Origin of the sequence: Arthrobacter sp. zg-Y895, from assembly GCF_020731025.1 — a bacterium.
Taxonomy (GTDB): Bacteria; Actinomycetota; Actinomycetes; order Actinomycetales; family Micrococcaceae; genus Arthrobacter_B.
This window is the reverse complement of sequence record NZ_JAJFZY010000004.1, coordinates 679,347-794,689: the sequence shown is the minus strand read 5'-3', so window position 1 is coordinate 794,689 and position 115,343 is coordinate 679,347. Positions and strand designations below refer to the sequence as shown.

The window sequence follows — 115,343 nt, the reverse complement described above, 5'->3', positions numbered from 1 at the left end:
CGGTGTCAGGTGTCCAACGGGTGCAGTGGCAAGTTTCTGGGGCATACCATCGATCTTATCGCCAGCGCGCCCGAGGGTGGGACGGGGCGGCCGGCAGGGCACGTCCGATCCATGCGCAACGCACACGCACGGGATACGCAAGGCATCAGCAAGTTCCAAGGCACGTCAACAGGAGGACCCCATGACCGATTACTGGTTCAACGTAGTGACCCACGAGGTGGAGGAGGGCCCGCAGTCGGACTGGACAAAGCTGCTGGGGCCGTACCCCACCCGCGAGGAAGCCGAGCTCGCGCTGCAGAAGGTGCAGGCACGGAACAAGGCCTGGGACGCCGACGAAGACTAGGGGCCAGGCCCCTAGAAGCTGTGCTCCGGGCCGGGGAAGGAACCGCTGCGTACCTCATCGGCGTATTCCTTCGCCGCCCGGGACAGTTCGGTCCGCAGGTCCGCGAACGCCTTGACGAAACGCGGCTGCTTCCCGCCGCGCAGGCCGGCCATGTCCTGCCAGACCAGCACCTGCCCCGTGGTGGCGTTGCCCGCGCCGATCCCGATGGTGGGTACCCGCACTGCGGCGTCGACCTCCGCGGCGACGTCGGCGGGCACCATTTCCATCAACACGCAGAACGCGCCGGCCTCCGCGAGGGCGACGGCGTCCTGCACCACTGCGGCTCCCGCATCGCCGCGGCCCTGCACCTTGTAGCCGCCGAGCGCGTGCTCGGCCTGCGGAGTGAAGCCCACGTGCGCCATGACCGGAATGCCTGCCGCCGTCATGGCCCGGACATGCTCGACGTAATGCCGCCCGCCTTCCATCTTCACCGCATGGACCAGGCCTTCCTTCATGAGCCGCACCGAGGACTCGATGGCCTGGGCGGGGGAAACCTCGTAGGAGCCGAAGGGAAGGTCGCAGACCACCAGCGAGTGGCTGGCGCCGGCGGTAACGGACCGGGCGAAGACGATCATCTCGTCCATGGTGATAGGCAGGGTGGTGGCGTGGCCCATCACATTGTTCGCGGCCGAATCTCCCACCAGCAGCACCTCGATGCCGGCTTCGTCGAAAATGCCGGCGGCGTACTGGTCATAGGCGGTCAGCATGGCGAACCGGCCGCCGTTGTCTTTCAACTGCTGCAGGTGCGAGATGCGGATTTTCTTCAGCACCGGTGCTTCAGGAACGGAAGGGTCCGCGGGACTGGCTGCGTACGGGGAGGGCTGTTCGGCACTGGTCATGCTTCGAGCCTACTAAACAACGCACCGCGGGGACCCGCCCGGCGGGTTCGTTGCGGGGATCCCCGCGGGCTGCCGACCAAATCCTGCACACGTAGGTAGAGTGAAGAAGGTTTCACATGTCTCTGAGCCGTGTACAGGAAAGAAGGTAAGGATGAACCGCCAGCAGGAATTCGTTCTGCGCACCATCGAGGAGCGCGATGTCCGGTTTGTGCGGTTGTGGTTTACCGACGTCGTCGGTCAGCTGAAGTCCGTGGCGCTGGCGCCGGCGGAAGTGGAAGGCGCCTTCGAGGAAGGCCTGGGCTTTGACGGTTCCTCGGTCGAGGGCCTGGCCCGGATCTTCGAGTCGGACCTGCTGGCCCAGCCGGATCCCTCCACCTTCCAGATCCTGCCCTGGCGCGGCGACGAGGAGCAGACCTCGCGGATGTTCTGCGACATCCTCACTCCGGACGGCCAGCCGTCGGCTGCCGACCCGCGGAACGTGCTCAAGCGCCAGCTGGCGAAGGCCGCGGACATGGGCTTCACCTGCTACACCCACCCCGAGATCGAGTTCTACCTGCTGAAGTCCGATGAACTCGGCGAAGACGGCCAGCCCGTTCCCGTGGACCAGGCCGGCTACTTCGACCACGTCCCCGGCGGCGTCGCGCAGGACTTCCGCCGCACCGCCGTGTCCATGCTCGAGGCAGTGGGCATCTCCGTGGAGTTCAGCCATCACGAGGCCGGGCCGGGTCAGAACGAGATCGACCTGCGCTACGCCGATGCCCTGCAGACCGCGGACAACATCATGACCTTCCGCACAGTGGTCAAGGAAGTCGCGTTGATGACCAACTGCTACGCGAGCTTCATGCCCAAACCCTTCTCGCACCACCCCGGTTCCGGCATGCACACCCACTTCTCCCTCTTTGAGGGCGACAGCAACGCCTTCTTCCAGGCCGGTGCCGAGTTCCAGCTCTCCACCACCGCACGCCAGTTCATGGCGGGCATCCTGCGGCACGCCCCGGAATTCACGGCCGTCACCAACCAGTTCGTGAACTCCTACAAGCGGCTTTGGGGCGGCGGCGAAGCGCCGAGCTACCTGTCCTGGGGCCACAACAACCGGTCTGCACTGCTGCGGGTGCCGCTGTACAAGCCGAACAAGGGGCAGTCCGCCCGCATCGAGTACCGCGGTATCGACGCCGCAGCCAACCCGTACCTGTCCTACGCGGTGCTGCTCGGGGCTGGCCTGAAGGGCATTGAAGAGGGCTATGACCTGCCCCCGGGCGCCGAAGACGACATCGAGAGCCTGAGCGCCGCAGAACGCCGGGCCATGGGCCACGACCCGCTGCCGGCGTCCCTGCATGACGCCGTGCGCGTTATGGAGGAGTCCGAACTCGTGGCCGACATTCTGGGCGAGCAGGTGTTCGAGAATTTCCTGCGTAACAAGCGTGCGGACTGGAACGAATACCGCCAGCAGGTGACCAGGTTCGAACTGCAGAAGAACCTGGGCATCCTCTAGGAAGGGCCGGCACCGATGAGCCTGACTCGACGGCTGATCGCCACGGGTTTCCGCGACCTGGAAAAAAGCACGCGGTTCCTGGCGGCTTCGGAACTCGAAGGCGTGGATGAGGACGCGCTGTTCGCGGGCTTCAACTGCTCGGCGGATCCGGACCTGGCACTGCAGTCGCTGGTTCGGCTGATCGGCCGCGCCCCGGAGCTGGTGGAACTGGTCAACGGCGGCGCCGAGCGCAGCGAAGCCCTGTTCCGGCTCCTGGGGGCCTCCGATGCCCTGGCGGAGTTCCTGATGCGGCATCCCGGGGATGTCGGCGTGCTGCACCGCGAGCTGCGCGCCGAACCGGGCAGCACGGATGAACCCACCCTGCGGGCCTCGCTGCTGGACGCCGTACATGCGGGCAGGGGCGCAGCGCCCGTGGCCGGCCTGACGGGCACGGACGCCTACGTGGCGCTGCGGTCCCGGTACCGGCGGCACCTGCTGGACCTTGCCGTGCGGGACCTTGGCGCGGCGTCGCCCACTGACTTCCTGCCTGCGGCCGGACGCGAGCTCGCTGACCTGGCCGGCGCGGCCCTGGAAGCTGCGTTGGCGGTCTCCCGGGCGGAGCTGACGGCAAGCTACCCGGCCGAAGAAATCTCCGCCGTGCGCCTGGCCGTCATCGGGATGGGCAAGGCCGGCGCGCGCGAACTGAACTACATCTCCGACGTCGACGTCATCTACGTGATCGAATCCTCCGGGCTGCCGGAAGAGCGGGCCTCCGCCATCGGCACGGCTCTGGCCGCCGGGATTTCCCGCGCCATCAACGCTTCAGCACCGGAGCCCCCGCTTTGGGAGGTGGACACCAACCTGCGTCCCGAGGGCAAGGACGGCCCGCTGGTCCGCACCTTGGACTCGCATCTGAACTACTACCAGCGCTGGGCGCACAGCTGGGAGTTCCAGGCGCTGCTGAAGGCCCGCGCCATGGCCGGGGACAGGGACCTGGGCCGGCGCTACGAAGAAGCCGTCGCCCCCTTGATCTGGAGCAGTTCCGAGCGGGACGGATTCGTCGAATCGGTGCAGGCCATGCGCCGCAGGGTCACCGACAACATTCCCGCCCATGAAGAGGCGCGGCAGCTGAAGCTGGGCAGCGGCGGACTGCGCGACGTCGAATTCACCGTCCAGCTGCTGCAGCTGGTGCACGGGCGGGTCGACGAATCCCTCCGGGTGCGCACCACAACCGCTGCGATTGCCGCGCTCAGCGACGCCGGGTTCATCGGGCGTACCGATGCCCGGGAACTGGACGAGTCCTACCGCTACCTCCGCGTGCTGGAACACCGCATCCAAATGGTGCACATGCGCCGGACCCACCTGATGCCCGAGAGCGAAGCCGCACTGCGGGCCCTCGCCAAGTCCAGCGCCGGGTCCCTTTCCCCGGAGCGGCCCAGCGCCGAACGCCTGCAGGAACAGTGGCAGCGCCGCAAGCGCCTGGTGCGGCGGCTGCATGAGAGTATCTTCTACCGCCCGCTGCTGAGCACCGCGGCGAACCTGAGCGCGGACGAGGTCCGGCTGACACCCGAGGCAGCCCAGGCCCGCCTGGCCGCACTGGGCTACGCGGATCCCCGCGGCGCCATGCGCCACATCGAGGCGCTGACCGTGGGAGTCAGCCGCCGTGCCGCGCTGCAGCGGCAGCTCCTTCCGGTGCTGCTGGCGTGGCTGGCCGACGGCGTGGACCCCGACGCCGGCCTGCTGGGATTCCGGCGGCTCAGCGAAAACCTGGGCGATACGCACTGGTACCTGGGCATGCTGCGCGACTCTTCGGCCGCGGGGGAGCGGCTGTGCTCCATCCTGTCCTCGAGCCGGTTCATTACCGACCTGCTGGAGGTCTCGCCGGAATCCACCTCCTGGCTGGCCTCCGACAAGGACCTGGTGCCGGCGTCCTTTGACACGCAGTGGCAGGAAATCCAGTCAAAGATGTCCCGCCATCCCCTCCCTGCGGAGGCCATGCGGCTGATCCGGCTGATCCGCCGGCGGGAGATGCTGCGCATTGCCATCGCCGACAGCGCTGGCCTGCTCAGCCAGCAGGACGTCGGCCGTGCCCTGGCCGATGCCGACCGTGCCGCCGTCCTTGGAGCCCTGCATGTTGCGGAGTCGGAGGTGTTCGGCAGCAGCGAGAAGCTCACCGATCTGCTGGTAGTCGCGATGGGCCGCCAGGGCGGACGGGAGATCGGCTATGGTTCCGACGCCGACGTGATGTACGTGCACCGCCCGCTTCCCGGCGTCGACCCGGCGGCAGCGCAGGCGCAGGCGGAGAAGGTTGTCTCGCAGATCTCCACTTTCCTGCAGCAGCCCTGCAGCCCGGCCGTCCAGGCCGAACGCCCCCTGGTCCTCGACGCCGGACTGCGCCCCGAGGGCCGGCAGGGGCCGCTGGTACGCAGCCTGGAGTCGTACCGCGGCTACTACGAGCGCTGGTCGGTGATCTGGGAAGCGCAGGCCCTGCTGCGGGCGCGTCCGATGGCCGGCAGCGATGCTCTTGCCGAGGACTTCATGGCCCTGATCGATCCGGTCCGCTACCCGGAGGAGGTCACGGTCAAGGACGTACGGGAAATCCGCCGGATCAAGGCCAGGGTGGAAGCCGAACGGCTGCCCCGAGGGGCCGATCCCTCCCGCCAGCTCAAACTCGGACGCGGCAGCCTCAGCGACGTTGAGTGGCTGGTCCAGCTGCTCCAACTGCAGCACGCGCACCGCGTGCCGGAGCTGCGGACGACGGCGACCCTTCCCGCACTGGACGCGATCGAGGCGGCGGAGCTGCTTCCCGCCGTCGACGTCGACACCCTCCGCCAGGCCTGGCTGCTCGCCAGCCGGGTCCGAAGCGCAAATGTTATCCGCGGCGGACGGAACGCCGACGTGCTGCCCTCCTCCCGCCGGGAACTGGACGCCGTGGCCCGCTGGTGCGGTTACGGCGCAGGCCAGGGCGGGGTCCTGGAAGAGGATTACCTCAAGCTCACCCGGCATGCCCGGGCCGTTTTCGAACGGTATTTCTACGGATACGGGACCTAGGTCACGCTCCTGAAGGCCCTTCCAGTTCGTTGCATTGCCACTGCTCTAGGTACGCTCTATGAGGGCATTTGCGGCGTGGGCCGCAGTGAAAGAGCTAGGAGACGTTTACTTTGCTTAGTGGCAAACGGGCCTTAAAGGGCCCGGCTAAACTGGCCGTACCGCTGACCACCTTCCTCGCAACCCTGGCTTTGCTGCTGGGGATACCTGCGGCCGGAGCCTTTGCAGCGGACGGCGTCGAGGGTGAGACCTTCGTCATCGGCACCGATACCACCTTCGCACCGTTCGAATTCCGTGAAAACGGCGAACTGGTCGGTATCGATATGGACCTTCTCAACGCAATCGCCGAGGAGGAGGGCTTCAATGTCGAAATCCAGTCCCTCGGCTTTGACGCGGCACTGCAGTCGCTGCAGTCCAACCAGGTGGACGGCGTCATCGCCGGCATGTCCATCACCGACGAGCGCCGGCAGGTCTTCGACTTCTCGGATCCGTACTTCGAGTCCGGCATCCAGATGGCCGTCGCCGAGAACAACGACGACGTCGCCGGGTACGAGGATCTTCGCGGCAAGCGCGTAGCGGTCAAGACCGGGACAGAAGGTCAGACGTTCGCCGAGTCCATCAAGGACGAGTACGGCTTTGAGGTGGTTGCGTTCGCGCAGTCCGCCCAGATGTACGACGACGTCAAGGCCGGCGGCTCCGTGGCCGTGTTTGATGATTACCCCGTGCTTGCCTACGGTGTGGCTTCCGGCAACGGCCTGAAGACCGTCACCGAGAAGGAAGCCGGCAGCTCGTACGGTTTCGCTGTGAACAAGGGTGCCAACCCCGAACTCCTCACCGCCTTCAACGCCGGCCTCGCCGACCTGAAGGAAAGCGGCGAATACGACGAAATCCTGGATACCTACCTGGAAGCCGGTGCCAAGGACTCAAGCTTCTGGTCCCTCATCACGGACAACGGCCCGGCCTTCGCCAAGGGCATGGGGCTGACCCTGCTGGCAACCGCACTGTCGTTGCTCTTCGCGCTCGTCCTGGGCGTGTTCTTCGGCTTCCTGAAGGTCGGCTCGTCAAAGATCCTGCGCGGCATCGCCACCGTGTACGTGAGTATTTTCCGCGGCACCCCGGTGCTGGTCCAGGCCTTCTTCTTCTACTTCGGCCTGCCGCAGATCATCGGCCAGCCGGTGGACGTGCTGACGGCCGGCGTGCTGACCCTGAGCCTCAACGCGGGCGCCTACATGACCGAGATTGTCCGCGGCGGCATCCAGTCCGTGGATCCCGGCCAGATGGAAGCGGCACGCAGCCTCGGACTGGGCTACGGGAAGACCATGCAGAAGGTCATCATTCCCCAGGCCATCAAGATCATGACGCCTTCCTTCATCAACCAGTTCGTCATTACCTTGAAGGACACCTCCCTGCTTGCCGTTATCGGCTTTGCGGAGCTGACGTACCAGGGCCAGCAGATCTACGCGGTGAACTTCCGTACCGCGGAGGTCCTGATCATCGTGGCGGCCCTGTACTTCATCGTCATTACGCTGCTGACCAAGCTGGCGGACGTCCTGGATAAGAGGTTTAACAAGTGAGCAAGATCCAAACCATCGGACTGCGGAAGTCCTACGGATCCAACGAGGTCCTCAAGGGCCTGGACGTCAGCGTGGCCGAAGGCGAAGTGGTCTGCGTGATCGGCCCCTCCGGCTCCGGCAAGTCCACGTTCCTGCGCTGCCTGAACAAGCTCGAAGACATCACCGGCGGCACAGTGAAAGTTGACGGTTTCGACCTCACCGATCCGAAGGTGAACCTGAACGAGGTGCGCCAGCACATCGGCATGGTCTTCCAGCACTTCAACCTGTTCCCGCACATGAGCGTGCTGGACAACATCATGCTCGCTCCGGTGCAGCTGAAGAAGGCACCGAAGGCCGAGGTCCGCAAGACCGCGCTGGCACTGCTGGACCGGGTTGGCCTGGCAGACAAGGCCGACGCACGCCCGGCTCAGCTGTCCGGCGGCCAGAAGCAGCGTGTGGCTATTGCCCGCGCGCTGGCCATGCAGCCTGACATCATGCTCTTCGACGAGGCCACCTCTGCCCTCGACCCGGAAATGGTGGGCGAAGTGCTCCAGGTCATCCGTGACCTGGCCCGGGAAGGCATGACCATGGTCGTTGTCACCCACGAAATGGGCTTCGCCCGCGAAGTCGCCGACCGCGTGATCTTCATGGCCGACGGCCACATTGTCGAAGAGAACACCCCGGAGCTGCTCTTCGGCAGCCCGCAGGCTCCGCGGCTTCAGGACTTCCTGGCCAAGGTGCTCTAGCGCTCCACCCCGCCCCCGCAGTGGCCGCCGCCGGTATTCGTTATGCTCTTATCAATGAGCGAATTAACCGGTACGGCGGCCACTGTCGTACTGCTGCGGGATTCCGACGCCGGCCCCGAGGTGCTGCTGCTGGAGCGGCCGACCGCGGGCTCCTTCGGCGGTGCCTGGGTCTTTCCCGGCGGCCGGGTGGACCCGGACGACCGTGTGGAGGGAGAGCCGGAAGCAGCGGCCGCCCTGCGGGCCGGAGTACGCGAAACCGCTGAAGAAACCGGGCTGGTCCTTGCTGCCGCGGACCTCATGCCGCTGTCCTGCTGGATTCCGCCGGAGAACATTCCCCGGCGCTACCAGACGTGGTTCTTTGCCGCGAAGGCTCCGGCCGGGGAAATCCACCTCAATCCCGGGGAGCTGCTCAACCACCTGTGGCTCCTGCCGGCGGAGGCTTTGGACCGGCACCGCAACGGGCTGATGCAGCTGGTTGCGCCGACCTGGGTCACGCTGCACTCCCTGACCTCCGATACCTCCGTCGGTGCGGCCCTTGCCCGGCTTGCGGGAACGGAACCGGAAACCTTCCGGACCCGCCCGCTCACCGGATACGAGCCCATGACGGTCCTTGCCTGGGCCGGTGATGAGGAGTACGACGGCGCGGGCGGCACTTCCGGCGCGGCTGCCGGCGGGGCTTCTGCTCCAGCTTTGGATGCTTCCAGGCCGGCACGGCACCGGCTCGTGATGGACAAGACCTCATGGCGCTACGAGCGCACCCCGTAGTTCCGGGATGGGCCCGGAGCTATTGGCTCAACACTGCAGCAGCTCCAGAATCTTCTTCCGTGCGGCCCGGCCTTCGGGCACGGGAAGCAGGGGGTAGACATGGACAGCGCCGTCAGCAACGTGCAGCGAAACAGGGATGCCGGCAGACCTCATCAGACTTTCCAGCCGGAGCACATCGGGATAGGGCAGGTCATGGGTTCCGACAAACACATCCGTCGGCGGCAGGCCCGATAGCCGGCCGTTGAAGGGACTGACCCGCGGATCCGTCAAGTCGTCACCCGACGCCCAGGCACGCGCCGCCACACGCAGCCCGGCACGGCTTAGCCACGGATCCACCGCTTCAACCGCGGCAAGCTCCGGATTTTCCATCGCCACGTCCACCCATGGGGAGAGCAGAATCAAACGCCGCGGCTGGGGCAGAGACCATTCCGACAGTTGCTGGGCAAAGGCCAGTGCCAGCCCGCCACCGGCTGAATCGCCCATAAAAGCCACATCCTGGGAATCGAAGTCTTCAAGCAGCTTCCGGTACACGGCCGCCAGCAGAACTGGTGCATCACGATGGCTGTAATCCGGCGCCAGACCGTACAACGGAACTTCCACCCGGTGGCCCGCTGCCGCAAGACGGCCGATGAACCGCCAGTGCCAGGCGCTGATCGGACTGATGTAAGAACCCCCGTGCAGGTACAACACCGCTCGGGCGGCAGTTCCGGGCACGGAGGTGCCCGCGGACCGGGGCACCACCGAATAGCAGGAGAACCCCTCGACGCTCCTCTGCTCCACGCGGTACTTCCGCAACAGGCTTCGGGGTGGCGGGGCAGCCTGTTTGCCCCTCGCCAGTCTCGCCTCCGCGCGTTCCGCAGTGGCGGTCAGAGGCTTCCGAGTCAGCCGCAGATACGGCGTCAACAGCCTCATCCCAATACTGGGTGTCATTTCCTCCCGGCCTGCAGTTTCGTCGGGCGACACGGCGCTCACGGCTTCGCGCCGTCCCGGATAAAGTCGAGGACCGGCGCAGCCAGAGAAGCTCCGATCGCCTCCGGCGTGCGCTTCTGTCCGCGGACCTCAAAGGAGTGGTTTCCGCCTTCCACGCGCTGTACGTGCGCGTTCGGGCCAATGCGCTCGGCCACCGGTTCCAGCTCGCCGGGCAGGGCAAAAGTGTCACGTGTGCCCTGCAGGAACAGCATCGGCAGGGTCAGGCCGTATAAGTGCTCGTCACGCAGCTTCTCCGGCTTGCCCGGCGGATGCAGCGGATAACCCAGGTACACCAGGCCGGCCGCAGGCATACCCTCCGCCACCGCCATGGACGCCATCCGGCCGCCGAATGACTTCCCGCACGCCCAGACCGGCCCGCCGCCGTCGTGCTCCGCAGCAGTGTCCATAACGGCCTTCCACGTCTCGACGGCCACGGGAGCCCGGTCCGGAAACTTCTTCCCGGCTTCGCGGTACGGAAAGTTGAAGCGCAGAGTGGCCGCGCCGCCGTCGTTCAGGGCGCCGGTGAACCCGGTGAGGAAGGGGTGCTCCATCCCGGTTCCGGCTCCATGGGCGACGACGACGGTGACCGCCGAGCCCTCGGGACGGGACAAAACGGCCGATACGTTCGCCTCGCCGACGGGAATGGTCAGGTCAAGATGATCAACTTGCATGTGTTCAAACGTACTGCCATCCCGGGCTTCGCACCTTGAGCACAGAAGGTAATACCAGTAGACTTGATAGCGGACAGGATCCGAAGGCCCCATAAGCGCAGCCAGTAAGTGCAGCACGCGCAGCCTCTCCTGAATTCCGCGGTCCGCCTTGGGCGACGAACCGCAAAACCACCACTCCGGCGCAGAAGCCACCGCTTTTCGGCACATCGATTCAGTGTGTCCGGAGTGCTATCCCATGCCTCTCGAAGGGAGCATCAAGCTATATGTTGAAGCACGTCAATGTCACACGCAGCAGGACCACCACTTCACGATTCACCGCACAGATCACGGCCATTGCCGCCGGATGTGCGCTGGTTGCCGGGGGAGTATCGGCAGCCGAAATCGCGATGCTGAACGCGGAACCGGCCACGAGCCAGGTCATCGCCGAAGCAACCGCGTAACGCACAAGGCACAGCGCAGAAGAAGTCTCCGCCGTCGTTCCCGCCCGGGAATGGCGGCGTTTTGTGTTTCCGGGCCGGGACCGTTGAACTCCTAGAATGGGAGGACACCACTTCTACATCCGGGGAGCACCGTGCCCAGAGGCAAACACCATCCGCCGCGTCCCAAACCGGCAAACAGCGAGGGCATGCTCATCGCCAATGACCTGAAGAAGGAACGGGGCTGGACCGATGGGCAGATCAAGACCTTCCTTCCCGAACCGGATAAGACGGCACGGAACCCGTTTTCCCGCAAGGCAGCCCCCATGAAGCTCTACGCCCTGGAACGCGTCGAAGCCATCGAGGCCACACCCGAGTACGCCAAAGCCCGTGAAGCCTCCCGCAACCGGCAGCTGGCGGCACGGGAACGTGCCCTGGTGAAGAAGAAGGCAGCGGTCGCCGTCGCCGAAGCGCTGGAGCTGCGCATTGTTCCCGAGCCGTGGGAAACCATGCAGCGCAAGGCGATCGAGCATTTCAACGGCCGGCTCCGCGGCAAGCAGTCGCCGGCCAGCCTCTCCACGGCACCGTCGCGGCTGAACCGGCTGACCGTGAACTACCTGCGCCACCAGCAGACCTCCTACGAGGAGGAGCTTAAGGAATTCAAGGGCGTGGTGGGCGTCGGGGAGGCCTATCTGGTGGTCCGCAACCGCATCCTTGACCTGATTGCCGCCACCTACCCGCAGCTGAAGGCCGAGTGTGACCGGCAGAAATTCGATGCACCGGACCTTCCCGACGGCGTGACGCTGTAGCCGCCGGGAGGTCCTGCAGGTCCTGCAGCGGGTTCGGCCGTCGGCACAGCATCCCACGGAACGGTACGGATGTTTCCCGAAGTGGTTACAGCAGTCACACCGGCCCCACTTCGTGGGACACCCTGCGGACGCCGAAAAGCCCGAGGGAAGACAAAACCGCCCCCGCCCGGTGACGGGCGGAGGCGGTTGGGGTGTCCGGGCTGCGGCTGGAGGCTGCAGCTTGGAGGCGGATTAAACGCCGTAGTAAAGCTCGAACTCGAACGGGTTCGGGCGCAGTGCCAGCGGCATGATTTCGAATTCACGCTTGTACGAGATCCAGCTGTCGATCATGTCCTGGGTGAACACGCCGCCGGCCTGGAGGAACTCGTTGTCGTTCTCCAGGGCAACCAGTGCCTCTTCGAGCGATGCCGGTGCCTTCTGGATGTGCTTGGCCTCTTCGGGCGGCAGCTCGTAGAGGTCCTTGTCGATCGGGTCAGCCGGCTCGATGCGGTTCTTGATGCCGTCCAGGCCAGCCATCAGCTGTGCGGAGAACGCCAGGTACGGGTTGGACGAGGGGTCCGGGGCACGGAACTCGAGGCGCTTGGCCTTCGGGTTCGAGCCGGTGATCGGGATGCGGATGGCAGCCGAGCGGTTGCCCTGCGAGTAGACCATGTTCACGGGAGCTTCGAAGCCCTTGACCAGGCGGCGGTAGGAGTTGACCGTCGGGTTGGTGAAGGCAAGCACGGCCGAGGCATGCTTCAGCAGGCCGCCGATGTACCAGCGGGCCAGGTCGGACAGGCCGGCGTAGCCCTTCTCGTCGTAGAACAGCGGCACGCCGCCGTTCCACAGCGACTGGTGGCAGTGCATGCCCGAACCGTTGTCACCGAAGATCGGCTTCGGCATGAAGGTGGCGGACTTGCCCCAGGCATCGGCCACGTTCTTGACGATGTACTTGAACTTCTGCAGATCGTCGGCCGCGTGCGTCAGCGTGGTGAACTTGTAGTTGATTTCAGCCTGGCCGGCACCGCCGACCTCGTGGTGGGCACGCTCGACTTCGAGGCCCACGTTGTCCAGCTCCACGCTGATGGCGTCACGCAGGTCGGCCTGCTTGTCCACGGGTGCCACGGGGAAGTAGCCGCCCTTGTACGGGGTCTTGTTGCCCAGGTTGCCGCCCTCTTCCTCGCGGCCGCTGTTCCAGGGCGCCTCCTCGGAGTCCACCTTGTAGAAGCTGCCCTTGGGGGAGGACTCGTACTGGACGTTGTCGAAGATGTAGAACTCGGCCTCGGAACCGAAGAAAGCCGTGTCGGCGATGCCGGTGGAGGCCAGGTAGGCCTCGGCACGCTCGGCAACGCCGCGCGGGTCGCGGTGGTACGGCTCGCCGGTGCGGGGGTTCACAATCGAGAAGTTCAGCGCCAGGGTCTTCTCGATGCGGAAGGGATCAATAAACGCCGTCGTGACATCCGGGATGAGCTGCATGTCGGACTCTGCAATGCCCTGGAAGCCGCGGATGGATGAGCCGTCGAACAGCTGACCGTTGACGAAGAAATCGGCATCTACGGTTTTGGCCGGCACATTGAAGTGCTGCTGCACTCCGGGTACGTCGGTGAATCGGATGTCGACGAACTTCACTTGCTCGTCAGCGATGAACCTGAGGACTTCGTCCGCGTTCTTGAACATCGTTTATGTACTCCTATACAACTGTTTGGGTGGAAGACCTCGGGCTGCAAGACCTGGCTGGCGCCGGGCCCTTTGAACGTCCGGCGGCTCACCTTGACCCTAAAGGGGTCGGGTTTCCCGGCGGTGACACATGTGTTTCCGGTACGTTACGCAGTCGATGGTCTCTCTTCCACCCTATCCGCAACCTCGGGGGACAGTGATAACGGAGTGTTTATTTCCGCCGTTGCCACCCGGGTAGTCTTTAACCGTGGTCGATAGAAGCGATATAGGTTCCTGGCTGGAAGGCCCTCCCTCCGACGAGAGTACGTGGCCGGGCAAACGCCTCGGCCGCCCGCGTACCGGCCCGGGGTCCATTGCGCGCGTCGGCCCCCGCCTGGGCGCCTTGGTGATCGACTGGGCCATCGCCTCGCTCATTGCCTACTGGCTCTTCGGCGGAGATGACTTCGCCATCCTGGCGATCTTCGCCGTCGAGCAGATCCTGCTCGTCAGCCTGCTCGGTTACAGCATCGGGCACCGTGTGTTCAGCCTGCAGGTGCAGAAAATGGACGGCCGCGCGGCGGGAATTCCGGCGGCAGTGGTCCGCACGCTGCTGCTGTGCCTGGTGATTCCGGCGGTGGTGTTCGACGCCGACCAGCGCGGCCTGCACGACCGGGCACTGGGCACGGTGCTGGTGAAGGTTAAACACTAGGCTTCCCTGAATTGCCGGAATCTGGCAGATTCCTGCATATGAAACTACTGATTCTGGGCGGAACCGCCTGGCTTGGCCATCAGACCGCCGTCGCCGCGCTGGCCGCAGGCCACGACGTCACATGCGCCGCCCGTGGAAGCTCGGGCGAGCCGCCGGCTGGAGCGGATTTCCTGCGGGTGGACCGCGACGCCGACGACGGCCTCGCAGCCGCCGCAGGGGAGCAGTGGGACGCTGTCATCGACGTCTCCCGCCAGCCCGGACAGGTGCGCCGCTCCATCCGCGACCTGAGGGCCGCCGGGGGCTTTTACGTGTTTGTTTCCACCGGCAACGTCTATGCCAGCCAACGGGAATTCGGCCAGGAGGAGGACGCCCCGCTGCTGGCACCCCTGGCGGCAGACGTCATGGACAGCATGGAAAGCTACGGTCCCGCCAAGGTCGCCTGTGAGCAGGCCGTCGCTGCAGGCTTTGGTGCCGGCTCCCATGCCCTGGTCCGTGCCGGGCTGATAGGCGGCCCGGGGGATACCTCGGGGCGCAGCGGATACTGGCCGCTGCGTTTCGCCCAGGGCGGCCCTGTCCTCGTGCCGGATGTGCCGGGACAGCCTACGCAGCTCATTGACGTCCGGGACCTGGCGCATTGGCTGGTGCAGGTGGCTGAGCAGCGGACCGCCGGAGTGTTCAATGCCGTGGGGGAGACGGTGCCGTTCTCGGAGCACCTGGCCGAGGCAGCGGCGGCAGCAGGAGTCGGGGAACCAGATGCACCGAACCCCCGGGTGGCAGAATCAACCCTTCCACGGATCACCGTCCCGGCAACGCCGCAATGGCTCCGCGAACAGGGCGTGAACGAGTGGTCCGGTCCCCGGTCACTGCCGCTCTGGCTGGAAGACCCGGACTGGCACGGCATGAACGCCCGGTCCAATGCACGGGCGCGTTCCGCCGGACTCCGGCTTCGACCGCTGCGGCAGACGCTTAAGGACACCCTCGCCTGGGAGGAAGCCGCCGGCGTCGGACGTCCGCGTGGAGCGGGACTCACCCCCGCGGAAGAACACGACCTGCTGGCCCGGCTGGCGGACGCGGCTTCCCTGCTGCCGGAAGGGAGCTAAGGGCAAAACAAAAGGGCCCCCGGTAAGGGGGCCCTTTTGGTGGAGAATCGGCTAGCGTCCGCGGGTTGCCTTGCGGTCCGGACGGGCGCGGTAGGGGTCGATGCCCTTGGGGATCGGCAGCCGGGTGCCAAGCGCCGAGAGCCGCTTGTTGACGGTGGCGACTTCCTGCTTGGTCAGTGCCTTGGGGAGCTTCTTGGCCGTGGTTGCCACCTTGGACAGCGGAACCTGGCCCTCGCCGCGGCCGGTGTGGATGACCGTGATCGGAACCTTGGGGACGATCCGGTTCATCCGGCGCCGTTCGCCGTCGGCAAGTGCCTTGGCGCGGGCGGGCGAACCTTCGGTGACCAGGACGATGCCGGGACGGCCGATGGCCCGGAACACGGCTTCCTGGGTCCGGGGGTTCACGGCGACGGGCTGTTCCTCAAGGATCCAGCCGCGGCGCAGCACGCTCAGGGCAGCGCCGGAGGCTCCCGGCTGGCCTTCAATCTGCGTGAATGCCGCCCGTTCTGCGCGGCGGGACAGGATGAACACTGCCGCGAGCAGGCCGAGCGGGATGGCGATGATGAGCATCGTGATCCAGTTGTCGATCAGGAAGCCGATCAGCAGGCCCACGGCGATGATGCCGAGGAACGCGCCGATCATCAGCCACACGACGTTGGGATCATTGCGCCGGGTCATCTTGAAGACCTGGGCAATCTGCTTCATGCGCCCTTCCTTCTTGGGCTTCTTTTCCCCCTTCGGCTTGCGGGAAAAGACGCCTTTGCGGGCGCTCTGGGATGCGTCTGAATCGGTGCTTTTGGCCATAATGAGTTCATTCTACGTGATGTGAGGCGTGCGGTTAGGAAGGCTGCACGGTTAGGCGGAAGTCGGGGACGCAGGGGTTGGCGCAGTGCCCGGGTAACCGGGCCGCCGTCACCCGCGGGCGAGGATGGAGGAAGCTTCCTGGAGCGTGCTTCCCGAATCCTCGATGTGCGCCAGCTGCGGAGGAAGCTCGCGCCCCTTGCGGCGCATGGCCCCGGCCCAAAGCCTTCCGGCACGGTAGGAGGACCGAACCAGCGGGCCGCTCATCACGCCGAGGAAACCCAGTTCCTCTGCCTCGGTGCTGATCTCGACGAATTCCTGCGGCTTGACCCAGCGGTCCACCGGCAGGTGGCGTTCGCTGGGACGCAGGTACTGCGTGATGGTGATCAGGTCGCAGCCGGAGTCCTTCAGGTCCTTCAGCGCGCCCGAGATTTCCGCGCGCGTCTCACCCATCCCCAGGATCAGGTTGGACTTGGTGACCATGCCCATGTTCTGGCCCTGCGTGATGACGTCCAGGGACCGTTCGTAGCGGAAGGCGGGGCGGATGCGCTTGAACAGGCGCGGAACCGTTTCCACATTGTGGGCGAAGACCTCGGGCCGGGCTTCGCAGATGTCGATGATGTGCTCCACTTTCCCGGAGAAGTCCGGAATCAGGATCTCGACGCCGGTGCCGGGGTTCAACTCGTGGATTTTCCGGATCGTTTCGGCGTAGAGCCAGACGCCCTCGTCCGCGAGGTCGTCGCGGGCCACACCGGTGACCGTGGCGTAGCGCAGGTTCATCTGCTGGACGGAGCGTGCCACCTTGGTGGGTTCCATCAGGTCCAGCGGCGAGGGCTTGCCGGTGTCGATCTGGCAGAAGTCGCAGCGCCGGGTGCATTCGGACCCGCCGATGAGGAACGTCGCCTCGCGGTCCTCCCAGCATTCGAAAATATTGGGGCAGCCCGCTTCCTCGCAGACGGTGTGCAGGCCTTCCTTCTTCACCTGCTTCTTCAGCTCCACGTATTCAGGGCCCATGTTTACCTTGGCCTTGATCCATTCGGGCTTTCGTTCCACGGGGACGGCGGCGTTGCGCTGTTCAATGCGCAGCAGGCGCCGGCCTTCAGGGGCGAGGGTCACAGCAGGGCTCCTTTCGGCCGGCTGCCGGCAGGGAGGGCGCCGATGCCGGGGAAGTTCTTCGAGGGGGTGGTGCCGGTCAGGTCCGCCTCACGGGCGGCAAGTTCGTCTTCCACGCGGGCGACGACGTCGGCCGGGGACACTGCTTGTCCCGTCTCGACGCTGATCGACGTGGTGCCCGCGTCGCTGATACCGCAGGCGATGATCTGGCTGTAGGGGGCCAGATCGTTGCTGCAGTTCAGCGAGAATCCATGCATGGTGACGCCCTCGTGGACGCGGATCCCGACGGCTGCAATCTTGCGGTCCGGACGCCCGAAAGGTTGCCCGTCTCCGCGGATCCACACACCCGAACGCCCTTCGACGCGGACGCCCGGGATTCCGTAGTCCTGCAGCACGCTGATGACCGCCGCCTCCAGGCCGTCGACATAGGCCAGGACGCGTGCGGGATCGGCGAGCTTCAGGATCGGATATCCCACCAGCTGTCCCGGACCGTGCCAGGTCAGCTTCCCGCCGCGGTCCACGTTGACTACTTCAGTTCCGTCGAAAGGCCGCTCGTGCGGCTCCGTACGCCGCCCGGCGGTATAGACAGGGGTGTGTTCAAGCAACAGCACCGTGTTCGGTGCCTTGCCCTCACGTACCTGCCGGTGCAGTTGCTGCTGGAGGTCCCAGCCTGCTGAATATTCCACGTAGTGCGGAGACAGGCCTACGCGGGTGAACTCCAAAGCCATGGCCACTAGCCTAGACCCCCGCAGACGTAATGTGGACCACACTTCAGGGCTGCTCGGCCGGGGGTGTTTTCCTGGTCTTCCCGCTGGTTTAGCTACCTTGTGGATAACTGCTCCGCGGCCTGGGTGGAGGGTAAGACTTTGCTTTTATGGACACGACCCAGCCGGCAGAACATCCCGCGACCAGTGGCGGCATTCCAGTACCTCCCGCACCCGAGGTGCCCGGTTTCCGGGTAGAGCGATTGCTGGGAGTGGGCGGCAGCGCCGCCGTGTGGCTGGTGCGGGACGACGACGGCGCTCCGTTCGCCCTCAAAGTCCCGGTAACCGGGGGAGACGGGGCGCTGAACGCCTTCGAAGCCCGACGGGAGGTGAATATCCTTGCCCGCCTGGAGCACCGGCATCTGCTGCGGATGCACGCGGTGGTCGAGACGAATCACGGCGCGGGCCTCATCTGCGGATACGCGGCCGGCGGCAGTGCTGCCGGTCTGGTGGCTGCCCGGGGGCCGGTGCAGCCCGGAGAAGCGGTCAGTATCCTCGTGGGAATAGCCGAAGCCCTGGGGTACCTCCATTCCCGGGGTGCGGCCCACGGGGACGTTTCACCGGGAAACATCCTGTTCACTTCCGAGGGCAGGCCGCTACTGGGGGATTTCGGCTCGGGACGGCTGCTGGGAGAGCCGGGGGCGCAGCGCCTGGGGACACCCGGGTTCTCTGCGCCGGAGAGCACGGACGATGCAGAGCCCGGGCTGGGTGCGGCAATGGATATGTATGCGCTGGCCGCCGTGGGCTGGTTTCTGCTAACCGGACGGACTCCTCCGCCCAGCCGCGACCGTCCCCCGCTGTCGATCCTGGTACCGGGTGTGGGCCGGGAGCTGCCGGCACTGCTGGAGGCGGGATTGGCGGAGGATCCTGCCGATCGGCCCGCAGCCGACGAATTTGCGGCGGCAGCGTACCGTGGCGCTCCGGCGCTGCCGGTAGACCTGGTGGCCGCAGTCCATCCGGATGTTCATCCCGAGCTGCTGACGCGCCGGACCGGCTCCGCCGGATCCGGGACGGAGAAACGGAAGCGCCGGCGGGGCAAGCGGGGTGCGTCCGGAGTAGTTGGAGGAACGGAACTGGAACGGGGCCGCAGCAGGGCACTGGGGCGAAGGCGGGGGCGCGGACTAGGGCAGGCGCACGGAGGAAGGCAGGCGCGTGGAACGGGCGGGATGCCGGGTGCAGCGGGAAGGGAATGGTGGGGAAGCGGTCGGCGGGGGAACGCTTTGCCAGGCGGCGGGGCTGACGCGGATAGGGCACCGGCTGTTCGGGAGCGGAGCATCGAAGGAAATGCCGCGCCGGACCAGCCACCGAGGACCCGCAGGGACGCTCAGGGCACTGTACGCGGCCGCGGATCCCGCAGTTCCCCCATGAGTAGCAGGGTGTTCCCCGTGGCAGCCGCGGTGGTGGTTGCTGCTGTCCTGCTTCTTGCCGGGATAGCGCTCGCCGCCCCTGATCTCCTGCGTGCCCGTGGTGCCGGTGCCCCGGATAAGTCCCCCGGCGGTTCCCAGGCGGCTGCCCAGGACACCTCAGCTCCTGCGCCGGCACCAACGCCGGCACCAACGCTCGAAGCCTCAACACCCGAAGCTCCAACACGACCCGCACCGGTGGACCCCGCAGAAACCGTGGAATCGCTCCGGGCAGTGACCGCGGCTGAGGATCCGGCACAGGCGCTGCCCGCGCTCGCCGAACTACGGAGCCGGGCCTTTACCAGTGCGGACCCGGCGCTGCTTCACTACGTGAATGCTCCGGGGTCGGAAGCGCTGCAGGCCGATCAGGAGCAGATTGCCCGGCTCACTGCTGAAGGGCATGCCCTGTCCGGACTGGTCACGGAGGTAGCCGTGGTGGACGGCAGCGGGGCTGCCCGGGCGGCGCAGGGAACAGCAACGGCGGAACTGCGGGTTCGGATGCAGGTTTCCGGCTACACGCAGGTAGACAGTGCCGGTGCGGTGCTGCGTTACGGGCAGGCACAGCAGCAGGAGGTGCTGCTGGTGCTGGTGCGAAGCGGGGGAGAATGGCGGATCAGCCGGATCCTGGCTCCGCCATGAGGCAGCACGCTACACGGACAAGTCAGCGGCGAAAGATAGGATCGTCACATGAGTCCAACCGCATACCTCCGTTACCCCGACCTGCACGGGAACCTCGTCACCTTTGTCGCCGAAGACGATGTCTGGATGGCTCCCGTGAGCGGTGGCCGCGCCTGGCGGGTTTCCGCGATGCAGCTGCCGGCCCGTAGCCCGAAGTTCTCCCCGGACGGAACCCGGCTTGCCTGGCAGGTGGTCCAGGGCGGGGCACCGGAAATCGTCACGGCAGACGTCGACGGCGGGGACTTCCGGCAGCTGACCTTCTGGGGCAGCCAGAGCACCCGCCTGAAGGGATTCAACTCCGCCGGAGAGGCCATTGCCACGTGCTCCGTGGAACAGGAAGATAACCGGCTCCGCTGGGCCTTCGCGGTTCCTCTCGACGGGTCGGCGCCGGTCAAGCTCCCGTACGGCCCGGTGGAAACCATTGCCGAGGGGCCCGCAGTCGGCGACGAACGCCCGATGGTGATCGGCAGCCTGCTCACCCGGGAGCAGGCATGGTGGAAGCGCTACCGCGGCGGCACCGCAGGAAAGCTCTGGATCGACGCCGACGGCAACGGGGAATTCCTCCGCCTCGTGCCGGAACTGGACGGCAACCTGTCGGACCCGATGTGGATCGATGGCCGGGTGGTCTTCCTTTCGGACCACGAAGGCTACGGCAACCTGTACTCGGTGACACCCCAGGGGGAGGATCTCCGCCGGCACACCGACTTCGAAGGATTCTATGTTCGGCACGCTTCCTCCGACGGCAGCCGCATCGTGTTCGAATCCGCGGGACGTATCTGGCTCCTTTCCTCGCTGGACGCCGAAGCAGAGCCGCTGGACATCGTCCTAGGCTCGGCCGGCACTGCCCGCCGGCCGCGTCCGCTCAACGTCGCAAAGCACCTGTCAGCGGTTGTTCCTGATACCAAGGGAACCGCCAGCGTGGTGGAGAGCCACGGAACCCTGCACTGGCTGACCCACCGGGACGGGCCGTCGCGCGTGATCGAGGCAGATTCGACCGTCCGCGCCCGTCTGGGCAGGCCGTTGGACAGCTCCCGCGCCGTGTACGTGGCGGACCGCAACGGCGAGGAAGCGATCTACATCAAGGACGTTTTCGCCGGGCTCGGCACGGTTGCGGCCACTCCGGCTGCCCAGGCAGGAGTCTCCGAAGGGATTCCGGCTGCCGGTGCCGGTGAGGATAACGGTTTGGTTCTGCCCAGCCCGGTGTCCGCTTCCGGAGCTGCCGTTTCGGCCGTCCGGGAAACCGGTAGCAGGGGATCGGGGCACGACGGCGGGACGGAGAGCGCCGGACCGGCACCTACAGGAGCACCAGGGGATTCTGCGGCCGCTGCCGCGACCATCCGGGTAGGGTTCGACCGCCCCACCCGCGTCAGCCAGCTCGTTCCCAGCCCGGACGGACGGCACGTGGGCGTCTCCACCGAATACGGTGAAGTGTTTGTGCTGGACGTGGCGACGGCCGAGCTGTTCCCGGTTGCGTCTTCCGACTTCGGGGCCGTCGACCAGCTGGCTTTCTCACCGGACTCGCAGTGGCTCGCCTGGGCTGAACCGTCCAGCGGCGAAGGCCGGTCGCGGATCCGCCTGCGGTCCGTGCGGGATGCAGCAGCGCCCGTAGTGGATATAACCGACGGCCGGTTTAGCGACCATGATCCTTCGTTTACCACCGACGGCCTTTATCTGGCGTTCCTTTCGGAGCGCAGCTTCGACCCGGTGTACGACACCCACCGGTTCGACCTCAGCTTCCCGTCCTCCACCAAACCCTTCCTGGTGGCACTGGCCGCCGGGACGCCTTCGCCGTTCGGGCCGTCGGTATCCGGTACTTCCGCAGCAGCCTCCAAAACCACGGCGGCGTCCGGAACCGAGGCAGACACGTCGCAGGACACGGTGCCGCCTGTGCAGGTGGACGCCGAGCGGATCGGTGACCGCCTGATTGCCGTGCCGGTACCCCAGGGACGCTACGAAAAGCTCCGGGCTGCAGAGGGTGGACTTCTCTGGCAATCCTCGGACATCTACGGGGTGACCGGTGACGGCCGCGCATCGGCAGCGGACCGTGATCCGGCCGCCAGGCTGGAGCGCTTTGACCTGGAGAAGAAGGACGTATCCGTCCTGGTTGCGGCGCTGGACGATTTCGAAGTCAGCGGCGACGGCACCAAGGTGGTGCTGAAGCACGAAGGCAGCGTCCGCATGGTTCCAGCAGTTTCCCGAGTGGAAGAGGACTCGGCCGAGAACATCCGCGTGGACCTGGAACGGATCCGGATCCGGATTGATCCCGTGAAGGTGTGGGGACAGGCCTTTGACGAGGCCTGGCGCCTGCAGCGCGACTTCTTCTGGGCCCCGGACATGGGCGGGCTCGATTGGGAAGGTGTCCATGCCCGGTACCGTCCGCTGGTCCAGAACCTCGGAAGCCATGACGACCTCGTGGACCTGCTTTGGGAAATGCACGGGGAACTCGGCACTTCCCACGCCTATGTCACTCCCGTTCCGGTCACCGAGCAGGGCTCGGGCGGGCAGGGTTTCCTCGGTGCGGATCTGCGCCCCGGCGCCGGCGGCTGGGAAGTGGTGCGGATCCTCGGCGCCGAGTCCTCGGACCCGGCGGCCACGTCTCCCTTGAGCGCGCCGGGTGCCGACGTCCACCCCGGTGACGTCATTGCCGCAGTGGACGGGCAGCCGGTTCCCCCGAACGAGGGACCGGCCGTCCTGCTCGCCGGAGCAGCCGGCAGGACTGTCGAACTGACTGTTGTGTCCGCCGGCAGCGACGGTGCGCCGGAACAGCGGCGGATCGCCGTCGTTCCGCTGCGAAGCGAGGAACGCCTGCGTTACCAGAACTGGGTCAGCGCCAACCGCCGCCTCGTGCGGGAAGCCTCCAACGGTGAGTTCGGCTACCTGCATATCCCCGACATGATGGCCAACGGGTGGTCCCAGCTGCACCGGGACCTGGATCAGGAAGCGTCCCTGCGTGGCCTGGTGGTTGATGTCCGGCGAAACCGGGGCGGACACACGTCCCAGCTGGTTGCCGAGCTGATCGGGCGGAAGGTCACCGCGTGGAGCGTTCCCCGCGGCGGCACTCCCACCCCCTACCCGGCGCATGCGCCTCGCGGCCCCGTAGTGATCCTGACGGACGAGTTCGCCGGGTCCGACGGCGACATCGTCACCCAGGTGTCCAAGCTGCGCGGCATCGGCCCGGTCGTGGGCACGCGGACCTGGGGCGGCGTCGTCGGAATCGACGGACGTTTCAACCTGGTGGACGGAACCATGGTGAACCAGCCGAGGCACGCCTACTGGTTCACGGGCGGTGTCGGCTGGGACGTGGAAAACCGCGGAGTGGAGCCGGACATTGAGGTGGCCTTCCCGCCGCACGCCTATGTGGCCGGGGACGACCCGCAGCTGGAACACGGTGTGGGCATCCTGCGCGAAATGCTGTCTGAGCTGCCTACGGACGAGCCCCCGGCCATGTCCGGCTACCGTAATCTCCAGCCCGCTCCGTTGCCGAAGCGGCCCCAGGAGAACACGGAAGAGGCGGACCCGTCCTTGCCTTCACCGGTGAGTGCCGGTACCGGAGCGGACGGGACGAGCCGGGACAACCGGCACTAGCCACCACATAGGCTACGGAAAACCCGGTTTATGGGCCCGGACCGCTGCACCAGCGGTCCGGGCCGTTCCGCACGGTGCCCCGGTCATGGAACGCGGCAGGCCGGAGACATACCCGATTGGCGCCGCACAGTGGATCAAGGCCTGCCTGCCGTTGAAGACAGGAAAAGGCAGGAGTAGCCTCAAACGTGGGGAATTTCCCCCGATTCCCCGCGAAATCACGCCTTATTCTCAGGCGTGGCCCCGGACAACCCGTGCACGTGTCCTGCCAAGCAGTCCGCGCCGATGCCACCCATCCTCGAAGCAAGGAATGAGTACCGGAATGCGCCCACAATACCTGCGCTGGGGCCCCATCGGACTGGTCGCCCTCGGAGGCGGAGCCGGTGCTGCCAGCCGCGAGGGCCTGTCCCTGGTCATACCGAACCTCGGTGAAGTGCCGGTGGCGATCCCGATCATCAACGTGGTCGGTGCCTTTCTGCTCGGCTACCTCTACGAGGCTGTGACCCGCTTGGACAGGTCGGGCCCGACCGGGAAGAACCTCAAACTGCTGCTCGGTACCGGCTTCTGCGGCGGCTTCACCACTTACAGTTCGCTGGCCACCGACACCGCTGTACTCTTTCGCGACGGTTTTCCCTGGACCGCCATAATCTACGCCCTCGGCACGGTAATCGTCGGTGCCTGCGCCACTTGGGCGGGCATCGCCGCCGCAAGCGGTCTCCACGCCCGCGGCTCGGATCCGCAGCATAAGCAGGAGGATGCTTCATGACCCCCGGAATTTTCCTGCTGCTGGCGCTGGCCGGCGGGGTAGGTGCAACGGTGCGGTTTGTCATCGACGGACTCATTCGAGCCCACCTCAAGACGCGGTTTGCCTGGGCGACGACAATCATCAACGTCTCCGGTTCCGTGGTGCTCGGCCTGCTCACCGGCCTCACCATCGAGCACTTTGTGTCGACCGACCTCAGTATCGTGATCGGGACCGGCTTCCTCGGCGGCTACACCACCTTCAGCACCGCGAGCTACGAGACGGTGCAGCTGATTAAGGAGGGCCGCTACGGTGCATCCTTCATCAGCGGTATCGTCATGCTCGTGCTCTCAGTGGCGGCCGCTGTGATCGGCCTCTGGGTGGGTGCCTCGGTGTAAGAAGAAGCGAAGCACAAGGGCGCTTATGTGCGCTTGGCGGCGGGAATGTAGTGGGCGATGACCAGGAACACCCACGTTGTGAGAATGTACGGCCAGGTGTAGGTGGGAGCTGAAAGATCATGCATGATCACTGTCACCACCGCAGTGACCACCGTGCCGATCACGGCCAGAACCCACGAGAGCGTGCTGCTGCGGAGGAAGACCACGGCGAGGGCAATCGCGGTGAGGACACCGGAGTAGCCGGCCAGGCCGTTCGCGGTCTCGGTCAGGTTCTCGCCCATTGCCAGCGCGCACAGGCTCCCCACCACGCTGCCAAGGAGCCCGGCCAGCCCCACTTTCCAACTCGCCACGAACAGCCCGAGCAGAATGAGGGCTCCCGACCATTCGTTGTTGATCAGCACCACTTCGGACACATTCGTCAATAACGAGCGGACGAAGGCCAGCGGCTCCGAGTCGATGGTGGCCGACGGCGCCGAGGTCACGTGCAGTGCCTCCGTGCTGAGCAGAATGCCCGTCGCCACGATGCAGAACGGTGCCGTCGTGGACGGCAGGGAGAACATCCTCAGCGGTGTCCTGGTGAACAGCGCAACCACCAGCCACGTCACCGGGGCACACAGTAAGCCGCCGATGAGCGCGATGGGATACGCCGCCCACTGACCCCCGATGGTTGAGAACGTCGCAGCCCCAGCGAGGGCGCCGCAAAAACCCTGCAGGCCTGATGTCACCGAGGACGGGTCGGCCTTGAGCAGGCGCCCTCCCACTGTGTTTCCCGCGCAGCCAATCAGCACGAGCACGGCCATGCGCCAGTCGGCCACAACGAAGGCAGCCAGAATAAGCAGAGCGGTGTAAATGTTGCTTTGGAAAAAGATCTGCGATAGCCCTTGGCCCCACCCCTTCAGCCAGCCAGCACTCGAGATGGATGGGTTCGGCGAGGCCGCACTTGCGCTGCTCATCCTTGCTCCGTTCGCGGGGCGTCGTCAGGCGGCGAGCCCTTTCCAGGCCTCTGCCTCAACTCCGGCCCGCCGGGCGCGGTTGAGGCGCCAGATGCGCCCGCCCCGCCTGCCAGCGCCCATCGTTCCTCCACATGGCCCAACCGCCAGTAGGCGGTAGAGGTCAACCAGACCAGTATCAGCGTGGCCACGACAATGTAGCCCACGTTCTCAAGGTCGATGGCGGCTACCCAGCCGGTGAGTGGATCCCGCAGCCCGAGCTTCTCATTCAGCAACCCGACCAGCTCAATGCCACCGATCATGACGGCAATCATGACTGAGAGCCCGGTAATGGTGAGGTTGTAGTACAGCTTGCGAACCGCGTTGACGCTCGCCCAGCCATAGGCTTTCACCATGACGGCTGAATCGAGGGTGTCGAACAGGCTCATGCCTGCGGCAAAGATCAGGGGCAGGCAGAGGACGGCATACCAGGGAAGCCCCGTCGCTGCCCCGGTTCCCGCCAGCACCAGCAGGGCAATCTCGCTGGCGGTGTCGAAGCCGAGCCCGAACAAAAAGCCAACGGCATACATCTTCCCCGGGCGGTCGATGGTACGAAGCATCGGCCGGATGAGGCGGCTGATGAGGCCGCGGCCCTGCAGATGCCGCTCCAGCTCCAGCTCGTCGAGGTCGCCGTTGCGCGAGGCCCGCCAGACCTTGAGGATTCCGATGAACGCGACGGCGTTGATGAGTCCGATGAGCAGCAGGAAGACCCCGGACACCACCGTGCCGAAGACTCCGAGGCCGGCGCGTACACCGTTGCCGTCATCGCTGAGCCCTACCGCCCAGCTCACCCCGAGGGCCAGAAGCGCAGCCATCAGGAACACAATGGTGGAGTGCCCCAGGGAGAAGAACAATCCGACCCCGGCGGCCGGCTTGCGCAGGTCCACGAGTTTGCGGGTGGTGTTGTCGATCGCAGCGATGTGGTCGGCATCGAAGGCGTGCCTCACGCCGAGCACATAGGCCACCACGGCGATGCCAACCCCGAAGACCGAGGAGCCCAGCTGGAGATGCAGCGGTTCGACCAGGAAGAAGAACAGTCCGAAGCCCGCGATGTGCAGCAGCGCGACCGGAATGAAGGCGAGCACCACCTGCGCCCGGTAGGAGCGTCCCGGGCCCACAGCCTTCTCTTGCGTGTTCGCTTGTTCACTCACCGTTAGACCCCTCTCTAGCTCTTCCGAATTGCGGGTGCCCGCTTCCCGGTCAGCAACTCGTGCACCGCCGATGCGGCGGCCGTGTTTGCGGCCGCGACAGCCACGGTGTCGTTGCCTACCAGCCGCATCCAAACGCCGGCATCACCGGGTAAGGTGCTCACCCCGAAGATCAGGTCACCGCCGCTCTCGGTGAGCGCCCGGTGCAGGGTATCTGCGAGCTGGGCCGCCGGAACCAGGGGCGTGAAGACGTAGAGCATGGCGAGCACGTCGTGGTTGGCAAGCACGCCCAGTCCGCCGACGCCGGAGACCGCTCCGTCGGCTCCCGGGCTGAGCCGAACCCGGTCCAGGGCAACCAGCCCGCCGTCCGGCCGCCGCACCTCGAGGTCGGAGGCGTACACATCGTAGGCGTGCCGCTCCCCGCGGGCGAGCCTGCCCGCATACATGGTGTCGCCGAGCACCAAGGTTGCCGACTCGTCGATCACCACCGATGTCTGCTGGTAATAGCGCGAAGCGGCGAAGGGCACCACTGGCTCGGGCAGGTACTCGACATGGGCGCCTTCTCCGACCGTGATGTTCATCAGCGCGGAGGCATAGTCATGGTCCATGCGGTAGACCCTGGTCTGGGTCTGAGTGGTGATGTGCGCCGAAGTGCCGGGGCCGAAGCTTAGATCGGTGCGCAGCCGGTCTCCCTGCAGAATGCCGCCGCCCGAGGACATGAGGTAGGTGTAGGCCATGTCGGGGCGCAGCGGGTTGAAATAGAGCGGATGCATGATCTGCAACGGTGACTTCTGGTAGTGCTGCACCAGCTCGGTGCGGCCCCGGTTGCAGGCGAACCCAAGCTGCAGGATGCCGACTTTGCCCGGGCTGCCGACCGGCAGATTCCTCCACTCTTCCTCTGTGTGCCGCCGAATTTCGGCTGGCACCCGGACGGGCTCATAGAACGCCGGCTCGAGTCGGTAGCCGCCCGCGTTTGGTTCCCTCCGTCCGGCGTCGCGGGAAACCGGAGGACGGGGGAGAGGGCTCACGCTCGCGAGACCGTCGGCACCCGTCACGGTGTTCCCGCCGGGTGCCGGCGCACTTCGCTGTTCCGTCGCTTTGAGGATCATCCGATGAGCTCGGTTCTGGCACCGTTCCACTGCGACATGATTTGCTGGTGGAGTTCATCGACGCCGAACCCGGTGAGTGAATTGGTCAGCACCACGGGCCGATTCTCGCGGACCCGGTGGGCGTCGGACTCCATCACGTTGAGGTCGGTGCGGACGTACTGCGCGATGTCGATCTTGTTGATCACCAGGATGTCGCTGTCGGTGATGCCGGGACCGCGCTTGCGCGGCATCTTCTCGCCCTCAGCGGTGTCCAGCACGAACACAAACACATCGGCAAGCGCGGGGGAGAAGGTAAGCGTCAAGTTGTCGCCGCCCGACTCGTAAATGAGCGTGTCGATGTCGGGAAACCGTTCCAGCATCTCCGCGCCGACGGCGAGGTTCATGGTCGGATCGTCGCGCACGGCCGTATGCGGACAGGATCCGGTCTCGACGCCCATCACCCGCTCGGGGTCGAGGATGCCGGCCAGCTCCCTGCGCACGTGGTGGGCATCCTCCTGGGTATAGATGTCATTGGTGATGACGCCGGGGGTGCGCCCGGCCTCGATCAACAGCGGCACCAGCGCTTCCGTCAGCGCCGTCTTGCCGCTGCCCACGGGCCCTCCGATGCCAATCCTCAACACGTTCTCACTCATGAAGTCCTCGTTTCCGGTGGATCTGCTGTTTTCGTGCGGGCGCCCATCGGCGCCGTTTCGTTCGTGTCCGGACTGTGTCCTAACTGGCGAACAAGCGTGCCTCGGCTCTCTCATGCTGTGCTGACATGACGTCCGCCATGGGCGCAAAGCCGCCAAGATCGGCGAGATTGCGCTCCAGGGCGGCCTCCGTCACCTGCTCCATGACAGGGGATGTCTGAAGCAGGATGGCCTGCGCCTGCCGGTGGTCTGTCAGCCGCAGGCGAAGGGCGGCCCCTACGAAGCTCGCCGAGAAAGCGAACAGGTCCGATGCAACGGCCTGCCGGGTCGCGACTCCGTTGGCTGCGTACACCACCGCCGCCGCGACTGGCTGGCAGCCGGGCGTGCTACGCAGCCGCACACGCTCGCCATACGCGGCGAGGAGTCCCTGGTCAATCAATTCGGCCCCCAGATCAATCAGCTGGTGGCCGCTGCGTACGGAGGCGATGCGCATTTCGGCGTTCAGTTTCGAGGCGAACAGCCGCTGGTCGACTTCCTGCACGAGGTCGATGTCGCCGTTGTCCGCTGCGCGGTGCGCTGCAGCAAGTGCCGTTGCGTCCCCGGGGCCGACGGAGTGCAGCAGCAGCTCGGCCAGCAGCTGCTGCACTCCGTCAGCAGACACGAGCCGCGCCTGCCTGTAGCCCTCGAGCCCGTGCGACATCGTGTAGAAGCCGCTGGGAAACGCCGAGTCAGCGAACTGCAGGCTGGTCAGCAATTGGCCTACATCCGACATGCCGTGTCCCTACGCGAGAAAGAACAGCTGGGTCATCGGCAGGGACTGGGCCGGCGGGATGGTGGCCAGCGTGCCGTTGTACGTCACGTCGTATGTCTCCGGGTCCACCTCGATCACAGGCGTCGCGTTGTTGCGGACCATGTGCTCCTTGCCGATGCCGCGGCAGCGTTGCACCGGCAGCACCTGGCTCTCCAGCCCGAGCCGCTCCGGCACGCCCTTGTCGATGGCCGCCTTCGACATGAAGGTCACCCGTGTGCTCTGCAGCGCCTTGCCCTGCGCACCGAACATGGGCCGGTAAAACACGGGCTGCGGGGTGGGCAGCGAGGCATTCGGATCACCCATCAGCGCCCAGTTGATTAGGCCGCCCTTGACGATCAGCCGGGGCTTGGCGCCGAAGGACTGGATCGGCCAAAGCACGATGTCGGCGATCTTGCCGGCCTCCAGCGAGCCGATATAGTCGGACACTCCCTGGGTGATGGCCGGGTTGATCGTGATCTTGGCGAGGAAGCGCAGCACCCGGAAATTATCGTTGTCGCCGCTGTCCTCCGGCAGCGCGCCGCGCTGGTCCTTGCAGTGGTGGGCGATCTGGAAGGTGCGCATAAACGATTCGCCGATGCGACCCATTGCCTGGGAGTCGGACGAGACCATCGAAATGATCCCTTCATCGTGGAAAACCGTCTCCGCGGAGATCGTCTCGGCCCGCACCCGGGAATCCGCGAAGGCGACGTCTTCGGGGACGTCGTGGGAGAGGTGGTGGCAGACCATCACCATGTCGAGCAGCTCATCCACCGAATTGACGGTGTAGGGCAGCGTCGGGTTCGTCGAGGACGGGAGCACGTTCGGGTGGCCGGCCACCTTGATGATGTCCGGGGCGTGGCCGCCGCCGGCACCCTCGGTGTGGAAGGTGTGGATGGTGCGGCCGTCGATGGCGTCAAGGGTGTCCTCCACATAACCGGCCTCGTTGAGGCTGTCTGTATGCACCGAGATCTGCACGTCGTAGTCATCGGCCACGGAGAGTGCGTTGCTGAGCGCGGCCGGCGTCGTGCCGTAGTCCTCGTGTACCTTGAGTCCGCATGCGCCGGCCTCGACCTGTTCGATCAGGGCATCGGGCAGCGAGCCGTTCCCCTTGCCGAGGAAGCCCATGTTGACCGGCATCCCTTCGGCCGATTCCAGCAGCCGGGCGAGATTCCAGACGCCGGGAGTCGTGGTGACGCCGTTGGTGCCGTCGGTGGGTCCCGTGCCGCCGCCGAAGAGGGTCGTGATGCCGTTGGAGAGGGCGGCCAGCGCCTGTTCCGGCGAAATATAGTGCACGTGTGAGTCGATGCCGCCGGGGGTGGCGATGAAGTGCTCGCCGGCCAGCAGCTCGGTCCCGGGGCCAACCACCAGGCGCGGATCGACTCCGCTCTGGGTGTGCGGGTTGCCGGACTTGCCGATACCGGCGATCTTGCCGTCACGCACACCGATGTCGCCCTTAATGACACCAAGCACCGGGTCCAGGATGATTGCGTTGGTGATCACCAGGTCAAGTACGCCTTCCGCGGAAGTTGCCTGGGGATCGGCCGCCATGCCGTCACGCGCGGTCTTGCCGCCGCCGTAGACCACCTCGTCACCGTAATGGCCCTCGTTGTAATCCTTCTCGATCTCGATCACCAGATTGGAATCGGCCAGGTGGACCCGGTCGCCGGTGGTCGGACCAAAGAGATCGGTATACTGCTTGCGCGAGATTTTCGCCATCACTTCTTCCCCTCTTCTGGGCGGCCCGTTTGTGCTGCAGGGCCCGCGTTGTTTGCACTGGGTTTGGAGCTCGGTTTTCCGTCCTGGAATCCGAGCTCCTTTATCCGCGCCATGGCCCGGATCTTCGTTGCCGCAGAGTCGAGCCCGCCGTCGACGAGGTTGTTGAAGCCAATGACCCGCCGGTTTCCGGCGTACGCGGTGAGGGTCACCTCGCGGGTGTCACCTGCTTCGAAGCGGATTCCGGTACCTGCCGGCACATCGAGGTGCATTCCGTAGGCCAGTTCGCGTTCGAACAAAAGCGCCTTGTTGGTTTCGAAGAAGTGGAAATGAGAGCCGACCTGCACCGCCCGGTCGCCGGTGTTGCTCACCAGCAGGGTGACGCTCGGCCTGCCGGCGTTGATCTCGATGTCTTCTTGCTTGTGGTGGTAGGTGGGGCTGCCCAGCATGGTTTTTCCTTCCCTTGCGGCGCAGCATCGCTGCACGTGGTGTGTTTAGATGCGATTCCGGTCAGCTCGTACCGATCGGGGTGGGGTGGTGATGCGCGTGGCCGTCGGCCGCCCCGTGGTTGTGGGAATGGCCGTTGTCCGCGTCAAAGGCGTGTGAGTGGGCGTAACCGTGACCGTGATCAGCCTGCAGCCCGGCGTCAACACCGGTGGAGCCGTGGCCGAGGTTGTGCAGTGCATCGCGAACACGCTCGCCGATAACGCGAAGCACCGCCTGCTCGCTCAGCAGTGCACCGTAGAACCGGGCCTCGGTGAAACCTCCCTCGCCGAAGGGCACCGCTTCACCGTGCACGGTGGGCACCCGCCGAAATCCTGCGGGAACAACCACCGTTTCCGTGCTGCCGAGAAGACCCAGCCGCCGTACGGCCTCCAGGAGTGCCTCCGCGTCGGTGACAGCGGCAACCTCCACCAGGTTGCCCGCCCCGTGCGTGCGCACCAGATGCGCGATGCGGTAGAGCTCCGCATCATCGAAGGGATTGGCGGCGTCCGCGACGATCAGCACTGCCGCGTCCGGGGCCAGCCTGCGCACCTCCGCGGCGGCGGCCCGGAGCCACGCCGTGAGATGGTCGGGGGTGCCGAATTCGTCCGCCAGGGCCAGCGGGGCCGGGGCGGCACCGTGCGGGACTGCCCCTGCTTCAAGCCAGCGGAGCGTCTTCGCCGTGTCCGCGACGAGGGTCGGGTTGCGGCCGAAGGTCATCGGCAGCACGACGACGGGCGCCGTGTCCGCCCCGTCGGCAGTGTCCTCGCGCAGCCGCGTGAGGACATTGTGCAGAGGTCGGCCGGCGGGGGTAATGAGGGCGTCCGGAAAGGAAGCCGTGACGAATGAAAGATCCGTCCCGTTGCCGCTCTCATGTCCTCCGACCAGCACCACCGTTGCATCCGGCTCGGTGGGCCAGGTCAAGTCACACCCCGATGGGATCGTGACAGGAGACGAGCTTGCTGCCGTCGACGAAGGTCGCCTCGATCTGCAGGAGGGGCAACCGCTCACGGACGCCGTCCATGCACTGGCTTTCAGAGACGATGGTCTTACCGAGTTCCATCACCTCTGCGACGGTCCGGCCGTCGCGGGCACCCTCCAGGATCGCCTCGCAGATGAGGGCGGTGGCCTCGCTGACATTGAGCTTGGTGCCCCGCTCACGCCGCTTACGGGCCAAATCCGCCACTTGGTATACGTAGAGCTTGTCTATTTCCTTGGGAGTGAGGTTCATACCTTCACCTTCAGACGCAGTTGCGATCGTATCTGGCCCGCTTGCCCGGCGCACCGGCCTGGCTCGCTTACAGAAAACCGTACGCGCACGTACCAGCCACGACCACCCGTTCCCGGCCATCCACGCCCGTATCCGTTTAAACGGGGCCCCCGCCCGCCCCGCCGCGCGGAGGGCCCCTGTTCCGGACGGAACAGGGGCCCTCTGCGCTGCTGGTAGCCGGCTCCTAGGACTCCAGCGTGGCGTCCATGGTGATCTCGATGCCGGCCAGGGCCTGCGAGACCGGGCAGCCGGTCTTCGCCGACTCGGCAATGTCGTCAAACTGCTCTGCCGTCAGTCCGGGAACCACGGCGGTGACCACAAGGTGGCTGCCGGTGATGCCCGTACCCGGAACGAAGGTCACGTCAGCGGATGTGGAGATCCGCTCCGCCGTCTTGCCTGCCTCGGCAAGCGCGTTGCTGAAGGCCATGGAGAAGCAGGCCGAGTGGGCCGCGGCAATAAGTTCCTCAGGGCTGGTCTTGCCGTTGGCCTCTTCGGCGCGGGCCTTCCACGTGACGTCGTAGGTGCCGAGTCCGGAGGAATCGAGGGTGACATCTCCCTTGCCGTTGAAGAGGTCGCCGTTCCAAACGGTATGGGCTGAACGGACTGTAGCCATGGGGGTCTCCTTAAACAGTGATGGGACGGGGCCGGCAACAAGCCGGCGCACCATCCCATCCTATTTCCGCTGTTGTGCGGACTACCACATAGTGGCTACGGCAATGTTGATGACCGCGAGGATGCCCACGCCGTTTGCGAGTCCGGAGGAGACCGGCTCGTCCTTCTTGTAGCGGCGCTGTCCGATGAAGGCCAGCACGGCAATCACCAGGGTGATCAGCAGCTTGATGCCCACCTTCAGGTGGTTGACATCGCCGTCGCCCATCTCATTCAGCGCCACCAATGCCAGGCCGGTGACCAGCTGCAGCAGTGCTGCGTGGAACTGGCCGGGCAGCACGGTCGGATTCTTGATCCGGGCAAACCAGATGCCGACAATGATGGCTGCACCGAGGATGTGCAGGAAAACAAGGAAGCTGTGAAGGAAGTCCATAGGGCCAGTTTACCGACTGGAAGTCGGGAACCCAGGGGAAAGCACGGGAGGCGGGTAACTTTTCTACAACATGTAGAGAAGTGCCGACGGGACGGTTCCCCGGAGAAACGGCGCAGGGCGCCCTCCCGGTAACGGGAGAGCGCCCTGCCTAAGCGGAACCGGAACTAGAGTCCCAGGTCTGCCTCGAAGTTGCCTTCTTCCAGGCGTGCCTTCAGCGTCTGCAGGAAGCGGCCTGCATCGGCGCCGTCCACCAGGCGGTGGTCGTACGTCAGGGAGAGGTACATCATCGAACGGATGGCAATGTTGTCATTGCCCTCGGCGTCGGTGACGACCATGGGACGCTTGACGATCGCACCGGTGCCCAGGATGCCGACCTGCGGCTGGTTGATGATCGGCGTGTCGAAGAGGGCTCCGACGCTGCCGATGTTCGTGATGGTGAACGTGCCGCCGGAGAGCTCGTCGGGGCCGATCTTGTTGTTGCGCGTACGGCTGCCGACGTCGGCAATCTTCTTCGCGAGACCGGTGATGTTCAGGTCACCGGCGTCGTTGATGACCGGAACCAGCAGGCCCTTCTCGGTGTCCACGGCAATCGCGAGGTGCTCGGCGTCGTGGTACGTGATTTCCTGCGTCTCGTTGTTGTACGAGGCGTTGAGGACCGGGTGCTGCTTCAGGCCCTCGACAACTGCCTTGGCAATGAACGGCAGGAAGGTGAGCTTCGCGCCGTTCTGCTGCTGGAAGTTGCCCTTGGCCTTCTGGCGCAGGGCGGCAATGCGGGTCATGTCGACCTCGTGCACCTGGGTCAGCTGTGCCGACTCCTCCAGGGACTCGCGCATGCGGCGCGCGATGGTCTGGCGGATGCGCGGTGCCTTGACCGTGGTGCCGCGGAGCTTCGCGCTGGCTTCGCTGATCTGCGCCGGTGCTGCCTTTTCGGAGGCGGCGGAGGCGGCAGGAGCGGAAGCGGCAGGCTGCTGCGAGGCGGCCTTCTTGGCCTCAGCGGCTTCAAGCACATCCTGCTTGCGGATGCGTCCGGCTACGCCGGAACCCTTGATGCTGGAGAGGTCGACGCCGTGTTCGTTGGCGAGCTTGCGGACCAGCGGGGTCACGTAGGTGCCGCCGTCGTTGGAACCGCTGGAAGCTTCCTGCTTGGGAGCTTCAGCCTTCGGGGCTTCCTGCTTGGGAGCTTCAGCCTTCGGAGCTTCCTGCTTGGGGGCCTCGGCCTTGGGCTCTTCCTTCTTTTCCGGCTCGACGGCCGGCGCCTCGCGCTCGTCCTTGGAAGCGGCCGCTACGGGCTCGGCTCCCTTGGGCTCGGCCTTGGCGGGGGCAGCAGCACCGGATCCGATGACGGCCAGTACGGAACCGACCTCAGCCGTGTCGTCTTCGTTGACCCGGATTTCCAGCAGCTTGCCGGCTACCGGGGAGGGGATCTCGGTGTCGACCTTGTCGGTGGAAACCTCGAGCAGCGGCTCGTCCATTTCGACGTCGTCGCCAACTGCCTTGAGCCAGCGGGTGACGGTGCCTTCGGTAACGGACTCGCCGAGGGCGGGGAGGGTGACCTCGGTGCCTTCGCCGGAGCCGCTCTCCGCGGGGGCTTCTTCAGCAGCGGGTGCCTCTTCGGCCGCGGGGGCTTCTTCAGCGGCAGGAGCCGCCTCTTCGGCCGGTGCTTCCTGGTTGGCGGCGCTGCCGCCGTCGTCCAGCTGTTCGCCGGAGCCGGAGCCGTCGCCGATGCGCACAAGTGCTGCGCCGACCTCGGCGGTTTCGTCTTCGGCTACGAGGATTTCCTCGATGACGCCGGCAACGGGGGAGGGGATTTCGGTGTCGACCTTGTCGGTGGATACCTCGAGCAGGGGCTCGTCGACCTCGACGCGGTCGCCCACGTTCTTCAGCCAGCGGGTGACGGTGCCTTCGGTGACGCTTTCCCCGAGGGCTGGTAAGTTCACGGTTTCAGACATATTGTCCCCGTTTCTCCTTGTTAGATCTTTTGTGACCAGCCGTGCCGCTGGTGCTGGTGATGAGTTCCCCCGGGCCGCAGCCGCAGACCGGATGCGGCCCGGGGGAGTGAATCTTAGGTATTAACCGTGAAGGGGTTTGCCGGCCAGGGCCATAGCGGCTTCGCCCAGCGCCTCGTTCTGCGTCGGGTGCGCGTGGATCAGGCTGGCAATATCCTCAGGGTACGCCTCCCAGTTGACGATCAGCTGGGCTTCACCGATCTGCTCGCCGATACGGCCGCCGATCATGTGGACGCCCACGATGGGGCCGTCCTTCTCGCGGACCATCTTGATGAGGCCGGAGGAACCGAGGATGGAGGTCTTGCCGTTGCCGGCCAGGTTGTATTCCTGGACCTCGACGTTCTCGGCGCCCAGCTTGTCCTTGGCCTTCGCCTCGGTCAGGCCGACGGAGGCGATTTCCGGCTCGCAGTAGGTGACCTTGGGGATGTTGACATCGTCAACCACAACGGGCTTCAGGCCGGCGATTTCCTCGGCAACGAAAATGCCCTGCTGGAAGCCGCGGTGGGCCAGCTGCAGGCCGGGAACAATGTCGCCCACGGCGTAGATGTTGGCGACGCCGGTGTGCAGGCGGTCGTTGGTGATGACGAAGCCGCGGTCCATGGTCAGTCCGGCTTCTTCGTAGCCCAGGTCGGCGGTGACGGGGCCGCGGCCCACGGCAACGAGCAGCAGGTCGGCTTCGAAGGTCTTGCCGTCGGCCAGCGTGACGACGACGCCGTCGTCGTTCTGCTGGACGTTGTCGAAGAAGATGCCGGTGCTGAACTTGATGCCGCGCTTCTTGTACGCGCGTTCAAGCTGCTTGATGATGGCTGCGTCCTCGTTGGGAACAAGGGAGGGCAGGCCCTCGACGATGGTGACGTCCACGCCGAAGGAGTTCCAGACAGAGGCGAATTCGACGCCGATGACGCCGCCGCCGAGGATGACCGCGCTCTTGGGCACGGTGTCCATCTTCAGCGCCTGGTCGGAGGTGATTACCTTGCCGCCGATTTCCAGGCCCGGCAGTGAACGGGAGTAGGAACCGGTGGCCAGGATGATGTTCTTGCCGGTGTAGGTCTCACCGTTGACCTCGATGGTCTTTTCGCTGGTGAGCTTGCCTTCACCCTCGATGACCGTGATGCCCTTGGACTTGATCAGGCCCTGCAGGCCGCGGAACTTGCCCGCAATGATGTTGTCCTTGTAGGAGTTCACTGCGGTCATGTCGATGGAGTCGAAGGTGGCGTTGATGCCGTACTTCGAGGCCGTCTTGGCGTTCTCCGCGATTTCAGCGGAGTGCAGGAGCGCCTTGGTGGGGATGCAGCCGTTGTGAAGGCAGGTCCCGCCCAGCTTCCCCTTTTCAATCAGACCTACGGAGAATCCCAGCTCCACGGAGCGCAGTGCCGCGGCGTAGCCGCCGCTGCCTCCGCCGAGGATCAGGATGTCGAACTCTTGCGCAGCTGCCTTATCGGCCACTTGGACGCTCCCTCGCGTATTCGTTGACGCGCCCATGCGCGCCGATGAGTTATTGGGCGTTTGTGATCAGTCCTCACCCTATCGCCCCCTACCACCGGCATCCACTTGAACACAGGCAGTAGGGGGCGAAGTGTAATGAGAAACACCTGCCACAACCGTCAGTTCCGTTTCACGGAACCGTATTGGATGCTATGAGGCGCGCGCCACGACGTCTTCGGCGTAGGCCACCAGGGTGCGGACGGCGACGCCGGTGCCTTCCTTCGGGGTGTAACCGTAGGGGGCGCTGTCGTTGAAAGCCGGTCCCGCGATGTCCAGGTGTGCCCACGGGATCTTGGTTCCGTTGACTTCGCCGACGAATTCCCGCAGGAAGGTGGCGGCGGTCATCATGCCGCCGAAACGCTCCCCGTGGTTGGCGATATCCGCCACCTGGGAATCCAGGCTCGCCCGCAGCTCCTCCGGAATCGGCATCGGCCAGAACAGCTCGCCGGCACGGTCCGCAGCTGCCTTGACGGCGTCCCGAACGCCTTCTTCGCCCATGACTGCACAAACGCGTCGGCCCAGGGCAATCATCTGGGCACCGGTCAGCGTAGCGACGTCGATGATCGCGTCGGGGGCTTCCTCGCTGGCAGCCACGAGGCCGTCGGCCATGACCAGCCGGCCCTCGGCGTCCGTGTTCAGGACCTCGACGGTGCGGCCGCCGTAGGTGGTCATGACGTCGGAGGGACGCTGCGCAGTGCCCGAGGGCATGTTCTCGGCAATGCAGAGCCAGGAGGTCACCTTGATGGGAAGCCCCAGTTCGGCGATGGCCAGCAGGGCGTTGAGTACGACGGCGGCCCCGCCCATGTCCGACTTCATCGCCTCCATGCCGGCGGCCGGCTTGAGGGACAGTCCGCCGGAGTCGAAGGTGATGCCCTTGCCGACGAGGGCCAGCTTGACCTTCGAGCGCAGCGGCGCGTATTCGAGCTTGACCAGGCGCGGGGGACGGGCCGATCCCTTGCCTACCCCGAGGATGCCGCCGAAGCCTTCGCGTTCCAGCTTCTTTTCGTCCATCACGGTGACCTTCACGGGCAGCGACTTGGCCAGGTCCTTGGCGGCGGCGGCGAAGCTCTCCGGGTAGAGGTGGCTCGGCGGCTGGTTGACCAGGGTCCGGGTGGCGTTGACCGCGCGGCCGAGGATGCGGGCGCGTTCGAGGGCGGGCTTGAGGCCCTTCTCGTCAGCGGCTGCAGTGATAACGGTGATCTCGGAAACCGGCGCCGGAACCTTGTCCGCGGTGGCGGCACTGCGGTGTTCGGTGAAGCTGTACGCGCCGAACAGGGCACCTTCGGCGACGGCGGCGGCGTCGGCCACGGTGCCGGCCGGCAGTGCGAGGGCGACGGACGCGGTGCCGGCGATCTGGCGGACGGCTGATCCGGCGGCGCGGCGCAGGGCTTCCTCGGTCAGGGCGACGCCGGCCGAAACCTTGCCGAGGCCGGTAAGGACCAGCATGTCGGCGTCGGCCTCGGGCAGGCCGGGCAGGCGGTGGACTTCGTCAACGGCACCGGTGACGCCGAGCAGCGGCAGGGAAGCAGCCAGGGCGGCAGACGCCTTGGGGGAAAGCGGGCTTTCAATCAGGACGGGACCGTCGGGGGTCTGGCCGACGCCGATCACGAGTGCGCTGGCGGCAACCTTCCGCCCGTCCCTGGATACTGCCGACAGGCTGGGTTCACTGGCTTTGTTCACGAAGCTGCTTCCTCACGGTTCTGTGTTGCTCTGCGTTTACCACACCGATCGTAGTCCGAAGAACGTCCGCATGCCGCAACGCTGCTCCTTAGCTGCTGCACAAGGCCGGCAGTAAAGGCAGGTCCCGGTCCCGGAATGAAACGCACGCGTCCGGGCGTTTACCCTTGAGTAAGGGCACAGCAACGGTTTAAAGCAGCCGGATTCACCGGTCTACACCTTCCTGTGCCGAGAGCGCACGTGAGTTCCCGGGAGGGGTAAGACATGCTGGATCCGTTGACCCTGTTTAATCTGAATCCGGAGGTCGCGGAATCCGGGGACCTCTCCGGCTTGAAGCTCCTGGTCGGTTTCACCGGCTTCGCCGAGGCCGGCCACGTGGTCAGCCAGATCCGGGACGAGTTGTTTGATGCCCTGGACCATGACCTGGTGGCTACGTTCGACTCGGACCAGTTGATCGACTACCGCAACCGCCGGCCGCAGATTTCCTTCGTCGAAGACCACCTCAGCGACTACGAGCCGCCGCGGCTTGAGCTGCACCGGATGTACGACGGGCTGGGCGAACCGTTCCTGTTCCTGACCGGCTTCGAACCGGACCTGCAGTGGGAACGTTTCACGGCGGCCGTGGTGCATCTTGTGAAGGCCTTCGACGTGAGCCTGGTCTGCTGGGTCCATTCGATACCGATGCCCGTCCCGCACACCCGCCCGATCGGCGTCACCACGCACGGCAACCGCCCCGACCTGGTCGAAGGGATCAGCTCCTGGACGCCGATCGCCCAGGTCCAGGCCGCCGTCGGACACGTCCTGGAGCTCCGGCTCGTCGAGGCAGGGGTCGACGTCGTCGGCCACGTGGTGCACGTACCGCATTACCTGGCCGAGGCGGAGTTCCCGCCCGCAGCCGTCGCCGGACTCGAGTACCTCGGTGCAGCCGCCTCACTGGTGCTGCCCACGGACCGGCTCCGCGAGGCAGGCCGCGACGTCGAACGCCAGATCACCGAACAGGTCGAGGCGTCTGCGGAAGTTAAGGGCGTGGTGGCAACCCTCGAAAAGCGTTACGACCAGTACACCGAAAGCACCGTGCGGCGCTCCCTGCTGGTCAAGGGCAACGACGAGCTGGCAGACGCCGAGGAAATCGGGGCCGCTGTGGAGGCCTACCTGGCCAGCCCGCAGGCGGAAGAAGAATCCGAGGCACTGTGGCCCGAAAACCAGCATGAAGCCGAGAACGGCGAACCGAGCGAAAACGCGGATCAGGAGAATGCACCAAATGCCACCGAGGGCACGGTTGAGGGCCACGGCAGTGACGACGGGAACGGACGGACCGGCACGGCCTGACGCGGCGCGTCCCCGCTCCTGTCCGGGGCAGGTGTGCCGGTGAACGGAACACGGGCCTGGATTGTCTGGGGCGTAGGCGTCTTTGCCTACATGGTGGCGGTGACCCAGCGGACTTCATTCGGAGTGGCCGGCATCGAAGCCACTGAACGCTTCTCCGCGACGGCGTCCGTCCTGTCCGTCTTTACGGTGGTGCAGCTGCTGGTCTATGCGGGGCTGCAGATACCCGTAGGGGTGCTGGTGGACCGCTTCGGCCCGCGGCTGCTGATCGCCGGGGGAGCGGCGCTGATGCTTGCCGGACAGTTCCAGCTGGCTACCGCCGATTCCGTCGGCGCCGGCATCCTAGGGCGCTCCCTGGTAGGCGCCGGCGACGCGCTCACCTTCATCTCCGTGCTGCGGCTGCTTCCGGCCTGGTTCTCCGGCAGGAAAATCCCCGTCCTGACCCAGTACACCGGCATCGTCGGCCAGCTGGGGCAGATTGCCAGCGCCATTCCTTTCGCCTATGTGCTGCACCGCTTTGGGTGGAGCACGGCGTTCGTCTCCGCGGCCTCCCTGTCCCTGCTGGCCCTGGTCCTGACCCTGGCCTGCGTGCGGAACCGGCCCGACGGCGGTGAGGCCCCCGTCCCGCTGCCGCTGCGGCAGACGGGTACGTCACTGGCGGAGGCGTTCGCCCAGCCGGGGACGCGCCTGGGCATGTGGACCCACTACACCGTGCAGTTCCCCGGCACGGTGTTCGTGATGATGTGGGGCTTCCCGTACCTCGTCAGTGCCGAAGGCGTGTCTTCCGCCGTTGCATCGGGCCTCATGACCTTCTTCGTGGTGGTCGCGATTGTCTGCGGGCCGTGGATGGGGTCCTGGGTGGGCAGGCATCCGCTGCGCCGTTCCACTATGGTGCTGCTGATCGCAGGTGCCATGGCGGCCGGGTGGGCCGCCGTGCTGCTGTATCCCGGCCCGGCGCCGCTGTGGCTGTTGGTCCTCCTCGTGGCGCTGCTTGCCGTCGGCGGGCCCGGATCCATGATCGGGTTCGATTTTGCCCGGACGTACAACCCCAGCGCCCGGCTGGGAACTGCCACAGGGATTGTGAACATCGGCGGCTTTATTGCCTCGCTGGTCAGCATGTACCTGATCGGCGTGGTGCTGGATGTGCTGGACAACAGCGGCTTTTCAGGGGGGAACCTGTACGCCCTGGATTCCTTCCGCATTGCCTTGTCCGTGCAATTTGCCGTGATGGCGGTAGGTGTTGCGGGCATCCTCCGGACCCGGGGACAGATCCGCTCGCGGCTGGCCGATGAAGGATCCCCGCTGCCGCCGCTCCGTGCAGCACTGGCCCGCGAACGGCAGCGCCGCCGCGGGGAACGCGGAGGTCAGGGTCCGCAGTAGCAGTGCGGCGCCCTCCACCCTTGACCCCTGAGTAGCCCCGCCGCCACAATGATCCGCATGACCAGGGCACAGGTGCCTGCCGGCACGGTGGTTAGCGTGAGCGGGATATCCAAGGCTTTCCGGCATGTCGCGGCGCTCGAGGACGTCACCTTTTCGATTGACGCGGGTGAAGCCTTCGGAATTCTCGGTCCCAACGGCGCCGGCAAGACCACCACGGTGGAGTGTGTGGCCGGTACGCTGCGGCCCGACGGCGGACGCGTCACGGTGCTGGGCGTGGATCCCGCAGCGGACCGGGCAACCGTGCGTGAGCGTGTCGGCTATCAGCTCCAGGCCGCCGCCCTGCCGCCCGCCCTGCGCGTCGAGGAGGCGCTGCGGCTGTTCGCCGCTTTCTATCCTGCGCCTGCCGATGTGCCGGAGCTGCTGCGCACCGTAGGGCTGCACGAACACCGCAAACGCCCCTTCGGCAAGCTTTCCGGCGGGCAGCAGCAGCGCCTGTCGATTGCCCTCGCGCTCATCGGCAATCCCGACGTCGTCGTGTTCGACGAGTTGACCACGGGGCTGGACCCGCAGGGCAGGCGCGATGTGCGGCAGCTGATTCAACGGGTGAAGGACGGCGGCATCACGGTTGTCCTCGTCACCCACTACCTTGACGACGTCGAGCGCCTCTGTGACCGCTTGGCGATTATCGACGCCGGCCGGACCCGGTTCGTGGGCACGCCGGCGGAACTGCTCGCCGTTTCCGGCAGGAATGCCGCCGAGCCCGGTGCTCTCGAGGATGCGTACCTGGCCTTCATTGAGCAGACGGCAGCCGAGTGAAGGGAACGGTGGAGCATGCGGGCGCTGGGAGCCCTGACGCGCACTGAAGCGACACTGTATCTGCGCAATCCGGTGAGCATTTTCATGGCATTGGTGCTGCCCTCGGCCATCCTGCTGCTCCAGGGCTTCGTCATTCCAAACACACGGGTCCCGCTGGGAGGCACGGATCCCGTCTATGCGGCCCTGCGTCCCATTGACCTGCTCGTGCCGCTGTCCATAGCGGTGGCACTGGCCAGTGTGGCGGTGACCAATTACCCGTCCGCGATCAGCGGCTACCGGGAGACGGGCGTGCTGCGCCGGCTGGGGGTGACGCCCGTCGGCGCGCACCGCATCCTGTTTGCCCAATGGATCGTCAGCGGCGCAGCGCTCGCCGTTGCGGTGACCGTCACCGTCCTGCTCGCCAGGGTTGTCTTTGACAGCCGGATGCCGAGCAGTCCCGGACTGGTTGTCCTCGTGGTGGTCTTCGGCGTCGCTGCCATGATGGCCGTGGGATCACTCATTGCCGCCGTCGCCGGCACCGCCCAGAACGCCTACGGCATCGGATTCCTGGTGTTTATGGGGTGCATGTTCACTGCCGGATTGTGGACGCCCGGGCCCCTGATGCCGGAAGGCGTCCGGCAGGTCGCGTCTTTCACCCCGCTCGGTGCCATGACCCAGGCACTGACCGCCGCCTGGTACGGAGGGACCGTGACGGTTGCCCCCTTCCTTGTGATGCTTGTCTGGACCGTTTCATGCGCGGCGTTGGCCGCGAAGGTTTTCCGCTGGCAATGACCTCTCCGTGACTGCCGGGCTGCATGCCTGCCGGCCTGTGTCGCACCTGGCCACTCTTCCTCCACCGCTGCCGGAGCGGCGGCTCGCACGGCACCGGATGCACAGGCCCCGGGCCGGCTCTGCAGCGACCGCGGATTCCCGGGGAACCTTGGGCCATGAGCACAGAACCGGCCGACGGCACCCCGCGCAACCCCTACCGCATCAACGCTCCGGCAGACATCCTCAGCCTGATTCCACACACGTTGGGCTTCGAGCCGCGCGAGTCCCTGGTGCTGATGGCATTATGCGGTGGCCGGCTCGGCGCGACGCTGCGGCTGGACCTGCCTCCGGTGCCGGGCAAAGGACCGCGGCAGGGGCCGGGAGCCAAAGCCGGAGCGAATGCCGCCTATGCGGCCACGGCCTGCCGGTTCCTGGCGTCCGACACCGAGGCTGACGGGGTACTGCTGGCGCTGTATACGGACCGGCCCTGGAAGGACCCGGCGCATCCGCCGTACCGGCCGCTGGTCCGCCGCCTCGGGAAGGACCTGGCCGCGGCCGGCATCCCGCTGCAGGATGGCTGGCTGGTCGGTCCGGACACCTGGCGGGACTATTTCTGCACCCGGCCTGACTGCTGCCCATGGCCGGGCGCGCCCAGGTCGCAGATTGCGGACAGCATGCTGAACACGGAACTGGTGTACCGGGGAAGTGCCTTTGCCTCATCGCTGGAAAGGGCGGTGGGGGAGTCTTTCCCGATGCAGTGGCCCAACAGGGGTGAGGTAGCGGACAGCCAGGCACGCTTTGGGGAACAGGTGGGTGCACATTGGTGCGAACGGGACCAGTTCCACCGCACCTTGGAGTTGTGGGGCAAGTGTTTTGCAGGCGGCGGCCTCGACACCGGTGCTGCGCCGTATGCCGAAGACACGGTCGAGCCGTTCCCCGGTTCCCGGAACCGGCTGCACCTCGATCCTGAATGTGCCGGGTTTCTCCTGGCCAGCCTCTGCGACCGCGGTATCCGCGATGCCCTGCTGGTCCTGACTGCTGCGGGCCAAGCCGCCGCTGTTTACGGAGCAGAGGCCAACGGCCTGGTCCGCCGGCAGGTGCATCCTGTTGTCCTTCCCGGTTCCGTAGACCACGGCGTGGCAGCATCCGGCGTCATACCCCTGCTGCCGCGCCCTCGAAGGCAGTCCACGGCCGCCGCGGATTTCCGCAGCATCCTGGTGGGCAGAGGGGGCGCCCCGGATTGGAGCCTGCTGGACCGGGCGTACGCCGTTTTCTCGGACCTCGTGCCCGCGGCGGACGAAGACGCCAAAGCGGCGCTGCTTTCGCTGCTTGCCTGGATGGAGTGGGCCAGGGGGCGCGGCTCTCGTGCCCACGTCCATCTGCAGCATGCGCTCGACGAATGCCCCGGATACCGTCTTGCCTTGCTGCTGCGTGAACTGCTGGGTACGGGAATCCTGCCGGACTGGACCGGCTCCCGGGACGGGTCATGGCCGGGCACGCCGGACGGCTAGCCCGAGACCCGGATGAACCGGTGCTGAAAGAGAACCGGCGGGGAAAAGCCACGCGGCGGAACACGGCCCGCGGAGTGTGCCGACGAGGTGCGCCGGTGCTGTGGCGGGACGGAAAACGTGCGACAATGGGAACCGAGACCCGGTCGGGTTCGTGTATCAAGTGTCCTTTGAACTGCCAGTCCTTGTGGCCAGCGGAACAATACACCGGCACGGCGTGTTCTATTCAGAGCAAGCCAAACCGAACACTTGGATAGAATCACGGACTTGACAGGGTCATAGTGGTGTTGCCCCCAATGGCGGTGCCACAACCCGCCGTATGAAAGGTTTTCTGTGTCGCCGAGAAAGACAACTGCAGTCGAAGAGACTGACACTGCAAATAAGCGCACTGCCGCAACTGAGGCCCCGTCAGCGGTGGCCGACAAGGAGGCTGCTTCCGGCGAAAAGACCGCTGCCAAGACGGCCCGCAAGCCGGCTGCCCGGAAGGCTCCGGCGAAGGCCGGCACCACTGCAGCAGGACGAAAGACCGCTGCGAAGACCGCCAAGGCTGCCAAAGCCGAGGTTGATGAAGAGGTTGACTCTGCCGACGTTGAGCCGGACGCAGACGCCGTTGAAGGTGCAGACACTGCAGCAGCACCCACCGGATCCGGTTTCGTGTACTCGGATGCCGACGATGACGACGCGCCTGCCCAGCAGGTCGTCTCCGCCGGCGCCACGGCCGACCCCGTCAAGGACTACCTGAAGCAGATCGGTAAGGTCGCCCTGCTGAACGCTGAGCAGGAAGTCGACCTCGCACTGCGGATCGAAGCCGGCCTGTACGCCGAAGAGAAGATGGCAGCGGATCCCGACATGGACCCCAAGCTCAAGCGTGAGCTTCAGTGGGTGTCCCATGACGGAAAGCGCGCCAAGAACCACCTGCTCGAAGCCAACCTGCGCCTCGTGGTGTCGCTGGCCAAGCGTTACACCGGCCGCGGCATGCTCTTCCTGGACCTGATCCAGGAAGGCAACCTTGGCCTCATCCGCGCCGTAGAGAAGTTCGACTACACCAAGGGCTTCAAGTTCTCCACGTACGCCACGTGGTGGATCCGCCAGGCCATCACCCGCGCCATGGCAGACCAGGCCCGCACCATCCGCATCCCGGTGCACATGGTGGAAGTCATCAACAAGCTGGCCCGTGTGCAGCGCCAGATGCTTCAGGACCTGGGTCGCGAGCCCGCTCCCGAAGAGCTGGCGCTGGAACTGGACATGACCCCTGAAAAGGTCGTGGAGGTGCAGAAGTACGGCCGTGAGCCGATCTCGCTGCACACCCCGCTGGGTGAAGACGGCGACTCCGAGTTCGGCGACCTCATTGAGGATTCCGAAGCCGTTGTCCCCGCCGATGCGGTCAGCTTCACGCTGCTGCAGGAGCAGCTGCATTCGGTGCTGGACACGCTGTCCGAACGCGAAGCCGGCGTTGTCGCCATGCGTTTCGGCCTCACCGACGGCCAGCCGAAGACCCTGGACGAGATCGGCAAGGTTTACGGCGTGACCCGTGAACGGATCCGCCAGATCGAATCCAAGACCATGTCCAAGCTGCGCCACCCGTCGCGTTCGCAGGTCCTGCGGGACTACCTGGATTAGGCACCTGCCGGTTCGCCGGCAACCCGCTTCACCAACAGCACCCCGGCCCGCGTCTGCGGACGGGGTGCTGTTGTGTGCGGGCCCGGCGGACCCAGGTGCAGTTGGACAAAAAGAAGTCCCCTTCCGACACGGAAGGGGACTTCTTCAAGCTTGGTACGCCGCGTCGACGCGGACATTACTCCGTGGCTTCGCTGGCCATTCAGCCGACTGCGTGTTTACTCTGCAGAGACCGGTGCCTTCTCGTTCAGGCGCGAGGTCTCATCCTGCCATTCCGAGGTGAGCGGACGGAGGTTCGCCTCCACCGCACGGGCGTGGTGCCCGCAGAAAAGCAGTTCCCCACCGGAGGATTCCAGTACGGCACGTACGTATGCCTGTGCGCCGCAACGGTCGCAGCGGTCCAGGCTGTTCAGCTCACGGGTTGCTACTGCTGCTGTCATGAGTTGCCTCCTCAAGGGTGTTGATACTTCATATAACCACCTTTGGCACCCCGTCCCTTGCAGGTTGGCCCGCCTTTCGCTCTACGCGTACCGTTCCGGCGTGGTCGCCGTGGGCAAACTCACGCAACTGAGTCGTTGGGCGGAAGTGTCACCGCCGGGGATTAACCTTGTAGGAGTTCCTGATTGTTCCCGGCTATCCCTACCGGCGAAACAGCCGACACCAAGGAGTTTCAACGCACGTGGCGCCCCCTAGTTCTGATTACACTGCCCGGCACCTGTCCGTCCTGGAAGGATTGGAAGCCGTCCGCAAGCGTCCCGGCATGTACATCGGGTCCACCGACTCCCGCGGACTGATGCACTGTCTCTGGGAAATCATCGACAACTCCGTCGATGAAGCCCTGGCCGGCTTTGGGCAGAGCATCAAGATCATCCTGCACCCGGACGGTTCCGTGGAGATCCACGACGACGGCCGCGGCATCCCGGTGGATATTGAACCGAAAACCGGGCTCTCCGGCGTCGAAGTCGTCTTCACCAAGCTCCACGCCGGCGGCAAGTTCGGCGGCGGGTCCTACGCTGCCTCCGGCGGCCTGCACGGCGTCGGTGCCAGCGTGGTTAACGCCCTCTCCTCCCGACTCGACGTGCAGGTTGACCGGGCGGGCAAGACCTACCAGATGGCCTTCCGCCGCGGCGAGCCCGGGCACTTCGACGACACCGGCAAAAAGCCCGGCCCCGAGGCCAAGTTCTCTCCGTTCCTGGACAGCTCGCGCCTTGAGGTAGTGGGCAAGGCCAAGCGCGGCGTCACGGGCACGCGCATCCGGTACTGGGCGGACCGGCAGATCTTCACGCCGGACGCCAAGTTCTCCTACACCGAACTGCAGGCCCGCGCCCGCCAGACTTCCTTCCTGGTCCCCGGGCTGCGCATCACGCTGCGCGATGAACGGCGCCTGCCCGGAACCCCGGGCGAGAACGGCCCCGTGGAGGAAGTCTTCCACCACGACGGCGGGATCGCCGAGTTCGTCGACTATCTGGCCGCCGACGCCGCCGTCACCGATATCTGGCGCCTGCACGGCTCCGGCAAGTTCAAGGAATCCGTGCCCGTACTCGATGAAAGCGGACATAGCCGGATCACCGAGATTGAACGCGAGGCGGAGGTGGATATCGCCCTGCGCTGGGGGATCGGCTACGAAACAAATATCCGCTCGTTCGTAAACATCATTGCCACGCCCAAGGGCGGAACGCACCAGACCGGCTTCGAGCAGGGCCTGCTGAAGACCTTCCGCAAGGTCATCGAAGCCAACGCCCGCAAACTCAAGGCCGGCAACGACAAGATCGAAAAGGACGACGTTTTCGCCGGGCTCACCGCGGTGCTGACGGTCCGCCTCGCCGAACCGCAGTTCGAGGGCCAGACCAAGGAAATCCTCGGCACCTCCGCCGTCAGGGCCATCGTGAGCAAGGTGGTGGAGAAGGAAATCACCGCCCGGTTGAACTCCACGGCGCGTGCCGACAAGGCGCAGTCTTCGCAGCTGCTGGAAAAGGTGGTGGCGGAGATGAAGTCCCGGATCTCCGCCCGCGTGCACAAGGAGACCCAGCGCCGGAAGAACGCGCTGGAAACCTCCACCATGCCGGCCAAGCTGGCTGACTGCCGGATCGATGACCAGGAACGCTCTGAACTGTTCATCGTGGAAGGCGACAGCGCCCTGGGCACGGCCAAACTTGCCCGGTCCTCGGACTACCAGGCGCTTCTGCCCATCCGCGGCAAAATCCTGAACGTGCAGAAGGCGTCCGTGGCGGACATGCTGTCCAATGCCGAGTGTGCCGCGCTGATCCAGGTGGTGGGGGCCGGCTCCGGCCGCAGCTTCCAGCTCGACGCCGCCCGGTACGGCAAGGTTATTTTCATGACCGATGCAGACGTCGACGGCGCGCACATCCGGACCCTGCTGCTCACGCTGTTCTTCCGCTACATGCGCCCGCTGGTGGATGCAGGACGCGTCTATGCAGCCGTTCCGCCGCTGCACCGCGTGGAGGTCATCAATGCCGGCTCCAAGAGCAATGAGATGGTCTACACCTACAGCGAAAAGGAACTGCACCAGGTCCTTGCCCGTCTGGAAAAGGAAGGCAAGCGCTACAAGGAACCGATCCAGCGCTACAAGGGCCTGGGTGAGATGGATGCAGGCCAGCTGGCCGAAACCACCATGGACCCCCGGCACCGCACCCTGCGGAGGGTCCGGATTTCCGAAGCAGCTGCGGCCGAGCAGGCATTCGAGCTGCTGATGGGCAGCGACGTGGCGCCGCGCAAGGACTTCATCATCGCCGGGGCGGCCATGCTGGACCGGGACCGGATCGACGCCTAGCCCGGACCCGAGACCCGGGGACCAGCCCCCGGTCGGCCCGGGGCCGCACCTCACGGAAGGCGCGGCCCGGGGCCGCACCTCACGGAAGGCGCGGCCCGGGCCTAATCCAGCAGCCCCGGGGCGATCAGCAGGGTGGTCGGTACTGCCAGCAGCAGGGCCGAGAGGCACAGCACGCTCCACTGCTGCCAGCGGGGCAGGGGTGGCTGCGGTGTGAGCAACCGGCTGAGCCTGCCGGCAATACCCAGCGGCTCTGACCCCTCGGGTGCACCCAGAGCGAGCGGGGACGTCCCGCGCAGGCGGCCCTGCGGATCGGCCGGAGGCGTCGGTGCCCCGGGTGCGGCGGGGGACCCGGACCCGACAATTGCCACGGCGCGGACGAGTGTCATCCGGTCCACCTTCCGCAGCGCCTCGTCATCGGCGAGCATCTCGATCAGCTCATTGACCGAGTGCTGGGCCAGCATTGATGTCGGCAGCCAAGGCAGGGCCGCACGCCAGGCCGCGAAGGCCCACAGCAGCAGGTGGTGGTGCTGGGCCAGATGGGCGCGTTCATGGGTGAGCACCGCGGAAAGCTCATCCTCGGAGAGCATGTTCAACAGTCCGTCAGAGAGGACCGTGACGGACCGTGCACCGCCGGGCAGGCAGTAGGCCACCGGGGTTGGATGCTGGATGACCAGGGTGGCAGGCGTGTCAGCGGAAGGGGAACTGAGCAGGTTGAGCATGTCCCGGTGCCGATGCCGGCCGCGGAGGATCCGGTAGTACGTCAGCAGCAGGGTGAATACCAGGTGGGCACTCAGCAACATTGCGGCGCTGAGTGCGAAAACGTGGACCAGTCCGAGGGTGCTGGCCGGAGCGCCCTGCAGAAGGATGCGCCACAAGCCGTGGAGTCCGGCCAGGAGATTGTCCCCGAGCGGCTCCAGGCCCCAGGTAAGCATGGCTCCGATCATGGACAGGCCGCCCGCAAGGGCTATCGCCTGCCACAGAACCATTGCGGTGAAGGGGGAGCGGGCCGGCCAGGCTGCCCGCGAGAGAAGAATCGGAACGGGCCACGCCAGCACGATCGCCAGCGCCGCCAATGCATAGGAGGCCCAGAACACCGCAGGTGCCGGTGCCTAGGCGCCGAGCAGCCTGCGCAGCATTTCGGCCTCGGTGTCGGAGACGGAACCGACGAACCGGGCCAGCACGGCTTCGCGGTCATTGGCGGTACCGAGGGCTTCATGCATGAGTTCGGCCGTGTGTTCGGCCCGGCTGGTCACGGCACGGTAGCGGTGGGGGCGGATGTCGCGTTCACGCTGGACCAGCGATTTCTTTTCCAGCCGTGACAGCACGGTCAGCACGGTGGTGACAGCGAGGCCCTTGCCGTCAGCGGAAGCCTCACGCTGCGCCAGTTTCTCGCGGAGTTCATTGGCGGTGGCTGCTTCGTTTGATTCCCACAGCAGATCCATCATTGCGCGTTCCAACTCACCGAGCGTTGCCATGTGCATCCTTTTTCGATCGAGACCCCGGCGGACCCCTGTATCGGGTCCAGACTTACTAATGTACCCCGTTCCGCCCGTTTGTTCTACATCACGTAGAAATCTTGGCCGACTTGTTCTACGCTGTGTAGAAGTTAGGAATTCTACAACGCGTAGAAGAAACTGCTCAACTGAAGGACTACAAGCGTGGAAGCACTGGATATCGCCCGGTGGCAGTTCGGCATCACGACCGTCTACCACTTCCTCATGGTCCCGCTGACCATTGGGCTGGGGATTGTGGTGGCAGCCATGCAGACAGCCTGGGTGCGCACCGGCAAAGAACAATACCTGCGAATGACGAAGTTCTGGGGAAAGCTGTTCCTCATTAACTTCATCCTGGGCCTGGCCACCGGCCTGGTTCAGGAGTTCCAGTTCGGGATGGCCTGGAGCGAGTACAGCCGCTTCGTCGGCGACGTCTTCGGCGCCCCGCTGGCACTGGAATCACTGTTGGCGTTCTTCACCGAATCAGTGTTCCTGGGATTGTGGATCTTCGGCTGGAAGAGGTTGCCCCCGAAGATCCATCTGGCGTGCCTGTGGATCACCACGCTCGCCTCCATGCTCTCGGCCTACTTCATCCTCGCCGCTAACTCCTGGATGCAGCACCCCGTGGGCGTGGAAATGGTGGACGGCCGCCCGGTCATGAACGACATCTGGGCCGTCCTGACCAACAACACCCTCCTCGTCGCGTTCCCGCACACAATCTTCGGTGCCTTCGCCGTTGCCGGCGGGTTCCTACTCGGCATCGCCTGGTACCACCTCTGGAAGCGGCGCCGCGACGGCATCGACACCGTGGATGACCGGGGCTACGTGGTGGTTGGCGAAAACGCCGCAATCGGCCGCGACAAGACCGACCACGCCGTGTGGCTGCGCTCCCTGCGCATCGGCGCCGTCGTTGCCATGATCTCCTTCGCCGGCGTCGCCGTCAGCGGTGACCTGCAGGGCAAGCTCATGTTTGAGCAGCAGCCCATGAAGATGGCGGCCGCGGAAGCGGCGTGCCATGACGGCACCGGCTTCTCCGTCCTGTCCATCGGTGACCCCGGCGCGGAGAACTGTGAAGACGTGGACACCCTGGTCGAAATCCCGGGCATGCTGTCCTTCCTCGCCAACGGCGACTTCGACACCGAAATCCGGGGGGTAAACACCCTGCTGGAGGAGTACCGCGACGCCTACGGCACGAACCTGCCGGACAACGAAATGTACGGCACCAACTCCGGCATGGAAATCGACTACACGCCGAACTTCGCCGTCACCTACTGGGGCTTCCGCATCATGATCGGCTTCGGCAGTGTTGCCGCCGTCGCCGCCGCCTACGCCCTGTGGGCGGTCCGCAAGGGCACCGTCCCCGAGTCCAAATGGCTGATGCGCCTGGCCGTCTTCGGCATCCTGGCACCGTTCGGCGCCAACTCCGCAGGCTGGATCTTCACCGAAATGGGCCGCCAGCCGTTTGTGGTGGCTCCGAACCCCACCGGTACCGACGGCGTCTTCATGTTCACCGCCGCAGCCGTCTCGCCGGGTGTGAGCATGGCGGAACTGCTGTTCTCCGTCATCACCTTCACCGTCGTGTACCTGGCCCTGCTGATCGTGGAGGTGCGGCTGCTGTTCAAGTTCGTCCGCGGCGGCGTTCCGGCAGCGATGCCTGACCTGCTGCACGGCGACGACGGCGGCACGGGCGGCCTGGACTCCGCCGGCGGCGATCCCGACGGCAGCCCCGGAAAGAAGAAGCATGATGTCCTCGACTTTGCCTACTAAGGCGCCCCGGGGGGAGGCCGTGCACACGGCCGCCCTCCGGGTCCTCCACCCTGCAATCTGCCGGACACCGGCACTTCTGGAGCTCTGAAAGTAATGTCGCTACCGCTGTTCTGGTTTATCGTGATTGCCTTCCTATGGGTCGGGTACCTTTTCCTGGAGGGCTTCGACCTCGGGGTGGGCATGCTTATGAAGCTGATGGCCCGCGACGAGAAGGACCGCCGGGTACTGCTGAACACCATCGGCCCGGTGTGGGACGGCAACGAAGTCTGGCTGATCACGGTCGGTGCAATGACTTTCGCGGCTTTCCCGCTGTGGTACGCCTCGTTGTTCTCCGCCCTGTACATCCCCTTGGTCATTGTGCTGCTGGGGCTCATCTTCCGGGCCGTGTCCATCGAGTACCGCGGCAAGCATGACAGCGACAGCTGGCGCAACCGCTGGGACTGGGGCATGGCCCTGGGCTCCTTCGCGGCTGCCTTCGGCGTCGGTGCCGCGCTCGGACTGACCACCACAGGCCTGCCGCTGAATGAGAACGGCGACCGCGTGGGCGGGGCGTTTGCCTGGCTGACTCCGTACGCGGTGCTGGGCGGAGTGGCCGTGGTGGCCTTCTGCCTGGTTCACGCCTGCGTTTTCCTGATGCTCAAGACCGACGGACAGATCCGTGACCGCGCCAAGCGCATCGTGACGCGCTGGCTGCCCGTGGGCATCCTGCCCTTGGCGGCATGGGCCATCATCGTGCAGTTCATGAACGGCAAGGCCGCCACGCTTCCCCTGTTGGTGATTGCGGTGGTGGGAGCCCTCCTGGCCTGGATCTACGCCCGCCGGGGCCGTGACGGTTTGAGCTTCATCAGCCTTGGGATCTTCCTGGTGGCCGGAGCGGCGACCATCTTCGCCTCCATGTACCCCGTGGTGCTGCCCTCCACGCTGGATGCAGCCTGGAACCTGACGGTGGAAAACGCCTCCGCGTCCCCCTACGCCCTGAAGGTCATGAGCTGGGTGGCCCTGTTCGGCCTGCCGGTAGTGGTGCTGTACCAGGGCTGGACCTACTGGGTGTTCCGTAAGCGGGTCACCACCGAGGCCATCCCCGCCCCCCACAGCTTCAAACCGCAGTGAAGCCGGTCCTCCCGGTCAGCGCCACCAGCCGCCGTGCGCTGTACCTCCTCGGGCTGCTGGCAGCCATCAAGGCAGCGGGGCTGGTACTGCTGGCCGACGCCGTAGCCAGCGGCATCGCCGGCCTGGCCGCCGGCGGTCCGGAGTGGAACCGCGTGTTCCTGCTCGGCACCGCCGGCGCCGTGCTGCGGTCCGTGGCTGTATGGGGCCAGGACACCGTGGCCCAGCGTGCGGCCGCAGGGGTGAAGGACGAACTGCGCCGGCAGCTGTCCGTGCGGGTACTGGCCGACGGCGGGACCGTCCCGGGGATGGGCAGCGGTGCGCTGAGCGTCCTGCTTACCCGCGGGTTGGACGGACTGGACAACTACTACTCCAAGTACCTGCCCGCACTGGTGACCTGCGCCGTCGTCCCCCTGCTGGTGGGTGCCCGCATCCTCGCCGCGGACTGGATCAGCGCCGTCACGATCGTGCTGACCGTACTCCTCATCCCGGTCTTCATGATCCTGATCGGCCTGCACACCGAGGACAAGACCGCCGCCGCGGTGGACGCGCTGAACCGGCTCTCGGACAACATGCTGGAGCTGGCCAAGGGCCTGCCCGTGCTGGTGGGCCTCGGCCGCGCCCGTGCGCAGACCCGGGCACTGCGCGACGTCGCCGACCGTTACCGCACCACAACGCTGGCAACCCTGCGGGTGGCGTTTATGTCCTCGCTGGCATTGGAACTCATTGCCACTATCTCGGTGGCCCTGGTGGCGGTATTCATCGGTGTCCGGCTGGTGCACGGCGGCATGCCGCTGGAATTGGGGCTGCTGGCCCTGATCCTTGCACCGGAGTGCTACCAGCCGCTGCGTGACCTGGGTACCGCCCACCACGCCAGCGAGGACGGCCTCGAAGCACTGAACCGGACCAACGCGGTGCTGGACGCTCCGGCGGCCGTGCCGCTGGCGGACGCTTCAGCCGCCGCTGAGGAAACCGCCGGGTCGGCGCTCGTGGTCCGGGATCTGACCATCGCCTACGAAGGCCGGCCGCATCCTGCCGTGGAGAACCTCAGTTTCACGGTCCCCGCAGGTGCCATTGCCGCCCTGACCGGTTCCAGCGGGGCAGGAAAAACCTCCGTGCTGGAAGTCCTGGCCGGGCTCCGGCGGAACGGCGGCGACACCCGGCTGGACGGCAGCGTGCAGGGCATCAGCCGCGAAACGCAGGCGTGGATACCCCAGCATCCCGTCCTGGTCGAGGACACCGTTGCCGAGGAGATCGCCCTCTACGCGGGTTTCCCGGTGACCGGGTCCGGCAGTGCCGAAGGCCCGGACAGTGCGGGGCGCACGGCAGCCCGCCGGGCACTCGACCGCATTGACGCCGGGCACCTGCTCGATTCCGCCACCGCGGACCTGAGCCCGGGTGAGCAGCGCCGGGTGGCCGTGGCCCGGGCACTGGCCCGCATCGAAGCGAATCCCGGCGTCCGGATCCTGCTGGCGGATGAACCTACCGCACACCTCGATTTCCGCAGTGCCTCGGCTGTCCGTGCAGCCCTGTCCGCCCTGCGGGGACGGACCACCGTGCTGCTGGTAGCCCACGACGCCGCCACCGCAGCCATCGCCGACACCGTGATTCCGGTTGAAGCGGCGGCGGGTGCAAGCCTGCCCCGGGAACGCGTCAAGGGCCAGCATGCGGCATCCCTGGCAGCTGCTGCCCGCAGGGTCCCGGTGGCGGTTCCTGCCGGTTCCGGTCCGGCAGCTGCTGCCGACGCCGGTCCCGGGAAAGAGGGCGGCTCGGCATCCGGCAGCCAGGCAGCCGGCACAGCCGCGGAGCCGACCTCGGGCCATGAGCCGCTGTGGAAGAACCTCCTGGTGCTGAAGCCGTGGAGCAAGCAGTTTGTCCTGGCGCTGGTGCTGGGCACGGGGGCCACCATGTTCGCCGTCGCGCTGACGGCCCTGTCCGCCTGGCTGATCGTGCGTGCCGCGGAGCAGCCGCCAATCCTGTACCTGCTTATGGCGATTGTCGGCGTGCGGTTCTTCGGCATCGGCCGGGCATTGCTGCGGTACCTGGAGCGGCTCTCCCTGCACGACGCCGTCTTCCGTGCCACCAACACGCTGCGGGTCCGGCTCTGGAATGGGCTGCTGCAGCGCCCCGAAGGCTGGCGCCGCGTGGCGCGGGGTTCGGGTGCCCTTGAACGCCTGGTGGGTGACGTGGACGAGCTGCGGGACATCGCGCCCCGGGTGGTCTTCGCACCCCTGACCGGCCTGCTGACCGCCGTCGGCGCCTGTGTAGTGACCTGGCTGCTGGTCCCGGAAGGCCTGGCAGTGCAGCTGGCGCTGACCGTGGTGGGGATGGTCATCGCTCCGCTGCTTGCCCTGTTCGCCGATTCCGCTGCCCGCGCAGCCACTGTGAACCTCCAGGCCCGGTCCATGTCCTCCATGGCACGCCTGCTCACGGCTGCCCCCGATCTGGAAGCCAACTCAAGCTCGGCCCCGGTCCTGGCCCGCCAGGAGCAGTTCGAAGCAGCCGCGGCTCGGGCGGTCCGGCGCAGCGCCTGGGCCCAGGGCCTGGCCAATGCCGTCACCGCCCTCGCCTGCTCCCTTGCAGCGCTTTACATGATCAGCGCTTCGCCGGACGGGCCGGCCACCGTGGCCGCGGTGGTGGTCCTGGTGCAGCTGGCGCTGATTGAGCCTTTTGTCGCAGTCAACGGCTCCATCCAGCAGTTCTCCGCGTGGCGCACCCTGGGGGACAAGGTGCTGCCGGATCTGGGCACGGAAGACGTCGCGCCCGATGACACCGCAGGGGAAACCGCTGCCCGGGAGAGCTTTGGCAAGGTCCACGTACTGGAACTGGATAACATCCGGTACCGCTATCCCGGCGCTGCCGCAGATGTGCTGACCGGCGTGGACCTCAGGGTCTCCGCAGGGGAGTGGGTAGCCGTCACCGGTCCCTCCGGCAGCGGCAAATCCACCCTGCTCGGTGTGCTGCTCGGCTTCCTGCCGCCCCGAAGCGGTACCTATCTGATCAACGGCGTTCCTGCGCAGTCGGTCCCACAGGCAGCCCGGCGGATGGCGTGGTGCCCGCAGGAGGCGCACCTGTTCGACTCGACCCTCCGCGGGAACCTGCTTCTGGCCCGTGACCGCGCCCTTGCCCCGACGGAAGCCGAAATGATCGGCTCCCTTCGCGCTGTTGGCCTGGGGCCGCTGTTCGACACCCTGCCCGACGGCCTGGATACAGCCATCGGCGCCGGCGGGCATTTCCTCTCCGGCGGCCAGCGCCAGCGGCTTGCCGTGGCCCGTGCGCTCCTCGCGGCGGCCGACGTCGTGCTCCTGGACGAGCCCACGGCCCACTTGGACGCGGAGGCGGGGGCGCAGCTGATGGCCGACCTGAAATCCGGCCTGCAGGGCAAAGCCGTTGTGGTGGTGACCCATAATCCGGCCGATGCTGCCTGGTGCGGGCGGGAGGTCTCACTGGGAGCGGTGCTGTTGTCCTAGGGTGGATGGATGCAGATGCCTTCCCCACCCCTGTTCCCCGGGCCCGAAACCGGCCTGCGCTGGCGCTCCATCGGAGCTGACGACGTCGACGCCTGGTATGCCCTGATCCGCAGGATGGCGGAGGCGGACAAACCCGGATGGGTGGAGGACCGCAGGGACCTGGAGCAGGCGCTGGAAACCACCTCCGGGGATCCCGCAAAGGACACGCTGATCGGGCTGGACAAAACCGGTGCGGCGCGGGCGTACGGCCGGATCGCCTTGAACCCCGGGTCGGAGACCGGCTCGGGCTTCGGCGGCGTCGACCCGCAGTGGCGGCGCCGGGGCATCGGGTCGAAGATCTACCGCTGGCAGGAAACCCGCCTGCGCCAGCGGCTGCTCACGGAGCACCGGAAACACGGCGTCCTGCGCACCTACGCCGAGGAATCCAACGCCTCCCAGGTGGCACTGCTGCAGTCCGAAGGCGCCCACGTGGTCCGCTACTTCACCGAGATGAGCCGGCCGCTGACTGGCGGCCTGCCGGACGCCGTGCTGCCGGAGGGTATGGAGTTCCGCACCTTCTCCCCGGAGATTTCCGACGCCGTACGCCGGGCGCATAACGAAGCGTTCAAGGACCACTGGGGGAGCGAGCCGCGGAACAAGGAGCGGTGGGGATTCACCATCGACCATCCCCAGTTCCGGCCGGACTGGAGCTTCGCGGTGGTGGATACCGGCTCCGGGGAAGTTGCCGCCTACCAGTTGGCGAGCTTCGACCCGGAGAGCAAGGACATCCACGGCTACAAAGAGGGCTACACCATGCTCCTCGGGGTGCGGCGGGACTGGCGGGGACGGAAACTTGCTCCGGCGATGCTGCGTGAGGCAATGCGCCGCTTCCGGGAAGGCGGCATGGACAACGCCGGGCTCGGCGTGGACACGGAGAACCCGTCCGGTGCCCTGGGGCTGTACGAAAGCCTGGGCTATAAGCCCACGCACCGGGAAGTGGTCTTCGACAAAACGGTCCTGTAGCAGGGGCCGCGGGAAGAGCGCGCTACCGGTCCGCGGGGGCCGTGTCCGGGGACGTTGCCGTGGGGTTTGTGTCCGGGACCGTGTCCGGGACCGTGAGGATCCAGATGGCTTCCGCTGCGGGCAGGCCCAGGTCCAGCGTCCGGCCCCCGGCTTCAATAGTCAGCGTGCCGGCATAGGGCTGGCGCTGCACCACGGACACCATGGTGTCCAGGTGAAGGCCCAGCCCGGCGAGGTAGCGCAGCAGTTCGGGTTCATTGTCGGAGACACGGGCCACCGTTCCGCGGGAACCGGGTTCGCACCGGCTCAGCCGCTGTGCATCCAGGACGGGGAAACTGCCGTCGCGGGCCGGGATCGGGTCGCCGTGCGGGTCACGCACGGGATTGCCGAGGCGCGCCGCCAGGGCATCCACCATCTTGTCCGATACGGCGTGCTCGAGGTGTTCGGCTTCGTCGTGCACTTCGTCCCAGCGGTAGCCCAGGTACTCCACCAGGAACGTCTCGATCAGCCGGTGCCTGCGGACCATGCCCACGGCAGCCTTCTCGCCCGCGTCCGTCAGGGCAATCGACCCGTAGCGGGCGTGCGTCAACAGGCCCTGGCCGGTCAGTTTCTTTACCGCCTCGGAGACCGACGACGGCGAGAAGCCCATGTGTACGGACAGCGCGGACACCGTCAGGGGTTCATCCGTCCATTCCTGCGCGGTCCAGATGACCTTCAGGTAATCCTGGCTTGCTGTCGAGAGTTCGCTGTGTGCCACGGGTTCCACCTTACTGGCAGGACTCCGCCCCTCGGGAATAAATACCCCCTAGGGGTACTTGAATTGATACCCCGGCAGGGTATAGCTTGGATGCAGTCAAGGATTGGAGCAGAGGCAATGGACGCAGTGACGCAGAATGTTCCGGAAACCGTGGAGACCCACGACGGGCCGCATGGTTACGCGTCGGATAAAGACGCCTACCTCCGCCGGCTGCGCCGGATTGAGGGCCAGGTGCGGGGAATCGCCCGCATGGTCGAGGAAGACAAATACTGCATCGACATCCTCACCCAGGTCGCAGCCATCAACAAGGCGCTGCATGCGGTCAGCCTTGGGCTGGTCCAGGACCACATGTCGCACTGCCTGGTGGATGCCGCGCAGGAATCCGAACGAACCGGCAATCCCGAGATTGTTACCGCCAAGGTCCAGGAAGCGGCCGACGCCATCGGCCGCCTGCTGCGGTAGGACCGGCACCCGATCCATTCACCCATCCAAGGAAGAAGATTCGCATGGAAACCACCACACTGAACATCTCAGGCATGACCTGCGGCCACTGCGTCGCTTCCGTGACCGAGGAACTGGAGGCACTCGACGGCGTCGACAACGTCTCCGTGGACCTGAACGCGGGCGGCATTTCAACCGCGACTGTCACCGCGAACCGAAGCCTCAGCTCCGCTGAACTGGGCGAAGCGGTTGCTGAAGCCGGTTACTTGGTGGTCGATGCCGACGCGTAGCGGCTGCACCAAGCGCGACGAAGCGGATACTGCGCACAGGAAGTAGGAGAAGGGAACCATCATGGACACTCGCGAACAAGCGGCAACCAGGGCAGTCGAACTTGAGATCCAGGGCATGACGTGCGCTTCCTGCGTGGCGCGGGTGGAGCGCAGGCTCGGAAAGATCGACGGCGTCGAGGCCTCAGTCAACCTGCCGCTGGAAAGTGCGCGGGTCACCGCCCCCGCAGCCGTTTCAGACCAGCAGATTGTCGACGCCGTAAATGCTGCCGGTTACAACGCCCGGCTGAAAACCCGGCACCCTGCCCGGCCGTCCGCCCACGGAGGGCACGCCGCCGCGGCACCGGGAGCGGACGCCGGTAATGAAACGCCGGCGGAACACGGCGAAGGGCACATGTCCGGCGGCGACCACATGTCCCACGGCGGAACTGCCGCACAGCTGCGTCCCCGGCTGATCCTGGCAGCGGTCCTCAGCGTTCCGGTCCTGCTCATCTCCATGGTTCCCGCACTGGCATTCCCGAACTGGGGATGGGTGGTGGCGCTGCTCGCGCTGCCCGTGGTGACCTGGTCCGCGTGGCCCTTCCACCGTGCGGCGGCCATCAATGCCCGGCACCTTGCCTCCACCATGGACACCCTGGTCTCCATCGGCGTCGCGGCGGCCTACCTGTTCTCGGTAGGACAGCTGGCCGTTGATCCGGGACTTACCGCGGATCCGGGCATGGGATCGGACCCGCACCTGTACTTCGAGGTCGCCTCGGTGGTGGTCACGTTCCTGCTGCTGGGCCGCTATCTGGAGGCCAACGCCAAAACCAAGGCAACGGATGCGCTGAAGGCACTGCTGAACCTGGGCGCGAAGGACGCGACGGTGCTGCGGGACGGAGCGGAAGTCCGCATCCCGGCGGACCGGCTGGAAGTCGGCGACGTGTTTGTTGTCCGGCCCGGGGAAAAGATACCGGCTGACGGCGTGGTACTCGAGGGCCGCTCGGCGGTGGATGCCTCCTTGATCACCGGCGAGTCGCTGCCCGTGGAGGTGGATGTCAACAGCCCGGTCACGGGTGCCACCATCAACACCTCCGGCCGCCTGCAGGTGCGGGCCACCCGGGTAGGCAGCGAGACCACCCTGGCGCAGATGGGCCGCCTCGTCAGCGAGGCCCAGTCGTCCAAGGCACCGATCGCCCGGCTTGCGGACCGGATCAGTGCCGTGTTCGTTCCGGTGGTCCTCGGGATCGCGGTCCTGACCTTCGTGTTGTGGATGCTCCTCACCGGCGACCTGCAGGCAGCCTTCACTGCCGCCGTCACGGTGCTGGTGATCGCCTGCCCATGTGCCCTGGGCCTCGCCACCCCGGTGGGCCTGCTGACCGGAACCGGCCGCGGCGCGCAGCTGGGCATCCTGATCAAGGGCGCCCAGGTGCTGGAGGATACCCGCATAGTGGACACCATCGTGCTGGACAAGACCGGCACCATTACCTCGGGCCGGCTGTCCGTGGCCCGGATCCGGCTGCTGGACAATGAATCAGCGGACCTCACCGCGGATGACCTGCTGCGCCTGGCCGGCTCGGTCGAGGATGCCGGGGAGCACCCGATTGCCCGGGCCATCGCCGCGTCCGCACGTTCCGGTCCAGGCACCGTGCCGGTCACCGACTTCGATTCGGCACCGGGCGGGGGAGTCCGCGGCACCGTGGACGGACACCGCATCGTGGCCGGGCGCCCGGCCTGGCTGGACGAAAACGGGGTTGACCTGCCGGATGCTGCCTACGCCGCGCTGCGGGAAGAGCAGGAAGCCGGCGCCACTGCCGTCCTGGTGGCGGTCGATGACCGGGTGGCGGGAATCATCAGCCTGCAGGACACCGTCAAGGAAGGCTCCGCGGAGGCCATTGCAAGGTTCCGCAGCCTGGGCCTGCACCCGGTGCTGCTGACCGGCGACAACGCCGTGGTGGCCGCCCAGGTCGCGGAACAGGTGGGAATCCCGGCCGAGGACGTGCTTGCCGATGTCCGTCCCGAAGGGAAGGTCGACGCCGTCCGGCGGCTCCAGGCACAGGGACGCACCGTGGCGATGGCCGGGGACGGCGTGAACGACGCCGCGGCACTGGCCCAGGCGGATCTGGGCATCGCCATGGGCTCCGGCACCGACGTCGCCATGGAAGCAGCCGACCTGACCGTGATGGGCAGCAGCCTGGGACAGGTGGCCACCGCCGTCGAACTCTCCCGGCGGACGCTGGCGACCATCAAGACCAACCTGTTCTGGGCGTTCTTCTACAACGCGGTGGGCATCCCGGTGGCAGCCTTCGGACTGCTCAACCCCATGATCGCGGGGGCGGCGATGGCGGCGAGCTCGGTGCTGGTGGTCGGCAACTCGCTGCGGCTGCGCAGTTTCGGTAAATAGGAAGGCCGACAGGCAGAGAGCAAAAAACGGGCCGGTCCGCGGAGCATGCAGCTCCCGCGGACCGGCCCGTTCTTCGTTGTTGCTGTCTGCCGTCGTCAGCCCTGGCTTGGTCCCACGGCATCTACCGCGTTGGCCAGGGGCACCCCGGAACCGTCCCGCCGGCCATGCTCGGTGGGCAGGGCCCGCGCCACGCCGTTGGCCGCGGACGCCTTCGCGGGACCGTGTCCGGCCCAGGCCACCGACAGTGAATCTTCGCCCTTCAGGAAGCGGTGCGCCCGGACGCCGGCCGTGGCCCGGCCCTTGGCCGGGTATTCGGCAAACGGTGTCACCTTCACCGAGCCGCCGGGGGTACCCGGCAGTGCCTCGGTGGTGGTCGAAACGGTGACGACGACGGCGTCGGGATCCTCCGCGGCCACGGCACCGAAGAACACCACGGCGTCGTCGTCGGCCAGTTTGATCCCGGCCACGCCGCCTGCAGTACGGCCCTGGGCACGGACCGTAGAGGCAGGGAAGTGCAGCAGCTGCGCCGACCGGGTGATGAAGACCAGTTCATCCGTCTCGTCCGCAGCCACGGACACCCCGATGACCTCGTCCTTGGGCTTGAGCGTGATGGCTTCCCAGTCATCGCGGTTCAGCGGGTAATCGGGATTGACCCGCTTCACCACGCCGTTGCGGGTGCCGATGGCCACCACGGCGTTCAGCGGAACGAGTCCCACCAGCTTCTCGCCCTTGCCCAGGGTCATGAATTCCTTGACCGGCACGCCTCCGGCAAGGTTCGGCAGGCCGGCGGTCGAGGGCAGGGCAGGCAGGTCAAGGACGGAGATCCGGATCATCCGGCCCGAGGAGGTCAGTGCCCCGATCTCGCCGCGGGCGGTGGTCTTCACCACCGAGCGGAACACGTCGTGGCGCACCCGCTGCCCTCCTTCGGTGAGCGGTTCCTGGTCCGAGGTCCGGGCCACCTGTCCGGAGGCGGACAGGATGGCCCAGCAGGGATCGTCCGGGATCTCCAGCGGAAGGATGGCCTTGGCGCCCTTGCCTGCGACGCCGGCGGCAGCGGTCACTGCCGCACCCTTCAGGGGTGAAGCGGCCTCCGATTCGAGCAGCACCGTACGCCGCGGCGTCGCGTATTTTGCCGCCACTTCGCCCAGTTCGTCCGAGACCAGGGAGCGCAGCCGCTGCTCGGAGCCGAGGATCGCTTCAAGCTCCTCGATGGCTTTGCGCAGCTCGTCCTGCTCCTTTTCGAGCTCGATGCGGGAGTACTTAGTCAACTGCCGCAGGCGCAGCTCGAGGATGTGGCTGGCCTGGACTTCGGTCAGGTCGTACACGGCCATCAGCCGTTCCCGGGCCTGGGCCGTTTCATCCGAGGAGCGGATGATCTGGATGACCTCGTCAATGTCCACAATGGCGATCAGCAGGCCCTCGACCAGGTGCAGCCGGTCCTTTTTCCGGCTCAGCCGGTAGGCGGTGCGGCGGCGGACCACGCCGAGGCGGTGTGCAACGTAGACCTGCAGCAGTTCAACCAGGCCCAGGGTCCGGGGCTGCCCGTCCACGAGGGTGACGTTGTTGATGCCGAAGGAATCCTCCATGGGCGTGAACTTGTACAGCTGGGCCAGCACCGCGTTGGGGTTGAACCCGTTCTTCAGCTCGATCACCAGGCGCAGGCCGTGGCTGCGGTCGGTGAGGTCCACAATGTCGGAGATGCCCTGCAGCTTCTTGGACGTGACGGCGTCCTTGATCTTTTCAATGACCTTTTCCGGGCCGACCATGTAGGGCAGTTCGGTGACCACCAGGCCGGTGCGGCGCGCGGTGAGCTGCTCCACCTCCACCTTGGCGCGGGTCTTGAAGGAACCGCGGCCGCTGGCATAGGCATCGCGGATGCCGTCCAGCCCGACAATCCGTCCGCCCGTGGGCAGGTCCGGTCCGGGGATGAAGCGCATCAGCTCCTCCAGCCCGGCGTCCGGGTTGGCGATCAGGTGCTGGGTGGCAGCAATAACCTCGCCGAGGTTGTGCGGCGCCATGTTCGTGGCCATGCCCACGGCAATACCCGTGGCACCGTTGACCAGCAGGTTGGGGAAGGCCGCGGGCAGCACTTCGGGCTGCTGGAGCTGGTTGTCGTAGTTCGGGACAAAGTCCACTACGTCTTCGTCCAGGTGATCCGTCAGGGTCAGGGCCGGGGCCGCCAGCCGGGCCTCCGTGTAACGGGCGGCGGCCGGACCGTCGTCGAGCGAGCCGAAGTTGCCGTGGCCGTCGATCAGCGGCAGGCGCAGTGCCCAGTCCTGGGCCATGCGGACCATGGCGTCATAAATGGCCGTGTCACCGTGCGGGTGCAGCTTGCCCATCACCTCGCCCACCACCCGGGCGGACTTCACATGCCCGCGGTCCGGCCGCAGCCCCATGTCGGACATCATGTACAGGATGCGCCGCTGGACAGGCTTCAGGCCGTCGCGTGCATCGGGGAGGGCACGCGAGTAGATCACCGAGTAGGCGTATTCGAGGAAGGAGCCCTCCATCTCGGTGGTGACATCTATCTCGATGATGTTCTCGGCGATCTTTTCGCCGGGTACGGATTTGGAGACGGGTTGGCGCCGGGCCATGCTTTTGTCGAATCCTTGCAGTGTTAGGGGACAGGGATTGCGCGCCGTACATAGTCCACGCGGTGGGGAGCCACGCTGTACAGAGCGGGTGGATGACTATGGGGAAGTTTGCCCACTACTCTGATTCTATGGTGGAGCAGGGACATTACCCCGAATATTGGGAAGCCGACGTCGTGTTGCGGGACGGGGGGACCGGCCATCTGCGCCCCGTTTCCCCCTCCGATGCGGACGCGCTGCAGGCCTTCCACATGCGGCAGTCGCAGAGTTCCATCTACCTGCGGTTCTTTACGTATAAGGCCAAGCTCACCAATAAGGAGCTGGAGCGCTTCACCAATGTCGATTACCGGGACCGGGTGGCGTTCGTCATCACCATTGGTGATGAAATCATCGGCATCGGCCGCTACGACCGCCTCGACGATCCCACCGAAGCCGAGGTTGCCTTCAACATAGCCGACGGCCACCAGGGCCGCGGGCTGGGGTCCATCCTGCTGGAGCACCTGGCCGCCGCCGCCCGCGAAAACGGCATCCGCCGGTTCTCCGCGGAAGTCCTTCCCGAGAACCGCAAGATGATCGACGTCTTCGCCGACGCCGGGTACGAGGTAAGCCGGCACTTCGACGACGGCGTGATCGCCCTGGACTTCAACATCGACCCCACCGAGAAATCGCTGGCGGTCATGGAAGCCCGGGAACACCGCGCCGAGGCCCGCAGCGTGGCCGACCTGCTCTCGCCGTCGTCCATCGCCGTCATCGGAGCCAGCCGCGAATGGGGCTCGGTGGGCTACCAGCTGCTGGAGCACATCATCGAGGGCGGCTTCAAAGGATCCGTCTACGCCATCAATCCCGAAGCCTTCGAACTGGCCGGCATGATTTCCTACAGCCGGATCGCCGAAGTGCCGGAAACGGTCCAGCTGGCCGTCATTGCCGTGCCCTACGAACAGGTCCTGGAGGTGGCGGACGAGTGCGCTGCCGCCGGGGTGAAGGCCCTGCTGGTGGTGACCGCCGGTTTCGGACCGAAGGGCCCGGAGGGGCTGGCCCGGCAGCGGGCCCTGGTCCGACGCGCACGGGCCCACGGCATGCGCGTGGTCGGGCCGGCGTCGCTGGGCCTGATCAACACCCGGCCGGACGTGTCCCTGAACGCGTCCATGGCGCCGGCCCTGCCCCGGCGCGGGGGACTGGGGCTGTTCAGCCAGTCCGCCGCCATCGGCGTCCTGCTCTACGCCACTGCCCAGCGGCGCGCGCTGGGGTTGTCCTCCACCATCTCCGCCGGCAACCGGGCCGACGTCTCCGGCAATGACGCCATGCAGTACTGGGAGGACGACGCCGACACGCGCGTGGTGGCCATGTACCTGGAATCGGTGGGAAACCCGCGTAAGTTCTCCCGCCTGGCCCGCAGGCTGGCGCGCACCAAACCCGTGATTGTCGCCAAGTCGGACGTGACCGGCCTCCAGCTTCCGCCCGGCCACGCCGTGCGGACCACGCAGGCCCCTCCGGGCGCCCTGGACGCGATGCTCCGCCAGTCCGGCGTCATCCGCGTGAGCACCAACGAGCAGCTGATCGACGTGGCGCAGATCGCGGTCAGCCAGCCGCTGCCGCGCGGGCGCCGGGTGGCTGTCTTCAGCAATTCGGCGGCCCTGGGCCGGGTCCTGGCCGATGCCTGCACCGGACTGGACCTGGACATCACCCGCCTCGAGACGGAACTGGCCCTGGACACCGGGATGAGCGTGGCACTGCCGCAGCTGCGCCGCACGGTCACCGAGGTGCTGTCGGACGACACGGTGGACGCCGGCGTCGTCGCCATCCTCCCGGCGCCGGGACTGAGGACGGAAGCGATAGCCGCCGTTCTGGCCGAATGCGTGCAGGAGACCGGCAAGCCCCTGGTCGCTGCCTTTACCGGAATCGTGGATCCCCGGGCGCATGTCGAAGGCCTGCTCGCGGCGGACCCCGACGTTCCAGGCGGCGGGTTGCCCTGCTTCAGCAGCCCCGGCGCAGCGGTCACCGCCCTGGCCTCCGTGGTGCGCTACACGGAGTGGGCGCACCGGGACCACGGCAGTTTCGTGGAACCTGCCGGTGTTGATACCGAAGGAGCCTCGGCCTACCTCGACTCGTTGATGGACCGGGTGGAAGGCGATGCCCTGACCCGGCTGGACCAGGAGCAGACGGCAAGGCTCTTGGAGTTCTACCGCATTTCCGTGCTCCCCGCCGTCAGTTTTTCCACGCCGGAGGAAGCAGTGGCCGCGGCCGAACAGCTCGGCTGGCCCGTGGCGGTCAAGACCCGTGAAGGGCACCTGCGCCACCGCCTGGACCTCGGCGGCGTGCGGCTGAACATTTCCACGCCGGAAGCGCTGCGGACCAACATCGAGCAAATGCACCAGGCCCTGCGCCGCTACGGCGAATTCGAAATGGAAGTCCAGTCCATGGCCAACAGCGGGCAGGGCTGCCGCATCCGGGCCATCGAGGATCCGCTGCTGGGACCGGTGATCTCCTTCGGACTCGCCGGTGACGCAACCAGCCTGCTGGATGACTGGGCGCACGGCGTTCCACCCCTGACGGACCGCGACATTGCCGACCTGGTGCGGGCACCCCGTTCCGCTGCCAAGCTCTTCGGCTACCAGGGACTGCCCGAAGCGGACATCGCAGCACTGGAGGACCTCATCGCCCGGCTGGCCGTCCTGAAGGATGAGCATCCGCAGATCGCACTGATCGACATTAATCCGGTCCTGGTCTCCGCCGACGGCGTGACGGTGCTGAGCGCCGACATCCGGCTGGGGAACCCGCAGCGCCGCACCGACAGTGCCCGGCGCGCAATGCGGGACTGATCTTTTCCACCACCCGCGCGCCATTTAGGCATGTAGGGGCGGTCTGGGGGAAACTGGAAGCATGTCGCCGTTACTTTCCGCTGAACGCCGCAGCCTTGACGCATCCATGGAACGGGCAGGCTTCTACCCGACGCTTTTGGCCGACGTGGTCCACGATGCCCTCGACGGCCGCGAACCGCTGTCCCATCTGATCCACCTCGAAACCCATTTTGAGCGTACCGAGGTGCACCGCCACATCACGGTCCTGGTGCTGACCGAGGACATGCTCGTCATCACCCACGTCGATGACCAGCAGCTGGACGAGGCCGGCGAGCAGATGATGGCGCAGGTCTCCACCGAATCCGTGCCGGTAACGCAGATCCGTTCCGTGGTGCTGGGCTACATGTACGCCCAGCCGCAGAACTACAAGCCGTCGGACCCGGCGCGGGAAATGACCCTCGCCATTGCCTGGTCCGGCGGACAGCGCCTGGACATGGGTCCCGCCGGCTGTGCGGATCCCCAGTGCGACGCAGACCACGGCTACACCGGAACCATTGCCCAGGAAGACATTGTGCTGCGCGTCAGTGCGGAAGCCGACGGCGCCCAGGCCGTCCAGAACGCCAAGGCCTTCGCCCGCGCCCTGCGCAAGGTGAATACGGATACCACTGCGGCTCCCCGCCCGATGGACGGCGGCGACCCGCGCCAGCGCATGCCCGGCATCGGCGGACGCTTCAACCGCGCCCACCCGCAGCGCTAGCACCGTGGCATCAAACCCCGCTGCTCCTGACCTCCTGCCCGCAGCACCGGCCTACGGAACCCGTTCCGTAGCGGACGTGCTGTCCAGCGCCGCGGCCGTGCTGGGCGTGCCCGGCTATGAAAACCTGCTGTCCCTTCCGGCGGCCCGGCGGGTCTGCGTGGTGATGGTGGACGGGCTGGGCCTGTCGCTGCTCAAGAAACGCGGCGGGCATGCCCCCTTCCTGAAGGGATTCCTGCCTGCCGCGCGCACCCTCAGCGCATCCTTCCCCACCACAACGGTTGCGTCGCTGGCTTCCCTGGGCACCGGGCTGCCTCCCGGCCGGCACGGACTCGTGGGATACGACGTCCTGGATCCGAACCAGGACAAGGTAGTAAACATGCTCGGTTCCTGGGATCCGGGGGTGGACCCGCTGCAGTGGCAGCCCTATCCCACCATCCTGGAGACCGCCGCGGAGCACATTCCGGTGGCTACGGTCAGCCTGCCGCGCTTTGCCGATTCCGCGCTGACCCGGGCCGCGCTCCGAGGCGGCACATTCATCCCGGCATCCGGGGTGCACGCCCGGGTATCGGCCGCTGTCGACGCCCTGGCAGGTGCGGACCGGATGCTGATGTACCTCTACTGGAATGAACTGGACAAGGCGGGGCACCGGTACGGTGCAGCTTCCCCGGAGTGGGGCAACGAGCTGGAAGAACTCGACAGCGCCCTGAAGCGGCTCGTGGCAAGGGTGCCTGCCGGCACCCTGGTGGTGCTGACCGCAGACCACGGCATGGTGGATGTCCCTGCTTCCCAGCGGTTCGATTTCAGTACCCAGCCGGAACTGATCGACGGCGTCCGGCACACGGCAGGCGAGCCGCGCATGGTCCATCTGTACCTTGAACCTGACGCAGGAGATGATGCGCTCAGCCGGCTTAAAGCCGCCTGGCAGGCTGCCTACGGCACCCGGGCATGGATTTTCACCCGCGACGAAGCAGTGCGTGCAGGTTACTTCGGACCCGAAGTGGATGCTGCCGTCCTGCCCCGTATCGGCGACCTCATGATCGCCGCACGGGAGCGGATTGCACTGTTCGACACCCGCCGGGTTGCTGCCTCGGCACTGGAGGTCACCGGCCAGCACGGGTCGCTCACCAAGGCAGAGTGCGAAGTCCCCCTCCTGGTCCTGGCGCAGCCTGAAACACGCAAGCGCACGTCCTCTCCGGTGCAGGGAGGAAAGTAGCCATGGCGGAACTGGTCTTTTTCTCAGGCACCATGGACTGCGGCAAATCGACGCTCGCGCTCCAGATGGATTACAACCACAGCGCCCGCGGCCGCGGCGGAATCCTGTTCAGCCGCAATGACCGGGCGGGGGAGTCCATGATCTCCAGCCGCCTCGGACTGCAGACGCCGGCGGTTGAAGTGCGTGACGACACGGATTTCTGGGCCGAGGTGCTGCGCTGCAGGGCAACGGGGCACAACGTGGACTACCTGATCTGCGACGAGGCACAGTTCTACAGCGCCGCACAGGTTGAGCAGCTGGCCTCCATCGTGGACGAGATGGACATTGACGTGTTTGCCTTCGGCATTACCTCCGACTTCCGGACCCGGTTGTTCCCGGGGTCGCAGCGCCTGGTCGAGTTGGCGGACCGCATGGAGGTCCTCCAGGTCCGCGCCCTGTGCTGGTGCGGGCGGCGCGCCACCCACAACGCCCGCACCGTGGACGGGGTAATGGTGACGGAGGGGGACCAGGTGGTGGTTGGCGACGTCGAGTCCCGCACCCCGGCGCCGGCCGCTGCCGCCGAAGCGGAGCTGCCGCTGTTTGCGGATGAGCCGTTGTTCGAGGACCAGCCCTTGTTTGACGATCAACCGTTGTTCGACGCAGATGACCTGCTGGCTCCCGGCGCTGCAGGGTCTGCGGCCGGAACGTCGGCGGAAGCCGCCCCCGTTATCGGTTACGAAACACTGTGCCGCCGGCACTACATGCGCCGGGTTACCGCACAGCAGGCAGCCGCCCTCACAGACGCAGAGGAATCAGCGTCGGTGTGTTGCGTGGAGTCCACCAGGGCGGAAACGCCCTAGGCAGGACCTTCGCGCAGGGCGGTCCGTTCCGGTGCCCCGGTTCAGGGCCGGGTGCACCGGGCCACTAGCTCGACGGCGGCCGGATAGTTGGCCCGGCCGCCCCAACGATGCCGATGGTGGTTGTTCTTCGGGACTAGTCGCCCTTGGTGCCGAAGACAATCTCGTCCCAGGACGGGACCGAGGACCGCTTGGGCTTGATGGCGCGCCGTTCCTGGGCGCCGTCGTCCTTGCCCTCTGCCTTATCGGCGTCGGACGGCTGCTGGCCCTTGCCTCCGCTGGGCAGCCGGTCCCACGGGAAATCGCGTCCGGCGTTCTTGCGGGCGGAAGATTCCACCGGTGCCTCGTCCGGAACAGTGGTCTCTGCTTCCGCAGGCGGGTTGGGCGTTTCCTCGTCGGTAGCGCCCGCGGCAGGTTCTTCGGTACGGGTTGCACGCCGGCGGAAGGGCCGCGCCAGTACGCTGATCTCCCGGGTCTGGGTAACGCTGCCGGGAAGGGCTACCGGATCTACCGGATCATCGCTGTCGGAGTCGACCGACGGCGCCAGGGTCAGGCGGCCGGTACGCGGCCGCTTGCCGTTGCTGTCCTCATCCTCCGTATCGGGGCTGCCCTCCCGCGGGTGCGCCGCGGGGACGCTGCCCTTGGACAGCAGTGTTGCCAGGGCATCGTCGCCGTCTTCATCGCTGCCCAGCCGCTGGCCGCGCCGCGACCGCAGGACTTCGAGGATGTCGTCGGTGTCGTCGGAGGACGCACCGCCTTCTGCTTCGAAGTCGAAGACGCGGTCCGCGACGGCGGCCAGGCGGCGGGTGGGCACGGGTGTGTCCAGTGGTTCCAGTTCGCTCAGGACCTGGGCCCAGCGGTTGGTGTTCGTAACGCTCTTGCGCAGCGGGCTGAAGATCCAGCGGGCGGGCGGTTCCTCGCCGACGGCGACCCGGGACTTCTCGGTGAGCTCGAAGCGGGCCACCACTTCCCAGGTTCCATCCGGGCGGCGCCAGGCATCCCACTCGACGGAATCGGGGTCAACTCCGAAGGAACGCAGCCGGTGCAGCACCATGTCGCCGAGGTTTACCGGATTCTCGCCAAAGGCACTGCGGTAGCCGTCATGGGTGGCGGACATGGGCGCAGCAACCTCAACGCCCTGCGCCTGCCTGGCAACGTACTCACGCTCAGCGAGCACGGGACCTTCGTAGCGGCGGATATGCGCCAGGTCGTGGCCGGAAAGTTCGGCAACCTCTTCGGCGCTGGCGCCGGATCGAATGCGGGCCTGGATATCCCGCGGAGTCATGGTGGTGCCGGCTGCCGGAGCAGCCTGCGGTGCGGACCGGTGTACGGGGCGCGATGCCGCCACCCGGAGGGCTTCATCAATCCGAAGACGGAAGGTTTCCCCGCCCTTGCCGCTTAACAGCAGATGTTCGCCACCTTCATGGACACCCACCAGCCGTAGATCCTGCATCAAAAAGTCCTCCACCCGATAGCAATTCCTTCTTGAAACAATGCCATCCCCGGCGCCGAAAACCTAAGCTTTGGCCGGGTGTGGCGCATTTGGAAAGGGGGCAGGATTGCCGTCCCTGCGCGGGAGCGCATGTCCCGAGCAGCAGCCGGTTCGCTTTTTGGCCCTATGTGGGTAAAAATCTCTGCTTTACGGGCACAAAACAGGTATCCGTGGCGTTGATATCTCCGAGTCACCGACGCGGGTCCGGAAGGGCCGGTCCAGCCCGGGGCTCAGGCAGTAGCGGACACCACTCAAACGGACGGCGAGATAAGACACTATGGCGACAGATTATGACGCCCCGCGCAAGACCGAGGAAGACGCCGGAGAAGAGTCGATAGAGGTGCTCAAAACGCGGCGCACCCCTGTGCAGACAGCGGTCGTGGACGAAGACGAGGCAGAAGCGGCCGATGGCTTCGAGCTCCCGGGGGCGGACCTTTCCGGCGAGGAGCTGCTGGTCCGGGTCCTTCCGGCGCAGGCCGACGAGTTCACCTGCGCCTCATGCTTCCTGGTCCGTCACCGGTCACAGATAGCCCTTGAAAAGAACGGCATGTTCTACTGCGTGGACTGTGAGGGCTGATTCAGCGCCCGGAGGTGAGCGCCTCGACCAGCTTTTCCGGACGGCGCGTGGAGGTCAGCCAGTACGGCGTGCGGTCCGCCGGATCTGTGATTTCAATGCGGACCACGGGCGAGATCCAGCCGCGGATGCACATGTAGGCCGTAGCGTTCAGTGCCGGACCGCGCTGCATGGTGGCGTCTTCGCCCCGGAACGCCTCGACCTTGCCGATGAAGCGCCGCTCAATCTGCGCCCGTCCAACCTGCAGGGTTTCCGGGGTAACCCGGATCTGGGGAGTCGAGATCACCAGGAGTACTGCCAGGATGACTGCGGCGACTACGGCGCCGGTGATGCCGGCCGCCAGGCTGATCGGGACAAACACAAGGATGCAGGCCGCGGCGAGGAGGGCGGCGACGAACCAGATCCCGAAGGAAGGTGTGAGGCGTTCGGAGTACAGCACGGTGCCGGCCGAGCTCTTTGAAGAAGGGCTCTTTGCAGAAGGGGATGACATACCCCCAGCTTTTCACCTTTGGCGGAGCATTTCATCCCGCGCCGTGCCGGTGGGCAAATGCCCGGCGACCGTACAGGAAAACGCGCTAAAGTGTGGTGGTTGGCCCGGGGGCCTGGGCCGAACGGCCCTGCTTCCCGGATGCTTCCACCGCCCCCGCAGCCGTCCCGGCTGCTGTTGTTGGAATCTATTGAAACCGGAGAAACTGGTGCAAGATGCAGGGACCACGCTGAAGGTACAGCTGAAAATGCTCGACGACGGGCTGGAACCGCCGTCGTACGCACACCCCGGCGACGCCGGAGCCGACCTTCGCTCCCGGATCGATTTCACCCTTGCGCCGGGGGAACGGCAGCTCATTCCCACCGGTGTTTCGCTGGCCCTGCCTTTCGGCTACGCAGCCTTTGTCCACCCCCGGTCCGGGCTCGCCACCAAGCACGGCATCAGCATCGTCAACGCGCCCGGGACCGTGGACGCCGGCTACCGCGGAGAAATCTCCGTCACCCTGATCAACACGGATGCGACGCAGCCGGTGACTCTGCGGCGCGGCGACCGGATTGCCCAGCTGGTGATCCAGCGCGTGGAAATGGCCGAGTTTGTTCCCGTCGATGAGCTCCCGGATTCCGTCCGGGGAGCCGGGGGATTCGGATCCACCGGAGGATTCACCGCAGTTCCAGCCTGACCCGCAACCGGACCGCGGACAGCGGCCGTACTAAGAACTTGCAGACAAGAGAGAAGGAACTTCGGTTATGGCATTTGGGCGCCGTAAGAAAACCAAGGCAGAGGAAACCGCCGGGCCGGAAGCAGCAGCGGCCGCGGACCCGGCAAACGCCGACGCCGGCAGTGACGCCGTACAGGCTCCGGCCGCCGGTGGTCCCTACGACCTGAGCGAGCGTCCCTCCGAGGAGGGCTACGTTGATCTCGGAGCGCTCCGGATCGCCGCCTCCCAGGGGCTGCAGCTTCGCCTGGAGGTTGAGGAAAAGACTCAGCGCGTGGTTGCCGTGACGCTGGACCTGGAGGGATCCAGCCTTCAGCTGCAGGCCTTCGCCGCTCCCCGCTCGGAGACCCTTTGGGACGACATCCGGGACCAGATCGGCAAGTCCGTGGGGTCGCAGGGCGGCACAGTGGATGAACTCTCCGGTACGTTCGGCACCGAGCTGCTGGCCCGGGTGCCTGCGCAGGCACAGGACGGCTCCAAGGGCTACCGTGTGGCCCGCTTTGTCGGTGTTGACGGTCCCCGCTGGTTCCTCCGCGGAGTCTTCGGCGGCCCGGCGGCCATGAATCCCGAAGCCGCCGGCCCCCTCGAGGAAGTCTTCCGCAACGTCGTGGTGGTCCGGGGCGAGCAGCCCCTGCCGCCGCGCGACCTGCTGCAGCTGCGCCTGCCCCGCGATGCTTCCCCGCTCCCGCGTGCCGACAAGGGTGCCGCCAAGCCGGCCGCACCCGAGCGCGGCCCGGAAATCACGACGATCGGCTAACCGGTGCCAGCCGTTACCGCTTCCACGCACTGCGCGAGCATCAAGTCCCTCCCGGAGCGCGGCCGGGCATACTGCCGCGGCTATGTCTCGGCCATCACAGTGGTTCCGGCCAACGACCCGCCGCGGTTTACCGCCGTGGTGGAAGACTCGATGGCCGCCTACCGCGAAAGCCCCCTGGCGACCCGGGCGAAGGTGCGCCTGGTCTGGGTGGGCCAGCGCAGGGTGCCGGGGATCGAAGCCGGAACCTGTCTGGCCTTCGAGGGCATGGTGTCGAATGTTGACGGCCGCCCCACCATCTTTAATCCGCGATACGAAATCATTGGACGCCCGGAGGCCGACGCATGAGCACACCCAAGCAGCCGGAAGAGGGCCAGCCGGACCTGAACCAGCTCGCCGGACAATATGCGGCCCGGGCCGGAGTGGAACGCCGCGATGACGGGCAGATCGATGTACTCAAGTCCGTCGGCGGCATCCGGGGACTGGCCGAGGCGATTGTTCCCGGGCTTCTCTTCACCCTGCTTTACACCGTGGGGGCGGAGCTGAACCTCTCGCTGGGTGCGGCCGTAGCCGCTGCAGCCGTGTTTTCAGTGGCCAATCTTCTCCAGCGGCGCCCGTTGATGCAGTCGCTCACCGGTGTGGCAGGCGTCGCCATCTGCGCCTTCGTGGCACTGCGCAGCGGTGACGGCGCCACGTACTTCGTCCCCGGGTTCTACCTGAACGGCGCCTACATCCTGGCGTTCCTGATCTCGATCGCAGTCAAATGGCCGGTTGCCGGACTGTTGTTCGGGATGATCCGCGGCGAGAGCCTGGACTGGCGCGCCGCGCCGGTCCGCCTGAAGGCCTACACCTGGGCCAGCTGGATCATCGTGGCGGTCTTCGCCCTCCGGCTGGCCGTCCAGCTGCCCCTGTTCCTGGCGGACAATGTTGCCGCGCTGGGCACCATGCGCCTGGCTATGGGTGTGCCGCTTTATGCGCTGGGACTCTGGCTGGCATGGGTGGTCTCCCGGCCCTCGGCCGTCGTGGCCCCTGAATCCGCGAGCGGGTCCGGCCCTGCTGCGGGGGACTCCTCTGCTGCGGGGGACTCCGCCCCACGGGATTCGGCAGCGCCCGACTCGGCGTCCAGGGATTCCTGACGGGCGTGTGCGGCCGCCGCGGCCGCGGCCGGGGATAGGACTGCCCGCAGTTCGTCTTCGGCCGCAATCGTGGTGATGAAGAACAGCTCGTCACCCGGCTCCACGACGTCGTCGTTGCTCGGCGTGATGGGCGCGTCGTCGCGCAGGATCGCAACCACGGTGGCATCCAGCGGCCAGTCGATCGATCCCAGGGTCCGGCCCGCGAGATGCGAATCGGCGGGAACGGTGAACTCCACCATGGAGGACACCCCGGTCTGCAGGCTCAGCAGCCGGACCAGGTCGCCGATCTCCACGGCTTCTTCGACCAGGGCGGTCATCAGGCGGGGCGTGTTCACGGCCACGTCCACCCCCCAGGAATCATCGAACATCCAGTCATTCTTCGGATTGTTCACGCGGCCTACAGTGCGCGCAACGCCGAATTCGCTCTTGGCCAGCAGCGAGACCACAAGGTTGACCTTGTCATCGCCGGTGGCGGACACGACGACGTCGGCTTCCTCCAGCTGCGCATCCTTCAACGTGGTCAACTCGCAGGCATCGCCGATCAGCCACCGCGCTCCGCGCAGGCCGCTGCGGCCCACGCACTCGGGCTTCTCGTCAATCAGCAGGACATCGTGGCCATGGGAGAGCAGTTCCTTGGCGATGGACGAGCCCACGCTGCCGGCACCGGCAATAACAACTTTCACAGGGACTCCTTGGCTGGTTCCTTGGACAGGATCTTGCTGATTTCCGCGGTCCGGTCAACGGACATCATCGCGTGCAGGACATCACCCTCCTGGTAGCTGCTGTCCTGGCGCGGCAGGGTCCCTTCCCCGAACCGGGTGACATAGGCAATCCGCACACCCGCGGCAGTCTCGATGCTCACCAGCGACCGGCCCAGCCAGCCCTCGTGCAGGGACAGCTCACCCAGGATCAGGCGGCCGGAGGACTCCCTGAAGTCACCGTTGATGCTCTGCTCGGGCAGGATCCTGCGCAGCACCTGGTCCGCACTCCACCGAACGGCCGCAACCGTGGGGATGCCGAGCCGCTGGTAGATCTCCGCACGTCCCGGATCATAGATCCGCGCGACGACGTGGCCTACGTGGAAGGTCTCACGCGCCACGCGGGTGGCCAGGATGTTTGAGTTGTCACCGCTGGAAACGGCGGCAAACGCATAGGCCTCTTCGATGCCCGCTGCCTTCAGCGTCTCGCGGTCAAAGCCGACGCCGGTCACCTTGCGTCCGGTGAAGGTCTGCCGCAGCCGGCGGAACGCCCGCTCGTCCTGGTCGATGATGGCGACCGAATGGCCGGCATTGTCCAGGGTATGGGCGAGGCTGACGCCTACGCGCCCGCACCCCATGATCACGTAATGGGCCAACTGCCCTACCTCGGTTTCGGTTTGGTCCTGCCGCGGACTGCCCGCCGCGGAAAAGCGGCCGCGCCGCTGTCCGCGCATTAAAAACAATCAACGCCAGCTTAGTCCCGACGGCGGCCCAAATAGCACCGCGCTCGGCTCCCGTGGTGAGATGGAGTTTTAGGTTCCATGAAGGAAGTACAACCACCCCATGTCTATTGAACTCACCATCGGCGCCCCGGCCCACGGCGGCCACTTCGTTGCACGGCATGAAGGGCGCGTCGTCTTTGTCCGGCACGGCCTGCCGGGGGAGCGGGTCCGGGTCCGGCTCACCGAATCCGGCGAGGACGCCAAGTTCTGGCGGGCCGACGTCGTCGAGGTCCTCGAGGGTGCAGAGGGACGCCGGGAGCATTTCTGGAAGGACGCAGACGCCCTGCGCGCCGCGGCACGGGGAAAACTGCCCGTGGGCGGAGCGGAGTTCGGCCACATTGACCTGCCGGTCCAGCGCCGGCTGAAGGCCGAGGTCTTCGCCGAGCAGCTGCGCCGGCTCGGCGGGACCGACCTGGTGCCGGAGGTCGAACCCGCACTCGAGGAAAGCGCCGACGGACTGGGCTGGCGTACCCGGGTCAGTTTCTCGGTGGCGCCCAGCGGCCGGCTGGCCATGCACGCCCACCGCTCAGATGAACTCATTCCCGTCGAAGAAATGCCGCTGGCCTCCGCGGCGATCAACGCCCTGCGTCTGTGGGAGACGGATTTCACGGGCATTGACCGCGTGGAGGTAGCCGCTCCGGCTGTCGGCGGACAGCCCCTGGTCCTCCTGATCCCGGCGGCGGGAACCCACCCGCGGATCCCTGCACGGATTGCCGGCAACCTGCCGGACGGCGTGTCCGTGGCCGCCTGGGACCCGGAGAGCCACGAGCTCACCCGGCTGAAGGGACGGACCTGGGTGCAGGAAACGGTGCTGGGCCACGACTACCGGGTCACCGGTGCCGGCTTCTGGCAGATCCACCGTTCCGCACCGCAGACGCTGGCCGCAGCGGTCCTCGAAGGGCTCCAGGTGCAGTCCGGGGAATCCGTGGCGGACCTGTACGCAGGTGCCGGGCTGTTCACCGCTCCGCTGGCCGCGGCGGCCGGGGAGTCCGGCCGGGTGCTCTCGGTGGAAGGATCCCCGGGTGCCAGCCGTGACGCCCGGAAGAACCTCTTCGCCGCACCCCAGGTGCAGATCAGCCAGGGCCGGGTGGACAAGATGCTCCGCGAAGCCGGGGACCTCGACGTCGTGCTCCTGGACCCGCCCCGTGTCGGAGCCGGGAAAGCGGTGGTGCAGCAGATCGACGCAGCCGCGCCCCGTGTGGTCGGCTACGTGTCCTGCGACCCGGCGTCGTTCTCCCGGGACCTGGGCTATTTCCGCGCCGCGGGCTGGGAAATGGACAGCCTGCGGGTCTTCGACCTGTACCCGCATACCCACCACATGGAGTCCTTCGCCGTCCTGCGCAAGCGCTAGCGGGTACCGTCGCCGGCGCCGGAAATGCCGCCGGCGACGCCGGTCACGACGCGTCGTGGCCCATATCTCCTCCGGGCGCCCCTGTAAAGGCTAGGATGGGAAGCAGTTGTCCAGTACTGCGCCTTTTATGGGGGAGTTCTCCGGAAGTTTCGGTTTTTCGGAGGAGTCGTTGCCCAGGCAGGGGGCCTGTGTCGGCAGGAAATGAACCACCGGTTTCCAAGCCGCCCCCTTTGCCCGACTTTTTAGGGAAACCTAACTGGCGGGCAGTTGTGACCTGGACAAAGATAACAAGGTGGCGAGAGGAGTCCTGTTATGACTAATGTGGACAGCTTCGGATCCAAGGGCGTCTTAGACGTCAAAGGTTCCGAGTATGAAATTTTCCGGCTGAATTCCGTCGAAGGCGCCCAGAGCCTTCCGTTCAGCCTCAAGGTCCTGCTGGAGAACCTGCTCCGCACCGAAGACGGTGCAAACATCACGGCAGACCACGTACGTGCCCTGGCGCAGTGGGACGCAGACGCAGAGCCCAGCACCGAAATCCAGTTCACCCCTGCCCGGGTGATCATGCAGGACTTCACCGGCGTACCCTGCATCGTTGACCTGGCTACCATGCGCGAGGCCGTTGCCGCTCTCGGCGGGGACCCCAAGCGCGTGAACCCGCTGGCACCTGCCGAAATGGTCATCGACCACTCCGTGCAGATCGATGCCTTCGGCAACTCCGGCGCCCTCGAGCGCAACATGGAGATCGAATACCAGCGCAACGGCGAGCGGTACCAGTTCCTCCGCTGGGGCCAGACGGCATTCGATGACTTCAAGGTTGTTCCCCCGGGAATGGGCATCGTGCACCAGGTCAACATCGAGTACCTGGCCCGCACCGTCATGACCCGCGAAGTCGACGGCGTCCTGCGTGCCTACCCGGACACCTGCGTCGGCACCGACTCCCACACCACCATGGTCAACGGCCTGGGCGTGCTCGGCTGGGGCGTTGGCGGCATTGAGGCCGAAGCAGCAATGCTCGGCCAGCCCGTCTCCATGCTGATCCCGCGCGTCGTCGGCTTCAAGCTGACCGGTGAGATCCCCGCCGGAGCAACGGCCACCGACGTCGTCCTGACGATCACCGAAATGCTGCGCAAGCACGGTGTGGTCGGCAAGTTCGTCGAGTTCTACGGTGAAGGCGTCGGCGCTGTTCCCCTCGCCAACCGCGCCACCATCGGCAACATGAGCCCCGAGTTCGGTTCCACTGCGGCGATCTTCCCGATCGACGACGTGACGCTGGAATACCTGCGCCTCACCGGCCGGTCCGAGGAGAACGTAGACCTCGTTGAGGCCTACGCCAAGGAACAGGGCCTCTGGCACGACCCGTCCAAGGAAATCAAGTACTCCGAGTACCTGGAACTGGACCTGTCCACCGTGGTTTCCTCCATCGCCGGCCCGAAGCGTCCGCAGGACCGCGTGGAACTGACCAACGCCAAGACGCAGTTCCGCAACGACCTCAAGAACTACGTCCACGAGACCGTAGAGGCCGAGAACGGCACCGTCGACGAGACGCTGGAAGAGACCTTCCCGGCCTCCGACGCCCCCTCGTTCAACGCCAACGCCACCACGGTTGAAGACCATGACCACGACCTGGTTGCCGAGGCGGATGCTCCCGCCCACCGCGCCACCAACTCCGTCCCGGTCACCATGGCCGACGGCCGCAGCTTCGAGCTGGACCACGGTGCGGTAACGATCGCCTCGATCACCTCCTGCACCAACACGTCCAACCCCTCCGTGATGATGGCTGCCGCCGTGCTGGCCCGCAACGCGGTGGACAAGGGCCTGGCGTCCAAGCCGTGGGTCAAGACCTCCGTCGCTCCGGGCTCCAAGGTTGTTACGGACTACTACGAGAAGTCCGGCCTGATCCCGTACCTCGAGAAGCTCGGCTTCTTCGTGGTGGGTTACGGCTGCGCCACCTGCATCGGCAACTCCGGTCCCCTCGAAGAGGAGATCTCCGATGCGATCAACGAAGCCGACCTTGCAGTCACCGCCGTACTTTCCGGCAACCGCAACTTCGAAGGCCGCATCAACCCGGACGTGAAGATGAACTACCTGGCCTCCCCGCCGCTGGTAGTCGCCTACGCCCTGGCCGGCACCATGGACTTCGACTTCGAGAATGACCCGCTGGGCCAGGACGAAGCTGGCAACGACATCTTCCTGAAGGACATCTGGCCGAACCCGGTCGAGGTCCAGCAGATCATCGATGCCTCCATCGACAAGAAGATGTTCAGCGACAGCTACGACACCATCTTCGAAGGCGACGACCGCTGGAAGTCCCTGCCCACCCCCGAAGGTGCAACCTTCGAGTGGGACATGGAGTCCACGTACGTCCGGAAGCCCCCGTACTTCGAGGGCATGAAGGCCGAGCCGGAGCCCGTCTCCAACATTGAAGGCGCACGCGTGCTGCTGAAGCTGGGCGATTCGGTCACCACCGACCACATCTCCCCGGCCGGTTCCTTCAAGTCCGACACCCCGGCAGGCAAGTACCTGCTGGAACACGGTGTGGCCCGCAAGGACTTCAACTCCTACGGCTCGCGCCGTGGCAACCACGAAGTCATGATCCGCGGCACCTTCGCCAACATCCGCATCAAGAACCAGCTGCTCGACGGCGTTGAAGGCGGTTTCACCCGTGACTTCAGCCAGGCCGATGCACCGCAGGCTGCCGTTTACGATGCCGCGATGAACTACCAGGCCGCCGGCACCCCGCTGGTAGTCCTGGCCGGCAAGGAATACGGATCCGGTTCCTCGCGTGACTGGGCCGCCAAGGGCACCGCACTGCTCGGCGTCAAGGCCGTAGTTGCCGAGAGCTACGAGCGTATCCACCGCTCCAACCTCATCGGCATGGGCGTCCTTCCCCTGCAGTACCCGGCCGGCGTCAATGCCGAGTCCCTGGGCCTGACCGGTACGGAAACCTTCTCGGTTGAAGGTGTCACCGAACTGAACAACGGGACCACGCCCAAGACCGTAAAGGTCACGGCCACCCCCGAAAACGGCGAAGCCATCACGTTCGACGCGGTTCTCCGCATCGACACTCCGGGTGAAGCCGACTACTACCGCAACGGCGGCATCCTGCAGTACGTACTGCGCCAGATCTCCGCTAAGTAGCAGTAAACGCACCACGTTCAGGGCCCCGTTTCCCCGATCCGTCCAAAGGGCGGTGGAGGGAAACGGGGCCCTGAAGCGTTGGGTAGGAACCGCGGAGCGCACGCCGCGCGTTAGAGTTAATCCATTGCGACGGTGTGCAGTGCCGCCGATACGACTCAAGGGAGGCACCCCTGTTGGGACTTCTGGAAACAATCCGGGATCCTCGGGACCTCGGCAGGCTTTCGCTGACACAGCTGAAGCGGCTTGCTGAGGAGATCCGATCATTCCTGATCACTAACGTCGCGCAGACCGGCGGGCACCTCGGGCCGAACCTGGGCGTGGTGGAACTGACCATGGGCATCCACCGGGTCTTTGATTCGCCGCGGGACAGCATTGTCTTTGACACCGGGCACCAGTCCTACGTGCATAAGATCCTCACCGGGCGCCAGGACTTCGCCACGCTGCGCCAGCAGGGCGGCATGTCCGGCTATCCGTCGCGTGCCGAGTCGGTCCACGACATCGTGGAAAGCTCCCATGCCTCCTCCTCCCTGTCCTGGGCGGACGGCATCTCCCGTGCCCGGCAGCTCAGCGGCGAAGGCGATCGCTACACCGTGGTCATGGTGGGCGACGGCGCGCTTACCGGCGGCATGGCCTGGGAGGCCCTCAACAACATTGCCGCGGACCAGCGCCGCCGCGTGGTGATTGTGGTCAACGACAACGGCCGCTCCTACGCCCCGACCATCGGCGGCCTTGCCGACTACCTGGCGTCCCTGCGTCCGACCATCGACGCCGTCCGCACCCATCACGCCTACGAAAACACCCTGGACTGGTCGCGGAAGCGCCTGCAGCAGGGCGGCCCTGCGGGTCGGTTCGCCTACCGCAGCCTGCACGCCGCGAAGAAGGGAATCAAGGACTGGTGGTCCCCCCAGGGCCTCTTCGAGGACCTCGGCATGAAATATGTGGGACCGATCGACGGCCACGACCTCGACGCCGTCGAACGCGCCCTCTACAAAGCGAAAAACTACGCCGGCCCCGTCATTGTGCACGCCATGACCGAGAAGGGACGCGGCTACGCTCCGGCGCGCGCGCACGAAGCAGACCAGTTCCACGCCGTCGGGATCATCGACCCGGAAACAGGCGCCCCCGTGGAACCGGGCGGCAAGGAATCCTGGACGTCCGTTTTCGCCACCGAGATCGCGGAGATCGCCGACGAACGTGCGGACATCGTGGGGATCACCGGTGCCATGCTCATCCCGGTCGGCCTGCACCGGTTTGCCGAGCGGCATCCGGACCGGGTGTTCGACGTCGGCATCGCCGAACAGCACGCCCTCACGTCCGCCGCAGGCATGGCCTTCGGCGGACTGCACCCGGTGGTGGCGCTGTACGCCACCTTCCTGAACCGTGCCTTCGACCAGCTGCTGATGGACGTCGCCCTGCACAAGGCCGGGGTGACCATCGTCCTGGACCGGGCCGGCGTCACCGGGCCGGACGGCGCCAGCCACCACGGCATGTGGGACATGTCCATGCTGCAGATCGTCCCCGGGCTGCACCTGGCCGCGCCGCGCGACGCCACCCGGCTGAAGGAGGAGCTGCGCGAAGCCGTGGCCATCTCCAACGCCCCCAGCGTGGTGCGCTTCTCCAAGGGCACCGTGGGAAGCGACATCGACGCCGTGGAGCGGACCTCCGACGGTGTGGACATCCTGGCCCGGCGCCCCACCGAAGACAGCTCCAATGACGTTTTGATTGTCAGCGTGGGCGCCATGGCGGGCATGGCCCTCGACGTCGCCGAGAGGCTCGGCGCGCAGGGCATCAGTTCCACCGTCGTGGATCCGCGCTGGGTGCTGCCCGTGCCGCAGTCCATCATCCGCATTGCGGCCGACCACCGGATTGTCATCGTGATCGAAGACGGCGTCCGGGCCGGCGGCGTGGGCTCGCGGATCCGGCAGGAAATGCGGGCCGCGGGCGTGGACACCGCGTTGAACGAGGTTGGACTGCCGGCCGAGTTCCTGGACCACGGCAGCCGCAGCGAGGTGCTGGAGCGGGTCGGGCTGACCGCCCGGCAGATTGCCAACGACGTCGTCGCCCAGGTCCTTGGCACGAAGGTGCCGTTTGCCCGGCCGCTGCCGGGCTCCGAAATGCCGACGGGGCAGGTACCGAAGATCCAGTAGCCGCGCAGGGTCCGGCGTGGCCGGACCACTCTGAAGGGGTGTAAGCCATGGCGGATAACGTTCCTGCCCTTGCCGTTACGGGAGCCACCGGTGCCTTGGGCGGAGCGGTTGCCCGGTTGCTCGCAGAAGCAGGTGTCCGGCAGCGGCTGCTTGCGCGGCGCACCGCCCGCCTGCCCGAGCTGCCGGATACCCCCGTCTTCGCGGCCTCCTACATGGATAGGCCACAGGCGGTAAGTGCCCTGCGCGGCGTGCACACCCTGTTTATGGTGTCGGCCGCTGAAAGCCCGCACCGGGTGGAGGATCACTGCACCTTTGTGGACGCGGCCGTCGACGCCGGCGTGGAGCACATCGTGTACACGTCCTTCATGGGTGCGGCGCCCGACGCCGTCTTCACGCTGGCCCGTGACCATGCCGCCACCGAGGAGTACATCGCGTCCCGGCAGGGCCTGGAGCACACGTTCCTGCGCGACTGCCTCTACCAGGACGTACTTCCCACCTTTGTCCACCCCGACGGCGTCATCCGCGGCCCGGCGGGAGAAGGGCGTTTCGCCCCGGTGGCGCGGAGGGACATTGCCCGCACCGCCGTGAAGATCCTGCTGTCGCCGGGGCAGCACCGGAACCGCACCTACACCCTGACCGGTCCTGATGAGCTGAGCATGGAGGATGTTGCCGGCATCCTGGCCCGGGTCACCGGAAGCCCCGTGAGCTACCAGGCGGAAACCTACGACGAGGCCATGGCCTCCCGAATGAAGGCAGGGGCCGCCCGATGGCAGGCGGAGGCGTGGACCAGCAGCTACCGGGCTATTGCTGAGGGCCAGCTGGCGCCGGCCAGCCCGGACATCGAACAGCTCACCGGTATTGCCCCAGTGGGGTTCGAGGATTACCTGCAGCAAACCCGTAAGTGATCACCGCATGGGAGTGCCCGACGAGGCCCGCAGGGGATAGGGTCGAATGTATGGAACACCGCATGCCCTCGGACGTCCCACGCTTTCTCGCTGAATGCACTGTGGGCGATCTGGATGACGAAACAACACCGGTAGCCGACCTGTACGGCATGTACATTATCTGGAGCGAGCAGCAGGGGACCGAGCCGCTGGCAGTTCAGGCGTTTTCCGCCGCCGTCCAGGAAGAGGGCATCGAGGCCGAGCGCCGGCGCAGCGAGCAGGTCTACACCGGACTGCTTCCCACCGGAGCCATTCCCATCCAGTACATCCTGGAAACGGATAAGGCCCCGGGTCCCAACAACAGCCTGGACACCTTCCTGGGCTAGCGCATTCTGCTGCCGGTCCGGGACTTTGCTGCCGGTTTGGGAAAAGCCTCCGCTGCGCAGCGGCAGGGATTTCCCAAACCGTAGGGTTTTTCCCAAACCGCAGCGATTCGGTTGCCGTGAATTCCGGCTGGAGCCCGAATCCCTGCATTCTGTCCGTTTCCCTACGGTTTGTCCGGGGTTCCCGCGCCGCGCGGAGCAGGGATCCGGACAAACCGCAGGGTTTCCCCCAAACCGCAGCGATTCAAGGGTCCGCACAAGGAGAGCGGTTCACGGGGGTAGCGTAGCTTCCATGACTTCTTACAACAGACTCGGAAATTCCGGCCTGACCGTCTCCACGGTCGGACTGGGCTGCAACAACCTGGGCCGTCCGGGGACGCCCACCGAATCGCAGGAGGGCACCGACGCCGTCGTCAACGCCGCCGTCGACGCCGGCATCACCCTGTTCGACGTTGCGGATGCCTACGGGCGTACCCCGGGGCTCAGCGAGGAAATGCTGGGCAAGGCGCTGGGCAACCGCCGCGACGACGTGGTGGTAGCCACCAAATTCGGCATGGATATGAAGGGCGTCAACGGCGCAGACTTCGGTGCCCGGGGATCCCGCCGCTACATCGTCAAGGCTGCGGAGGCTTCCCTGCGCCGCCTGAACACGGACTGGATTGACCTCTACCAGTTCCACACGCCGGACCCGCTGACTCCCATCGAGGAGACCCTCGCGGCCCTGGATGATCTGGTGACCAGCGGCAAGGTCCGGTACATCGGACACTCCAACCGAGCGGGCTGGCAGATTGCCGAAGCGGAGTTTGTGGCCCGGATGGGCGGCTTCACGCCGTTCATTTCCTCGCAGAACCATTACAACCTGCTGGACCGCCGGGCCGAGCTGGAGGTCACTCCGGCCGCCGAAGCCTACGGACTGGGCGTGCTGCCCTACTTCCCGCTGGCCAACGGCCTCCTCACGGGCAAGTACAGCAGCGGCAAGGCTCCCGAAGGCAGCCGGCTGACGCACTCCCGGACCAACCTCCTCGAGAACGCGGACTTCGAGCAGCTTGGCGAGTTTGGCCGGTTCGCGGCCGAGCGCGGCCTTACCGAGGTCCAGGTGGCCTTCTCCTGGCTTGCCGCACAGCCGTCCGTGGCCTCAGTGATTGCCGGTGCCACCAAGGTGGAGCAGGTGCAGCAGAATGCCGACGCCGTTTCCTGGGTCCCGTCCGAGAAGGACCTGGAAGAGCTGGACCGGATCTTCCCGCGGACGCCGAAGGTTGCTTTGTTCTAGGTTCCGCTCGTCACCTTGGAGGGTCCGGTGGGTCCGGAACGGCGGCAACGAAAATCCCTTGCTCGCTTCAGCTCGCCGGGATTATTAAAGCCGCCTAACCCGGACCCACCAGCTCCTCCGGGCAAAACCGAGGCGCAGGGGAGGTACCCGAAAGCCGCTGGGACTGTTCGATGGCGTCTATGCCGATGGACCAGGTAATCCAGAGGGCCAGCGCTGCTGCCGCAAGGAGTACCAGGGACGGGGCGAGCCGTTCCTGTTGCCAGGGGCGGAGGACCAGGGCGAGCACGGCTGCTGTGGCCGCGGTAGCCGGGGGTACCAGAGAAACTGCCAATACCCATTGGCGCCTCGGCACCTGGTGGCGGTAGAAGCAGGCGCTGTGATCGGGATCCATTTCGAATTCATAACCGAACGCCGCGACTGTAGAAAAACCCGTCAGCATCAGGCAGATAACACCGACCGTCAGTAACGTCCCGGCGTTCATGCGTGTGCTCACGCGCAATAGTCAAACATACGAGCGAAGATTTGCCGCTCTGTTGGGACGCAATCCTGAGTGGGCCGGTGGGGTGATGGGTTCATTCCGGCTTGGTTGCTTTGCCGTCGAGCCAGAGGGTGTCGGAGTTGTCCCGGTGCGTTCCCGTGGTGCCGACATGTTTCTGATCTATGGAGGCGCCGTTCTTAATGACGTGGACGAGTGCCATCCCGTGTCCGCGTCCGATTCCATAGTCGGTCTTGAGCCATTCGAGGATCTCCCCGGCCTTGACCTTCCCGCCGCTGAACCCTTTCGTTGCGGCGATATCCATAAACTGGCGGGGCGTTAATCCTGTTTTTTCTTCAACGGCGTCGAGGTAGGCCTGGAAAGACATGGTTGTTCTCCTAAATCCTGAGCTGACTTTGCGGATTCGCGGGATCGCTAGCCGCCGGTCTCTTCCCGGCGTTCCTGCCGGTAACCCTCACGCTGATGTAGGACGAAGCTTGCCAGCAGCCTGATGAAAGCAGCGCCCAGTACCAGGAAAAGACCTATCAATAGCCAATTCCACGGCTCGTCGAACGGTAGGAGAAGAACCAGCCACAACGAGACGCAAGCACTGAGCATGAACACGACCATTCGCTTTGTACGCGTCTGCGGCCATGCTGGGCCCTGACTCATGCAGGGAGGCTAGCGCGGCAGCTGCCCGCTGACCAGACCCGAATGAAATGTACCGGGACAGGAACGCAAAAGCGCCGGACGGACCGGGTTAGGCGGCTTTAATAATCCTTGCGAGCTCTGCGAGCAGGGATTTTCGTTGCCGCCGTTCCGGTCCGCCCGGCGCGGGCGATACCTTGGGCTACAGACTAAGCAGCCACAGCCGCCCCATGGAACTTCTTGCCGTTCACGCGCTCGGAAGCCCCGACGCGGTCCAGGTACGGCGTGATGCCGCCCAGGTGCATTGGCCAGCCGGCACCGAGGATCATGCACAGGTCGATGTCTTCCGGAGCTGCCACAACGCCCTCTTCGAGCATGAGCCCGATTTCCTCGGCCAGGGCATCCTGCGTGCGGCGCAGGACTTCCTCGGAGGTGGAAGGCGTGGTGCCGAAGTCCAGCATCGCCAGGGTTTCCTCGGGGATGTAGGCCTTGCCGTCCTCGTCCTTCTGCCACAGGGACTTGATGCCGGCGTCGATGAGCTTCTGCGAGTTCTTCGAGAGCCAGAAGCGCTCACCGAAGGCCGAGTGCAGTGATTCCTGCACATGCTGTCCCACCGGCAGGCCCACGAGGGCGAGCAGGGTGAACGGAGACATCGGCAGGCCCATCGGACGCAGCGCATTGTCTGCGGTGGCGGCGTCGGTTCCCTCGTCAAAGACCATGGTGATCTCGCCGAACATGCGGCCCAGGATGCGGTTCACCACGAAGGCGGCGGCATCCTTGACCAGCACGGCGGTCTTCTTCAACTGCTTGGCGAGGACAAAGGCGGTGGCCAGCACGGCGTCGTCGGTCTTGGGAGCGCGCACGATTTCCAGCAGCGGCATAACGGCGACCGGGTTGAAGAAGTGGAAGCCCACTACCCGCTCCGGGTGCTGCAGGTCCGCGGCCATTTCCGTCACGGAGAGCGAGGAGGTGTTGGTAGCCAGGATGCATTCGGGGGAGACCACGGCCTCCACCTCGGCGAACACCTGCTTCTTCACGGAGAGTTCCTCGAAGACGGCCTCGATGACGAAGTCGGCGTCCGAGAACGCCTCCTTCGAGACCGAACCGGTGACCAGGCCCTTGGTGCGGTTGGCGGCGTCGGGGGAGATGCGCTTCTTGGCCAGGAGCTTGTCCACCTCGGCGTGCACGTAGCCCACGCCCTTGTCCACGCGCGCCTGGTCGATGTCCGTCATCACCACGGGCACCTTGAGCTGCCGGGCGAAGAGCAGGGCGAGCTGGCTGGCCATCAGGCCGGCGCCGACCACGCCCACCTTGGTGACCGGGCGGGCCAGCTTCTTGTCCGGCGCGCCGGCGGGGCGCTTGCCGCGCTTCTGGACCAGGTCCAGGAAGGCGTAGACCGTGGAGCGGAACTGCGGGGTCTGCATGAGCTCGGCCAAGGCATTGCACTCGGCCTCCCGGGATTCCTCGCGGGTCCAGGTCTTGCCGGCTTCAAGCAGGTCCAGGACCAGGGCCGGGGCGGGGGCCGCGTTGGAGGTCTTGGCCTCCACAAACGCACGTCCCTTGGCGACGGCGGCGTCCCAGGCTTCGCCGGCGTCGGCGGGTTCGACGGCGTTGGGCCGGGAAACCTGCTCTTCGCCGCTGATCACGCGGGAGGCCCAGGCCAGGGACTGCTCCAGGAAGTCCGCCGGCTCGAACAGGGCATCGGCGATGCCCAGCTTGTAAGCGGCAGCCCCGGAGAGGGTGCGGTTGTTGCTGAGCGGGTTCTCGATCATCACCTTCACGGCGTTCTCGGGTCCGATCAGGCGCGGCAGCAGGTACACGCCGCCCCAGCCCGGAACCAGGCCGATGAAGGCCTCCGGCAGCGACAGTGCGCCGGCACCGGTGGAGACCGTGCGGTAATCCGACTGCAGGGCGATCTCCAGGCCGCCGCCGAGGGCAACGCCGTTGATGAAGGCGAAGCTGGGCACGCCCAGGTTGCCGAGCTTGGCGTAGACATCGTGGCCCAGGTGGGCCATCGCGGCGCCGTCTTCGTATTCGGAGATGGACTTCACGGCGGAAAGGTCGGCGCCGGCGACGAGGTAGAACGGCTTGCCGGTGACGCCGACGCCGACAATCTCGCCCTTGTCCGCACGGGCCTTGAGCTCGTCGAGCTTTTCGCCCAGCTCCAGGAGCGTGTTCGGGCCGAGCGTGGTGGGACGTGAGTGGTCGACGTCGTTGTCCAGGGTGATCAGGGCGAAGGTGCCCTGGTTGCCCGGCAGCTGGATGTCGGAGACGTACGAGTGGGTGATGACCTCGGTGGGGAAGAGTCCCGCGAGGCGCTGGTAGTCAGGAGCAGACATTACTTCGTGGCCTCCGTGGAATCGGTGTTGTAGTCGGGGTGGTTCGGGTTTTCCCAGATCACGGTGGCGCCCATGCCCAGGCCGATGCACATGGTCGTCATGCCGTAACGCACGCTCGGGTCTTCCTCGAACTGGCGGGCCAGCTGGTTCATCAGACGGACGCCAGAGGAGGCCAGCGGGTGGCCGACGGCGATGGCGCCGCCGTAGCGGTTCACGCGGGGATCGTCGTCGGCGATGCCGAAGTGGTCCAGGAAGGCCAGGACCTGGATGGCGAAGGCCTCGTTGATCTCAAACAGGCCGATGTCCTCGATGGACAGGCCGGTCTGCTCCAGCACCTTTTCGGTGGCGGGGACCGGGCCGTAGCCCATGACCTCGGGCTCGACGCCGGCGAAGGCGTAGCCGACCAGGCGCATTTTGACGCCCAACCCAAGTTCCTCGGCCGCTTCGGCGGAGGCCAGCAGGGCGGTGGTGGCGCCGTCGTTCAGGCCGGCGGCGTTGCCGGCGGTGACCCGGCCGTGGGCGCGGAAGGGGGTCCGCAGCTGGGCGAGGTCTTCAACGGTGGTGCCCGGCCGCGGCGGTTCGTCCACGGTGTTCAGCGTCCAGCCGGAGCCGGGCTTCTTCGTGGCGACGGGGACCAGGTCCGGCTGAATGGCGTTATCGGCGTAGGCCTTGGCCAGCTTCTCCTGGCTGGCGGCGGCGTACGCGTCGGTGCGGTCCTTGGTGATGTGGGGGAAGCGGTCATGCAGGTTTTCCGCGGTGTTGCCCATGTTCAGGGCGGCCGGGTCCACCAGCCGCTCGGTCATGAAGCGGGGGTTCGGATCAGCGTCCTTGCCCATCGGGTGGTTGCCCATGTGCTCCACGCCGCCGGCGATGACGACGTCGTAGGCGCCGAAGCCGATGCCGGACGCGGTGGTGGTCACGGCCGTCATGGCGCCGGCGCACATGCGGTCAATGGCGAAGCCCGGGACAGTGCGCGGCAGGCCGGCCAGCAGCGCGGCGGTGCGCCCGATGGTCATGCCCTGATCGCCGGACTGGGTGGTGGCTGCAATGGCAACCTCGTCAATGCGTTCCGGAGGAAGGGAGGGATTGCGGCGCATCAGTTCGCGGATGCACTTGACCACCAGGTCGTCAGCCCGCATGCCGGCGTAGATGCCTTTTTCGCCTGCTTTGCCGAACGGGGTCCGCACTCCGTCAACGAAAACTACGTCCCTGATCTGCCGTGATCGGCTTTGTGGGCTCACGTACTTACTCCTCTTTGAGATATGAAACGGAACAACGTCCGAGTCGATGTTACTCGTGAGTAACATAGGCCGCAAGGACATCGACGGACAGCCGTGGACTGATCCGCTATGGCGTGGATCACGCCGGTTCCGAATCGACCCTACCCACATACCGGCGTTCGACAAACCCGTGGTCCGGCCGGGATTCCGGCGCACCGGGCAGTAACGGAACAGGTGACACGGGGGAGCAGGGCTATGCGCGTCCGGCCGCCTGGCCCGGGGAGCCCCCGCGACGTGAGGCCAAAACCTGGGCAACCGCTGATCCGGCCGCTGATGCGACCCAGAGGATGAGAGCCGAAAGGATCCAGTTGCCAATCCCGGTGTTGCTGACTCCCGCCGGGATAGCACCGGCTATAACCAATGCCAACAGGGCAGCAACGAGCCCCGTCCCGCCGAGGAAAGCAGGCGCGTAGCGCTTTGCCGCCCAGTTGGTCAGCGGTGTCATAACGGCCTGGGCGAGCACCACCACCAGTACCGTCGTGACGAATCCGGGCCACTGGACGCGGAACCCGGGCACCCACCACATACTCAGCAGAAGGGCTGCGCTTGCCGCAAGTATCTGCAGCAGGCAGGTCATCAGCAGATTTTTCACGAGGCCGGGGTCAGGCGGAAAGCGCCATGGACTTCAGCCGGTCAAACTCGGACTCGGTGATGCTCCCGTCGGCAAGGAGGCTGCGCGCGGACTCAATCTGCTGGGCGGGGGAAGCTGTTCCGGCGACCCGCCGTACATAGCTGTCGGTTGCCTCCGCCTCCTCCCGGGCCCGGGTCTCACTCCGCTCAGCCATACCTCCGCCCCGGGCGATGATGTACACCAGCGCCGTAACAAAGGGGGCGACGAACAGAAAGAAAATCCAGGCCGCCTTGGCGAAACCGCCAAGTTCCCGGTCCCGGAAAAGGTCCGCCAGGATCTGGAACAGCAGGATTAGATAGGCCACGAAAAAGAACGCCACAACGATGCTCCATATGGATTCCCAGAAGCTCATGTCAATCTCCTTTGATAATTCCCCCGGGGGTGCGTGGCCTGCCCGCCGTACGTGGCCATGTATATGTCGAAGTGCAGCCGGGGAGCCCGCTGGTGTCCTCATTTTCCTCCCGGCGGACGCCGGTTGGAAGGTGTCCCGCTAACGGCGCTGGTAGGTTGTGCGCATGGAGTCCATAGCTGATCCAGCCTTGGCTGCCTGGTTGGATGGGATACGTACCGGCGAAAGCGTGCAGCCGTCACTCGAAACCATCCGTTTGCTGCGGAAGGACCGTGCCCGGCCGCCCGGCCCGGAACTTGCCCGCGTCACCGACGTCACCATCCCCGGAAGGCTCGCGCTTCGGGCCCGGCTGTACCGCTCTTCTGCCGGAATCCAGCCACTGACGGTGTTTGTGCACGGCGGCGGGTTCGTGTTCGGCGGGCTCGAGTCACACGACAGGCTCTGCCGCCGCCTCGCACTGTTGGCCAACACTGCGGTACTGGCGGTGGACTACCGGCTCGCCCCCGAGCATGCCGCGCCGGCGGCGGTGGATGACGTAGTGCGTGCCCTGGCGTGGGTTGCGGACGGTCCGGGGGAACTGGGGCCCGTCCGTCCCGGCGTCGGGCTGGCCGGTGACAGCGCCGGCGGCCTGATTGCTTTCCTGGCCGCAGACAGGCTGGCCGGTAACGCGTTGCAGCCTCAGTTGCTCCTGCTGGCCTATCCCAACGCCGACCTGGCCCTGGGCCTGCCCAGTGCCCGCGAAAAGGCTGAGGGATGGGGTCTGTCGGTGCGGGATCTGACGTTTTTCATTTCTCAGTGGGTGCCGGCGGCGTCCCCGGAGATGTTTGCCGAGTACAGTCCGTTGGCTGTCGCCGCTGTCGCCGTTGCCAGTGGACGGCGGTCGACGTCCGTGCGGACTCTGCTGGCTACTGCAGAGCACGATCCGCTGCGGGATGAGGGGCAACTGCTGGCTGAAACCCTGGTGCGCGGTGGAACCGACGTGGACTATGTGGCCCACCCCGGTTTGGTGCACGGCTTCCTGACCCTGGACACCGTGTCGCCGGCCGCCCGGCAGGCGGGTGATGCCCTGCTGCGGCGTTACGGGACGGCGCTGCGGCGCGTCAGTGACGCCAAGGGGTAAGAACGTTCCGATCCGGCGCTCACGCTCTAGGCGGAAAGCATGCTGATCATTTAGTCCCGGGGGCAGGGGCTCGGTAACCTGTTGATGATGAGTAGCGCGAAAACTTCCCCGGAATCTGCCCCTAATCTGCATGCCAGCGGCATGGTGCGCGTGCGCGGAGCGCAGGAGAACAACCTGCGCAACGTCGACGTCGACATCCCGCGCGACGCGATTGTCGCCTTCACCGGGGTTTCGGGTTCGGGTAAATCTTCCCTGGCCTTCGGCACCATCTACGCCGAGGCTCAGCGGCGCTACTTCGAGTCGGTGGCCCCCTACGCGCGCCGCCTGCTCTCGCAGGGGCACAACCCCAAGGTGGAGGAAATTGCCGGGCTGCCGCCCGCCGTCGCCCTGCAGCAGCGCCGCGGAGCCCCCAGTTCGCGCTCCACCGTCGGCACCCTCACCACGCTCTCCAACTCGATGCGTATGCTCTACTCCCGCGGCGGCACCTATCCGGCAAACGCCGAACCAGGCAGCCTCGACTCTGATGCCTTCTCGCCCAACACCGCCGCCGGTGCCTGCCGGGAGTGCTCCGGACTGGGCATTGCGCATACCGTCACCGAGGAGTCCCTGGTACCGGATCCCAGCCTCAGCATCCGGGACGGCGCGATTGCCGCCTGGCCGGGTGCCTGGCAGGGCAAGAACCTGCGTGACATCCTCATCCAGCTCGGCTACGACGTCGACGTGCCCTGGAAGAAGCTGCCGAAGAAGGACCGTGACTGGATCCTGTTCACTGAAGAACAGCCGGTAGTCATGATCACCCCGCAGCGCGACCGCGTAGCCAAACCGTACAAGGGGCGGTTCTGGAGCGCCAAGAGCTACGTGATGCACACCCTCGCGGATTCCGGCAGCGCCCAGATGCGCGAACGGGTCCTGGCCTACATGGTGTCCGGTCCCTGCCCGGTCTGCGGCGGAGCGGGCCTGCGTCCCGAGGCTCTCGCCGTCACGTTCGCCGGCCGGAACATTGCCGAGTTGAACGGCGCCACCCTGGCGGAGCTGGCCGAAATCATCCGGCCGACGGCGGAACTGAAGTCTGCGGGCACCGCCTCCCGTGCGGCGGCCTCCAATGAAGACACTGAAGTTGCGGTAACCATTACACGGGACCTGCTGGGCCGGCTGGAGGTGCTGATCGGCCTGGGCCTCGGCTATCTCAGCCTCTCCCGCGCCACCCCCACCCTTTCACCCGGTGAAATGCAGCGTCTCCGGATCGCCACCCAGCTGCGCTCGGGCCTCTTCGGGGTTATCTATGTCCTGGACGAACCCTCCGCGGGACTGCACCCGGCCGACGCCGAGCCGCTGCTGACCGTGCTGCAGGAACTCAAGGACGCCGGCAACTCCGTGTTCGTCGTTGAGCACAACATGGACGTGGTGCGCAGCGCCGAATGGATTGTGGACGTAGGTCCCCAGGCCGGCGACGGCGGCGGAACCGTGCTCTACAGCGGACCGGTCGAGGGCCTGGCCGAGGTTGAGGAGAGCGCCACCCGTCCGTTCCTGTTCGGGGAAGCCGAAACAGCAAAGCCGGCCCGCCGCACGCCCGACCAGTGGCTGAGCCTGAAGGGAATCACCCGGCATAACCTGCGCGGACTGGACGCCGAGATTCCGCTCGGCGTGTTCACCGCGGTGACCGGCGTCTCCGGCTCCGGTAAATCCACCCTGGTCAGCCAGGTCCTGGCTGAAACGGTGGGCCGGCAGGTGAACGGCGTGCCGACCGAGCCCGAGGACCCGGAGGCTCCCGAAGGACATGATCCCGGGGCCCACGTGCGCAGCATCGCCGGACTGGAGCACCTGGATCGGCTGGTACGGGTGGACCAGCGGCCCATCGGCCGCACCCCGCGCTCCAACCTGGCTACCTACACCGGACTCTTCGATGCGGTGCGGAAGCTTTACGCCGGCACCGACGAAGCCCGCGCCCGCGGCTACAACGCCGGACGCTTCTCCTTCAATGTGGCCGGCGGGCGCTGCGAAACCTGCCAGGGTGAAGGCTTCCTCGCCGTCGAACTGTTGTTCCTGCCCGGCACCTACGGCCCCTGCCCGGTCTGCCGCGGCGCCCGCTACAACGAGGAAACCCTGCAGGTCACCTACCGCGGCAAGAGCATTGCCGACGTCCTGGCGATGCGGGTGGAAACCGCCGCCGAGTTCCTGGCTGACGTTCCGGCGGCAGCCCGGAGCCTGCGGACGCTGCTCGACGTCGGACTGGGCTACCTGCGCCTGGGCCAGCCCGCCACCGAACTCTCCGGCGGCGAAGCGCAGCGGATCAAGCTCGCCACCGAACTGCAGCGCGCCCGCCGCGGCCATACGCTGTTCCTGCTCGACGAGCCGACCACCGGCCTGCACCCGCAGGACGTGCAGCTGCTGCTGCGCCAGCTGAACCGGCTGGTGGACAACGGCAACACCGTGGTGGTGGTGGAGCACTCCATGAACGTGGTCGCCTCCGCGGACTGGGTCATCGACATGGGCCCCTCCGGCGGCGAGGAAGGCGGCCGGATCATCTGCGCCGGCACCGCCGACGACGTCGCCGCGTGCGATGCCAGCCGGACGGCACCCTACCTATCGGCGGCGCTCAAGCTGCTCCCGTAACCTAGGGTGCGGTGCGGAAACGTTCCCAGGCGGACTGGCGGGACATCCCCAGCGACGCGCCGATGACGGCCCAGCTGATGCTCCTGCCGCGGGCCACTGACACCCAGCGCCGAAGATGCTCCTCCACCTGGTCCCGTGCTTCCGCCACCCGGGGGAGCCGTTCCAGCAACTCGTCATTGCTCAACGCCTCCCACGGCGTGGCCGGCAGCGGATCGGGATCCGCCGGGCGAGGGGTTTCCAACAGTTTGAGGGCCCCTTCCGCGCAGTCCCGGCAGATGGCTGCCGTGGGGGCCGCCGCCAATACTCCGGTTTCCTCCCGCGGCCGCAGACAGAACGAACACATGAAGGGCTCGTTTCCCCGGTGATCGCGGTCCGTGCCGCTCAGTTCAGAAGGCATGGCCTCAGTCTAGCCAGCGGTCCATCGAACCTACCCCTTGTGCTGTCAGGTAAGCCCTGACAGTATGTCAGGCATTACCTGACACGATGAGGGGGGAGCCTCGTGGCTACTGAACAACTTCCGGAGCCGGTGACGGCCCGGGCCCGGGGCGGACGCCCCTTCCGCTTCCTCGCCTCCACCGGCGCGGCGGAAGGGTTCGGCGACGCCCTGACCCGCACGGTCCTGCCCATCCTTGCGGTTGCGGTGCTGGGTCTGGGACCGGTATTTGTGGGTATTCTCAACGCCACCGGAATTGCAGCCTTCCTGCTGCTGGGCATGAGCGCCGGAGTAGCCGTGGACCGCATCGGCAAACCGCTGCTTGCGATGGGTTCAGCTTCCCTGCTGCGATGCGGAGTCCTGCTGTTCCTCGCAGCAGGCGCCTGGCAGGGGTGGCTCTCCGGACCCGGGCTGTTCGCTGCGGCCGTGCTGATCGGCATCGCGGACCTCCTTTTCACCACCGCCCATTCCACCGTTGTCCCGGTGGTGTCCGGACCGGAGGGAATGAAGCGGGCCTACTCCCGGCTGGCCATGATCAACCAGGCGACGACGGCCGGCGGCGCTGCGACGGCCGGCGCTGTCCTGGGCCTGGCGGGGATGCCGGTGCTGCTCCTGGCCGGTGCTGCGGCCTATGCCTCGTCCTGGCTGCTTCAACACGGAATCCGGCTGCCTGCGGCTGCGCCTGTTTCCGGGCGGCCCGCACGAGGGCGGGCACGCCGGGGTTTCGCCACGCTGCGGCGCACCCCGGCGCTGCGGGCGTTGACTCTGTCCGCCTGCCTGACGAATGCCGGCGCCATGGTGGGCAACACCGTCCTGCCGGTCTACGTGCTGCGAGACCTGGCTGTCCCGGCGTCGGCCTTTGCTGCACTGGGCGTGCTGTCCGCTCTCGGAGCCGTTTCCGGTGCTGCGGCCGCACCGTACCTCAGCGGCTGGCTGGGGCTGAAAGCGGCCAGGAGCGGTGCCGCCCTGCTGTCGGTGCCCGCCGTCCTGCTGGCGGTGTTCTGTTCCGTTCTCCCCGGTCCGGCGCTGGTGTGGCTAGCGGGCTCCACCCTGGCCTGGGGCTTCCTGGTGGCTCTGTCCGGCGTGGCCGGTGCGGAAGTGCTGCCGCGGACAGTACCGCGGAATGAACTGGCCACGGTGGGTGCTGCGCAACGGACGCTGACCCTCGGCGTGATGCCCGTGGCAGCGCTGCTGGCCGGGCTGGCGGCAGCGGCAGCGGGCACCCTGCCGGTGCTCTGGCTGTGGGCAGCGCTGGCCGGACTGGCCGCGCTGCCGGTCGCCTTCACCAAGTCGCTGGCCGGGTTCCGCTAGAAGGGCCAACCCGGCGTCAAGGACCTAATGACGGGATGACCCCGGACGGCGGAAACGCACATAACTGTAAACAATCAGGGCCAGGCCGATGACACCCGACGCAATGAGCGTTCCACCGGTGACCCACCCGCCGGGCAGCCACCAGGAATCCTGCAGCGGCCACCAATGCGGCACCTGCCGCCAAAGCCCCCAGATCACGCCGGCGGCCATGACTGCCAGGCCGCCGCTGACAGTCGCGACAATCCGCGGCGTGGTCTGCACCCCCTGTGCGGCCGCACGGAAAGCGCGTGCTTTCACCGGATGCAGCCAGCGGTGGGCCCACGCATAGCGCAGGGACAGGACAGCCAGCCCGGCCACCACCATGAGCAGGCCCGGGCCGGGGAGCACCAGGGCGGCCAGGCCCAGGATCACCAGGGACCATCCGGCCACCTCAATGCCGGTGCGGCGCAGCCACGCTGGAATCCGTTCCGTCCTATTCATGGGGCCAGCTTTCCACACCAACCTGCGAGTTGGCCGCGCTGCCGCCCGCAACGACCCACAGGAGGGAACCGGGTATGGGCGGCAGGCGCCGTGGGTGGCAGACTGGGCCGGTGATCGCCCTCCTTTCGGCACCCTCGAACCTTGGCCTCCGCCCGCCGCAGACGGGCAGCGTACCCGGCTGTGCCAAGGCTCCGGAGGCATTGCGCGAGGCAGGGTTGTTCCGCAGCTTCCTGGACGCCGGCAGCATCGACGCCGGCGTGGTGCTCAGCGGCCGGTACGCCGCCGACTGGGTGCCGGGAGAGGGCCGGGTGCGGAACCAGGAAGCGCTGGTTGATCATGCAAGGCGCTTAGCGGACCGGCTGGGAGCGCTGCTCGACGACGGCGGCTCACCGCTGGTCCTGGGCGGGGACTGCAGCATCCTTTTGGGCGCCGGCCTCGCCCTTGCCCGCCGCGGCCGCTTCGGCCTGGTCCATGTTGACGGCCACACCGATTTTCGGCATCCGGGCAACAGCAGCGTCTGCGCGAGCGTGGGCGGCGAAGATCTGGCCGCCGCCGTCGGCCTGCACTGGCCCCGGCTCGCGGACCTCGACGGCTATGGACCCTACTTCGCCCCTTCCGACACAGTGCACATCGGCTGCCGGGACAACGATGAGGAACTCCACGAGGCAACTGCCCTGCTGGGAGCCACCATGCCGACAAGCCACGTCCGCAGCGCTGGTCCGGCGGCGGCAGCGGACCGGGCCGTAGCTGTTGCCGGCCGCGGCAGCAACGGATACTGGCTGCACATCGACGTGGACGTCCTGGACCCGGCCTACCTGCCGGCAGTCGACAGTCCCGATCCCGGCGGCCTCACCCCGGAGGAGCTGACCGAGCTGCTGCAGGCATTGGCCCCCGGGGCCGTGGGCGCAGAAGTAACCATCTTCGATCCGGACCTGGATCCGGACGGTGCCTACGCCCGCCTGCTGGCCGAAGTCCTTGCCGCAGGACTCCGGGACCTGGGCGCTGCCTCCGGGAATTAGCCGGCTGACGCTCCAGAGGCGACGCGCGGGGGGTATGCGCTTAACGCAGTGACCGGGAACACGGCGGCTACCCTGAAGTGTGCTTAGCGAACCTTTTCCCGCCACACAGCTGCTGCACGGTGTCCGGCTTCGGGTCGCGGACTTGTCCGACGCCGATGCGCTCGCCGCCGCCTACGACCGGAACCGGGCCTACTTGGCGCCCTGGGAACCGCTCCGGGAGGATTCGTTCTTCACTCCTGCAGGCCAACGCTCGGTCATCCGGTCAAAGCTGGTCCAGCATGCCGCGGGAACGGAGGTTCCCTGGGTCCTGGTTCATCAGGAGCGGATCATCGGGACCATCACCCTCACCGGGATCGTCGGCGGTCCCTTCCAGTCGGCCAACCTCGGCTACTGGGTTGACGGCGACTACGCCGGACGGGGGATCGGCACAGCAGCGGTGGCGGCAGTCGTCGAATTGGGTCGAAGCCAGCTCGGGCTGCACCGGATCCAGGCGGCAACCCTGCTGGAGAACGCTGCGTCGCAGAGAGTCCTGGACCGCTCCGGGTTTGAGCGGATCGGCATGGCACCGGACTACCTGCGAATTGCCGGAGAGTGGCAGGACCATCTGCTCTTCCAGCGGATCCTTTAAGGGGGAGCGATGCGAGGTAACCTGCGGGCCGCCCTGATCACCACGGAGCGCTTCACGCTGGAGCCTTTGGGTGTGCACCACGCGGCGGAAATGGCGAAGGCGTTAGCCGGCACAGCCATCTACAAGTACATCGGCGGTCAGGCACCGACAGCTGAGGAGCTGGAGAAGCGGTATGCCGCCCAATCGGTGGGATCCTCGCCGGACGGCCGTCAGACCTGGCTCAACTGGATTATCCGTGAACAGGGCAGAAGCATCGGATTTGTCCAGGCCACGGTGGAAGCGGACGGGCCGACGTCGGACGTTGCGTGGGTGGTGGGTGAGGAGTTCCAGGGCCGGGGTGCTGCCACCGAGGCCGCCCGAGCCATGGCCGCCTGGCTGCGGCACCACCAACCATCGGTCCGGATCACGGCTTCCATCCATCCGGAGAACACTGCCTCAGCCTCTGTCGCCCGCCACCTGGGCCTCACCCCGACCGGCCATTTCGATGAGGACGGCGAAGAACAATGGGATGACTCCCTCCTAACGGCTTAAGGACGTAGCACCAACGAAACGGCAGGGCCTCGAAGCGTATCGAGGCCCTGCCTTTTCGATCGTGCGGTGACGCTGCCGGGTTAGCCGTAGGGTCTGGCGGAGGCGGCTTTAATATTCCAAGCGAGCTCTGCGAGCTTTGGAATTTCGTTGCCGCCGGAGTCAGGCCCGTAGGCGGGCCAAGCCGCTGGAACCAGCCAGGGGTGAACTAGTTCACCCGCACCGTCATCATGCCTTTCGGATTACTGTTCACGACGGTGATCTTCGTGCCCGTTCCGGCCACCACCACGCTTGCCTGCGGGTTCGCCGGATCGTAGTAGGCGTTCGGATTGGTGTCATCGAATACCGGAACGCCGGGACGGGACGGTGCCTGCAGAGTGGTCATCACGGTGGCGGTTTCCCGGTGCAGGAGGATCGGGTCGGTGGCTTCCTTGCCGAAGGTGGCATCGAAGCTCTGGATGCGGTTGCGGGCGATGGTGCCGTCGGACCACCGCAGGGTCTGCGGATGCGCATCAACCGGAAGGATCAGACCCGCACCCGGGTGCTGGCGGGTGTTGTTGTTCCGCTGTCCGGCGTTCCAGTAGGTGACCAGCAGGCCGTCCTGGTACGGGTAGTGCTCCACCCGGTCCGGGGCGCTGACGGCCCAGCCGAAGTTGTACGGTCCGGTCCGCAGTGTGTCGTCATAACCCATGTACTGCCGGTTTTCGGCAATGTAGTAACGGCCGTTTCCGGCGGCATCCCGGGGCAGCGTAACCACCAGGGCCTGCTGTTTCTTGGTTGCGTGGAAGGCCGGGCCGAGTTTGTGGGTGGACTTTGTGCCGGCGGCCGCGGTGTCGTAGTCCAGCCAGCCGAGCTGCAGCTTTTCCCAGGCCCCCATGTGGTTCGGCGTGGTGCCGATGGTTCCGTCGCCGTGGCCCAGCCAGGAACCGGAGCTCATGAGCGTCCAGAATCCGGTGCTGTTTTCGCCGCCGCTGGTGTCGTAGAGATCCGGAAGGCCGAGGTCATGGGCGTACTCGTGTGCAAACACGCCGAGGCCGCCGTTTTCCGGTTCCGTGGTGTAGTCGCGGATCCAGACCTTGGAATCGCCGATCCGGATACCTCCGAACGGGTTGGTCGCGGGTCCCTGCGTGCCGGCGCCGGCCTGGCCCACTGACCAGCGGTGTGACCAGATGGTCGACGTCGGAGCGCCGGCCTCTTCGCCCTCGCCTGCGTGAATTGCCTGGAAGTGGTCGATGTAGCCGTCGGGCTCATCGAAGTTGCCGTTGTTGTTGTAGTCGTAGCGGTCCCACTGGTCGAACCCGGCCAGGTAGGCGTCAATGTCAGCGGCGCTCTTGCCGGCAGCAATCTGCGCTTCGTACCAGGCATCGGCGGCGTCCTGCACGAAGCGGGTCATGTCCTGCTGGCTTTCGGTCTCGCCGTAGCTGGCGGAGTTGTAGGGGACCGTAACCCAGTCGCTGACATCGCCGTCGACCGTGTAGCGGCCGCTGGACATCTCCTCATAGAGGGTTTTCAATGATTCTTCCTGCGGATCGAAGAACATATCGAGATAGTGCTGCCTGTCGAAGTCCGGCTCCCAGTACGTCGAGTTGTCCACCGCGCGGTTCGGTTCCGGAATCTGGTTGTGCTGCGGCCCGGCGGGCGCAGTAGGGAAGCGCGGATCCACCTGGTTGCCGAAATCGATGAGGAAGGACAGGATCTGGTCGCTGTCCTCCAACCCGTACTCCGCCCACTGCCCGGGCGCCACCTGCACGGCCTTCGAACCGCCGCGTGTCTGCACGGGCGCTTCTGAGCGGAGGACCTTTTCAATAGCCTGCTGGTTCAGTTGACGGCGTTCGTCGGCCGCGGGATCGGAACGGTCGTCTGCTTTGGCGGCGTTCCCGTCCGGCCCCGGTGCGGCGGAGAACCCGCTGGGAGCCGGCGCCGGTTTGGCCGGGGCGGCTACGGCCGCCACCGGGGAGAGGACAACGGCACTGCCGATGGCCAACACCAATGCGCACCGGAAACTCCGGTGCCTGTTTTCGTTTTTCAAGGCTTCCCCTTAGTGCAGCGTGTGAGTGAGGTGGGATTACGTTACGTTTTGGATGTCGCCTTTCGGGCGAGAAGGGCCGGTGTTTTTTTATTTGGGAAAAAGTGGAAGCAAAAGAACACCGAGGTCTTCCGGAATGGGACTTTTACCTGTAAGGGTGCCTAAGGGGACATTTACACGCACTATGAGGAGTTGTTTAGTTTGATGCATTCATCCGTCCGTCGCCGGGGTGCTGCCACCGCAGTCACCGCGGCCGTGGCAGTTACACTCGTGTCGATGACACCCGCAGCAGCCGCGCCGCCTGAGCATGCCGGCAAGGACCAGAAAACCAGTGTCACGGTTATGGGGACCTCCGACATGCATGGCTATGTCGAGAACTGGGATTATTTCAAGGACGGCGAATACGACGACGCCGCACACAACGACGTCGGATTGGCAAAGGTCTCCACTCTGGTGGACTCTGTCCGTGCTGACCGCGGCGTGGAATCCACCATGCTGATAGATGCCGGTGACACCATCCAAGGCACCTCCCTGACCGACTATTTCGCCAACACGGAGCCGATCACCGAGACCGGGGAAATCCATCCCATGGCTGCGGCAATGAATTCCATGGACTACGACGCCGCGGCGCTGGGTAATCATGAATTCAACTACGGCCTCGAATTGCTGCGCGAGTTTGAAGGCCAGTTGGACTTCCCGCTGCTCGGAGCCAACGCCGTAGACGCCGCAACGGACAAACCTGCCTTCACCCCGTACATCATCAAGACGGTCAAGACCAAGGGCAACAAACCCGTGAAGGTCGGGGTTCTGGGACTCACCAATCCCGGGGTGGCCATTTGGGACAAGAACAACGTTGACGGGAAGCTCGAATTTCCCGGCATCGTGGAGCAGGCACAGAAATACGTTCCGGAAATGAAGGCCCGCGGCGCCGACGTGGTGGTGGTGAGCGCCCACTCGGGAACCTCCGGCACCTCCTCCTACGGTGACGACCTGCCGCTGGAAAACGCCTCCACCCAGCTGGCTGAAACCGTGCCCGGCATCGACGCCATCCTGGTGGGCCATGCCCATCAGGAAATCCCGGAACGCTTCGTGGCCAACAAGACCACTGGCGAGAAGGTCCTGCTGACCGAGCCGCTGAACTGGGGCATGCGGCTGTCCGTAATGGACTTCGAACTGACCAAGGTGCGCGGGCAGTGGGACGTGACCTCGGCGTCGGCGTCCCTGTTGAACGCCAACACCGTCGAGGCGGACCCCGTGGTCTCCAAGCTGGTAGCCGAACAGCACCAGCGCGTGATCGACTACGTCAACACGCCCGTCGGCAATGCCACCGAGTCGATGCCCGCGGAGGAGTCCCGGTACCGCGACACCGCCGTGATGGACTTCGTGAATTCCGTCCAGGCCCAGGCGATGGACCGGGCGCTCGACGGCGGCCCCAACGCCGACCTGCCGGTGCTCTCCCTGGTGGCACCCTTCAGCCGCACCGCGGAAATTCCCGCCGGTCCGGTCACCATCCGGGACCTTGCCGGTTTGTACGTCTTCCCGAACACCCTGTTCGGCGTCGAAATGACCGGTGCACAGGTCAAGGAGTACCTGGAGTACTCGGCGAAGTACTTCACCCAGACCGCCCCCGGCGCACCGGTGGATCCCGCCACGCTGACCAATGCGGGCGGCACCCCCGACTACAACTACGACATGATGTCCGGCGTCGACTACGACATCGACATCAGCCGCCCGGTGGGGGAGCGCATCGTCAACCTGAGCTTCAACGGGGCTCCGGTGGATCCGGCCCAGCGGTTTGCCGTGGCAACCAACAACTACCGGCAGTCCGGCGGCGGGAACTTCCCGCACATTTCCACGGCTCCGGTGCTGGTGAACCAGCAGACGGAAATCCGGCAGCTGCTCATCGACTATGTGGTGGCCCAGGGGACCGTGGATCCGGCTGATTTTGCCGAGAACAACTGGCGACTGGTACGCAACGGGGTGCCTGTCTTCGAATAGCCGGGCGCCGGGCAGCTGACAGGGCCGGGATGGCCGGACCCAATCGTCCGGTTATCCGGGCGTGCCCAAGCCGAATTAGACAGCACGCTTAGGAAATCCAGCGGGTTTTGTCTAAGCTTAACTGCAGAACGCGCGGGCGCCTCGTGCTCCCGTTGCATGCACCGCTACGAAGGGACCAGAACCATGATCGGATTCATCATTGCAGGGCTTGTCATCGGAGCCCTCGCGCGGCTGATCAAGCCGGGCCGGCAGAACCTGGGAATCGTTGCGACTCTCCTTCTGGGCCTTGTCGGCTCCGTCATCGGCGGAGTCATCGCGAGCCTGCTGGGCACCGGCGACATCTGGGAGCTCAACATCCTTGGCTTCATCGTCGCCGTTGTCGCCGCCATCCTGCTGATCGGCGTCGCCGAGGGCGTTGCCGGGCGCGGCAAGGGCAACCAGGTCCGCCGCTAGACCGCACCATTAACCAAGCCGTCCCGGCACTCGACGCGTACAACGCGTTGAGTGCCGGGACGGCTTGGTTTAAGGCTGCTTTTTCAGCCGGAAACAATGTTGAGGGTTCGGGCCCGGTCTAGGCCGATACGGGCTGCCGGCTGCTCTGCCGTTGCGCCGGGAGTTCCGACCTCGGTGCGGCCTGGGCCTCACGATCTTGAATCTCCGCTTGAAGGGAGAGGTAGAACGCCAGAAGCCCTTCAACGAGGGGGCCGTCTTCAAGTTGGATAAACGCCTGATCGCACAGGGATTCAAGCGTGCTGTCCGTCATTGCGGAAAAGTCCGCAAACAGGTCAATGGAAACAATGGGACGTTGGGTCATTGAGCATCCTAAACAGAGGAACCCGGGCCCGCGTCTAAACCAAGGGATTACCACCCTAACCTGTTCGGCACCCTATGTAAATACGGCCGATAGGGGGAAGGTTCACTTAGATTGGGGCCATGGAAAATGACACCCGAGTGGAACCGCCCGAGACAGCAGGCGAACGTGAGACCCTGATCGGTTTCCTGGACTACTTCCGGGCCACAGTGCACCTGAAGGCGGCAGGACTCAGCGACGCCGACGGCGCCAAGCAGCTACTGCCGTCCCTCACAACGGTCTCCGGACTCGTTCAGCACTTGACCGACGTCGAGCAGTTCTGGTTCCTGGACCGGATAGACGGACAGCAGGGGGTGCCGACACGGTGGTCCGAAGAGGACCCGGACGGCGAGTTCCGCGTCTCCGAGTCAGACAGCCTGGCCGGGCTGCTCGCCGACTATGGCGCTGCCTGCAGCCGGTCGCGGGAAGTGTTGGCGCGGTACGACCTGGAGGACCGCTGCCGGGGCGGCAACGGGGGACAGAGCGTGCGCTGGGTGCTGGTGCACATGATTGAGGAAACCGGCCGGCACTGCGGACACCTGGACATTCTGCGCGAGCTGCTGGACGGCTCCACCGGCGACTAGTCCGTCAGGCGAGCACCGTCCGAACCGGACCTGGTCCAGTAGTACATCTTGACGAGTGCACCGCGCTGGCGCTGCTGCTCGGTCCGCACCGGATGGAATCCGGCCCTGCGCGCAACCGCCTCACTTAGGCTGTTTCCGTAAATGGTGCGCAGGGCGACCTGGGGAATGCCGCTGGCCAGTGCCCAGTCGCTGAGTCCACGCGTGGCGGCAGTGGCGGCGCCTCGGCCGCGGCCGGAGGGCAACAGTGCATACATAAGCTCCGGCGTGCCGTCCACCGTGGATGAGATTCCCGCTGTGCCCAGCACCTCCTTGCCCTCCCGCAGCGAGTACCGGGCCAGGAGGCTCTCGCCGCGGGCTTCCGCTGCCCGGCTCATACGGTAACGGGCCCGATCCTCGCTGAGGTCCGGCGGGAAAAGGGTCCAGCGGATAACGTCGCCGTCCCTGGACAGGGCCTGCTCAAGGCGCCAGTCCGCCGCCGTCAGGATGTGGAGGGTGAACCTCCCCACCTGGATTGTGTCCGGGGTCTGCGCGAGAAGTGGCATCCGCCATTATTGCGCCCTCAGTCAGGGCTACCCAACCCCTCAGGCAGGTTCCGCGTGTCCGGCCACGGGAACTGCTTCCAACAGGGTCTTCAGCCCCGCGTAGATGCCCGGTGTGTCGTGGTCTACGGAAACGGCAGAGGCTCCGTGCAGCCCGGTGATGCGGACGGTCAGATCACACCCGTCTCCGGCTTGTTCCAGGGTGTATTCGAGGACACCGGGAGATTCGCCGGCCACCGTTCCATCCCATTCCGGGTTAAAGGTCAGGGCCAGGCGTACGGGGGCCTCCACTGCCAGGACCGTTCCGGTGATCAGGTCCTCGCCGTCGTAGCGGAAGGCATAGGAGCTGCCCTCCGCCAACGATCCGGTCAGGACCGAGTCCCACATCCAGGCCTTCGGGGTGTCGGCGGCAGTCAACTCTGCCCAGATCCGGCCGGGAGGTGCTGCGATGTGCGTGCGGTAGATCGTCGAAGCTGTCTCGTCCATAGTGGATCCGCTTTCCTGTGGGGTGGCACTACCGGGTGCCGTCGCGGGTGACGATAATCCATACATGCCCGAACCGCTATCCCTCCGCCCACGTACCGCCCAGGACCTGGACACCATCATCAGTTGGATTCCCGACGACGCCGCGCTTTTGATGTTTGCCGGCCCCCGGCTGTCGTGGCCGCCAACCGGTGCACAGTTCGCGGAACCGGCTGCCGTGCCGGGACTCACCTCTTGGGTAATGTGTGCCGGGCGGACACCGCCGCTTGGGCATGCCGAGCTGACCGTACGGAACGGGCACGCGCATATTGCTCGGGTCATCGTAAACCCGTTATTTCGGGGGCAGGGGCTTTCGAAACGGCTGATGCGGATGGTCGTGGGACGAGCCCGCGCCCAGGGCGCCCGGAGCGCGGGGTTGAGGGTCATCAAGGGGAACACCGTCGCCCTGCGGGCCTACCAACAGCTGGGTTTCGTGATCGATCCACGCGGGGAAACCGCGGAGGCCTGGGTGCTTGAACTGGATCTGGGGGAGCCGGCAGCCAACGGTTAGGCAACGGGCGCCGTCCCGTGCATGGCGGTGCGGGCAGGCCGATGCCACACTGCTGGTACTGTAAGACGCCGGGATTTTTCGGGTTAGGTAATGGGGGACGAGATCAGAACAACAGCCACCGACGAACAGAGCACCGCGCTCCCACGTCATTTGTCGTCCTCGCATCGGGCTCCGCGCCGCACCAACCGTGCCACATTCACGTGGGTGTTGGTCGCCCTGGTTTGCTCCGCTGCCGGGTTTGGGACAGTCGTGGCAGTCCGGGGAGCCGGAGGCCTCGTCGGATGGGGCAGCTTGGTTCTGTTGGCCGGGATGATCATACTTACTCCCGTAGCCAGGTCTTTTTCGCTTCGGATCCTGCTCGGCATCATCGGATTGGCCGGTATCTCCCCGTTTCTGTGGTGGATCAAAGCCGACGTGCTGTTTACGGACCGGGGCACTATCCTTCTGGCGCTGGCAGCGGGGGCCCTGTGCGGTTCAGCCGGCGCCGGGGCTGTCAGGGGCTTGTCCCTGCGGAGGCTGCTGCCGGAGTTCCGTTCCATGGACGCCCTCCCGATCCTTGCCGGCGCTGCGTCTACCTGGGTTGTCCATAATTACCTCTTGTCCAGAAGCCTCGACTCCACCCTGTTCCTCCTGACGCGGTCGTGGGATTTTGCCCCGCACTTCAACATGTTCAACATGATCCGGAACCACGGCTCAGTGATCGCGGTGCTTCCACCGGCATTCGACGGCAGCGCGTGGACCGCCTCAGCCTATCCGCAGGGGTATCACGCCCTGCTGGCGTCCCTCGCGGAGATTTCCATGGGCAATGAAGCCATGGACGTTGCCGGTGAAGCTACCCTGTTCCTCAAGCTTGTAGGGGTCAGTTCCATCCTCGGGACCGTTCTGGTGGTTTCGGCGCTGACTGCCCTGCCGGTATTCCGGCGCCGTTTGGCAGTGACGGCACCGTTGACGGCGTTGGCGTGCGCCGCCTGGGTCGTGGGCCCGGGAGGTATCCCGGTGTTCAACGCGTTCCCCAACTTTGGACTCGCCGTGGCCCTCTCCATTGCTGCCATAGCGCTGGTACACCTGCGGACACTCCTGCATCCCCTTGTCTCGTCAGCGGCTTTGGTGCTTGCCGTCGTAGGAGTGGCACACGGCTGGATCCTGCTGCTCGTCCTTTGCCTCCCGGCGGTTATCGTCTATGCCGCGTATCTGCTGTCGCACCGCCGCGACTGGCGCTGGCCGGAACTCACGGGCCAGGTATTGATTATCGGCATCGGCCTTGCAGGCGTACTGGCGGCGGCCTGGCAGCTTCGGAAAATGTCCGCCGGGGAAGTGCTGAACACTGATGGCGGGATGCATGAAACGGATCCCGGCCTGACCCTCATTTTCGTTATCGCGACTGCCGCGGTGGTCTGGGCGCTGGCAGCGTCACGCGGGACCCGATCCCGCACCATGCAGAGGCATTCGGCCTGGCTTCTGGCCACACCGCTTTACGCGGCCGTGCTGCTCATCGCCTTGGCGGTGTTCCAGCTGACAAGCGCTGACGAGATCACGTATTACTTCCACAAGTCGATGCTGGCAGTGGAACTGGTTGCGGTGGTCTGCGCAGTCATTGGCGCCGGTGAACTTCTACTCCCGCGGATCCGCGCAATGGCGGATCGGCGTACGGTTACCGCGGCATCCGTCCTTGCAACGCTCTGCGCCACCCATTTCTTTGGGGCCCCGTACACGGGCCTGGACGAAAAGGGACTGAAGGCCTCGGCATTTGGCTCGGAGGTTGCTGTCAACCAGGACAAGTCACTGTCCGGGCCGCTCCCTAAGCCAATCGAGAAGCTTGAGGCCATGGCCGTTCCAGGCAGGCAGCCGTTTATCTATGTCGGGCACGATGTCGGCACTGATCCGCTGCTGATGGCCCAGTGGTCCCTGACGCTGCAGGGTATCTGGTCAGAAGGCGTCCAGCCGGCAATTCCCATGCTGAAGCCGTTGTACAAGGGCCCGAACCAGGTACCCAACGCCGTCGAGCCGATCCTGGAGTCCTCCATGGACCTTGACGTCGTTGTGGACCCGGAACTGGTGGCTCCCCTTCAGGAGTGGCTGCCGGAGCATGCCCACCGGATTACCACCTGGAAGCAGTAGGGAAGCAGTAGGGAAGCCTGCCCGGGGCAGTACCCGCTAGCGGCCGCGGTGGCCGGCGGATTTGTCCTCAGCCGGCTTTTCCTCCAGCGGGTCCGGATCGAGGAAGGCCACGGTGAGGACAGCGGCGGTCTGCTCGATCTGCCACTCCCGGGCACCGAGTTCGCGCAGCGCGGCGCCCACGGTCTCCAGATTGATCTCGGCAGGCGGCCGCCAGGCCAGACGCCTCAGATGGTCCGGCGTGAGCAGGTTCTCCAGCGGCAGGTTCAGCTTCTCGGCCAGCGCGGTGAGCCGCGGTTTGGCGGTCTGCAGACGGGCAGCGGCAGCCGGATCATTCTTGGCCCAGACGCGGGGAGGCGGCGGGGCATGGGTCGGGATATGCAGCGGAGGCAGGTCCGCAGTAGAGCGCGCCGCGGAGATGCAGCGGAGCCAGCGCGGTGCCTCCTTCTGCGCGGCACGGCCGTGGAAGCCGGGGGTCTTGAGCAGCTGCGGCACCGTCGTCGGCATGGCCCGGGCGGCGGCGACAATAGCGGAATCCGGAATGAGCCGGCCGGGGGCGGTGTCCCGCAGTTCGGCCAGGTGCTCGCGTTCGGTCCAGAGTTCGCGGACGGCGGCCAGCTGGCGGCGGTCCCGGAGCTGGTGCATGCCGGAGGTGCGGCGCCAGGGATCCACCCGCGGGGACGCCGGCGGAGCGGTACGGATGGCTTCGAATTCCTCCTCGGCCAGTTCCAGCTTGCCGGCTTCCTCCAAAACGCGGATCAGTTCCAGGCGCAGCTCGGCGAGGACCTCGACGTCGAGCGCGGCGTAGCGCAGCCACGGTTCGGGCAGCGGGCGGGTGGACCAGTCCGCAGCCGAATGTTCCTTGGCCAGCGAGAAGCCGAGCAGGGTTTCGATGACGGCGGCCAGGCCCACGCGGGGCAGTCCGGCGAGGCGGGCCGCCAGTTCGGTGTCGAAAAGCTTATCGGGCCACATGCCCAGGGCCGAAAGGCAGGGCAGGTCCTGGGTTGCGGCATGCAGGATCCACTCGACGCCGCTCAGGGCCTCGTTGATGATGCGCAGGTCGTTGAAGGCTTCCGGATCGATCAGCCAGGTACCGGCACCTTCGCGGCGGATCTGGACCAGGAACGCGCGCTGGCCGTAGCGGAATCCTGAAGCGCGTTCGGCATCGACACCGGCCGGGCCGGTGCCCGCGGCCAGGGCGGCGGCGGCCCGTTCGAGGCCGCGCTGGGAATCAATGACCAGCGGCACGCCGTCCCGCGGCATTTCCAGCACCGGAATCGGCTGCGGCTCCGGCTGTTCCCCGGCTGAAGCGGGTGTGGTGCTGGACTGGTTTTCGGTCGTGCCGGGTATGTGCGCGGTCATAAGGATTCCATTCTACCGAGGAAGCCAGCGGCTGCGGACAGCGGGGACAGCCCACGGGTCCGCGCCTGCGGCAGGTGCGGCGCTCAGCTCCGGCGTCGGCCGGGAAGGGGGGTGACGCCGTCGGGCAGCGGGGGCAGGCCGGCGAAGGTGCAGACCATGTCCGACCAGGCTTCCAGATGGGACTGCACGTCGGCGTCGGCCGGAGTCCAGGAGGCGCGGAGTTCAATGTCGATCGAATCATCCCGGCGCTCGAGGGTGCCGTAACTCTCCGACAGCACCCGGGTGGCCGTTCCGCCGGCCATGGAGTATCGGGCGTTGTGCTGCTCCAGCGCTTCCACCAGCCAGGTCCAGGCGACGGAGCCGAGCAGTTGGTCATTGCCCATGTCCGGTTCCAGTTCGGCGCGGATATAGGTGACGATGCGGAAGGTGCCGTTCCAGACGGGGGAGCCGGCGGGATCGTGGAGCAGGATGAAGCGTCCGGTGGCCAGCTCCAGCTGGTCGGGGACCGGCGGTGCGGCGGGTCCGTGCAGGCTGCCCGGACCGACGGGGCCGGGAGCCAGAACCTCGGCGCCGAGGGAGACGGCATACGGGGCCAGCCGCGTGGGTGCCGGAATTTCTTCCAGCTTCAGCTCCGCCCGGCAGGCCGCCCGGCGCAGGGCACCGAGCGCGGTCAGGAAATCCGGGGGCACCTGGGACAGGTCACCTATTGCACTCACCTCCGCAGACTACGGGCTGTGCAGCGCCGGGGGCGGGGCAGGCTCGCCGCTGTGGCCGTTTCGTTACCTGCCGTCCATGCCGCGCAAGCGGCCGGACGGCAGGCAACGGAAGGCTCAGCGTGCGGCCAGCGGTGCCGTATCCGCAGCGACTTCGCGGGCGATGGCCGCAGCGAAGGCATCAACATCATCCTCGGAGGTATCGAAGGTGCACATCCAGCGCACCTCACCGGTGGACTGGTCCCAGTCGTAGAACCGGAAGTCGCCGCGCAGCCGGTCGGCGACACCGGCAGGCAGCTTGGCGAAGACAGCGTTAACCTGGCTGGGCTGGGTGATTTCCACCCCGTCGATCTGCTCGACGGCGGCTCGCAGACGACTCGCCATGGCATTTGCGTGCGAGGCCGAGCGGTGCCACAGGTCCGTACCGTACAGGGTGACGAACTGGGCGGAGATGAACCGCATCTTGGAGGCCAGCTGCATGTTCATCTTGCGCAGGTAGTCCAGTCCGGGGGAGGCTTCCGGGTCGAAGGTGATGATGCATTCGCCGTACATCATCCCGTTCTTGGTGCCGCCCAGGGACAGGATGTCCACGCCGGCGTCGGCGGTCATTTCCTTGAAGGACACGCCCAGCGCTGCGGCCGCGTTGCCCAGCCGGGCACCGTCCATGTGCAGCTTCATTCCGCGGGCGTGGATGTGGTCCGCTATCGCGGCGATCTCCTCCACCGTGTACAGCGTGCCGAGCTCGGTGGACTGGGTGATGGAGACGGCCAGCGGCTGCGCGCGGTGCTCGTCGCCCCAGCCCCACGCCTCACGGTCGATCAGCTCGGGCGTGAGCTTGCCGTCGTCGGTCGGGATGCCCAGCAGCTTCATGCCGCCGATCCGCTCGGGTGCGCCGTTCTCGTCCACGTTGATGTGCGCCGTCGTCGGGCAGATGACCGCACCCCAGCGGGGCAGCAGGGACTGCAGGGCGGTGACGTTCGCGCCGGTGCCGTTGAAGACCGGGAACGCGCGGATGTGGTTGCCGAACTGGTCGGTCAGGACCTCGCGCAGCTTCGCGGTGTACACATCTTCGCCGTAGGCCACCTGGTGGCCCTGGTTCGCGGCGGTCAATGCGGCGAGGATTTCCGGATGGACACCGGAGTAGTTGTCGGAAGCAAAAGCCTTAATTGCGGTGTCGTGCAGGGGGAGTATGTCAGTCACGGTTCCTAGTATCTCTTACGTTGATGTAGTTCAGGTCACGTCGACGGTACGAGGCGAATCCGCTGCCCGTTGACCTCTGCGGCATCCTGCTGGAAGAGCCGGACGACGGCGGCCGCCAGGTCCGCGACGTCGGTGTAGCCGGGGAACCTGCGGTCCGGGGCTGCGGCGCGCTCAGCGGAGTCCACCAGTGCCTTGACCACGAAGACGACGGCGGCGGCGCGCTGGGGTTCCGGGTTATCCTTCCGTCCGGACTGGGCGCCGCGGAACCCTGCAGCGATGGCCCGGACCCAGGCTTCGGCCGCGGCTTTGGCAGCCGCGTATCCCGCGCCGGCGGCCGTGGGGGACTCCACCGCCGTGGAGGAGACGATCGCCAGCCGTCCGCCCGGGGAGGCCTCGAGCTGGTCGTAGAAGCTGCGGCTGACATTTCGCAGGGTGCGCAGGATGTTCGTTTCCAGGAAGTCCCAGTCCTGCTCGCTCTGGGAGCCGATGCCGGTGCCGGCCCGCCAGCCGCCCACGAGGTGGATCAGGCCGTCGATCCCGCCGTAGATTTCCTGCATGTCGGCCGCCAGGGCCGCCACTTCGCCGGCGTCGCTGAGGTTGCAGGTGCGCAGGTCGGCGTCGTACAGGTGGAACAGCGTTTTCTCGAGCCGTGCGGCATCGCGGCCAACCGCAACCACCTTGGCGCCCGCCGCCTCCAGGGCTTCGCAGACGGCGGTGCCCGAGGGGCTCCCGGCGCCGGCCACCAAGACGGTCCGGCCCTTCAGCGGGGCCGCGGCTGCCGTGCCGGGTTCAGTGCTCATTCGGGGGTGCCTCCCGTGCTGTAGCCGGTGATCCCGGCCGTGGATTCGATCACCGGGGCCATCTTCTTGGACAGGGCTTCGTAGAACATGGAGAGCGGGAATTCGTCGTCGAGCACCTGGTCGGTAAGGCCGCGCGGCGGTCCGTCCAGCGGCAGGGCCTGCGGGCCGCGGGCCCAGACCGAGGCCGGGTTCGGCGTCAGTGTTCCTGCCACCAGATCGTACGCCGCCAGCCAGTGCGCCGTCTTGGGCCGGTCGATGGAACGCCAGTAGAGTTCCTCGATTTCGGCACCGAGCCGGACGACGACGTCGGCCGTTTCCTCCCAGTCGATGCTGAGCTTTCCGTCGGTCCAGTGGAGTACGTGGTTCTGGTGCATCCAGGCGAAGAGCAGCTGGCCGCCGAGGCCGTCGTAGTTGCGCACCCGGCTGCCGGTGATCGCGAAGCGGAAGATGCGGTCGAAGATCACCGCGTACTGCACCAGCCGGGCGTGCCGGCGGGTTTCCTCGGGGGCGTCCTCGTTGCGCTGGATCTTCACGGCTTCGCGGAACGCGGTGAGGTCGCAGCGCAGTTCCTCCAGGGAGTAGAGGAAGTAGGGCATGCGCTGCTTGATCATGAACGGATCGAACGGCAGGTCCCCGCGCATGTGCGTGCGGTCGTGGATGAGGTCCCACATGATGAAGGTTTCCTCGGTGAGCTGCTGGTTGTTCAGCAGTTCGGCGGCCTCAGCCGGCAGCTGCAGGGAGGTGATGTCCGCGGCGGCGGCCAGGACCTTGCGGAAGCGGGCGGCCTCGCGGTCGGCGAAGATGGCGCCCCAGGTGAAGGCGGGGGTTTCGCGCACGGCCACGGTTTCCGGGAAGAGCACGGCCGAGTTGGTGTCGTAGCCCGGGGTGAAGTCCAGGAAGCGGATGGGGACGAAGAGCCCGTTCGAGTACTCGCCGGCCTCGAGCTCGGCGACAAACTCAGGCCAGATGACCTCGATCAGCACGGCTTCCACGAGGCGGTTGGTGCTGCCGTTCTGGGTGTACATGGGGAAGACCACCAGATGGGACAGCCCGTTCACGCGGTCCTGCTGCGGGGCGAAGGCCATCAGTGAATCCAGGAAATCCGGTTCCTTGTCCAGTCCGCCGTCCACCCAGCGCTCAAAGTCTTCCACGACCAGGTGCAGGTACCCGGCGTCGTGCGGGAAGGCCGGCGCCAGGGCCGTGACGGCAGCGGCAATGGTTCCGATCAGCTCGACTGCGTGCCCGTGGTGCTCGGGATCCACGGAACCGTTCTTGTTCTGCAGGGGCTGCAGGGCCGTGGCCGCCGCCTTCAGCGCCTTCCAGGCTTCGGATTCCTCGGGCCGGACGTCGGAGGTAACGGCAGCGAAAACCGGGCGGGAGAGTGAGGGGAAAACTGGGGAGGACATGGTGCAGTGCCTTCCGGGAAGGGCCTTCCCGTGAGACCGGGGGCGGCAGGTGGAGTAGTTGCGGCCAGCATACTCACAAATTCCTAACGCTTACCTGAAAGCACCGGATAAATTAGCAATCCTTATGCTCAACGAGATGTGGCGGGGGTCACTCCGGTGGTCTCGCTTGGGTCCGACGGCGAATGGCCGCCTTCTCGCCGGGGTTCGTTCTCGATGGGCATCTCGGGGATGGCGCTGTCCATGCGCTCGGGTGTCCAGTACTCCAGCGCCTCGGCAGCCTCGCCGGGTTCGGCGGTCCGGGAGACAGACAGCGCGCAGGGGTCGGGGTCAGTCGGCGTTGCCTCGGGGGCAGCCTTGTCCGGCGGGGTCGGCTGTTCCGGGACAGACTGGCCCGCAGGCACGGGTTCTATGGCGTCCACCGGTCCAGCCGGCGCTGCGTCCGCACTGCTCGGGCACTCGATCGGCGGGCCAGGGAGGACCGCCGGTGCGGGTTCGATGCTCCGGGTCTGCTCAGCCGGCGCCGAGTCCGCGCCGCCCCCGCATCCAGTGGTTAGCAGTGCGGCAGCCAGGAGTACCCAGCATGCCGCTATCCCTTTACGCATCATTCGGGCAGGCTAGCGCAGTTGGGCAGCCTACGGTGCGGAATGCGGAATCAGTTCGGTTTCTTTTGTGGACGCGGCCTGTCCTTCACCTGCTGTACAGGTGACGGATGCCTAGTAGCCGCGGCTGCTGTTGGGTGATTCGGTTCCGATGACCGTCAGGGACACCTCCGGGTGGTTCTTTTCCACCCGGCGCAGCGCCCAGACATCGTTGAAAACGGCCACGTAGGCGCCGTCGGTGCGTACCAGGACCTCGGCCCCATGCACGTTGGACAGGATTTCCACGGCGTCCACAGTGGTCAGCCGGGCCAGCGAGTAGGAGAGCTGCTCGTAGCGCATGGGCGCATTGAAGTCCTGCGTCATGCGGTCCTCGACCACTTCGAACTGCATCGGGCCGACTGCTGCCAGGACAGGTGCCTGATCGCCGCGCC

The 115,343-nt window shown here is 66.2% G+C and carries 102 protein-coding genes and 2 pseudogenes (2 of these 104 cut by a window edge); 54 read left to right on the top strand and 50 right to left on the bottom strand.

The genetic code is table 11. The features are described 5' to 3' along the window. Positions 1-45, bottom strand: partial view of a type I methionyl aminopeptidase gene (gene map / locus LJ760_RS10500; protein WP_227922569.1) — the beginning only. The gene continues 834 nt to the left of window position 1, outside the view; only the first 45 of its 879 coding nucleotides appear in the window; it begins with the start codon at positions 43-45; its stop codon lies off the left edge, out of view. Positions 46-181: 136 nt separating this feature from the next. Here map and LJ760_RS10495 point away from each other — a divergent pair, with 136 nt between their 5' ends. Next, complete coding sequence (locus tag LJ760_RS10495; protein WP_227922567.1) at positions 182-343, top strand: SPOR domain-containing protein; 162 nt, start codon at positions 182-184, stop codon at positions 341-343. An 11-nt stretch (positions 344-354) separates the two neighbouring features. Here the strand turns inward: LJ760_RS10495 and panB are convergent, their stop codons facing one another. Continuing rightward, complete coding sequence (gene panB / locus LJ760_RS10490) at positions 355-1,221, bottom strand: 3-methyl-2-oxobutanoate hydroxymethyltransferase (RefSeq protein ID WP_227922565.1); 867 nt, start codon at positions 1,219-1,221, stop codon at positions 355-357. 151 nt (positions 1,222-1,372) lie between these two features. On the opposite strand from panB, the gene LJ760_RS10485 reads away from it, so the two are divergent. The 5 genes from LJ760_RS10485 (at position 1,373) to LJ760_RS10465 (ending at position 8,804) form a co-directional block, all read left to right on the top strand. Beyond that, positions 1,373-2,713 (top strand): glutamine synthetase family protein, encoded by a 1,341-nt coding sequence (locus LJ760_RS10485; RefSeq protein WP_227922563.1) that lies wholly within the window; start codon positions 1,373-1,375, stop codon positions 2,711-2,713. A gap of 15 nt (positions 2,714-2,728) precedes the next feature. Beyond that, a complete protein-coding gene (locus LJ760_RS10480) occupies positions 2,729-5,743 on the top strand; it encodes a bifunctional [glutamine synthetase] adenylyltransferase/[glutamine synthetase]-adenylyl-L-tyrosine phosphorylase (RefSeq protein ID WP_227922560.1) in 3,015 nt (1,004 codons plus the stop codon). Between the two features lie 110 nt (positions 5,744-5,853). Continuing rightward, on the top strand, positions 5,854-7,314 hold the full coding sequence (locus LJ760_RS10475) for an amino acid ABC transporter substrate-binding protein/permease (protein ID WP_227922557.1): 1,461 nt from the start codon (positions 5,854-5,856) through the stop codon (positions 7,312-7,314). Continuing rightward, positions 7,311-8,039 carry an amino acid ABC transporter ATP-binding protein gene (locus LJ760_RS10470; RefSeq protein ID WP_227922554.1) on the top strand — a complete coding sequence of 243 codons (729 nt, stop codon included), beginning with the start codon at positions 7,311-7,313 and terminating at the stop codon, positions 8,037-8,039. Before LJ760_RS10475 ends, LJ760_RS10470 begins: the two co-directional genes overlap by 4 nt. 54 nt (positions 8,040-8,093) lie before the next feature. Beyond that, positions 8,094-8,804, top strand: coding sequence for an NUDIX hydrolase (locus LJ760_RS10465; RefSeq protein WP_227922551.1), 711 nt, complete (start codon positions 8,094-8,096; stop codon positions 8,802-8,804). A gap of 27 nt (positions 8,805-8,831) precedes the next feature. Here LJ760_RS10465 and LJ760_RS10460 read toward each other — a convergent pair whose 3' ends face one another. Both LJ760_RS10460 and LJ760_RS10455 read right to left on the bottom strand, forming a co-directional pair. Next, complete coding sequence (locus LJ760_RS10460) at positions 8,832-9,584, bottom strand: alpha/beta hydrolase fold domain-containing protein (RefSeq protein WP_227922550.1); 753 nt, start codon at positions 9,582-9,584, stop codon at positions 8,832-8,834. A gap of 188 nt (positions 9,585-9,772) precedes the next feature. Then, on the bottom strand, positions 9,773-10,444 hold the full coding sequence (locus tag LJ760_RS10455; RefSeq protein WP_227922549.1) for an alpha/beta hydrolase family protein: 672 nt from the start codon (positions 10,442-10,444) through the stop codon (positions 9,773-9,775). Positions 10,445-10,707: 263 nt separating this feature from the next. Between LJ760_RS10455 and LJ760_RS10450 the strand changes: the two genes are divergently transcribed. Further along, positions 10,708-10,884: a hypothetical protein gene (locus LJ760_RS10450; protein WP_227922548.1), complete on the top strand. Its 177-nt coding sequence runs from the start codon at positions 10,708-10,710 to the stop codon at positions 10,882-10,884. A 131-nt stretch (positions 10,885-11,015) separates the two neighbouring features. Next, a complete protein-coding gene (locus LJ760_RS10445; protein ID WP_227922547.1) occupies positions 11,016-11,669 on the top strand; it encodes a hypothetical protein in 654 nt (217 codons plus the stop codon). A gap of 231 nt (positions 11,670-11,900) precedes the next feature. Here LJ760_RS10445 and glnA read toward each other — a convergent pair whose 3' ends face one another. Next, the gene (gene glnA, locus LJ760_RS10440) at positions 11,901-13,325 is read right to left on the bottom strand and encodes a type I glutamate--ammonia ligase (protein WP_227922544.1); all 1,425 of its coding nucleotides are present in this window, start codon (positions 13,323-13,325) and stop codon (positions 11,901-11,903) included. A gap of 247 nt (positions 13,326-13,572) precedes the next feature. Between glnA and LJ760_RS10435 the strand changes: the two genes are divergently transcribed. Both LJ760_RS10435 and LJ760_RS10430 read left to right on the top strand, forming a co-directional pair. After that, complete coding sequence (locus tag LJ760_RS10435) at positions 13,573-14,013, top strand: RDD family protein (RefSeq protein ID WP_227922542.1); 441 nt, start codon at positions 13,573-13,575, stop codon at positions 14,011-14,013. Between the two features lie 38 nt (positions 14,014-14,051). Further along, positions 14,052-15,113: an NAD-dependent epimerase/dehydratase family protein gene (locus LJ760_RS10430; RefSeq protein ID WP_227922541.1), complete on the top strand. Its 1,062-nt coding sequence runs from the start codon at positions 14,052-14,054 to the stop codon at positions 15,111-15,113. A 51-nt stretch (positions 15,114-15,164) separates the two neighbouring features. Here the strand turns inward: LJ760_RS10430 and LJ760_RS10425 are convergent, their stop codons facing one another. The 3 genes from LJ760_RS10425 to lipB form a co-directional block, all read right to left on the bottom strand. Further along, positions 15,165-15,917, bottom strand: coding sequence for a DUF4191 domain-containing protein (locus tag LJ760_RS10425; RefSeq protein ID WP_227922537.1), 753 nt, complete (start codon positions 15,915-15,917; stop codon positions 15,165-15,167). Between the two features lie 108 nt (positions 15,918-16,025). Next, on the bottom strand, positions 16,026-17,030 hold the full coding sequence (gene lipA, locus LJ760_RS10420; protein WP_227922534.1) for a lipoyl synthase: 1,005 nt from the start codon (positions 17,028-17,030) through the stop codon (positions 16,026-16,028). After that, positions 17,027-17,755 (bottom strand): lipoyl(octanoyl) transferase LipB, encoded by a 729-nt coding sequence (lipB, locus tag LJ760_RS10415; protein WP_227922532.1) that lies wholly within the window; start codon positions 17,753-17,755, stop codon positions 17,027-17,029. Before lipB ends, lipA begins: the two co-directional genes overlap by 4 nt. 146 nt (positions 17,756-17,901) lie before the next feature. On the opposite strand from lipB, the gene LJ760_RS10410 reads away from it, so the two are divergent. The 4 genes from LJ760_RS10410 to crcB all read left to right on the top strand — a co-directional run bounded on the left by LJ760_RS10410 (position 17,902) and on the right by crcB (position 24,594). Then, positions 17,902-19,833 (top strand): serine/threonine-protein kinase, encoded by a 1,932-nt coding sequence (locus LJ760_RS10410; protein ID WP_227922530.1) that lies wholly within the window; start codon positions 17,902-17,904, stop codon positions 19,831-19,833. Between the two features lie 48 nt (positions 19,834-19,881). Further along, positions 19,882-23,457, top strand: coding sequence for a S41 family peptidase (locus LJ760_RS10405; RefSeq protein WP_227922528.1), 3,576 nt, complete (start codon positions 19,882-19,884; stop codon positions 23,455-23,457). 319 nt (positions 23,458-23,776) lie between these two features. After that, entirely contained in the window at positions 23,777-24,220 is a 444-nt protein-coding gene (locus LJ760_RS10400) for a fluoride efflux transporter FluC (RefSeq protein WP_227922526.1), read from the top strand. Next, a complete protein-coding gene (gene crcB, locus LJ760_RS10395; RefSeq protein WP_227922523.1) occupies positions 24,217-24,594 on the top strand; it encodes a fluoride efflux transporter CrcB in 378 nt (125 codons plus the stop codon). The genes LJ760_RS10400 and crcB overlap by 4 nt, the downstream gene beginning before the upstream one ends. 23 nt (positions 24,595-24,617) lie before the next feature. Here the strand turns inward: crcB and LJ760_RS10390 are convergent, their stop codons facing one another. The 14 genes from LJ760_RS10390 to LJ760_RS10325 form a co-directional block, all read right to left on the bottom strand. Continuing rightward, entirely contained in the window at positions 24,618-25,547 is a 930-nt protein-coding gene (locus LJ760_RS10390; RefSeq protein WP_227922521.1) for an urea transporter, read from the bottom strand. Continuing rightward, entirely contained in the window at positions 25,544-26,734 is a 1,191-nt protein-coding gene (locus LJ760_RS10385) for a HoxN/HupN/NixA family nickel/cobalt transporter (protein WP_227922519.1), read from the bottom strand. Before LJ760_RS10385 ends, LJ760_RS10390 begins: the two co-directional genes overlap by 4 nt. 14 nt (positions 26,735-26,748) lie before the next feature. Next, a complete protein-coding gene (locus LJ760_RS10380) occupies positions 26,749-27,657 on the bottom strand; it encodes an urease accessory protein UreD (protein WP_227922516.1) in 909 nt (302 codons plus the stop codon). 179 nt (positions 27,658-27,836) lie between these two features. Continuing rightward, on the bottom strand, positions 27,837-28,472 hold the full coding sequence (gene ureG, locus LJ760_RS10375; protein WP_231711778.1) for an urease accessory protein UreG: 636 nt from the start codon (positions 28,470-28,472) through the stop codon (positions 27,837-27,839). Positions 28,473-28,551: 79 nt separating this feature from the next. After that, positions 28,552-29,130, bottom strand: a complete 579-nt coding sequence (locus LJ760_RS10370) for an urease accessory protein UreF (RefSeq protein ID WP_227922512.1) — start codon at positions 29,128-29,130, stop codon at positions 28,552-28,554. A gap of 120 nt (positions 29,131-29,250) precedes the next feature. Next, the gene (gene ureC, locus LJ760_RS10365) at positions 29,251-30,975 is read right to left on the bottom strand and encodes an urease subunit alpha (protein ID WP_227922510.1); all 1,725 of its coding nucleotides are present in this window, start codon (positions 30,973-30,975) and stop codon (positions 29,251-29,253) included. Continuing rightward, positions 30,975-31,421, bottom strand: coding sequence for an urease subunit beta (locus LJ760_RS10360; protein ID WP_227922509.1), 447 nt, complete (start codon positions 31,419-31,421; stop codon positions 30,975-30,977). Before LJ760_RS10360 ends, ureC begins: the two co-directional genes overlap by 1 nt. Before the next feature lie 61 nt (positions 31,422-31,482). After that, positions 31,483-32,379, bottom strand: coding sequence for a hypothetical protein (locus LJ760_RS10355; protein ID WP_227922508.1), 897 nt, complete (start codon positions 32,377-32,379; stop codon positions 31,483-31,485). 1 nt (position 32,380) lies between these two features. Further along, positions 32,381-32,686 (bottom strand): urease subunit gamma, encoded by a 306-nt coding sequence (locus LJ760_RS10350; RefSeq protein ID WP_227922507.1) that lies wholly within the window; start codon positions 32,684-32,686, stop codon positions 32,381-32,383. A gap of 223 nt (positions 32,687-32,909) precedes the next feature. Beyond that, complete coding sequence (locus LJ760_RS10345; RefSeq protein ID WP_227922506.1) at positions 32,910-33,338, bottom strand: OsmC family protein; 429 nt, start codon at positions 33,336-33,338, stop codon at positions 32,910-32,912. Positions 33,339-33,419: 81 nt separating this feature from the next. Next, positions 33,420-33,767, bottom strand: coding sequence for a hypothetical protein (locus tag LJ760_RS10340; protein ID WP_227922504.1), 348 nt, complete (start codon positions 33,765-33,767; stop codon positions 33,420-33,422). A gap of 164 nt (positions 33,768-33,931) precedes the next feature. Then, entirely contained in the window at positions 33,932-35,716 is a 1,785-nt protein-coding gene (gene sucB / locus LJ760_RS10335) for a 2-oxoglutarate dehydrogenase, E2 component, dihydrolipoamide succinyltransferase (protein ID WP_227922502.1), read from the bottom strand. A 120-nt stretch (positions 35,717-35,836) separates the two neighbouring features. Further along, complete coding sequence (lpdA, locus tag LJ760_RS10330; RefSeq protein WP_227922499.1) at positions 35,837-37,219, bottom strand: dihydrolipoyl dehydrogenase; 1,383 nt, start codon at positions 37,217-37,219, stop codon at positions 35,837-35,839. A 189-nt stretch (positions 37,220-37,408) separates the two neighbouring features. Beyond that, positions 37,409-38,938 carry a leucyl aminopeptidase gene (locus LJ760_RS10325; protein WP_227922497.1) on the bottom strand — a complete coding sequence of 510 codons (1,530 nt, stop codon included), beginning with the start codon at positions 38,936-38,938 and terminating at the stop codon, positions 37,409-37,411. 261 nt (positions 38,939-39,199) lie between these two features. Here LJ760_RS10325 and LJ760_RS10320 point away from each other — a divergent pair. From LJ760_RS10320 to LJ760_RS10295, 6 genes and pseudogenes are all read left to right on the top strand, one after another. Further along, positions 39,200-40,093 (top strand): annotated as a pseudogene (locus LJ760_RS10320) (proteasome assembly chaperone family protein); the annotation flags it as partial. 210 nt (positions 40,094-40,303) lie between these two features. Continuing rightward, on the top strand, positions 40,304-41,641 hold the full coding sequence (locus tag LJ760_RS10315) for an MFS transporter (protein WP_227922495.1): 1,338 nt from the start codon (positions 40,304-40,306) through the stop codon (positions 41,639-41,641). 57 nt (positions 41,642-41,698) lie between these two features. Next, entirely contained in the window at positions 41,699-42,457 is a 759-nt protein-coding gene (locus tag LJ760_RS10310) for an ABC transporter ATP-binding protein (protein WP_227922494.1), read from the top strand. A gap of 15 nt (positions 42,458-42,472) precedes the next feature. Continuing rightward, entirely contained in the window at positions 42,473-43,228 is a 756-nt protein-coding gene (locus tag LJ760_RS10305) for an ABC transporter permease (RefSeq protein WP_227922492.1), read from the top strand. Positions 43,229-43,383: 155 nt separating this feature from the next. Then, complete coding sequence (locus LJ760_RS10300; protein ID WP_227922488.1) at positions 43,384-44,718, top strand: DUF4192 family protein; 1,335 nt, start codon at positions 43,384-43,386, stop codon at positions 44,716-44,718. A 330-nt stretch (positions 44,719-45,048) separates the two neighbouring features. Next, on the top strand, positions 45,049-46,335 hold the full coding sequence (locus LJ760_RS10295; protein WP_227922484.1) for an RNA polymerase sigma factor: 1,287 nt from the start codon (positions 45,049-45,051) through the stop codon (positions 46,333-46,335). Positions 46,336-46,550: 215 nt separating this feature from the next. Here the strand turns inward: LJ760_RS10295 and LJ760_RS10290 are convergent, their stop codons facing one another. Then, positions 46,551-46,772, bottom strand: a complete 222-nt coding sequence (locus LJ760_RS10290) for a DUF7455 domain-containing protein (protein WP_146362357.1) — start codon at positions 46,770-46,772, stop codon at positions 46,551-46,553. A 239-nt stretch (positions 46,773-47,011) separates the two neighbouring features. Here LJ760_RS10290 and LJ760_RS10285 point away from each other — a divergent pair, with 239 nt between their 5' ends. Further along, complete coding sequence (locus LJ760_RS10285) at positions 47,012-49,123, top strand: DNA gyrase/topoisomerase IV subunit B (RefSeq protein WP_227922482.1); 2,112 nt, start codon at positions 47,012-47,014, stop codon at positions 49,121-49,123. 101 nt (positions 49,124-49,224) lie between these two features. On the opposite strand, the gene LJ760_RS10280 is transcribed toward LJ760_RS10285, so the two are convergent. Then, on the bottom strand, positions 49,225-50,217 hold the full coding sequence (locus LJ760_RS10280; RefSeq protein ID WP_227922481.1) for a M56 family metallopeptidase: 993 nt from the start codon (positions 50,215-50,217) through the stop codon (positions 49,225-49,227). Between the two features lie 15 nt (positions 50,218-50,232). Continuing rightward, positions 50,233-50,598 (bottom strand): BlaI/MecI/CopY family transcriptional regulator, encoded by a 366-nt coding sequence (locus tag LJ760_RS10275; RefSeq protein ID WP_227922479.1) that lies wholly within the window; start codon positions 50,596-50,598, stop codon positions 50,233-50,235. A gap of 183 nt (positions 50,599-50,781) precedes the next feature. Between LJ760_RS10275 and LJ760_RS10270 the strand changes: the two genes are divergently transcribed. The 4 genes from LJ760_RS10270 to LJ760_RS10255 all read left to right on the top strand — a co-directional run bounded on the left by LJ760_RS10270 (position 50,782) and on the right by LJ760_RS10255 (position 57,962). Beyond that, positions 50,782-52,383: a cytochrome ubiquinol oxidase subunit I gene (locus LJ760_RS10270; protein WP_227922478.1), complete on the top strand. Its 1,602-nt coding sequence runs from the start codon at positions 50,782-50,784 to the stop codon at positions 52,381-52,383. Positions 52,384-52,476: 93 nt separating this feature from the next. Continuing rightward, on the top strand, positions 52,477-53,493 hold the full coding sequence (gene cydB, locus LJ760_RS10265; protein WP_227922477.1) for a cytochrome d ubiquinol oxidase subunit II: 1,017 nt from the start codon (positions 52,477-52,479) through the stop codon (positions 53,491-53,493). Continuing rightward, positions 53,490-56,960, top strand: a complete 3,471-nt coding sequence (gene cydD, locus LJ760_RS10260) for a thiol reductant ABC exporter subunit CydD (RefSeq protein WP_227922474.1) — start codon at positions 53,490-53,492, stop codon at positions 56,958-56,960. The genes cydB and cydD overlap by 4 nt, the downstream gene beginning before the upstream one ends. Positions 56,961-56,975: 15 nt before the next feature. Next, positions 56,976-57,962 carry a GNAT family N-acetyltransferase gene (locus LJ760_RS10255; protein ID WP_227922471.1) on the top strand — a complete coding sequence of 329 codons (987 nt, stop codon included), beginning with the start codon at positions 56,976-56,978 and terminating at the stop codon, positions 57,960-57,962. 22 nt (positions 57,963-57,984) lie between these two features. On the opposite strand, the gene LJ760_RS10250 is transcribed toward LJ760_RS10255, so the two are convergent. Then, positions 57,985-58,716, bottom strand: a complete 732-nt coding sequence (locus LJ760_RS10250) for a metal-dependent transcriptional regulator (protein ID WP_227922469.1) — start codon at positions 58,714-58,716, stop codon at positions 57,985-57,987. 117 nt (positions 58,717-58,833) lie between these two features. Between LJ760_RS10250 and LJ760_RS10245 the strand changes: the two genes are divergently transcribed. The 3 genes from LJ760_RS10245 to LJ760_RS10235 all read left to right on the top strand — a co-directional run bounded on the left by LJ760_RS10245 (position 58,834) and on the right by LJ760_RS10235 (position 61,827). After that, a complete protein-coding gene (locus LJ760_RS10245; protein ID WP_227922467.1) occupies positions 58,834-59,178 on the top strand; it encodes a metal-sensitive transcriptional regulator in 345 nt (114 codons plus the stop codon). A gap of 44 nt (positions 59,179-59,222) precedes the next feature. Beyond that, complete coding sequence (locus tag LJ760_RS10240; protein ID WP_227922464.1) at positions 59,223-59,447, top strand: heavy-metal-associated domain-containing protein; 225 nt, start codon at positions 59,223-59,225, stop codon at positions 59,445-59,447. Between the two features lie 61 nt (positions 59,448-59,508). Further along, positions 59,509-61,827 carry a heavy metal translocating P-type ATPase gene (locus tag LJ760_RS10235; RefSeq protein ID WP_227922461.1) on the top strand — a complete coding sequence of 773 codons (2,319 nt, stop codon included), beginning with the start codon at positions 59,509-59,511 and terminating at the stop codon, positions 61,825-61,827. 95 nt (positions 61,828-61,922) lie between these two features. On the opposite strand, the gene LJ760_RS10230 is transcribed toward LJ760_RS10235, so the two are convergent. Further along, positions 61,923-64,421 carry a DNA gyrase/topoisomerase IV subunit A gene (locus LJ760_RS10230; protein ID WP_227922459.1) on the bottom strand — a complete coding sequence of 833 codons (2,499 nt, stop codon included), beginning with the start codon at positions 64,419-64,421 and terminating at the stop codon, positions 61,923-61,925. Between the two features lie 128 nt (positions 64,422-64,549). On the opposite strand from LJ760_RS10230, the gene LJ760_RS10225 reads away from it, so the two are divergent. The 4 genes from LJ760_RS10225 to LJ760_RS10210 all read left to right on the top strand — a co-directional run bounded on the left by LJ760_RS10225 (position 64,550) and on the right by LJ760_RS10210 (position 70,025). Further along, positions 64,550-67,237 (top strand): bifunctional acetate--CoA ligase family protein/GNAT family N-acetyltransferase, encoded by a 2,688-nt coding sequence (locus tag LJ760_RS10225; RefSeq protein WP_227922457.1) that lies wholly within the window; start codon positions 64,550-64,552, stop codon positions 67,235-67,237. Positions 67,238-67,298: 61 nt separating this feature from the next. Then, positions 67,299-67,973, top strand: coding sequence for a DUF5998 family protein (locus LJ760_RS10220; RefSeq protein ID WP_227922454.1), 675 nt, complete (start codon positions 67,299-67,301; stop codon positions 67,971-67,973). 4 nt (positions 67,974-67,977) lie between these two features. Beyond that, positions 67,978-69,186 (top strand): alkaline phosphatase family protein, encoded by a 1,209-nt coding sequence (locus LJ760_RS10215; protein WP_227922451.1) that lies wholly within the window; start codon positions 67,978-67,980, stop codon positions 69,184-69,186. Between the two features lie 2 nt (positions 69,187-69,188). Further along, positions 69,189-70,025, top strand: a complete 837-nt coding sequence (locus LJ760_RS10210; protein WP_227922448.1) for a thymidine kinase — start codon at positions 69,189-69,191, stop codon at positions 70,023-70,025. A 133-nt stretch (positions 70,026-70,158) separates the two neighbouring features. Here LJ760_RS10210 and sepH read toward each other — a convergent pair whose 3' ends face one another. Beyond that, the gene (gene sepH / locus LJ760_RS10205) at positions 70,159-71,475 is read right to left on the bottom strand and encodes a septation protein SepH (RefSeq protein WP_227922446.1); all 1,317 of its coding nucleotides are present in this window, start codon (positions 71,473-71,475) and stop codon (positions 70,159-70,161) included. A 316-nt stretch (positions 71,476-71,791) separates the two neighbouring features. Here sepH and LJ760_RS10200 point away from each other — a divergent pair, with 316 nt between their 5' ends. Next, on the top strand, positions 71,792-72,091 hold the full coding sequence (locus LJ760_RS10200; RefSeq protein ID WP_227922443.1) for a DUF4193 domain-containing protein: 300 nt from the start codon (positions 71,792-71,794) through the stop codon (positions 72,089-72,091). Position 72,092: 1 nt separating this feature from the next. Here LJ760_RS10200 and LJ760_RS10195 read toward each other — a convergent pair whose 3' ends face one another. Further along, positions 72,093-72,578, bottom strand: a complete 486-nt coding sequence (locus LJ760_RS10195) for a DUF3093 domain-containing protein (protein ID WP_227922439.1) — start codon at positions 72,576-72,578, stop codon at positions 72,093-72,095. A gap of 205 nt (positions 72,579-72,783) precedes the next feature. On the opposite strand from LJ760_RS10195, the gene dut reads away from it, so the two are divergent. The 4 genes and pseudogenes from dut to LJ760_RS10175 all read left to right on the top strand — a co-directional run. Further along, positions 72,784-73,254 carry a dUTP diphosphatase gene (gene dut, locus LJ760_RS10190; protein ID WP_331460715.1) on the top strand — a complete coding sequence of 157 codons (471 nt, stop codon included), beginning with the start codon at positions 72,784-72,786 and terminating at the stop codon, positions 73,252-73,254. Between the two features lie 67 nt (positions 73,255-73,321). Continuing rightward, positions 73,322-74,047, top strand: coding sequence for a DUF3710 domain-containing protein (locus tag LJ760_RS10185; protein ID WP_227922434.1), 726 nt, complete (start codon positions 73,322-73,324; stop codon positions 74,045-74,047). A gap of 3 nt (positions 74,048-74,050) precedes the next feature. Then, the gene (locus LJ760_RS10180; protein WP_227922430.1) at positions 74,051-74,392 is read left to right on the top strand and encodes a hypothetical protein; all 342 of its coding nucleotides are present in this window, start codon (positions 74,051-74,053) and stop codon (positions 74,390-74,392) included. Continuing rightward, positions 74,389-74,997 (top strand): annotated as a pseudogene (locus LJ760_RS10175) (DUF3159 domain-containing protein); the annotation flags it as partial. The gene LJ760_RS10180 and the pseudogene LJ760_RS10175, both read left to right, overlap by 4 nt. 17 nt (positions 74,998-75,014) lie before the next feature. On the opposite strand, the gene LJ760_RS10170 reads toward LJ760_RS10175, so the two are convergent. Next, positions 75,015-75,863, bottom strand: a complete 849-nt coding sequence (locus tag LJ760_RS10170) for a potassium channel family protein (RefSeq protein WP_227922428.1) — start codon at positions 75,861-75,863, stop codon at positions 75,015-75,017. Beyond that, positions 75,860-76,534, bottom strand: coding sequence for a potassium channel family protein (locus tag LJ760_RS10165; protein ID WP_227922425.1), 675 nt, complete (start codon positions 76,532-76,534; stop codon positions 75,860-75,862). Before LJ760_RS10165 ends, LJ760_RS10170 begins: the two co-directional genes overlap by 4 nt. A 187-nt stretch (positions 76,535-76,721) precedes the next feature. On the opposite strand from LJ760_RS10165, the gene LJ760_RS10160 reads away from it, so the two are divergent. The 6 genes from LJ760_RS10160 to LJ760_RS10135 all read left to right on the top strand — a co-directional run bounded on the left by LJ760_RS10160 (position 76,722) and on the right by LJ760_RS10135 (position 85,833). Continuing rightward, positions 76,722-78,011 carry a class I SAM-dependent RNA methyltransferase gene (locus LJ760_RS10160; RefSeq protein ID WP_227922422.1) on the top strand — a complete coding sequence of 430 codons (1,290 nt, stop codon included), beginning with the start codon at positions 76,722-76,724 and terminating at the stop codon, positions 78,009-78,011. Between the two features lie 312 nt (positions 78,012-78,323). Further along, positions 78,324-81,149 carry an aconitate hydratase gene (locus LJ760_RS10155; protein ID WP_227922419.1) on the top strand — a complete coding sequence of 942 codons (2,826 nt, stop codon included), beginning with the start codon at positions 78,324-78,326 and terminating at the stop codon, positions 81,147-81,149. A 173-nt stretch (positions 81,150-81,322) separates the two neighbouring features. After that, positions 81,323-83,296, top strand: a complete 1,974-nt coding sequence (gene dxs / locus LJ760_RS10150) for a 1-deoxy-D-xylulose-5-phosphate synthase (RefSeq protein ID WP_227922417.1) — start codon at positions 81,323-81,325, stop codon at positions 83,294-83,296. 47 nt (positions 83,297-83,343) lie between these two features. Then, on the top strand, positions 83,344-84,201 hold the full coding sequence (locus LJ760_RS10145) for an SDR family oxidoreductase (protein ID WP_227922415.1): 858 nt from the start codon (positions 83,344-83,346) through the stop codon (positions 84,199-84,201). A gap of 62 nt (positions 84,202-84,263) precedes the next feature. Further along, entirely contained in the window at positions 84,264-84,566 is a 303-nt protein-coding gene (locus LJ760_RS10140; protein ID WP_227922413.1) for a hypothetical protein, read from the top strand. A gap of 289 nt (positions 84,567-84,855) precedes the next feature. Further along, positions 84,856-85,833: an aldo/keto reductase gene (locus tag LJ760_RS10135; RefSeq protein ID WP_227922411.1), complete on the top strand. Its 978-nt coding sequence runs from the start codon at positions 84,856-84,858 to the stop codon at positions 85,831-85,833. 94 nt (positions 85,834-85,927) lie between these two features. Here the strand turns inward: LJ760_RS10135 and LJ760_RS10130 are convergent, their stop codons facing one another. From LJ760_RS10130 to LJ760_RS10105, 6 genes are all read right to left on the bottom strand, one after another. Then, complete coding sequence (locus LJ760_RS10130) at positions 85,928-86,326, bottom strand: hypothetical protein (protein ID WP_227922407.1); 399 nt, start codon at positions 86,324-86,326, stop codon at positions 85,928-85,930. A gap of 79 nt (positions 86,327-86,405) precedes the next feature. After that, positions 86,406-86,696: a DUF4287 domain-containing protein gene (locus LJ760_RS10125; RefSeq protein WP_227922405.1), complete on the bottom strand. Its 291-nt coding sequence runs from the start codon at positions 86,694-86,696 to the stop codon at positions 86,406-86,408. Between the two features lie 469 nt (positions 86,697-87,165). Next, the gene (locus LJ760_RS10120; protein WP_227922403.1) at positions 87,166-89,295 is read right to left on the bottom strand and encodes a 3-hydroxyacyl-CoA dehydrogenase NAD-binding domain-containing protein; all 2,130 of its coding nucleotides are present in this window, start codon (positions 89,293-89,295) and stop codon (positions 87,166-87,168) included. Next, positions 89,295-90,536 carry a thiolase family protein gene (locus LJ760_RS10115; protein ID WP_227922401.1) on the bottom strand — a complete coding sequence of 414 codons (1,242 nt, stop codon included), beginning with the start codon at positions 90,534-90,536 and terminating at the stop codon, positions 89,295-89,297. Before LJ760_RS10115 ends, LJ760_RS10120 begins: the two co-directional genes overlap by 1 nt. A gap of 232 nt (positions 90,537-90,768) precedes the next feature. After that, entirely contained in the window at positions 90,769-91,152 is a 384-nt protein-coding gene (locus LJ760_RS10110) for a phage holin family protein (RefSeq protein WP_227922399.1), read from the bottom strand. 25 nt (positions 91,153-91,177) lie between these two features. Further along, positions 91,178-91,558, bottom strand: coding sequence for a PLDc N-terminal domain-containing protein (locus LJ760_RS10105; RefSeq protein WP_227922396.1), 381 nt, complete (start codon positions 91,556-91,558; stop codon positions 91,178-91,180). Between the two features lie 163 nt (positions 91,559-91,721). On the opposite strand from LJ760_RS10105, the gene LJ760_RS10100 reads away from it, so the two are divergent. Next, positions 91,722-92,675 carry an alpha/beta hydrolase fold domain-containing protein gene (locus tag LJ760_RS10100; protein WP_227922393.1) on the top strand — a complete coding sequence of 318 codons (954 nt, stop codon included), beginning with the start codon at positions 91,722-91,724 and terminating at the stop codon, positions 92,673-92,675. Positions 92,676-92,762: 87 nt separating this feature from the next. After that, the gene (gene uvrA, locus LJ760_RS10095; RefSeq protein ID WP_227922391.1) at positions 92,763-95,288 is read left to right on the top strand and encodes an excinuclease ABC subunit UvrA; all 2,526 of its coding nucleotides are present in this window, start codon (positions 92,763-92,765) and stop codon (positions 95,286-95,288) included. A 1-nt stretch (position 95,289) separates the two neighbouring features. Here uvrA and LJ760_RS10090 read toward each other — a convergent pair whose 3' ends face one another. Continuing rightward, positions 95,290-95,685 (bottom strand): ClpX C4-type zinc finger protein, encoded by a 396-nt coding sequence (locus LJ760_RS10090; protein WP_227922387.1) that lies wholly within the window; start codon positions 95,683-95,685, stop codon positions 95,290-95,292. A 102-nt stretch (positions 95,686-95,787) separates the two neighbouring features. Between LJ760_RS10090 and LJ760_RS10085 the strand changes: the two genes are divergently transcribed. Beyond that, positions 95,788-97,032 (top strand): MFS transporter, encoded by a 1,245-nt coding sequence (locus LJ760_RS10085; RefSeq protein ID WP_227922383.1) that lies wholly within the window; start codon positions 95,788-95,790, stop codon positions 97,030-97,032. Between the two features lie 24 nt (positions 97,033-97,056). Here LJ760_RS10085 and LJ760_RS10080 read toward each other — a convergent pair whose 3' ends face one another. Beyond that, positions 97,057-97,512 (bottom strand): PGPGW domain-containing protein, encoded by a 456-nt coding sequence (locus LJ760_RS10080; RefSeq protein ID WP_227922381.1) that lies wholly within the window; start codon positions 97,510-97,512, stop codon positions 97,057-97,059. Positions 97,513-97,622: 110 nt separating this feature from the next. Here LJ760_RS10080 and LJ760_RS10075 point away from each other — a divergent pair, with 110 nt between their 5' ends. The 3 genes from LJ760_RS10075 (at position 97,623) to LJ760_RS10065 (ending at position 99,690) form a co-directional block, all read left to right on the top strand. Then, positions 97,623-98,531 (top strand): arginase family protein, encoded by a 909-nt coding sequence (locus LJ760_RS10075; protein ID WP_227922378.1) that lies wholly within the window; start codon positions 97,623-97,625, stop codon positions 98,529-98,531. 79 nt (positions 98,532-98,610) lie between these two features. Beyond that, entirely contained in the window at positions 98,611-99,159 is a 549-nt protein-coding gene (locus tag LJ760_RS10070) for a GNAT family N-acetyltransferase (RefSeq protein WP_227922376.1), read from the top strand. A gap of 9 nt (positions 99,160-99,168) precedes the next feature. Continuing rightward, a complete protein-coding gene (locus LJ760_RS10065; protein ID WP_227922374.1) occupies positions 99,169-99,690 on the top strand; it encodes a GNAT family N-acetyltransferase in 522 nt (173 codons plus the stop codon). 205 nt (positions 99,691-99,895) lie between these two features. Here LJ760_RS10065 and LJ760_RS10060 read toward each other — a convergent pair whose 3' ends face one another. Continuing rightward, the gene (locus tag LJ760_RS10060) at positions 99,896-101,716 is read right to left on the bottom strand and encodes an immune inhibitor A domain-containing protein (protein ID WP_227922372.1); all 1,821 of its coding nucleotides are present in this window, start codon (positions 101,714-101,716) and stop codon (positions 99,896-99,898) included. Between the two features lie 273 nt (positions 101,717-101,989). Here LJ760_RS10060 and LJ760_RS10055 point away from each other — a divergent pair, with 273 nt between their 5' ends. Together LJ760_RS10055 and LJ760_RS10050 are read left to right on the top strand one after the other, a co-directional pair. Next, the gene (locus LJ760_RS10055; RefSeq protein WP_227922369.1) at positions 101,990-103,711 is read left to right on the top strand and encodes a bifunctional metallophosphatase/5'-nucleotidase; all 1,722 of its coding nucleotides are present in this window, start codon (positions 101,990-101,992) and stop codon (positions 103,709-103,711) included. A gap of 183 nt (positions 103,712-103,894) precedes the next feature. Further along, entirely contained in the window at positions 103,895-104,164 is a 270-nt protein-coding gene (locus LJ760_RS10050; protein WP_227922367.1) for a GlsB/YeaQ/YmgE family stress response membrane protein, read from the top strand. 118 nt (positions 104,165-104,282) lie between these two features. Here the strand turns inward: LJ760_RS10050 and LJ760_RS10045 are convergent, their stop codons facing one another. Then, a complete protein-coding gene (locus tag LJ760_RS10045; RefSeq protein WP_227922365.1) occupies positions 104,283-104,525 on the bottom strand; it encodes a hypothetical protein in 243 nt (80 codons plus the stop codon). A 119-nt stretch (positions 104,526-104,644) separates the two neighbouring features. On the opposite strand from LJ760_RS10045, the gene LJ760_RS10040 reads away from it, so the two are divergent. Continuing rightward, positions 104,645-105,145, top strand: a complete 501-nt coding sequence (locus tag LJ760_RS10040; protein WP_227922363.1) for a DinB family protein — start codon at positions 104,645-104,647, stop codon at positions 105,143-105,145. Here the strand turns inward: LJ760_RS10040 and LJ760_RS10035 are convergent. Together LJ760_RS10035 and LJ760_RS10030 are read right to left on the bottom strand one after the other, a co-directional pair. Next, positions 105,142-105,687 (bottom strand): GNAT family N-acetyltransferase, encoded by a 546-nt coding sequence (locus LJ760_RS10035; protein ID WP_227922360.1) that lies wholly within the window; start codon positions 105,685-105,687, stop codon positions 105,142-105,144. The two genes, LJ760_RS10040 and LJ760_RS10035, sit on opposite strands and share 4 nt — an antisense overlap. 39 nt (positions 105,688-105,726) lie before the next feature. Next, complete coding sequence (locus LJ760_RS10030; protein ID WP_227922356.1) at positions 105,727-106,170, bottom strand: SRPBCC domain-containing protein; 444 nt, start codon at positions 106,168-106,170, stop codon at positions 105,727-105,729. 64 nt (positions 106,171-106,234) lie between these two features. Between LJ760_RS10030 and LJ760_RS10025 the strand changes: the two genes are divergently transcribed. Together LJ760_RS10025 and LJ760_RS10020 are read left to right on the top strand one after the other, a co-directional pair. Continuing rightward, the gene (locus LJ760_RS10025; RefSeq protein WP_227922353.1) at positions 106,235-106,717 is read left to right on the top strand and encodes a GNAT family N-acetyltransferase; all 483 of its coding nucleotides are present in this window, start codon (positions 106,235-106,237) and stop codon (positions 106,715-106,717) included. Positions 106,718-107,026: 309 nt separating this feature from the next. Continuing rightward, on the top strand, positions 107,027-108,835 hold the full coding sequence (locus LJ760_RS10020) for a hypothetical protein (RefSeq protein ID WP_227922351.1): 1,809 nt from the start codon (positions 107,027-107,029) through the stop codon (positions 108,833-108,835). A 36-nt stretch (positions 108,836-108,871) separates the two neighbouring features. Here LJ760_RS10020 and LJ760_RS10015 read toward each other — a convergent pair whose 3' ends face one another. The 7 genes from LJ760_RS10015 to LJ760_RS09985 form a co-directional block, all read right to left on the bottom strand. Beyond that, positions 108,872-110,194 carry an HRDC domain-containing protein gene (locus LJ760_RS10015; RefSeq protein WP_227922348.1) on the bottom strand — a complete coding sequence of 441 codons (1,323 nt, stop codon included), beginning with the start codon at positions 110,192-110,194 and terminating at the stop codon, positions 108,872-108,874. Positions 110,195-110,277: 83 nt separating this feature from the next. Continuing rightward, complete coding sequence (locus tag LJ760_RS10010) at positions 110,278-110,901, bottom strand: DUF3000 domain-containing protein (protein WP_227922807.1); 624 nt, start codon at positions 110,899-110,901, stop codon at positions 110,278-110,280. A gap of 123 nt (positions 110,902-111,024) precedes the next feature. Next, positions 111,025-112,107, bottom strand: a complete 1,083-nt coding sequence (locus LJ760_RS10005) for a threonine aldolase family protein (RefSeq protein WP_227922345.1) — start codon at positions 112,105-112,107, stop codon at positions 111,025-111,027. A gap of 35 nt (positions 112,108-112,142) precedes the next feature. Further along, the gene (locus LJ760_RS10000) at positions 112,143-112,907 is read right to left on the bottom strand and encodes an SDR family oxidoreductase (RefSeq protein ID WP_227922343.1); all 765 of its coding nucleotides are present in this window, start codon (positions 112,905-112,907) and stop codon (positions 112,143-112,145) included. Beyond that, positions 112,904-114,313: a DUF6421 family protein gene (locus LJ760_RS09995; RefSeq protein WP_227922341.1), complete on the bottom strand. Its 1,410-nt coding sequence runs from the start codon at positions 114,311-114,313 to the stop codon at positions 112,904-112,906. The genes LJ760_RS10000 and LJ760_RS09995 overlap by 4 nt, the downstream gene beginning before the upstream one ends. A gap of 128 nt (positions 114,314-114,441) precedes the next feature. Further along, positions 114,442-114,918, bottom strand: a complete 477-nt coding sequence (locus LJ760_RS09990; protein WP_227922332.1) for a hypothetical protein — start codon at positions 114,916-114,918, stop codon at positions 114,442-114,444. Between the two features lie 108 nt (positions 114,919-115,026). After that, positions 115,027-115,343, bottom strand: the 3' end of a protein-coding gene (locus LJ760_RS09985; protein ID WP_227922323.1) for a peptide chain release factor 3. 1,315 nt of this gene lie beyond the right edge of the window; 317 of the gene's 1,632 nt are visible here — the last part of the coding sequence; the start codon falls outside the window, past its right edge; it ends in the stop codon at positions 115,027-115,029.

Excerpts from the sequence above, each read along its gene's own strand:
- LJ760_RS10015 (WP_227922348.1), bottom strand. The coding sequence starts at position 110,194 with ATGACCGCGCACATACCCGGCACGACCGAAAACCAGTCCAGCACCACA.
- LJ760_RS09995 (WP_227922341.1), bottom strand. The coding sequence starts at position 114,313 with ATGTCCTCCCCAGTTTTCCCCTCACTCTCCCGCCCGGTTTTCGCTGCC.
- LJ760_RS10225 (WP_227922457.1), top strand. The coding sequence starts at position 64,550 with ATGGTGGAGCAGGGACATTACCCCGAATATTGGGAAGCCGACGTCGTG.
- LJ760_RS10185 (WP_227922434.1), top strand. The coding sequence starts at position 73,322 with ATGGCATTTGGGCGCCGTAAGAAAACCAAGGCAGAGGAAACCGCCGGG.
- ureG (WP_231711778.1), bottom strand. The coding sequence starts at position 28,472 with ATGAGTGAGAACGTGTTGAGGATTGGCATCGGAGGGCCCGTGGGCAGC.
- LJ760_RS10020 (WP_227922351.1), top strand. The coding sequence starts at position 107,027 with ATGATCATACTTACTCCCGTAGCCAGGTCTTTTTCGCTTCGGATCCTG.
- LJ760_RS10045 (WP_227922365.1), bottom strand. The coding sequence starts at position 104,525 with ATGACCCAACGTCCCATTGTTTCCATTGACCTGTTTGCGGACTTTTCC.
- LJ760_RS10410 (WP_227922530.1), top strand. The coding sequence starts at position 17,902 with ATGGACACGACCCAGCCGGCAGAACATCCCGCGACCAGTGGCGGCATT.
- LJ760_RS10360 (WP_227922509.1), bottom strand. The coding sequence starts at position 31,421 with ATGCTGGGCAGCCCCACCTACCACCACAAGCAAGAAGACATCGAGATC.
- LJ760_RS10390 (WP_227922521.1), bottom strand. The coding sequence starts at position 25,547 with ATGAGCAGCGCAAGTGCGGCCTCGCCGAACCCATCCATCTCGAGTGCT.
- LJ760_RS10160 (WP_227922422.1), top strand. The coding sequence starts at position 76,722 with ATGTCTATTGAACTCACCATCGGCGCCCCGGCCCACGGCGGCCACTTC.
- cydB (WP_227922477.1), top strand. The coding sequence starts at position 52,477 with ATGTCGCTACCGCTGTTCTGGTTTATCGTGATTGCCTTCCTATGGGTC.
- LJ760_RS10035 (WP_227922360.1), bottom strand. The coding sequence starts at position 105,687 with ATGCCACTTCTCGCGCAGACCCCGGACACAATCCAGGTGGGGAGGTTC.
- LJ760_RS10140 (WP_227922413.1), top strand. The coding sequence starts at position 84,264 with ATGCCCTCGGACGTCCCACGCTTTCTCGCTGAATGCACTGTGGGCGAT.
- LJ760_RS10110 (WP_227922399.1), bottom strand. The coding sequence starts at position 91,152 with ATGACCTGCCTGCTGCAGATACTTGCGGCAAGCGCAGCCCTTCTGCTG.
- LJ760_RS10240 (WP_227922464.1), top strand. The coding sequence starts at position 59,223 with ATGGAAACCACCACACTGAACATCTCAGGCATGACCTGCGGCCACTGC.
- ureC (WP_227922510.1), bottom strand. The coding sequence starts at position 30,975 with ATGGCGAAAATCTCGCGCAAGCAGTATACCGATCTCTTTGGTCCGACC.
- glnA (WP_227922544.1), bottom strand. The coding sequence starts at position 13,325 with ATGTTCAAGAACGCGGACGAAGTCCTCAGGTTCATCGCTGACGAGCAA.
- LJ760_RS10120 (WP_227922403.1), bottom strand. The coding sequence starts at position 89,295 with ATGTCTGCTCCTGACTACCAGCGCCTCGCGGGACTCTTCCCCACCGAG.
- sepH (WP_227922446.1), bottom strand. The coding sequence starts at position 71,475 with ATGCAGGATCTACGGCTGGTGGGTGTCCATGAAGGTGGCGAACATCTG.
- LJ760_RS10400 (WP_227922526.1), top strand. The coding sequence starts at position 23,777 with ATGCGCCCACAATACCTGCGCTGGGGCCCCATCGGACTGGTCGCCCTC.
- LJ760_RS10125 (WP_227922405.1), bottom strand. The coding sequence starts at position 86,696 with ATGTCTTTCCAGGCCTACCTCGACGCCGTTGAAGAAAAAACAGGATTA.
- LJ760_RS10155 (WP_227922419.1), top strand. The coding sequence starts at position 78,324 with ATGACTAATGTGGACAGCTTCGGATCCAAGGGCGTCTTAGACGTCAAA.
- LJ760_RS09990 (WP_227922332.1), bottom strand. The coding sequence starts at position 114,918 with ATGATGCGTAAAGGGATAGCGGCATGCTGGGTACTCCTGGCTGCCGCA.
- LJ760_RS10425 (WP_227922537.1), bottom strand. The coding sequence starts at position 15,917 with ATGGCCAAAAGCACCGATTCAGACGCATCCCAGAGCGCCCGCAAAGGC.
- sucB (WP_227922502.1), bottom strand. The coding sequence starts at position 35,716 with ATGTCTGAAACCGTGAACTTACCAGCCCTCGGGGAAAGCGTCACCGAA.
- LJ760_RS10230 (WP_227922459.1), bottom strand. The coding sequence starts at position 64,421 with ATGGCCCGGCGCCAACCCGTCTCCAAATCCGTACCCGGCGAAAAGATC.
- LJ760_RS10405 (WP_227922528.1), top strand. The coding sequence starts at position 19,882 with ATGAGTCCAACCGCATACCTCCGTTACCCCGACCTGCACGGGAACCTC.
- LJ760_RS10200 (WP_227922443.1), top strand. The coding sequence starts at position 71,792 with ATGGCGACAGATTATGACGCCCCGCGCAAGACCGAGGAAGACGCCGGA.
- LJ760_RS10000 (WP_227922343.1), bottom strand. The coding sequence starts at position 112,907 with ATGAGCACTGAACCCGGCACGGCAGCCGCGGCCCCGCTGAAGGGCCGG.
- LJ760_RS10300 (WP_227922488.1), top strand. The coding sequence starts at position 43,384 with ATGAGCACAGAACCGGCCGACGGCACCCCGCGCAACCCCTACCGCATC.
- LJ760_RS10310 (WP_227922494.1), top strand. The coding sequence starts at position 41,699 with ATGACCAGGGCACAGGTGCCTGCCGGCACGGTGGTTAGCGTGAGCGGG.
- LJ760_RS10455 (WP_227922549.1), bottom strand. The coding sequence starts at position 10,444 with ATGCAAGTTGATCATCTTGACCTGACCATTCCCGTCGGCGAGGCGAAC.
- LJ760_RS10340 (WP_227922504.1), bottom strand. The coding sequence starts at position 33,767 with ATGGACTTCCTTCACAGCTTCCTTGTTTTCCTGCACATCCTCGGTGCA.
- LJ760_RS10090 (WP_227922387.1), bottom strand. The coding sequence starts at position 95,685 with ATGCCTTCTGAACTGAGCGGCACGGACCGCGATCACCGGGGAAACGAG.
- LJ760_RS10025 (WP_227922353.1), top strand. The coding sequence starts at position 106,235 with ATGCCCGAACCGCTATCCCTCCGCCCACGTACCGCCCAGGACCTGGAC.
- LJ760_RS10080 (WP_227922381.1), bottom strand. The coding sequence starts at position 97,512 with ATGAATAGGACGGAACGGATTCCAGCGTGGCTGCGCCGCACCGGCATT.
- LJ760_RS10210 (WP_227922448.1), top strand. The coding sequence starts at position 69,189 with ATGGCGGAACTGGTCTTTTTCTCAGGCACCATGGACTGCGGCAAATCG.
- LJ760_RS10040 (WP_227922363.1), top strand. The coding sequence starts at position 104,645 with ATGGAAAATGACACCCGAGTGGAACCGCCCGAGACAGCAGGCGAACGT.
- LJ760_RS10305 (WP_227922492.1), top strand. The coding sequence starts at position 42,473 with ATGCGGGCGCTGGGAGCCCTGACGCGCACTGAAGCGACACTGTATCTG.
- LJ760_RS10100 (WP_227922393.1), top strand. The coding sequence starts at position 91,722 with ATGGAGTCCATAGCTGATCCAGCCTTGGCTGCCTGGTTGGATGGGATA.
- LJ760_RS10275 (WP_227922479.1), bottom strand. The coding sequence starts at position 50,598 with ATGGCAACGCTCGGTGAGTTGGAACGCGCAATGATGGATCTGCTGTGG.
- LJ760_RS10465 (WP_227922551.1), top strand. The coding sequence starts at position 8,094 with ATGAGCGAATTAACCGGTACGGCGGCCACTGTCGTACTGCTGCGGGAT.
- crcB (WP_227922523.1), top strand. The coding sequence starts at position 24,217 with ATGACCCCCGGAATTTTCCTGCTGCTGGCGCTGGCCGGCGGGGTAGGT.
- lipB (WP_227922532.1), bottom strand. The coding sequence starts at position 17,755 with ATGGCTTTGGAGTTCACCCGCGTAGGCCTGTCTCCGCACTACGTGGAA.
- LJ760_RS10105 (WP_227922396.1), bottom strand. The coding sequence starts at position 91,558 with ATGAGCTTCTGGGAATCCATATGGAGCATCGTTGTGGCGTTCTTTTTC.
- LJ760_RS10135 (WP_227922411.1), top strand. The coding sequence starts at position 84,856 with ATGACTTCTTACAACAGACTCGGAAATTCCGGCCTGACCGTCTCCACG.
- LJ760_RS10345 (WP_227922506.1), bottom strand. The coding sequence starts at position 33,338 with ATGGCTACAGTCCGTTCAGCCCATACCGTTTGGAACGGCGACCTCTTC.
- LJ760_RS10055 (WP_227922369.1), top strand. The coding sequence starts at position 101,990 with ATGACACCCGCAGCAGCCGCGCCGCCTGAGCATGCCGGCAAGGACCAG.
- LJ760_RS10350 (WP_227922507.1), bottom strand. The coding sequence starts at position 32,686 with ATGAACCTCACTCCCAAGGAAATAGACAAGCTCTACGTATACCAAGTG.
- panB (WP_227922565.1), bottom strand. The coding sequence starts at position 1,221 with ATGACCAGTGCCGAACAGCCCTCCCCGTACGCAGCCAGTCCCGCGGAC.
- LJ760_RS10495 (WP_227922567.1), top strand. The coding sequence starts at position 182 with ATGACCGATTACTGGTTCAACGTAGTGACCCACGAGGTGGAGGAGGGC.
- LJ760_RS10235 (WP_227922461.1), top strand. The coding sequence starts at position 59,509 with ATGGACACTCGCGAACAAGCGGCAACCAGGGCAGTCGAACTTGAGATC.
- LJ760_RS10065 (WP_227922374.1), top strand. The coding sequence starts at position 99,169 with ATGCGAGGTAACCTGCGGGCCGCCCTGATCACCACGGAGCGCTTCACG.
- LJ760_RS10450 (WP_227922548.1), top strand. The coding sequence starts at position 10,708 with ATGTTGAAGCACGTCAATGTCACACGCAGCAGGACCACCACTTCACGA.
- LJ760_RS10430 (WP_227922541.1), top strand. The coding sequence starts at position 14,052 with ATGAAACTACTGATTCTGGGCGGAACCGCCTGGCTTGGCCATCAGACC.
- LJ760_RS10255 (WP_227922471.1), top strand. The coding sequence starts at position 56,976 with ATGCCTTCCCCACCCCTGTTCCCCGGGCCCGAAACCGGCCTGCGCTGG.
- LJ760_RS10290 (WP_146362357.1), bottom strand. The coding sequence starts at position 46,772 with ATGACAGCAGCAGTAGCAACCCGTGAGCTGAACAGCCTGGACCGCTGC.
- uvrA (WP_227922391.1), top strand. The coding sequence starts at position 92,763 with ATGAGTAGCGCGAAAACTTCCCCGGAATCTGCCCCTAATCTGCATGCC.
- LJ760_RS10245 (WP_227922467.1), top strand. The coding sequence starts at position 58,834 with ATGGACGCAGTGACGCAGAATGTTCCGGAAACCGTGGAGACCCACGAC.
- LJ760_RS10195 (WP_227922439.1), bottom strand. The coding sequence starts at position 72,578 with ATGTCATCCCCTTCTGCAAAGAGCCCTTCTTCAAAGAGCTCGGCCGGC.
- LJ760_RS10030 (WP_227922356.1), bottom strand. The coding sequence starts at position 106,170 with ATGGACGAGACAGCTTCGACGATCTACCGCACGCACATCGCAGCACCT.
- LJ760_RS10480 (WP_227922560.1), top strand. The coding sequence starts at position 2,729 with ATGAGCCTGACTCGACGGCTGATCGCCACGGGTTTCCGCGACCTGGAA.
- LJ760_RS10145 (WP_227922415.1), top strand. The coding sequence starts at position 83,344 with ATGGCGGATAACGTTCCTGCCCTTGCCGTTACGGGAGCCACCGGTGCC.
- LJ760_RS10485 (WP_227922563.1), top strand. The coding sequence starts at position 1,373 with ATGAACCGCCAGCAGGAATTCGTTCTGCGCACCATCGAGGAGCGCGAT.
- LJ760_RS10220 (WP_227922454.1), top strand. The coding sequence starts at position 67,299 with ATGTCGCCGTTACTTTCCGCTGAACGCCGCAGCCTTGACGCATCCATG.
- LJ760_RS10050 (WP_227922367.1), top strand. The coding sequence starts at position 103,895 with ATGATCGGATTCATCATTGCAGGGCTTGTCATCGGAGCCCTCGCGCGG.